This is a genomic window from Pseudomonas sp. Irchel s3a12 (genome assembly GCF_900187485.1).
Taxonomy (GTDB): Bacteria; Pseudomonadota; Gammaproteobacteria; order Pseudomonadales; family Pseudomonadaceae; genus Aquipseudomonas; species Aquipseudomonas neuropathica.
This window is the reverse complement of record NZ_FYDN01000010.1, coordinates 111,940-226,402: the sequence shown is the minus strand read 5'-3', so window position 1 is coordinate 226,402 and position 114,463 is coordinate 111,940. Positions and strand designations below refer to the sequence as shown.

The following is a 114,463-nucleotide window of genomic DNA, read 5'->3' as shown; positions in this document are numbered from 1 at the left end:
CCAACTCACCGGCGGCGACGTCGAGGGACACATTATCCAGCGCGGTGAAAGCGCCGAAGCGTTTCTGTACGCCGCGCACTTTCATCGGCGCACCGGGGTTGGTCAGGGCAGTTGCGATGGCAGGATTCATGGACAGACCTCATCAAGCAGATGAGGCCAATCCTAGAGTTGTAATGCGTCCGTCATGTGGCAGTGAGGCAAAAACTGGTGATAGTGGTATTCGGGGATTTTGGTTCACTACCGATCGTTCCCACGCTCTGCGTGGGAATGCCTCATCGGACGCTCCGCGTTCGGCTCTTGGGACGCAGAGCGTCCCGGGCTGCATTCCCACGCTGAGCGTGGGAACGATCATTACGCAGGGGACATTTCCTGCGCCAACCCAAGAAACGCCGCCGGCAACCGCGCGCCCTTGCGCTCTTTCAGGCAATAGAGATATTCGGGAATTTGCGGCGCATTTTCGATCGTCAGCACGCGCAACTGCGGGTCATGCGGCACTTCCTGGCGGGCAATGATACTGATGCCGATATTGCGCAACACCGCCTCACGGATAGACTCACGACTACCAATCTCCAGCAACGGCCCGAAGCTCACCCCGGCACTCGCGAGCAACTCTTCCGTCAGCCGCCGTGTGGTTGAACCGGATTCACGCATCAACAACGTATGCCCGGCCAGCGCACTCAACGCCACATGCTCCTGCGCCGCCAGCGGATGATTGCGATGCACCGCCAGCACCAGCGGATCAGTGCCCAACACCCGACGAATCAACCGCGCGTCATCGAGCAATTGCGACGACGCGGCGATGTCCACGCGGTAATCCTCCAGCGCTTCCAGCACTTGCTGCGAGTTGCCGATTTCCACCGACACTTCCACTTGCGGCAAGCGCTCGCGAAAGGTCTTCACCAGATCGAGGATGTAATACGGCGCCGTCGCCGCGATGCGCAAAGTGCCCTGCACCTGACCGCTGTTGCGCAGGAAGAACTCGATGTCGGCCTCCTGCTGCAACAGTGTTTTGACCATCGGCAGCAACCGCGCGCCTTCATCACTGACACTCAGGCGCCGGCCGCCACGGTAGAACAGCTCCACCGAATACTGACTTTCCAGATTGCGGATCTGCGTGGTCACGGTCGGTTGGCTGAGGCCGAGTTTTTTCGCCGCCAGCGTGATGCTGCCCAGGCGAGCGACCATGTAAAACGCTTTCAGCTCGGCACTCAGCACAACCCTTCCTCATCTATTTGCGCAGCAGGCGCAAACCGTTGAACACCACCAACAGGCTCACACCCATGTCGGCGAACACCGCCATCCACATGGTGGCGACTCCGGCGAAGGTTACCCCAAGAAAGATAGCTTTGATCACCAGTGCCAACGCGATGTTCTGTTTCAGGATGCTCGCGGTATTGCGCGACAGGCTGATGAATGCCGGAATCTTGCGCAGATCGTCGTCCATCAGGGCGACATCGGCGGTTTCAATCGCGGTGTCGGTACCGGCCGCGGCCATGGCAAAACCAATCTCGGCGCGGGCCAGTGCCGGCGCGTCATTGATGCCGTCGCCGACCATGCCGACTCGGCGGCCCTGTGCATAAAGCTCTTCGATGGCTTGCAGTTTGTCGGTCGGCAGCAAGTCGCCACGGGCCTCGTCGATGCCGACCTGCGCGGCAATCGCCTGGGCGGTGTGGACATTGTCGCCGGTGAGCATCAGGGTTTTCACCCCGAGTTCGTGGAGCTGACGGATTGCTTCGCGACTGGTTTCCTTGACGGTATCCGCCACCGCGAACAGTGCCAGCGGGCCGGAATTGTCGAGCAGCAGCACCACGGATTTGCCCTGTTTCTCCAGCGCGAAGAGTTTTTCTTCCAGTGCCGGCGAGCACAGGCCCAACTCTTCGACCAAGCGATGGTTGCCCAAGTGGTAGGTCTGGCCGTTGATCTCGCCTTTGACGCCACGCCCGCCCAACGCTTCGAAGTTATCCACAATCAGCGCTGCGAAGTTTTTATCCACAGCGGCATTGGCGATGGCCAGCGACACCGGGTGATCGGAGCGACCGGCCAACGCCGCGGCGATGGCCGGCGCCGTGGCATCGGCAGTTGGATCGAGGGACAGGTAATCGGTCTGCACCGGTTTGCCGTGGGTAATCGTCCCGGTTTTATCCAGCGCCAGATAATCGAGCTTGAAACCGCCCTCCAGGTACACGCCGCCCTTGACCAGAATGCCTTTGCGCGCCGCTGCCGCGAGGCCGCTGACGATGGTCACCGGGGTGGAAATCACCAGTGCACATGGGCACGCGACCACCAGCAACACCAGCGCGCGGTAGATCCAGTCGAACCACACGGCGCCCATGAACAGCGGCGGAATGATCGCCACGGCCAAGGCAAAGACGAACACCACGGGCGTGTAGATTTTCGAAAATTGATCGACGAAGCGCTGGGTCGGTGCGCGCGCACCTTGGGCCTGTTCGACGGCGTGAATGATGCGCGCCAGAGTCGAATTGTTCGCCGCTGCGGTCACCGTGTATTCCAGCGAACCGGCCTGGTTGATGGTGCCGGCGAAAACTTTGTCGCCGACGGTCTTCTCCACCGGCAGGCTTTCCCCGGTGATCGGTGCCTGGTCGATGGTCGAACTGCCGCTGACCACTTCGCCGTCCAGCGCGATGCGCTCGCCGGGTTTCACTCGCACGCGGGCGCCGAGTTCGACGCTTTTCACATCCTGCTCAAGCCAAGTGCCGTCAGCCTGCAACACCGTGGCTTGCTCCGGCGTCATCTGCATCAGACCACTGATCGCGTTGCGCGCACGGTCCAGCGAGCGCGCTTCGATCAACTCGGCGACGGTGAACAGGAACATCACCATCGCCGCTTCCGGCCACTGGCCGATGAGGATCGCACCGGTCACGGCGATGCTCATCAGTGCGTTGATGTTGAGGTTGCGGTTTTTCAGGGCGATCCAGCCCTTTTTATAGGTGGTCAGGCCACCGCTGAGGATCGACACCAGCGCGATGATCGCCACCACCCAGGTTGGTGCGGCGTTGGTGAAGTGGATGACTTCGGCGGCAAGCGCGCCGACACCGGACAACGCCAGCGGCCACCAGTGTTTTTTCACTGGCGCCGGGGCTGGCGCTTCGACGCCCGCCTCCAACGGCTCGGCGTGCATGCCGAGGGATTTGATCGCCTCGGTGATGGGCTCGGTGCCCGGCAGATTGTGAGTCACGCCGAGCACACGGTTGATCAGGTTGAATTCCAGTTGCTGCACACCGGCGAGTTTGCCGAGCTTGTTCTGAATCAGCGTCTGCTCGGTCGGGCAGTCCATCGCCTCGATGCGGAAACTGCTCAGTCGCGCATCGGCGCTGGTTTTCTCGCTCAGTTGCACCAACGCAGGCGCGGCAGCTGTCGACGAGCAGCAGGAATCTTCGTGCGCATGAACCGGTGCCGGGGCTGCAACTTTCGACCCGCAGCAAGAATCGCCGCCCTGTGAATGCTTATGCACAGGCTGCAATTTATGACTGTGATCGTGACCGTCGCCGGGCTTGTGGGTGTGCTGGGAATCGCTCATTGGTCGCGTCCATGAAGGTGCCTGTTGCCAAGTAAAGACCCTGTAGCCACTATAGGGTCAAGCACCCTTTTGGAGATTGCCGTCATGAAGATCGGAGAACTGGCCAAACTCACCGACTGCGCCGTGGAAACCATCCGCTACTACGAGCGCGAAAACCTGCTGCCGGAACCGGCTCGCAGCGACGGCAACTACCGCGTCTACACCCAGGCCCACGCCGAACGCCTGACCTTCATCCGCAACTGCCGCACCCTCGACATGACCCTCGAAGAAATCCGCAGCCTGCTCGCCTTGCGCGACAGTCCGCAAGACCAGTGCGAAAGCGTCAATGCGCTGATCGACGAGCATATCCAGCATGTGAAGGCGCGGATTGATGGGTTGCTGGCGTTGCAGACGCAACTGCTCGACCTGCGCCAACGTTGTGGAGAAGGGCCGATGGCCGATCAATGCGGGATTTTGCAGCGGCTGGAAGTGAGTGGCGGGGTTGTCGCGACGGAAGTTGAACACTCCCACGTAGGCCGCAGCCACGGCCACTGACGTTGGCGCTCGTTCCCATGCTCCGCGTGGGAATGCCGCCATGGACGCTCCGCGTCCTAAGTGACGCGGAGCGTCACGGGATTCATTCCCACGCAGAGCGTGGGAACGATCCTGCTGACTAGACCGCCATTGGCGCGGTCATCGGCGCGTGATGCTCATAGCCTTCCAGCGAGAAATCGCTCGGCTCGACCAGCTCCAGCCACTCCGGCTGATAAACACCGGTCTTGGCAAACTCCGGCACACGATCCGAAATTTTCAGCTTCGGCATGGCGAACGGCTCGCGCTTGAGCTGTTCGTTGAGCATGTCCAGGTGATTCTCGTAGACGTGCGCATCACCGATGAAATAGGTGAACCAGCGCGGCGTGTAGCCGGTCAGGCGACCGATCAGGCTCAGCAACGCAGCGCCTTCGGTGAGGTTGAACGGCGTGCCCAGACCCAGATCGTTGGAGCGGATGTAGAGGGTCAGGGAAATTTCCTTGGTCTCGACATTCGGATGGAACTGGTACAGCAGGTGGCACGGCGGCAGGGCCATTTCATCCAGCTGAGCAACGTTCCAGCCGTGGAACAGAATACGGCGGCTACCCGGATCGTTGATGATCGTATCGACGCACTGGCGCACCTGGTCGATGGCTTTGTACAGCACCACGTAGGCCTGGCCGTCTTCTTCGCCCTGAGCAATCTGCTTGTAGCCGTTGCTCAGCGTTTGTTCGATGGCGGCGGTGTTGCTCAGCGGGATCTGCTTGTACGCCGGCCACTTGCGCCATTGCACGCCGTAGATTTCGCCGAGGTCGTCGTCGCCCTGGCGGAACGGGTTGGCCAGCCACTGCGCGTTTTCGTTGGCGTTCTGGTCCCAGACCTTGCAGCCCAGCGCCCGGAATTCAGCGGCGTTGTTCACGCCACGCAAAAATCCGCACATCTCGCCGATGGCCGATTTGAAGGCCATTTTGCGCGTGGTGATCGCCGGAAAACCTTCCTGCAGATCGAAACGCAGCATCGCACCCGGGAAGCTGATGGTGTTGATACCGGTGCGGTTGGCCTGTTTGGTGCCGTTCTGAATGACGTGCGAGACCAGTTCGAGATATTGCTTCATGAGTTACCTGTGTCCTTTGAGCCCCGGCGTCGCGCGCCGGGGTTCGTAGTTTAAGCCGTCGGTGCGAGCGGTGCTGCCGGCGCGCGACGATAGGCCAGCCAGATCAGGAACAGCCCGCCAACGATCATCGGCACGCAGAGCACCTGGCCCATGGTCAGCCAGTTCCAGGCCAAGTAGCCCAGTTGCGCATCCGGCACGCGGACGAACTCGACGATGAAACGGAAGATGCCGTAGAACAGCGCGAACATGCCGGAAACGGCCATGGTCGGACGCGGTTTGCGCGAGAAAATCCACAGGATCAGGAACAGCGCCACGCCTTCCAGCGCGAACTGATACAGCTGCGACGGGTGACGCGGCAGTTGCGCCGGATCGCTGAACGGCGGGAAGACCATCGCCCACGGCACGTCGGTGGCTTTACCCCACAACTCGGCGTTGATGAAGTTACCGATGCGCCCAGCACCCAGTCCGATCGGCACCATTGGTGCGACGAAGTCCATCAACTGGAAGAACGACTTGCCGTTACGCTTGCCGAACCACAAGGCTGCGAGCATTACGCCAATGAACCCGCCGTGGAACGACATGCCGCCCTTCCACACTTCGAAAATCAGCGTCGGGTTGGCCAGGTAGGCACTCAGATCGTAGAACAGCACGTAACCCAGACGTCCGCCGACGATCACGCCCATCGACATCCAGAAGACCATGTCGGAGAGTTTCTCCTTGGTCCAGGTCGGGTCGAAACGGTTGAGCCGGCGCGACGCCAGCAGCCACGCACCGCCGATGCCGATCAGGTACATCAGACCGTACCAGTGGATTTTCAGCGGACCGATGGCCAGGGCCACCGGGTCGATCTGCGGGTAAGGCAGCATTGCGACTCCTCGTTAGAGTTGAAACCAAAATTCCCGGGCGACGCTGCCACCTCAGGATTAAGCCAGGATTGCGACGCGGTTAAAGCAGGAAGCTCAGACCCACGCTGAACAGCAAAGCGGCGAACAGCCGTTTCAGCAAGCGCGGCGACAATCTGTGCGCCAAACGCGCGCCGATGCGGGCGAAGACCATGCTGGTCAGGGCGATGCCCAGCAGCGCCGGTAAATAAACAAAACCGAGACTATGCGGTGGCAACAACGGATCGTGCCACCCCAGAATCATGAAACTTAATGCACTGACAAGGGCGATCGGCAGACCGCAGGCCGATGAGGTTGCCACGGCTTGCTGCATCGGCACGCTGCGCCAGGTCAGGAACGGCACGGTCAGCGAACCGCCGCCCACGCCAAAAATCGCCGAGGCCCAACCGATCACACTGCCGGCCACGGTCAGACCGAGTTTACCCGGCACCGTTCGGCTGGCCTTGGGTTTAATGTCCAGCGCCAGTTGCACCGAGATGATCAAGGCAAACACGCCGATGATCTTTTGCAGGTGCGGCCCGGAAATCGCTTCCGCAGTCAGCGCGCCGAAACCTGCACCGAGCAGAATGCCGACGGCCATCCACATGAAGATCGGCCAGCGCACTGCGCCTCGACGGTGATGCTCACGCACGGCGTTGACCGAGGTGAAGATGATCGTCGCCAGCGACGTCCCGACCGCCAGATGGGTGAGGATCGACTGATCAAAGCCCTGCAAGGTGAAACTGAACACCAGCACCGGCACGATGATGATCCCGCCGCCAACCCCGAACAGCCCGGCCAGCACGCCCGCACAGGCGCCCAGCGCCAGATAGAGCAGAAATTCCATGACCGTCTCCCCAGACCGCATCCGCAAAACCGGAGCGGCATGGTAACGGATGCACACCCTTTGGCTCCACTGGCGATGGATGCACGGACGCCGGATGCGTAGAGTGAGCAAAACACACACAAGGACCACCTTATGTGCCTGATTGTTTTCGCCTGGCGCCCGGGCCATGCCCAGCCGCTGATCGTCGCGGCCAACCGTGACGAGTTCTACGCCCGGCCAAGCCTGCCACTGGCGCCATGGCCAGAAGCGCCGCATGTGCATGCCGGACGTGATCTTGAGGCCGGCGGGAGTTGGCTGGGGATTGGCGCCAACGGACGCTTTGCCGCGCTGACCAATATCCGCGATCCGCATCAACCGCCAGCGCGCAAGTCACGGGGTGAGTTGGTGGCGCGATTTCTCACCGACGATGCGTCGATTGATGATTATTTGAGCGATGTGGTCGGACGTGCGCCGGAATATGCCGGGTTTAATCTGCTGCTCGGCAACAGCCATGAGCTGTGGCACTTCAATGCGCGGATGTCGGAACCAGTAATGCTGGAGCCAGGTGTTTACGGACTGTCGAATGCCGGGCTGGATACGCCGTGGCCGAAGTTGCTCAAGGCCAAGGCTGCGTTGAGTGCAGTGCTGGATGATCCGCAGCCTGAGCGCTTGATGGAGCTGCTGGGCGATGCGCAGACCGCGCCGTTTGCCGAGTTGCCGGATACTGGGGTGGGTCTGGCGACGGAGTCATTGTTATCGAGCGTGTTTATCGCCAGCCAGAGTTACGGGACGCGGGCGAGTACGGCGTTGATTGTGCAGGCGGATGGGGCGCGGCGGATGGTGGAGCGGAGTTTTGGGCCGTATGGCGGGCATTTGGGTGAAGTGGAAATAACAGCTTAAAAGCCAACCCTCACCCCAGCCCTCTCCCAAAGGGAGAGGGGGCCGACCGAGGTGTCTTGAGCCATGCATCGACCTGAAAGACCGAGTTGATTATGGATTCAACACGCACTTTCAAGTCGGTTTGAATCGATTATGGATCCAGCAAAGCACTTTCAGGTCGGCGGAGTTCTGCAGCATCCCCCAATCAGTCCCCTCTCCCCCCGGGAGAGGGTTAGGGTGAGGGGCTTTTGATCTTCAGAGGGCCTTGACCACCGCCGGCGGATGCATCTTCGACAACCCAAGGTTCTTCAGCGCCAATTGCAGCGAGCTGTGGATAACTTGCGGATTGTCGATGGTCATCAGCTCCGCCAGCAATTCCTGAGCCTTGCTCAGATTGACCTGACGCAGCATCCACTTCACCTTCGGCAAGTTGGTGGCGTTCATCGACAAACTGTCAAAACCCATCGCCATCAACAGCACTGCCGCCGCCGGATCACCGGCCATTTCGCCGCAGATACTCACCGGTTTACCTTCGGCATGGGCATCGCGTACCACGGTTTGCAGGGCTTGCAGCACCGCCGGATGCAGGTAGTCGTAGAGATCGGCCACACGCGGGTTGTTACGGTCGACCGCCAGCAAATACTGGGTCAAGTCGTTGGAACCGACGGACAGGAAGTCGACCATCCGCGCCAGCTCCTTGGTCTGGTACACCGCTGCCGGGATCTCGATCATCACGCCGATCGGCGGCATCGGCACGTCGGTGCCTTCGTCGCGCACTTCACCCCAGGCCCGGTGGATCAGGTGCAGGGCTTCTTCGAGTTCGTGGGTGCCGGAGATCATCGGCAGCAGAATCCGCAGGTTGTTCAGGCCTTCGCTGGCCTTGAGCATCGCGCGGGTCTGCACCAGGAAGATTTCAGGGTGGTCGAGAGTCACACGAATGCCGCGCCAGCCGAGGAACGGGTTGTCTTCCTTGATCGGGAAGTACGACAGCGACTTGTCACCGCCGATGTCGAGGCTGCGCATGGTCACCGGTTGCGGGTGGAACGCGGCGAGTTGCTCGCGGTAGATCGCCAGTTGTTCCTTCTCGCTCGGGAAGCGCTGGTTGATCATGAACGGCACTTCGGTGCGGTACAGGCCGACACCTTCGGCGCCACGCTTCTGCGCCCGCGCCACATCGGCCAGCAGGCCGGTGTTGACCCACAGCGGCATGCGGTGGCCATCGAGGGTCACGCACGGTAGGTCGCGCAGGGTGTCGAGGCCCAGCGCCAGTTGTTTCTCTTCTTCGACGACTTCGGCGAACTGCTTGCGCAGCACTTCGCTCGGGTTGGTGTAGACCTCGCCGCGTGTGCCATCGACGATCATTTCGATGCCGTCGACCTTGGCGTACGGCAGGTCGACCAGACCCATCACCGTCGGAATGCCCATGGCACGGGCGAGAATCGCGACGTGCGAGTTACCCGAGCCGAGTACCGAAACCAGACCGACCAGCGTGCCTTCCGGCACCTCGCCGAGCATCGCCGGCGTCAGCTCTTCGCTGACCAGAATGGTTTTTTCCGGATAGACCAGGTTCTGCTGGCGCTCTTCCTGCAAGTAGGCGAGCAGGCGGCGACCGAGGTCTTTGACGTCCGACGCACGCTCACGCAGGTAGGCGTCGTCCATCAGTTCGAAACGGTTGACGTGCTCAGTGACCACCTGACGCAGCGCGCCCTGCGCCCACTGGCCAGTCTTGATCACGGTGGTGATTTCGCTGCCCAGCGAGGCATCGTCGAGCATCATCAGGTAGACGTCGAACAGTGCGCGCTCTTCCGGGCGCAGTTGGGTCGCGAGTTTGGCGGACAACGCGCGCATGTCGGCGCGCACGCCTTCGATGGCGGTCTTGAACAGCGCCAGTTCGGCATTGATGTCGGTGATGGTCTTGTCTGGCACCACGTCGAGATCGGCCGGCGGCAGCATGACCACCGCAGTACCGACTGCGGCCCCCGGCGAACCCGGCACGCCGACGAACTTGGCTTCCTGAATGCCTTTGCCCTGACGGCCCAGACCACGGATCGAACCGGTGGCTTCGGCGTGGGCGATAACGCCTGCAAGCTGTGCGCTCATGGTCACGAGGAAGGCTTCTTCACCTTCGTCGAACTGGCGGCGTTCTTTTTGTTGGATAACCAACACGCCGACGACGCGGCGGTGGTGAATGATCGGTGCACCGAGGAACGAGGCGTAACGTTCTTCACCGGTTTCGGCGAAGTAACGGTAGCGCGGGTGATCCGCAGCGTTTTCGAGGTTCAGGGGTTCTTCACGCGTGCCGACCAGACCGACCAGACCTTCGTTGGGTGCCATGCTGACCTTGCCGATCGAGCGCTTGTTCAAGCCCTCGGTGGCCATCAGGACGAAGCGGTTGGTCTCGGGATCAAGCAGGTAGACCGAGCAGACCTGGCTGCCCATGGCCTCTTTGACGCGCAACACAATAATCCCCAACGCCGCCTTGAGATCCTTGGCGGAGTTAACTTCCTGGACGATCTTGCGCAGCGTATTGAGCATGGCTCGGGGTCGAACTCCGTCGTCAGTCGCGCGCTAAAAGGCGCGGGGCAAGCTCTTTGAGGGCGCGGCGATACACCTCGCGCTTGAATGTCACCACCTGGCCCAACGGATACCAATAGCTGACCCAGCGCCAGCCATCGAACTCCGGTTTACCGGTCAAATCCATCCGCACCCGCTGCTCGTTGGAGATCAGGCGCAGGAGAAACCATTTCTGTTTCTGGCCGATGCACAGCGGTTGGCTGTGCGTACGCACCAGACGTTGCGGCAAACGATAGCGCAACCAGCCCCGGGTACAGGCCAGTATTTCAACATCTTCACGTTCCAGGCCAACTTCTTCGTTCAGCTCGCGGTACAAGGCGTCTTCCGGCGTCTCTTCAGGGTTGATTCCCCCTTGCGGAAACTGCCAGGCATCTTGATTGATACGGCGAGCCCATAGCACCTGGCCGGCGTCATTCGTCAGAATGATCCCGACATTGGGGCGGAAACCATCGGGGTCGATCACGGCAACAACCTCGCAAACGCATGTCGCCGCATTGTTCCACAAAGGTTGATAAGGCGGCAACGAGGCTTCCTACCTTATGTGCACTCTTGTGAAAAGACCGTATTCTTGTCGCCTTTTTACTGACTTTTCAGCGGGTAACTGCAATGCGCCTGGCTCTATTCGATTTGGACAACACCCTTCTGGGCGGCGACAGCGATCACGCCTGGGGCGACTATCTGTGTGAACGCGGCTTCCTCGACCCGATTGCGTACAAGGCTCGCAACGACGAGTTTTATCAGGATTACCTGGCCGGCAAACTGGATAACGCCGCGTACCTGAACTTCTGCCTGGAGATCCTCGGCCGCACCGAAATGGCCGTGCTTGAGCAATGGCACAACGATTACATGCGCGACTGCATTGAGCCGATCGTATTGCCGAAGGCGCTGGAACTGCTGAAAAAACACCGGGACGCCGGCGACAAACTGGTGATCATCACCGCGACCAACCGCTTCGTCACCGCGCCGATTGCTGTGCGCCTGGGCGTTGAAACCCTGATCGCAACCGAGTGTGAAATGGTTGATGGCCGTTATAGCGGGCGCAGCACCGACATTCCGTGCTTTCGCGAGGGCAAGGTGACGCGGCTGAATCGTTGGCTGGAAGAGACCGGATATTCTCTGGATGACAGCTATTTCTATAGCGATTCGATGAATGATTTGCCGTTGCTGGAGCAGGTGGCGAATCCGGTCGCGGTGGATCCGGATCCGAATCTGCGGGCCGAGGCGGAAAAGCGTGGCTGGCCGGTCATTACTCTGCGCGACTGAAATCGCTATCGCGAGCAGGCTCACTCCTACAGGGGAACGCATCCCCATGTAGGAGTGAGCCTGCTCGCGATTGGGTCTACGCGGTCTCAAGCCTTAAACAGGCTTGGCCCCCATCAACCCCGCAATGGCAAGAAACCCGACGCCGCTGACAATCGCCAGGGCCAGATTGAATTTCCAGTTGCCAACCCCCGTTGTCCACAGCCGATTAAGCCGCACCAGCAGCCAGACCGCACTGAACGTGGCCACGGCATAAATCACGCTGGACCCCAAAATCCACAACTGCCCCAATGGCCAGCCAATCAGGTGCACCAGCCACCAGCCGGTGAAAGGCATGCTGAGCATACCGATCAGCATCAAACACCAGATAAACAGCCAGGGACGCTGCATCGTGCTGGCCGGCCCTTCGCTGCGATTACGCCAGGTCAGGGCGGCAAGCCCCAGCCCGCTCGCGAGTATGACCACGGTCGCCGCGACGTGAAGGACTTTCAGGGTGGTCAGGGTTTCCATGTATTTCTCTTCCTTGGGCCATGCCCATCAGCGTAGCCGCTCAGCCAAGAAACAGCTGATAGGCCGGGTTTTCGCTTTCATCCCAGTACGGGTAACCGATTTCCTCAAGCGCCGCCGGCACCAGATGACGCTCGTCGTGCGGTACTTGCAGACCGGCGACCACGCGACCATCGGCAGCGCCGTGGTTGCGGTAGTGGAACATCGAGATGTTCCAGCGCCCACCGAGCTTATTGAGGAAATTGAACAGCGCGCCCGGACGCTCCGGGAACTCGAAGCGGAACACCACTTCATCAATCACGTGCGCCGCGTGGCCGCCGACCATGTGGCGGATGTGCAGCTTGGCCAGTTCGTTGTCGGTCAGGTCGAGCACCGGGAAACCCTGCTCGGTCAGGCTCGCCAGCAATGCGCTGCGCGGGTCGTTTTCCGGGTGGGTCTGCACACCAACGAAGATGTGCGCTTCGCTACCGGTGTTATAGCGATAGTTGAATTCAGTGATCTGGCGCTTGCCGATCGCTTCGCAGAACGCCTTGAAGCTGCCGGCCTTCTCGGGGATGGTCACGGCGATTATCGCTTCGCGGCCTTCACCCAGCTCGGCGCGTTCGGCGACGTGGCGCAAGCGATCGAAGTTGACGTTGGCGCCGGAGTCGATGGCCACGAAGGTCTGGCCGCTGACGCCACGCAACTCGACGTATTTCTTGATCCCGGCCACGCCCAATGCGCCGGCAGGTTCGGTGATCGAGCGGGTATCGTCGTAGATATCCTTGATAGCCGCACAGATCTCGTCAGTGCTGACGGTGATCACTTCATCGACGTAGTCTTTGCAGATGTCGAAGGTGTGCTGGCCGATCTGCGCCACCGCCACGCCGTCGGCGAAGATGCCCACGGTCGGCAGCACCACACGCTCACCGGCGGCCATCGCCGCTTGCAGGCAGTTGGAGTCGTCCGGCTCGACACCGATGACTTTGATGTCCGGGCGCAGGTATTTCACGTAGGCAGCGATGCCGGCGATCAGGCCGCCGCCGCCGACCGGAACGAAAATCGCGTCCAGTGGCTGCGGGTGCTGGCGCAGAATTTCCATCGCCACGGTGCCCTGCCCGGCAATGGTGTGCGGATCATCGTACGGGTGGATGTAGACGTAGCCTTTTTCATCGACCAGTTTCAGCGAGTACGCCAGAGCTTCCGGGAAAGAGTCACCGTGCAGCACTACTTTGCCGCCACGCGAGCGCACGCCTTCGACTTTGATCTCGGGGGTGGTCTTGGGCATGACGATGGTGGCTTTGACGCCCAGCACTTTCGCCGCCAGGGCCAGACCTTGCGCATGGTTGCCCGCCGACGCAGTGACCACGCCACGGGCACGCTCTTCGTCAGTCAGCTGGGTGAGTTTGTTGTAGGCGCCGCGAATCTTGAACGAGAACACTGGCTGCAAGTCTTCGCGCTTGAGCCAGATGTCATTGCCCAGCCGCTCGGAGAGCTGGCGAGCGTTCTGCAACGGGGTTTCTACGGCAACGTCATAAACGCGCGAGGTGAGGATCTTTTTGACGTACTGTTCGAGCATCGGAAAGCATCACTGGCGATTGGGCGGGACCAACGAGTCTAACCCGGCTTTCAGCCGGACGACCACACGAATCCAGAGGTTTTAGCCTCGCTTGCGGCTATAATGCCGGCCTTTCCGTTCTCACCTTGCCCGCTTCCGGAGCCCGCATGACCCAGGATCAACTCAAACAGGCAGTGGCTCAGGCCGCCGTCGACTTCATCCTTCCGAAACTCGACGACAAGAGCATCGTCGGGGTCGGCACCGGCTCCACCGCCAACTGCTTCATCGACGCCCTGGCCCAGCACAAGGGCGCCTTCGATGGCGCGGTGGCCAGTTCCGAAGCCACTGCCGCGCGCCTCAAGGGTCACGGGATTCCGGTGTATGAGCTGAACACCGTCAGCGACCTGGAGTTCTACGTCGACGGCGCCGATGAAAGCGACGCGCACCTGAACCTGATCAAGGGCGGCGGCGCAGCGCTGACCCGCGAGAAGATCGTTGCAGCCGTGGCCAAGACCTTCATCTGCATCGCCGACGCCAGCAAACTGGTGCCGGTGCTGGGCGAGTTCCCGCTGCCGGTCGAAGTGATCCCGATGGCCCGCAGCCACGTCGCGCGCCAATTGGTGAAACTGGGCGGCGACCCGGTGTACCGCGAAGGCGTTTTGACCGATAACGGCAACATCATTCTGGATGTGTTCAACCTGCAGATCACCAACCCGGTGGAGCTGGAAGCGCAGATCAATGCGATTGTCGGTGTGGTCACCAACGGCTTGTTCGCGGCGCGTCCGGCGGACCTGTTGCTGCTGGGTACTAGCGAAGGCGTGAAAACCCTGAAGGCTGAGTAATCCCAGACTGCCCGCAATTAATGGGCAGACGAATAAACCTGTGGGAGCGAGCCTGCTCGCGAAAGCGCCAGTTCAGCCAACATTTTCATTGGCTGACACGACGCCTTCGCGAGCAGGCTCGCTCCCACAGTGTTTTGTGGTGTTGGTTAGTTCGGGGTTGGCTTTTTGAAGACGTAAAACAGGTTCGGCTCGCTCACCAGATACAACGTCCCGTCATCATCCATCGCAATGCCTTCGGCCTGCGGCACGGTTTTCTTCAAACCCTGCCGGCCGCCACTGATGGACATCGTACTCAACGGGCGCCCGCCGACATCGAGCTCCAGAATCAGCCGCGACTCATCCGACAGTGCGAGCAAATGCCCGCTGCGCTCGTCGTACTGCAAACTCGACAGATCGCGCACAAACATCCCGGCGTCACGCTTGGGATCGTTGATCACATGCACCGCGTAGGACTTCTCCGGATTGAAGTGCGGAAAGCCGTGCACTTCGTAGATCAGCATCGGATTGCGCTCTTTCGCGACAAACAGGCGCTTGCCCACCGAGTCATACGCCAGGCCTTCAAAACCTTTGTTGCTGGCCATATGCACACCGAGGGTCATCTGCTCGGCGTCCGCCGCGTCGAGGAATGTGGTGCCTGCCTCCAAGTGAATCTTGATCAGCCGCTGCTGACGCTCATCAGTGATCACGTAGGTGTCGGCGCTGATGTACTCGACGGCTTCGGGATCGCCAAAACCAATCAGGGCAATGCGCCGCAGGATCTTGCCTTCAAGCGACAGTTCGACCAGCTCGGAATTCTTGTTGGTCACAGTGAACAGGCTTTTGCGCACTGGATCGAAGGTCAGCGCCGAAACATCGTCGTCCAGCCCGTCAATCACCCGCGCCTCAATCTCGACGCGATACTGATCCAGCCCAATCGACTCGCTACTCTGCGGTTGCCACAGAGTGTGCAAGTTGAACCAGGCGCGCTCGAACAGCCGCATGTATTGGCCGATCGCGAGCAATGCGATCAGGGCAATCACCGACAGGATGATAATCAGGGGTTTGGGACGGGCAAGTCGACGCATTCGGATGAGCTCGGGATCAAAACAGGCGGATGAAATATCACGCCCGTCTGAACTGAAGCTTAATGGCCACTTGCCTCAAACCACAAGCCAACCCGTGTAGGAGCTGCCGCAGGCTGCGATCTTTTGATCTTACTGTTCATAAGATCAAGAGATCGCAGCCTTCGGCAGCTCCTACATTGGAATCTGTAAAGGCTGCTATTTCTGTTTCTCGAAGCGATAGAACAGGTTGGGCTCGCTGACCATATACAACGTGCCCGCCTCGTCCATGGTCACGCCTTCGGCGCGCGGGATGGTGTTTTTCAGACCGTTGAAGCCGCCAAGCAGGGTCATGAAGCTGACCTGCTCGCCCTTCTCGTCCAGCTCCAGCAGCAGATGCGAGTCGGCGGACAGCACGAGTGTGTGTTGAGTGCGCGGGTCAATCGCCAAAGCCGAGAGGTTGCGAATATCCAGTTCATCACTGACGAGTTTTTGCTTGTCGCCCTTGAGGGTCTGGCTGCCATCGCTTTTCCAGGTGAACAGCGCTGGTGGCCGCTCCTCGCCCAGCAACAGCTGCTGATTGCGAGCGTCCCAAGTGATGGCTTCGAAGGCTTTGTTCTGGTCTTTCGACGGACCTAGATCGTATTTCGGGAAATCTGCGATGTTCAATTCGCGGGTATCGGCGTCGACCTTGACGATCGACAGCATGTGCTGACGCTCATCGACGATGGCCATCAGGCCGTTTTCCATCATCGTCAGGCCTTCCGGATTGCTCCAGCCCACCAGCGGCATCTTGCGCAGCACATCACCTTGCAAGGTCAGTTCGGCGAGAAACGGGTTTTTACCCATCACCGAAAACAGCGTTTTGGTCTGCGGGTTGTACGCCAGATCCGAAGCCTCGTCCTTCTCCATCCCTTTTAGCGGTTTGGCATCGATGACCACCCGATAGTCCGGCAGCCAGATACTTTCCTTCTGCCCGGCCTGGCTTTCGAAACGCTCTTGCAGCCAGAGCACACCGCGATCATCCCAATGCATGGCAAACGCCACGGCATAAGCGGCGGCAATCACCAGCAACAGCCAGACATACCAACGCAAGGCAAAACGTGAACGGCGGGTGGGTTTGAGCTGAGTTTGAGATGACATCGAGGGACGCGTTCCGAAAATTCAGGCTATGGGTAATAGCACAAAGAGGCCGGCTCAGACGCCAGAATGAGAGGAATTATCCGTACAGGATGTGAAAAAAACGGCAAATGGCGGGATTGCCCTGCGCCATTGTGGGAGAGATCACAAAACCCTGTAGGAGTGAGCCTGCTCGCGATGGCGTCAGGTCAGTCGAAACAATCGCTGACTGACAGACCGCTATCGCGAGCAGGCTCACTCCTACAAGGGGACCGCGTTAAATCAGCGCACGCTGCTGTTGAAGCTGCTCGCGCCGACCAGTTCGAGGACGATGTCATCGCCAACGTTCAGCGGGCCGACGCCCACTGGCGTGCCGGTGAGGATCACGTCACCGGCCTGCAGCGAGAAGCAGCCGGCCATGTGCTGGATCATCGGCACGATCGGGTTGAGCATCGCGCTGCTGTTGCCGTCCTGACGCACTTCGCCGTTGATGGTCAGGCGAATGCCGATGTCGGTCAGGTCAGCAAAGGTGCTGCCGACCACGAACGGGGCGATCACCGCCGCACCGTCGAACGATTTGGCGATTTCCCACGGCAAACCCTTGGCTTTCAGCTCGGCCTGTTTGTCGCGCAGGGTCAGATCGAGCGCCGGGGCGAAACCGGAAATGGCATCGAGCACTTCTTCACGGCTCGGTTTGGTCGACAACGGTTTGCCGATCAACACGGCGATTTCCGCTTCGTAGTGCACCGAACCGCGTTCGGTCGGAATGCTGAAACCGCCTTCCAGCGGCACCACACAACTGCCCGGCTTGATGAACAGCAACGGCTCGGTAGGCACCGGATTGTCCAGTTCCTTGGCGTGTTCGGCGTAATTGCGGCCAATGCACACGACTTTCCCGATCGGGAAGTGAATGCGCGTACCGTCGACGTACTGGTGCTGATAGCTCATTTACCGACTCCTGCCTTCATTGATTCAAGGGATTGCCAATCAAACCGCGAAGATCTTGCCCGGGTTCATGATGCCGTTCGGGTCGAACACCGCTTTCACCGCTTTCATGTACTCGATCTCGACCGGAGAGCGGCTGTAGGTCAAGTAATCGCGCTTTGTCATGCCCACGCCGTGCTCGGCGGAGATCGAACCGTTGTACTTCTCGACGGTTTCGAACACCCACTTGTTGACGGTCGCGCATTTGGCGAAGAACTCGTCCTTGCTCAGGTTATCCGGCTTGAGAATGTTCAAGTGCAGGTTGCCGTCGCCGATGTGGCCGAACCAGACGATTTCGAAGTCCGGATAGTGTTCGCCGACGATCGCGTCGATTTCCTTCAGGAACGCTGGCACTTTCGACACGGTGACCGAGATATCGTTCTTGTACGGCGTCCAGTGCGAGATGGTTTCGGAGATGTACTCGCGCAGCTTCCACAGATTCTGCAGCTGGGTTTCACTCTGGCTCATCACACCGTCCAGCACCCAGCCCTGTTCGACGCAGTGTTCGAAGGTTTCCAGTGCGCTGTTGGCCACTTCTTCGGTGGTAGCTTCGAATTCCAGCAATGCATAGAACGGGCAGTCGGTCTCGAACGGCGCCGGCACGTCGCCACGGCCCATGACTTTGGCCAGGGCCTTGTCGGAGAAGAATTCGAACGCGGTCAGGTCGAGCTTGCCCTGGAAAGCGTGTAGCACCGGCATGATCGAGTCGAAATCGGCGGTGCCGAGGACCATCGCGGTGAGGTTTTTCGGCGCACGATCCAGACGCATGGTCGCTTCGACGACGAAACCGAGGGTGCCTTCAGCGCCGATGAACAGCTGACGCAGGTCGTAACCGGTGGCGTTCTTGATCAGGTCTTTGTTCAGTTCCAGCACATCGCCCTTGCCGGTGACGACTTTCATGCCGGCCACCCAGTTGCGTGTCATGCCGTAGCGAATCACCTTGATTCCGCCGGCATTGGTGCCGATATTGCCGCCAATCTGACTGGAACCTGCCGAGGCGAAGTCGACCGGGTAGTACAAGCCTTTTTCTTCGGCAACGTTCTGCAAATGCTCGGTGACCACGCCCGGCTGACACACGGCAGTGCGATCGGTGAGGTTCACGTCGAGAATCTGATTCATGTAGTCGAAGGAGACGACCACTTCGCCGTTGGCCGCCACCGCAGCGGCGGAAAGCCCGGTGCGCCCGCCCGACGGCACCAGCGCAATCTTGTGGGTGTTGGCCCAACGCACCACGGCCTGCACTTGCTCGATGGTCTTGGGAAACACGATGGCGCTTGGCGCCGGGGCGAAGTGCTTGGTCCAATCCTTGCCGTACGCATTCAGGGAGTCGGCGTCGGTCAGGACCTTGCCAGGCTCGACCAGGGTCTTCAGTTCATCAATCAGGGCAGGATTGGTCATCGACAGAACTCTCGAACAATTCATGGTCATCCTGAGAACGCTTCACGTCGCAGGAATGAGTGTTTAGCGGGGAGGCTATGCTAGCATACCGACCCCGCAGGCCAGTGCCCAAGGCCAGTTCTGCGGTAACGGCTTTCCTGCCGTTTGGGTCAGCTCCAGGCTGCTCCCCTCCCTGCCATTTTTCTCCGGGATACAGGTTTACGCAGATGAGCAAGACTTCTCTCGATAAGAGCAAGATCAAGTTCCTTCTTCTCGAAGGCGTCCACCAATCGGCTGTCGACGTCCTCAAGGCGGCGGGCTACACCAGCATCGAATACCTGACAGGTTCCTTGCCGGAAGCCCAGCTCAAGGAAAAGATCGCTGACGCTCACTTCATCGGCATTCGTTCGCGCACCCAACTGACCGAAGAGATCTTCGATCACGCGAAGAAGCTGGTAGCGGTCGGCTGTTTCTGCATCGGCACCAACCAGGTTGACCTGAGTGCTGCCCGCGAGCGCGGTATCGCCGTGTTCAACGCGCCATACTCCAACACCCGCTCCGTTGCCGAGCTGGTGCTGGCCGAAGCGATCCTGCTGCTGCGCGGCATCCCTGAGAAAAACGCTTCCTGCCACCGTGGCGGCTGGATCAAGTCCGCAGCCAACTCCTTCGAGATCCGTGGCAAGAAACTCGGCATCGTCGGCTACGGCTCGATCGGTACGCAGCTGTCGGTTCTGGCTGAAGGTCTGGGCATGCAGGTGTATTTCTACGACACCGTGACCAAGCTGCCGCTGGGCAACGCGACTCAGATCGGTAGCCTGACCGAGCTGCTGGGCATGTCCGACATCGTCACCCTGCACGTTCCGGAAACCGCTGCGACCCAGTGGATGATCGGCGAGAAGGAAATCCGCGCCATCAAGAAGGGCGGCATCCTGATCAACGCGGCGCGCGGCACCGTGGTCGAACTGGACGCCCTGGCGGACGCGATCAAGGACAAGCACCTGATCGGCGCGGCCATCGACGTGTTCCCGGTGGAGCCACGCTCCAACGACGAAGAGTTCGAAAGCCCGCTGCGTGGCCTCGACAACGTGATCCTGACCCCGCACATCGGTGGTTCGACCGCCGAAGCGCAAGCCAACATTGGTCTGGAAGTGGCAGAGAAACTGGTCAAGTACAGCGACAACGGTACCTCCGTTTCGTCGGTGAACTTCCCGGAAGTGGCCCTGCCGGCTCACCCTGGCAAGCACCGCCTGCTGCACATCCACGAGAACATCCCGGGTGTGATGAGCGAGATCAACAAGGTCTTCGCCGAAAACGGCATCAACATTTCCGGTCAGTTCCTGCAGACCAACGAGAAGGTTGGCTACGTGGTGATCGACGTCGACGCCGAGTACTCGGATCTGGCGCAAGAGAAGCTGCAGCACATCAACGGCACTATCCGTAGCCGCGTGTTGTTCTGATCAAGCGTTGAGCGACAAAAAAAGGGAGCCTTCGGGCTCCCTTTTTCATGCACGCCGAAACGTTATTCGACGTTGACGGTGATTTTCTTCGAGACGATTGGCGGGTCGAATGCCATGTGACCGCTGTCGCCTAGTTCCAGCTGCAAGGTGTGTTTGCCCGGGGCGAGCTTGATATCAGCCTGGGTCTGCGCCTTGCCGAAGTGCATATGGTTGGCATCGGTAGGGACGACCGAACCGGCAGGAACAATTTCCTTGGCGTCGATCAGCAGGTGATGGTGACCGGTGTTCTTGGTGACGTCACCGGCCGGCGCCAGTGCGACGTCCTTGGTACCGAACTTGACGGTGAAGGTCTGCGAAACCGTGGCCCCGTCTTCGGGAGAAACGATGAACACTTCGGCGCCCTTCGGGGCCGGAGTAGCCGCACTGGCCAGCACCGAAACACCCATCAGCACACCCGCCAGCGCTGCACGTGACATAAAGCTTTTCATTTTCTTCTCCAGTTTTTCCGTAAAATCCGCAGGGTCATGACAACTTCATGACCATTCGTTGTCGAAGGCACTCGACAACCATAGCAAAGCGAGCCTCACTCAGAGCGTCGCGATAATGATTTCAAAGGAGTGACCATGCGCTTTCTGCCTGGCCTGATCTGCCTGCTACCCCTTCTGAGCCCTTTGGCTCACGCCGAACTGATTGATGACGTTAACGACCGTGGCGAGCTGCGCATAGCCCTTGAGGCTAATACACCGCCCTTCAATTTCAAGGAAGGCGACACACTCACGGGGTTCGAGGTCGAGCTTGGGCAACTGCTGGCCCGGGAGTTGGATGTACGCGCCGATTTCATCGTCACCGACGAGGCTGACCTGCTCCAGGGTGTTGAAAGCGGCAAGTACGACGTTGCGCTCAACCACATAGCACTGACACCCGAACTCAAGGATCGTTTCGACTTCAGCGAGCCTTACGGCAACGTCGATTCACAGTTGCTGGCGAAGAAGGATGAGCAGCCACGGCCGATGGTGCTGGTGCAGGCGTTGACGGCAGAGAAGCCGATAGCGGCAGCGCCGGTGGATTTGGCGATTCCGTTCCAGAAGGGTAATCCGGCGTTTCAGGCCAGTCTTGCGAGCGCGATGGAGCGGATCAAGGCGGATGGACGTTTGGCGGCGCTGACTGAGAAGTGGTTGAAACCTTAAAAGCCCCTCACCCTGGCCCTCTCCCAGAAAGAGAGAGGACTGATTGGGGGATGCTTTAGAGGTACGCCGACCTGGGATTGCTATACCGAATCCGAAATCGACTGGTCATGGCTTTGTCGAAGCCATAATCGATCAGTCATGGCTGTGTCGAATCCATAGTCGATAAGGTCTTTCAGGTCGATGAATAACGCCAGACACTTCGGTCGGCCCCCTCTCCCTCGGGGAGAGGGCTGGGGTGAGGGCAACGATTCAGGATCAATCCAAAGCAGCCAGAGCCACCGCCGCTAGCGGCAGTTCAACTTCACTGAAGACCTGCACACCATGACGCTTGAGCAATGCTGCCGTCACGCCTTCGCCACTGACCTTCACGCCACTGAACGTCCCGTCGTAAGTCAGCAAATTCCCGCAAGAAGGACTATTGGCCTTGAGCACCGCCACCCGAATGCCATGCTTCTGAACTAACGCCAGTGCCTGCCACGCGCCATCCAGAAACTGCGCACTGACATCCTCGCCTTCGGTGGTCATGACCGAGGCAATGCCATCCAGCACTTCACCACCCTGCCCCCCCGGAATCTCCGCCGCCGCCCGTGGCGTCGGCAAACCGCCCGCAACCTCAGGACACAACGGCACCACACGCCCTTCAACAATCCACTGCTCGAGCAAATCAAACGGCCCGCTCGCGCCACCGTCGTAACGCACACGATGGCCCAACAGGCAGCGGCTGACCAGAATCTTTTCCATCTCAGAACGGCTCGTTGCCACGGCGGCGGAACCAGCCGGTCAGCGACAAGCGCTCGCGGTGCGCTGGCAGCACTTCATGAGGTACCTCACCAGAGAGAAACACCACCAGACACCCGCCAGTAGGCTGCACGTCGTGCACGCGCTCATCATTCAGGTACATGCGCAACTGACCGCCATCCTCCGGCAGCCACGCGTCATTGAGGTAGACCACCACCGAGACCATGCGCTTGTCATCGTCGCGAAAACGGTCGACATGCCTGCGATAAAAAGCGCCAGGCGGATACAAGGCAAAGTGGCACTCAAAGTCCTCAAGACCAAGAAACAGGCCTCGGTTGAGCGCCTCGCGCAGGCTCTCCATCAGGTTCAGATAACGGTCGCTGGCATCGGCCTGCCCCGGATCGATCCACTGGATGTGGTCACCACGAATCCCCTCGCGGATCTCCGAAAACGGCCCACGCCCCACCGCCGCCGGCGCCAGTTCACCCTCGGCCTCACGTTTGCGGCACTCGGCCGCCAGCTCGCGGGTCAAACCGGCGGGCAGGAATATGTTCTGCTGCGACCAGCCGTGTTCGGCCAGGTCATCGACAATGCGTAACAGCAGTGGGTGTTCAGAGGATATTTGCATGGCGCGCATAGTATGTCGGCGGCAAGAAATCCGACAGAGCCACGCGGCGGCTTGCTACGAATTCTCGACAAGTACCGGCACCGCACGGAGAATAGTCCGCTGCTGACAGGAGTCCCTATGCGCCGTTTGCTTTTTTCACTGTTGATGTTCTGCGTTTTGCCCGCCTGGGCGGACGGCCACGATCAGTTGTACAAGGTCGCCGGCTGGCCAGATCAACGTGCGCATTTCAACGATGCCCTGACGGCCGCACAGCAGCGCTATCAGAACAGCCTGCCGCCCGCGGTGTTCCAGGCCTTGGTCAACAACAGCAACCAGCGCTTTGCTCCGCAGGCCGTGGATCAACGTGCCGAAGCGCAGTTACGGCAGAAACTCGCCGACCCTAAACCGGCCCTGACCTTCTTCCAATCACCACTGGGCAAGAAAATCGTCGCTGCCGAACTGCTCGCGACCCGCCGCGATCAATTGGCGAAAAATGCCAAGGGTCTGCCAAAGATGCAGGCCAGCGACAGCCGCCTGCTGATCATCGGTCACCTCGCGCAAGCCTTGCCGGCGCGAGAAGCCGGCGCCGAAGTCAGCCTGGCGATTGCTGGTGTGGCGGCGGACAGCTTGAGTTCGATGATCCCGGGGCTGCTCGGTGGTGGTCAGGCGCAAGGCATGCTCAATGGTCAGCGCCAGCGCTTGATGGATCAGATTGGCGCGGACATCAACAACACGTTGCTCTACGTCTATCGCGACTTATCGGATGAAGAACTGGAAGAGTTTGCGACGTTTGCTGAATCGGCTGAGGGCAAGGCGTATTACCAGGCGGCGCTGGCGGCGATTCGGGCAGGACTTGCGGTCGGGCAATGATCTTTAGCGCCTGACCGGCCGCCTTCGTCGGAACGCCGCCCGGAGCCGGCTCGCGAAGAGGCCCTCACAGTCGCTAAATATTCCGGCCTCTGATCCGCTTGCTCAAGAACTCGAAATACTCCTCACGCATCTCCGCCGTTTCATTCGCCAGATGATGCCGCGCCTCGGCCAATAGCAGAATCTGCGGTCGATCAAACTTCCACTTCATCACCTGCAAATTGTGTTGCCAGTCCACCGTCATATCCGCCTGCCCCTGAATGATCAGCGGCCGTCGCGGACTTTTTTTCGCGTGCTCGACGCGGATGATCCAGCGTGACAGCGCGCCCACCCATTTGGTCGGCAAGCGCCGTGGCTGCAACGGATCGGCCTGGAGAAACGGCAGGAAATCCGGGTCATTGGAATTTTCGCTGAAGCGTCGCGTGACGCCTCTGACAAACGGCCTGAGCAGGTAATAACTCAGCTGCGACCAACCCCACGCCCGAGGCCGCACCAGTGGCGCCATCAAAATCACCTGGCCTTGCGCCGGGCTGTTTTCGCCATGGTTGAGCAAGTGATCGACGACAATTGCCCCGCCGGTGCTCTGCCCAAACAAATGCCACGGCTGCGGCAACGCGATCGACTGCGCCTCGGCGAACAACGCTTGCAGGACATCCTGGTACTCAGAGAAATCGCGAATGCTCGCGCGCGGCCCGCTCGACAAGCCATGACCCGGCAAGTCGCAGGCGATCACGGCGAAATCCTGGTCCAGCGCCCACTCGATTACATGCCGGTACAGCCCGACGTGATCGTAGTAACCGTGCAGCAGAAACAGCGTCGCCTTGACCTTTTCCGGCCACCAGCAATGGCTGACCACTTCATAGCCATCGACCTCGAAACGGCCCATGCCACGCCAGACATCACGATGGGGAAAGTCGGTCTGGTAGAAGCGCTGGTAGGCCTTGCCCTCGTCCGACAACGGCTGCCACTCGGCCAAAGGCTTGAGGCTGGCGCGGATTTGATCGGGGTCGAAAGTGGCAGGCATGCGGGAATTCCAAAGCGGTAAACAGACTTTATCGGCCTGCGATATTCATCTGTCGGAGCAAGCATGGCAAGCTAGCCCACCTCTTCTGGAACGAAAACCATGCGTTCGCCCTACCGCACCGCACTGTTTGCCAGCCTGCTCGCGCTGATTTGCGCCGGGGTGCTGTGGGCGGCGTATGACTGGTTTCAGGGGCGTTATCTGCGTGCGTTCAGCGAACACACGGCGGTGTTTTCCGGTGATCCGCTGCGCCTGCCGGACAACCTCGCCGGTCCCGGCAAGATTCGCCTGGTACATTTCTGGGACCCGGCCTGCCCGTGCAACGTCGGCAATCAACAGCACCTGACCGAGATGGTCGAGCGGTTTGGCGCTAAAGGCGTGGAGTTCTTCGCCGTGCAGAAAACCGGCAGTCACGGTCAGTTGCCCGCGACCCTCAGCAGTCTGAAAACCATCACGATATTGCCCGGCTCCGAACAGGTTCCGGCCAGCCCGGCCGTGGCGATCTGGGATCGCAGCGGCAAACTGGCGTACTTCGGCCCGTACAGTGAAGGCCTGACCTGCAATTCCAGCAACAGCTTTATCGAACCGATTTTGAATGCCCTGACGGAGGATCGCCCGGTCAATGCCACGCACACCCTGGCGGTCGGTTGTTATTGCCCGTGGCCGGTGGAAACGCCGTAAGGCATTCCGGACTTTTCAAGGACAGCGCTGCACGGCACAGAAGGTCTGTGCTAATTGTTTGCAGCCCGACGGGCGGCATTCCCGCATGCACAAGGAGTCACCATGAAGCGCGTGTTCACCGTACTTGGCTTGCTCATCGTTGTTCTGCTTGCCGGGGTCGGCTGGTATGTCTACAGCAAACAACCCACACGCCAGGGCCAGGTTGAACTGCGCAACCTGCAAGGTTCGGTGATCGTGCGCTATGACGAGCGGGGCGTGCCACACCTGCGCGCCGAGAACGAAACCGACCTCTACCGCGCCCTCGGCTATGTGCATGCCCAGGATCGCCTGTTCCAGATGGAAGCCATGCGCCGCCTCGCTCGCGGCGAACTGGCCGAAGTGCTCGGGCCGAAACTGCTCGACACCGACAAACTCTTCCGCAGCCTGCGCATCCGCGAACGCGCGGCCAGTTACGTCGCCAGTCTCGATAAACAGTCACCGGCGTGGAAGGGCCTGCAAGCCTATCTGGATGGCATTAACCAATATCAGGACACCCACGCCGCACCGATCGAGTTTGACGTGCTGGGCATCCCCAAACGACCGTTCACGGCAGAAGACAGCATCAGCGTCGCCGGCTATATGGCCTACAGCTTTGCGGCGGCGTTTCGCACCGAGCCGTTGCTGACCTATGTGCGCGATCAACTCGGCGCTGATTACCTCAAGGTCTTCGATCTCGACTGGCAACCCAACGGTGTGCTGGCCAACGGTCACGCCAAACCTGCGCCGGTCCTCGCCGCCGGCGACTGGAAAGACCTCAACGCCCTCGCCCGCCTCAGCGAACAGGCGCTGATCGACCAAGGCCTGCCGCAGTTCGAAGGCAGCAACGCCTGGGTCATCGCCGGCAGCCGCAGCCAGAGTGGCAAGCCACTGCTGGCGGGTGATCCGCACATTCGCTTTTCGGTGCCGTCGGTGTGGTACGAGGCGCATTTGTCGGCGCCGGGCTTCGAGCTGTACGGCCATCATCAGGCGCTGGTGCCGTTCGCGTTTCTGGGACACAACCTGGATTTCGGCTGGAGCCTGACCATGTTCCAGAACGACGATCTGGACCTGATCGCCGAGAAGGTCAATCCGGATAACCCGAATCAGGTCTGGTATCGCGGCCAGTGGACCGACATGGTCGTCACCCAACAGCAGATCAATGTAAAGGGCCAGCCGCCGGTCACCCTCACCCTGCGCCAATCGCCCCACGGCCCGATCGTCAATGATGCCCTCGGCACCGCTGCCGGCAAAACGCCGTTCGCCATGTGGTGGGCCTTCCTCGAAACGCCGAACCCGATCCTCGAAGGCTTCTACCAGCTCAACCGCGCCGACACCCTGGCCAAGGCCCGCACCGCTGCCGCGAAAGTGCAGGCACCGGGGCTGAACCTGGTTTACGCCAACGCCAAGGGCGATATCGCCTGGTGGGCCTCGGCGCTGCTGCCCAAGCGCCCCGCTGGGGTGAGGCCGGAATTCATTCTCGACGGCAGCAGCAATCAGGCGGACAAGGACGGGTTCTACCCGTTCAGCGCCAACCCGCAGGAAGAGAACCCGGCACGCGGCTACATCGTCTCGGCCAACTTCCAGCCGCTGTCGCCGACCGGCATGGAGATTCCCGGTTACTACAACCTTGCCGATCGCGGGCAGCAACTCAATCGCCAGCTCAGCGACAAGAGCGTGAAGTGGACCAACGAGGCCAATCAGAAACTGCAATTGGGCACGGCGACCGGTTATGGCCCGCGCTTGCTCGCTCCGTTGCTGCCAGTATTGCGTGAAGTCGTCAGCGATCCGGCGCAGTTGAAACTGGTCGAGCAACTGGCGCAGTGGCCGGGCGACTATCCGCTGGATTCGGTCAGTGCGACGGTGTTCAACCAGTTCCTCTACGACCTGGCCGATGCGGCGATGCGTGATGAGTTGGGCAATGATTTTTTCGACACGCTGCTGGCGACGCGAGTGATCGATGCGGCGCTGCCGAAGCTGGCGGCGAACGCCGATTCACCGTGGTGGGATAACCGCAACACGCCGAACAAGGAGACCCGCGCCGATGTCGTGCGCGCGGCGTGGCAGGCGAGCATGCAGCACCTGAAGCTGACCCTCGGCGATAACTCTGCCGAGTGGAAATGGGGCACTGCGCACACGCTGACTCACGGCCATCCGTTGGGACAGCAGAAGCCGTTGGAGCGGATTTTCAATGTCGGGCCGTTTGCGGCGCCGGGCAGTCATGAAGTGCCGAACAACCTGTCGGCGAAGATCGGGCCTGCGCCTTGGCCGGTGACTTATGGGCCGTCGACGCGGCGCTTGGTGGATTTTGCCGATCCTGCACACGGCCTGACGATCAACCCGGTCGGGCAGAGCGGTGTGCCGTTCGACAGCCACTATGACGATCAGGCTGAGGCGTATGTCGACGGGATTTATGTGCAGGCGCATTTCAATGCCGAAGAGGTGACGGCGAATACGCGCAGTACGTTGAAGCTGTTGCCGATGCGGGCACCTTAAAAGCCCCTCACCCTAGCCCTCCCGAAACGTCGGACCGCCCAGAGGTAGAGGGGACTGATTGGGGGATGCTCAAGGCTTACAGCGACCTGACACTGCTTTACCGAATCCATAATCGCTAAGGTCTTTCAGGTCGATGTATCACGCCAGACACTGCGGTCGGCCCCCTCTCCCTCTGGGAGAGGGCTGGGGTGAGGGTGAGGGTCAAACCATCACCGCAAAATTCAGCCGAAACTGCTGCGGCGTAACCCCCAGCCGGCGATTGAACACACTGCGCATGTGCTGCGCATCGCGAAACCCGCACTGATACGCCACAGTCTTCAACGGTGCCGCCGTGCTTTCCAGCATCACCCGCGCCGCATCCACTCGCGCCCGTTCGACAAACTCCGCCGGGGTGACCTTGGCTTCCCGGGCAAACACCCGCGAGAAATTGCGCGCACTCATGTTCGCCGCATTGGCCAGATCGGCAATCGTCAGATCGCCCGTGAGATTGGCCAGCACATACAACTGCACCAGCGCCACCGCCGAGGTCGGCTCCGCGTGCGGTGTGAGGAACGGGCTGAACTGCGATTGCCCACCGGAACGCTGGGTGAACACCACCAGACGCTTGGCCACGCTCAGCGCCACTTCAGCGCCATGATCCCGCGCCAGCAGGTACAGCGACAGATCAATCCCCGCCGTGACCCCGGCCGAGGTGTAGAGCGTGCCGTCCTCGACATACAAGCGATCCGCTTCGACCTGCGTCGTCGGACACAACTGCGCCAACGCGACGGCGTCGTTCCAGTGCGTGGTGACGGTGCGCCCGTCCAGCAAACCGGCCCGGGCCAGCATGAACGCGCCGTTGCAGATCGAACCGAAGCGCTGCGCCCGTGCACAGGCCTCACGCAGCCAACCGTCGAACGTCGCGCCGAAATCCATGAAGGGTAATTGCGGCCCACCGGCGACCAGCAGCAGATCGTAGGCGTCGAGTGCTTCACTGAAATGCCGATGGGCATTCAGGGTCAAACCGTTGGAACAGGCCATCGGCCCTTGCTCGATGCCGATTACTTCGAGCCGATAGTGATTCTCGGGCGCCAGGAAGCGATTGGCCTCGGCGAACACATCCATCGGGCCGCTGACGTCCAGCGACTGCACGCCTGCGAACACCACAATGGCGACGGTTTTGCTCATGGAGGTGAAGCTCCTTTGGGTCTCTGAGCCGAGTTGGCACGATTTGCAGGTGGATTGGCAAGGATCGCTGCCATGCATCGATTGTCCGCTTCCAGCGCCGGGAACAGACTTTCCCCATCAGCGCCACAACGGCGTTTCAGTGAGGAAACTTGCCATGACCACAACCATCGCCGGCATCAAAATCCCTGACAGCGCCCTCGCCCGGGCCACCACCGAATACATCCGCGACATCGAATCCGACCTGCTCTACCACCACTCGCGCCGGGTCTTTCTGTTCGGTGCGTTGAGCGGCGAGCGCCAGCAACTGGCCTACAACCCGGAGTTGTTGTACGTCGGCGCGATGTTCCATGACCTCGGTCTGGTCGAAGGTCATCGCAGTGATGACGAGCGTTTTGAGGTGGACGGCGCCAACGCCGCGGCGGCGTTTCTCAAACCGTACGGGTTGAGCGATGACGACATCGAACAGGTGTGGCTGTCGATTGCCCTGCACACCACGCCGGGCGTGCCGAAGCATCTGCGCCCGACCGTAGCGCTGGTCACCGCTGGTGTGGAAATGGATGTACTGGGGATGGATTACGCAGCGTTCAGCACTGTGCAGCGCGAAGCGGTGGTGCATGCGCACCCGCGTGGGGACGGTTTCAAGGAGTGCATTATCTGCGCGTTTGCCGATGGCTTGCGGCATCGTCCGCAGACGACGTTTGGCAATGTGAAGACTGATGTCCTGAAGGATCAGCAGCCGGGGTTCAAGCCGATGAACTTTGTTGAAGTCATCCGCCAATCTCCCTGGACGGCATAAATCCCATTGTAGGAGTGAGCCTGCTCGCGATAGCGGTGTGTCAGCTGAAAACTTCCTGGCCGATACACCGCTATCGCGAGCACGCTCACTCCTACATTTGAATTTGGGTTGGCCTCTAGGTTGAGGCCAACCCGATATTGCTTACGCCGCTTCCGGCGCCGGGGCGCGACGCACGTCCGGCTGCTTCCACGAATCGGCTGCGCTTTCTTCGATGGCTTGCTGGATGGCTTTCTTGCGCGCTTCTTCGGCACGGCGGCTGAAGAACCAGACCATGAAGGTCACGATCGATACCGCGAGCAAAATCAGGCTCGCCACGGCGTTGATCTCAGGCTTCACACCCAGACGCACTGCCGAGAACACTTCCATCGGCAAGGTCGTCGAACCAGGACCCGAGACGAAGCTCGCCAGTACCAGGTCATCCAGCGACAGCGCGAACGACATCATGCCGCCCGCCGCCAGCGATGGCGCGATCATCGGGATGGTGATCAGGAAGAACACCTTCCACGGTCGTGCACCGAGGTCCATGGCCGCTTCTTCGATCGACAGGTCCAGCTCACGCAGACGCGCCGACACCACCACCGCCACATACGCCGCACAGAACGTGGTGTGAGCGATCCAGATGGTGACGATGCCACGTTCCTGCGGCCAGCCGATCATCTGCGCCATGGCCACGAACAGCAGCAACAGCGACAGACCGGTGATCACTTCCGGCATCACCAACGGCGCTGTGACCAGACCGCCGAACAGCGTGCGGCCCTTGAAGCGGGTGATACGGGTCAGCACGAACGCTGCCAGCGTACCCAGCGCCACCGCGGCGACCGCGGTGTAGCAGGCGATTTCCAGCGAGCGCAGCACCGAGCCCATCAGTTGCGTGTTGTCGAGCAGGCCGACGTACCACTTGATCGACCAGCCGCCCCACACCGTCACCAGTTTCGAGGCGTTGAACGAGTAGATCACCAGGATCAGCATCGGCAGGTAGATAAACAACAAACCCAGAACCAGCATCAGGCTGGAGAAACGGAAGCGCTTCATTCTTTACCCTCCATTTCCTTGGCCTGACTGCGGTTGAACAGGATGATCGGCACAATCAGGATCGCCAGCATCACCACCGCCAGCGCGGACGCCACCGGCCAGTCACGGTTGTTGAAGAACTCTTGCCACAGCACCTTGCCGATCATCAGGGTTTCCGGACCGCCAAGCAGTTCCGGGATCACGAACTCACCGACCACGGGGATAAACACCAGCATGCAGCCGGCAATGATGCCGTTCTTGGACAGCGGAATAGTGATCTTCCAGAAGCTGTTGAAAGTACTCGAGCCGAGGTCCGAAGCCGCTTCGAGCAGACTGTTGTCGTGCTTCACCAGATTGGCGTACAGCGGCAGGATCATGAACGGCAGGTACGAATAAACTACGCCGATGTACACCGCGAGGTTGGTGTTGAGGATCTGCAGCGGCTCGTCGATCAAGCCCATGCTCATCAGGAAACCGTTGAGCAGACCGTTGTTGCTGAGGATGCCCATCCACGCGTAAACGCGGATCAGGATTGCGGTCCAGGTCGGCATCATGATCAGCAATACCAACACCGTTTGCAGCTCTTTACGGGCGGTGGCGATGGCGTAGGCCATCGGGTAGCCGATCAGCAAACAGAGGACGGTGCTGATGAACGCCATCTTCAACGAGCCGAGGTAAGCGGCGATGTACAACTCGTCGCCCGCCAGCATCGCGTAGTTGCCCAGGTTCAGCAGCAGTTGCAGCTTCTGCTCGGCGTAGGTGTAAATCTCGGTGTACGGCGGAATGGCCACGTCGGCTTCGGCGAAACTGATCTTCAGGACGATGAAGAACGGCAGCATGAAGAACAGAAAAAGCCAGATGAACGGAACCCCGATGACCAGTTGCCGGCCATTGGGGATTATTCGGTTGATGCGGCGTTTGAATTTGCGCATGTTCATGAGCGGAGTACCACGCCGCTGTCGTCTTCCCACCACACGTAGACCTGATCGCCCCAGGTCGGACGCGCGCCGCGACGTTCGGCGTTGGCGACGAACGACTGCACCAGTTTGCCGCTCGGCAATTCGACGTAGAACACCGAGTGCCCGCCGAGGTAGGCGATGTCGTGCACCTTGCCGCTGGACCAGTTGTACTCGCAGGTCGGCTGGTCGGCGGTGACCAGCAGCTTCTCCGGACGGATCGCGTAGGTCACGGACTTGTCTTGCACCGAGGTGCTGATGCCATGGCCAACGTAGATCTGCCGATCGAGATCCTTACAGGTGATGGTCGCGTGGCCTTCGGCGTCGTCGATCACTTCACCTTCGAAGATGTTGACGTTACCGATGAATTCGCAGACCAGACGGCTGGTCGGGGTTTCGTAGATGTCGATCGGGCTGCCGATCTGGGCGATCCAGCCCAGGTGCATGATCGCGATGCGCTCGGCCATGGTCATGGCCTCTTCCTGGTCGTGGGTCACCATCACGCAAGTCACGCCGACGCGCTCGATGATTTCCACCAGTTCCAACTGCATCTGCGAACGCAGTTTCTTGTCCAGTGCGCCCATCGGCTCATCGAGCAGCAGCAACTTCGGTCGCTTGGCCAGCGAACGTGCCAGCGCCACACGCTGACGCTGACCGCCCGACAATTGATGCGGCTTGCGCTTGGCGTACTGGCTCATCTGCACCAGCTTGAGCATCTCGGCTACACGGTCGTCGACCTCGGTCTTGTGAATCTTGTCCTGCTGCAGGCCGAAGGCGATGTTCTGCGCCACGGTCATGTGCGGGAACAAGGCGTACGACTGGAACATCATGTTGATCGGACGTTCGTACGGCGGCATGTCGGTGATGTCGACGCCGTCGAGGAAAATCCGCCCCTCCGTGGGCCGTTCGAACCCTGCCAGCATCCGCAGCAGAGTGGATTTGCCCGATCCCGAACCGCCGAGCAAGGCGAAGATCTCGCCCTTCTTGATTTCCAGGGACACATCGTCCACGGCAATCGTCTCGTCGAACTTCTTCGTGACCCGGTCGATTTTGACCAACACCTGTTTCGGTGTCTGGTCGCCCTCGAGGGCTTTCTTATAGGCGCCGGAGGCAACTGCCATTTACGAAACTCCCAGAAAAAAACAATGCAGTTCGCCCCGCAAGGCGAACCCAGGATAGTGTGTGCCTTACATCCCCGACTTGACCTTGGTCCAGCTGCGGGTCATCAGACGCTGAATGTTCGGTGGCAACTCGGTCGATACGTAGGCCTTGTCGATAACGGCCTGCGGTGGATACACCGACGCATCGGTGCGGATGGATTGCTCCATCAACTTGTCCGAACCCGGGTTGGGGTTGGCGTAACCGACGTAATCACTGACCTGAGCGATCACCTCAGGTTTCAGCAGATAGTTGATGAAGGCATGGGCCTGCTTCACGTTCGACGAATCCTTGGGGATTGCCAGCATGTCGAACCACAATGCGCCACCCTCTTTCGGCACCGTGTAGGCGATGTTCACGCCCTTCTTGGCTTCGGCTGCGCGGTTCTTCGCCTGGAAGATATCGCCGGAGAAACCGATGGCCACACAGATGTCGCCGTTGGCCAGATCACCGATGTATTTCGACGAGTGGAAGTAGGTCACGTAAGGACGCACCGCGAGCAATTTGTCGGTGGCTTTTTCGTAGTCCTTCGGATTGGTGCTGTTGGCATTCAGGCCCAGATAGTTGAGCACGGTCGGCATCATTTCATCCGCCGAATCGAGGAATGCCACGCCGCAGCTTTGCAGCTTCTTGATGTTCTCAGGCTCGAACAAAACGCCCCACGAATCGATCTTGTCGACACCCAGTACAGCCTTCACTTTATCGACGTTGTAACCAATGCCGTTGGTGCCCCACAGGTACGGCACGGCGTACAGGTTGCCCGGATCGTTCTGCTCCAGACGCTTGAGCAGCGCCGGGTCGAGATTGGCGTAGTTCGGCAGTTGCGCACGGTCAAGCTTCTGGAACGCCCCCGCCTTGATCTGCTTGCCGAGGAAGTGGTTCGACGGCACGACCACGTCGTAACCGGTACGCCCGGCCAGTAGCTTGCCTTCCAGGGTTTCGTTGGAATCGAAGACGTCGTAGACCGGTTTGATCCCGGTTTCTTTCTGGAAATCGGCCAGCGTGGTTTCGCCGATGTAATCGGACCAGTTATAAATATGCACCGTACCGGCGGCCTGGGCTCCGACAGCGATCGTCAGGCCGGCAGTGGCCAGCAGGGCTTTGCGCAAAGAAGAAAAAATAGGCAAGTGGAGGTCCTCTAAATTAGTTGGGCCCAAGTTGCCCCGCGCTGCATGACAGCCATGGCTGCCCGGCAACAAAACCGGCGCGCAACTTACCCTCGAAAAACCGTTCCTGCAAAACTTCCTGTCATTTAATTAATCCGCTGGCCGCCCTCGCGGGGACGACGGCCAGCGGTTGTTGCGTCAAACCGGCTTATTTACCGGATTTGATCTTGGTCCAGCTGCGAGTGATCAGGCGCAGGGTCGCTGCGTCCAGATCGCTGATCGCGTAGAGCTGTTTCTTCACTTCAGCCGACGGGTAGATGCTCGGATCGCTGGTGATGTCCTTGTCCACCAGTGGCGTGGCAGCTTTGTTGCCGTTCGGGAAACGCACGGCGTTGGTGATGCCGGCCATCACTTGTGGCTCAAGCAGGTAGTTCATGAACTTGTAGGCGGCTTCGACGTTTTCGGCATCCTTGGGAATGGCGACCATGTCGTAGAACGTGCCAGCACCTTCTTTTGGAATGGTGTAGGCCAGCTTGACCTTGTCTCCGGCTTCCTGGGCGCGGGTCTTGGATTGTTCCAGGTCACCCGAGTAACCGACGGCGACGCAGATGTTGCCGTTGGCCAGGTCGGAGATGTACTTGGAGGAATGGAAGTAGGCAACCGAAGGACGAATCTTCAGGAACAAGTCTTCGGCGGCTTTCAGGTCAGCCTTGTCCTTGCTGTTGGTCGGCTTGCCCAGATAGTGCAACGCCGCCGGAATCATTTCGGTCGGTGCGTCGAGGAAGCTTACGCCGCAGCTTTTGAGCTTCTCGATGTTTTCAGGCTTGAACACCACGTCCCAGGAATCGATTTTGTCGATGCCCAGCGCTGCCTTGACCTTGGCCGGGTTGTAGCCGATGCCGATCGAGCCCCACATGTACGGGAACGCGTGCTTGTTGCCTTGGTCGCTGGCATCGCCAACAGCCTTGAGCAGGTCTTCGTCGAGGTTCTTCCAGTTTGGCAGCTTGGACTTGTCCAGCTCCTGGTAAACACCGGCCTTGATCTGCTTGGCGAGGAAGTTATTGGAAGGCACCACAATGTCGTAACCGGACTTGCCGGCCAGCAGCTTGGCTTCCAGGGTTTCGTTGCTGTCGAAGACGTCATAGACGACTTTGATCCCGGTGGCTTTTTCGAAGTTGGCCACAGTGTCCGGGGCGATGTAGTCGGACCAGTTGTAGACGTGCAACACCTTGTCGTCCGCCTGAGCCGCAGCCGCCATGACTCCCATCAGGGACATGGCGAGCAGAGTCTTGCCAGCGAGCTTTTTGCCTAATGCCTTCATGCGTTAATGCTCCAAATTTTTCTTTTTTGAACCACTTTGTTCAGCGGCCGAACCCGGACAACTGGAACCGCGGCTAGTCTGGCAAGATCCGAGGCGGTCTTTCAAGAAAAGACCAGCCTTTCTGACAGCTTTGAGCGCGAGCGCCACGGCTCCCCCGCTCAAAGCCTAGCACTTAGCCCTGCAACGCACTGAGGGTCAGGTCCAGACACTTGCGTGCCTTTGTAACCAGCTCATCGATCTCGGCTTTGCTGATCACCAGCGGCGGCGCGATGATCATGGTGTCGCCCACAGCGCGCATGATCAGGCCGTTGTCGAAGCAGAACTGGCGGCAGATCATGCCGACGCCCTTGCCTTCATAACGCTTGCGCGTGGCCTTGTCCTGCACCAGCTCGATCGCGCCCAACAGACCGACTCCGCGAACTTCACCCACCAACGGGTGATCGTTCAGTTCCCGCAGACGTTTCTGCAAATACGGTGCCGTTTCGTTGTGCGCGTTCTCGATAATTTTTTCGTCGCGCAGGATGCGGATGTTTTCCAGGCCCACTGCTGCTGCCACCGGGTGACCGGAGTAGGTGAAGCCGTGGTTGAAATCGCCACCTTCGTTGAGCACCGCAACAACGGAGTCACGGACAATCAGGCCGCCCATCGGGATATAACCGGAGGTCAGGCCTTTGGCGATGGTCATCATGTCGGGCGCAAGGTCGTAGAAATCGCTACCGAACCACTCACCGGTACGGCCGAAACCGCAAATCACTTCGTCTGCCACGAACAGGATGTCGTACTTGGCGAGGATTTCCTTGATGCGCGGCCAGTAGCTGTCTGGCGGAATGATCACGCCGCCGGCGCCCTGGATCGGCTCGGCAATAAAGGCACCGACGTTGTCGACGCCGACTTCGAGAATCTTTTCTTCCAACTGGTTGGCCGCCCAGATACCGAACTCTTCCGGGGACATGTCGCCCCCTTCAGCGAACCAGTAAGGCTGCGCGATATGGACGATGCCCGGGATCGGCAAGTCGCCTTGTTCGTGCATATAAGTCATGCCACCGAGACTCGCGCCGGCCACGGTCGAACCGTGATAACCGTTCTTGCGGCTGATGATGACTTTCTTGTTTGGCTGGCCTTTGATCGCCCAGTAGTGGCGGACCATGCGCAGCATGGTGTCGTTGCCTTCGGAGCCGGAACCGGTGAAGAACACATGGTTCATGCCTTCCGGCGCCACGTCGGCGATTGCCTTGGCCAGTTCCAGCGCTGGCGGGTGCGCGGTCTGGAAGAACAGGTTGTAGTACGGCAGTTCGCGCATCTGTTTGGCGGCTGCGTCGGCCAGCTCATCGCGACCATAACCGATAGCCACGCACCACAGACCGGCCATTCCGTCGAGAATCTTGTTGCCTTCGCTGTCCCACAGGTAAACGCCCTTGGCGTTGGTGATGATCCGCGGGCCTTTCTCTTTCAGCTGCTTGAAGTCGCTGAACGGGGCCAGGTGGTGATCATTGCTGAGTGCTTGCCACTCGCGGGTTTGCGGGTTGTTGCTGGTCATGCCAATTCTCCTTGTTATCGGTGAAGGCGCGGCTGCTGCCAGCCGCGCCTGGCGTATCAGACGGCGAAGAGCAGGTACTCACGCTCCCAGGAACTGATCACGCGCTTGAAGTTTTCATGCTCGGCTCGTTTTACCGCGACGTAGCCAGTGATGAAGGTTTTGCCCAGGTACTTTTCGATGGTCGCGCTGTTTTCCATACGTTCCAGTGCGTCTTCGATGGTCAGTGGCAGGCGCAGGTTGCGGCGCTCATAACCACGGCCCACCACCGGCGCGCTCGGGTTGAGGCCTTCGACCATGCCGATGTAGCCGCAGAGCAGGCTCGCGGCAATCGCCAGGTACGGGTTGGCGTCCGCGCCCGGCAAGCGGTTTTCCACACGGCGGTTCTGCGGGCCGGCATCCGGTACGCGCAGGCCAACGGTGCGGTTCTCTTCGCCCCACTCCACGTTCACCGGTGCCGAGGTATCCGGCAGAAAGCGGCGGAACGAGTTGACGTTCGGCGCGAACAGCGGCAGCAATTCCGGGATCAATTTCTGCAAACCACCGATATGGTGCAGGAACAACTGGCTCATGGTCCCGTCTTCATTAGAGAAGACGTTTTTGCCGGTCTCGATGTCAATGATGCTCTGGTGCAAGTGCATCGCACTGCCCGGCTCGCCGGTCATCGGCTTGGCCATAAAGGTGGCGGCCACGTCGTGCTTGAGCGCGGCTTCGCGCATGGTGCGCTTGAACACCAGGATCTGGTCGGCCAGCGACAGTGCGTCGCCGTGACGGAAGTTGATTTCCATCTGCGCTGTGCCGTCCTCGTGGATCAGCGTGTCGAGGTCCAGTTCCTGCAGTTCGCACCAGTCGTAGACGTCTTCGAACAGCGGATCGAATTCGTTCGCCGCTTCAATGGAGAACGACTGACGACCGATTTCCGGACGGCCCGAACGGCCAATCGGCGGCTGCAACGGATAATCAGGGTCGTCGCTGCGCTTGGTCAGGTAGAACTCCATTTCCGGCGCCACGATCGGCTGCCAGCCCTTGTCGGCATAGAGCTTCAGAACTTTCTTGAGGACGTTGCGCGGCGACAGCTCGATCGGGTTGCCTTGCTTGTCGTAGGTGTCGTGGATCACTTGAGCAGTTGGCTCGATGGCCCACGGCACCAGGTACACGGCGTTCTGGTCGGGACGGCAGATCATGTCGATGTCGGCCGGGTCGAGCAGTTCGTAATAGATGTCGTCTTCGACGTAGTCGCCGGTCACTGTCTGCAACAGCACGCTCTCGGGCAGGCGCATGCCTTTTTCGGCGATGAACTTGTTGGTCGGCGAGATCTTGCCCCGGGTGATACCGGTCAAGTCGGCGATCATGCATTCGACTTCTGTGATCTTGTGGTCTTTCAACCAATCGGTGAGCTGGTCGAGGTTGTTACTCATAAATGCCTCTGGGCTGAGTCTCCTGACAGGATGTCAGGCAAAGTTTGACGCTTTGAGCGTCGCGTTAAAGGGGGGCTTGCTCGCGCAGTGCCGGCTTACGCCTGGCACCGCGCATAGACAATGAAAGAGGAGCTTACCTGCCCTTTACGCTGGCGTTGCATTTCCTGTGCACACTCAAGGCGTGCAGAATCACGAGCACGGCTGGGGAAGCCGCACAGGCTTTGGAAGTGAAAGCGATCTATATTGAAAGGAGACGCCATAAACAGGATGCTTTCCCATACGTCCAGAATATCGGACGCTGGCACTTGAACGGCCATGGACGGGAACATCGTCGCTAACGGGCGAACCATGCTGGCTGCGCTACCGACGGATTGGTCGCCACTGATGTGATGAGCATGCAGACCGGACTGTTGCGAGCAGTCGGTGATGCCGATTAACGGCAGGCGAGACATGAAGCACCCCGGTATTATTGCTGTTATGGGTTTGATCGGAGCTTAGCCTTGTTCATTTTTTTACACAACACCCCCGTAAAAAATACAACACGGCCTGCTCAAGCCCGCGGGTGCCAAGCGCCACAAGGACTAAAAACCGCCCAAAAGTGCCCCATAAATGCCCTTGCAGCGCTTTTTTAGGGCAAAAAAGGCCTCGCTTGACTTCGGCAGGCCGTTCGGGTTGACTGAAACCAGAAAAGATCAATGATTGATATTTTTAACAACAAAGGTGTTGCATCATGTCGGTACCCCCGCGTGCCGTTCAGCTTAACGAAGCGAACGCGTTCCTTAAGGAACATCCTGAGGTTCTGTACGTTGACCTTCTGATTGCGGATATGAATGGTGTGGTGCGCGGCAAGCGCATTGAACGCACCAGCCTCCACAAGGTTTACGAGAAAGGCATCAACCTGCCGGCCTCTCTATTTGCTCTGGATATCAACGGTTCGACGGTGGAAAGCACCGGCCTGGGCCTGGACATCGGCGACGCCGATCGCATCTGCTATCCAATCCCCGATACCCTGTGCAACGAGCCATGGCAAAAGCGCCCGACCGCGCAACTGTTGATGACCATGCACGAACTCGAAGGCGACCCGTTCTTCGCCGATCCGCGCGAAGTGCTCCGTCAAGTTGTTGCAAAGTTTGACGAACTGGGCCTGACCATTTGCGCCGCATTTGAACTCGAGTTCTACCTGATCGACCAGGAAAACGTGAACGGCCGTCCTCAGCCGCCACGCTCGCCGATCTCCGGCAAACGCCCGCACTCGACCCAGGTCTACCTGATCGACGACCTCGACGAATACGTCGACTGCCTCCAGGACATTCTGGAAGGCGCCAAAGAGCAAGGCATTCCGGCCGACGCCATCGTCAAGGAAAGTGCCCCGGCGCAGTTCGAAGTGAACCTGCACCACGTAGCCGACCCGATCAAGGCCTGCGACTACGCGGTACTGCTCAAGCGCCTGATCAAGAACATCGCCTACGACCATGAAATGGACACCACCTTCATGGCCAAGCCGTACCCGGGCCAGGCAGGTAATGGTCTGCACGTACACATCTCGATTCTGGATAAAGAAGGCAAAAACATTTTTGCCAGCGAGGATCCCGAGCAGAACGCCGCGCTGCGTCACGCGATCGGCGGTGTGCTCGAGACCCTGCCCGCGCAGATGGCTTTCCTCTGCCCGAACGTCAACTCGTACCGTCGTTTCGGCGCACAGTTCTACGTGCCGAACTCGCCGTGCTGGGGTCTGGACAACCGCACCGTGGCGATTCGCGTACCGACCGGCTCGTCCGATGCCGTACGTATCGAGCACCGCGTCGCCGGTGCCGACGCCAACCCGTACCTGTTAATGGCTTCTGTATTGGCCGGTGTGCATCACGGTCTGACCAACAAGATCGAACCGGGCGCGCCTGTCGAAGGCAACAGCTACGAGCAGAACGAACAAAGCCTGCCGAACAACTTGCGCGATGCCCTGCGTGAGCTGGACGACAGCGAGGTGATGGCCAAGTACATCGATCCGAAATACATCGATATCTTCGTCGCCTGCAAGGAAAGCGAGCTGGAGGAGTTCGAACACTCCATCTCTGACCTTGAGTACAACTGGTATCTGCATACCGTTTAAGCGGTTGTAGCTTCAGGAAAAACGCCGTTGGCTGATTCAGTCAACGGCGTTTTTTTATGGCCGCCTACGGCGGTTCGCGAGCAGGCTCGCTCCCACAGTTGATCTCCAGTGAACATGAATGCTGTGTATACAAAGCTCCCCTGTGGGAGCGAGCTTGCTCCGGGCGGCGTTCCGACGAAAGCGGTCGACAAGACAACACACAAGCCGGCTCGTACAATGCCCGCTGCCCCGCAGGAGACTTCCATGACGCGACCCGCCCCCGTCCGCAAACCCCGTGCCCGCAGCCAGGCGCGCATCGATTCGATACTCGACGCCGCGCGCACGCTGCTGGCCGCCGAGGGTGTGGCGAGTCTGTCGATCTACAGCGTCGCCGAGCGCGCGCAGATTCCGCCCTCCTCCGTGTACCACTTCTTCGCCAGCGTCCCGGCATTGCTCGAAGCGCTGACGGCAGATGTCCACGCCGCGTTTCGCGCCTGCCTGCAAGCGCCGATCGATCACGAAGCTTTGCGTGACTGGCGTGATCTGTCGCGGTTGGTCGAGCAGCGGATGCTGGAGATCTACGACGAAGACGCCGCCGCACGGCAGTTGATCCTCGCGCAGCACGGCCTGACCGAAGTCACCCAGGCTGACCGTCAGCACGACATCGAACTGGGCGACCTGATGCACAAGCTGTTCGATCATCACTTCGAATTGCCGAGGCTGCCGGAAGATGTCGATGTGTTTGCTTTAGCGATGGAGTTGGGTGACCGGGTTTATGCGCGTTCGGTGCAGCAGCACGGGCAGATCACGCCGCGCATGGCCGAGGAAGGGATGCGCGTGTTTGATGCTTATATCGGCCTGTATCTGCCACCGTATCTTCCCAAGCGCTGAGCCATGATCGTTCCCACGCTCTGCGTGGGAATGCAGCCCGTGACGCTCCGCGTCACTGGACGCGGAGCGTCCCAAGAGGCATTCCCACGCGGAGCATGGGAACGATCGCCAGGCACAAAAAACCCCGAAGGGCTCACGCTCTCCGGGGTTGTTTTTTACTCACCGACTTACAGCTTGGCGATCGACACCTCGGTGGATTTCACAAAGGCGATCACTTCGCTACCGACCACCAGCTCCAGCTCTTTGACCGAGCGGGTGGTAATCACCGAAGTGACGATGCCGGAAGCGGTCTGCACGTCGATTTCCGACAGCACGTCACCGAGGACGATTTCCTTGATCGAGCCTTTGAACTGGTTACGGACGTTGATGGCTTTGATAGTCATGGCAATGATTCCTGTCGTTTGCTTGAGTTATTGAGCCCAACGCAGTTGCGTAGGCAGTGGTGAAACAGGTTCCGGCGCCGGCGGTTCGCCGGGCAGGGAGAGAACACGGTTAAGCACTTCGGTTTCCAGCGCCGCCAGTCGGTGCGAACCACGCACTCGCGGCCGCGGCAGTTCGACATGCAGATCGAGGCCCACTTCGCCGTCCTCGATCAGAATCACCCGGTCGGCAATCGCCACCGCTTCACTGACGTCGTGGGTCACCAGCAGCACGGTGAAGCCGTGTTGCTGCCAGAGACGCTCGATCAGTTGCTGCATTTCAATGCGGGTCAGTGCGTCCAGTGCGCCGAGCGGTTCGTCGAGCAGCAGCAGACGCGGTTGATGGATCAGCGCCCGCGCCAGTGCAACGCGCTGCTTCTGTCCGCCAGATAACGCTGCCGGCCACTCATTGGCACGATCCGCCAGACCCACCGCTTCCAGCGCCTCTAACGCTTGCGGGCGCCAGTTGCCTTTAAGACCGAGACCAACGTTGTCGATGATCTTTTTCCACGGCAGCAGACGTGCTTCCTGGAACATCAATCGGGTGTCTTCCCGCGCATCGCTGAGCGGCGCAGAACCGGCCAGCAAGTCGCCGCCAGTCGGCTGATCAAGCCCAGCGAGCAAACGCAGCAAGGTACTTTTGCCACAGCCACTGCGCCCGACCACGGCGACAAACTGCCCAGCCGGAATATGCAGATCGATGTCACGCAACACCTTCCGCGCGCCGAAGGTTTTCTGCAGGTTGCGCACCGCCAGCGGAATCCCGCGCAGCAGGCGTGGAGGTTGTTGAGCGGTCATGCCGCACCTCCTTTGGCAACCTGATACGCCGGGTGCCAGCGCAACCACACACGCTCAAGTCCTCGGGCCGCAAGGTCAGCGAGTTTGCCGAGCACCGCGTAAAGCAGGATCGCCAGCACCACCACGTCAGTCTGCAAAAACTCCCGGGCGTTCATCGCCAGATAGCCGATGCCCGAGCTGGCGGAAATGGTTTCGGCGACGATCAGCGTCAGCCACATAAAGCCCAGGGCGAAGCGCACACCGACCAGAATCGAAGGCAGCGCGCCCGGCAGAATCACCTGCCAGAACAGGCTGAAACCGCTCAAGCCATAACTGCGCGCCATCTCCACCAGCGCCGGATCGACGTTGCGGATGCCGTGATAGGTGTTGAGGTAAATCGGGAACAACGTGCCCAGCGCCACCAGAAAAATCTTCGCCGACTCGTCGATGCCGAACCAGAGGATCACCAGCGGAATCAGTGCCAGGTGCGGCACGTTGCGGATCATCTGCACCGAACTGTCGAGCAGGCGTTCGCCCCACTTCGACAGACCGGTGATGAAACCCAAGGCAAGACCGATGCTGCCGCCGATGGTGAAACCGAGGGCCGCGCGCCAGCCGCTGATGGCCAAGTGCGTCCAGATTTCACCGCTGCGCACCAGACTCACGCCGGCTTCGATCACCGCCACCGGTGCCGGCAGGATCCGTGTCGACAACCAACCAGCCGACACCGACAACTGCCACACCGCCAGCAACAACACCGGCAACGCCCAGGGCGCGAGGCTGTGGATGATTTTCTTCATGGCGCGCCTCAGCTCTGCGACGCGGCTTTGGGAAGAATGTCGTTGGCGACCATCTCGCCGAACGGGCTGACATAACCGGCGCTTTTCGGTAGTTCCGGACGCTCGATGTCGAGGTGCGGGAACAGCAGTTCGGCGACGCGATACGACTCTTCGAGGTGTGGATAACCGGAGAAGATGAAGGTATCGATACCCAGATCGGCGTATTCCTTCACGCGTGCGGCCACGGTCGGGCCATCGCCAACCAACGCGGTACCGGCACCGCCGCGCACCAGACCGACGCCGGCCCACAGGTTAGGGCTGACTTCGAGGTTGTCGCGACTGCCGCCGTGCAATGCGGCCATGCGTTGCTGGCCGACCGAATCAAAGCGCGCCAGGGAAGCCTGGGCACGAGCAATGGTGTCGTCGTCCAGATGCGAGATCAGCCGATCCGCCGCTTGCCAGGCTTCAGCATTGGTTTCGCGAACGATCACATGCAGACGAATGCCGAAGCGCACGGTGCGTCCGAGCTTGGCGGCTTTGGCACGTACCTGTTCGATTTTCTCTGCCACTGCTGCGGGCGGCTCGCCCCACGTCAGAACCATTTCAACCTGTTCGGCAGCGAGATCCTGCGCCGCTTCCGAGGAGCCACCAAAGTACAGCGGCGGACGCGGTTGCTGGATCGGCGGATAGAGCAACTTCGCGCCTTTCACGCTGATGTGCTGACCGTCGTAATCCACGGTTTCGCCTTCCAGCACACGACGCCAGATGCGGGTGAATTCCACCGAAGCCTGATAGCGTTCTTCGTGGCTGAGGAACAGACCGTCGCCGGCCAATTCTTCCGGGTCACCACCAGTGACCAGATTGAACAGCGCACGCCCGCCGGACAGACGATCCAGCGTGGCTGCCTGTCGCGCCGCCACCGTCGGGGAAATGATCCCGGGGCGCAGAGCCACGAGGAATTTCAGGCGCTGGGTCACCGGGATCAGCGACGCTGCCACCAGCCATGAGTCTTCGCAAGAACGGCCGGTAGGAATCAGCACACCGCCAAAGCCCAGACGATCCGCCGCTTGCGCGACCTGTTGCAGATAACCGTGGTCGACGGCGCGAGCGCCTTCGGCGGTGCCAAGGTAATGGCCGTCGCCGTGGGTAGGCAGGAACCAGAAGATATTGAGGCTCATGGAGTGGTCTCCTTAGGAATTCGAATTACTGCGCTTTAGCCACAGCGGCCGGTGGTGTCCAGATCACATCCTTGATGCTCAGTGGCTTGGGAATCAGCTTGAGCTGGAAGAACGTGTCCGCGATTTTCTGCTGCGCGGCGACCACTTCCGGGGTCAGGAACAGCGCGCCGTAGCCCTGGCGCTTGACCGAGGTCAGGGTGATGTCCGCCGGCAGACCGAGCAGTGGCGCAACCTGTTGGGTCACGTCTTCAGGGTTGGCTTTGGACCACTCGCCAACGGCGCGCACTTCTTCCACGAGGGTCTTGATCACCTCGGGATTTTTCTGTGCGTAAGGCTTGGTCGCGAGGTAGAACTGGTGGTTGTCGACGATGCCTTTGCCGTCACGCAGGGTGTGCGCTTGCAGTTGTTTCTCGGCCGCAGCCTGATACGGATCCCAGATGACCCAGGCGTCGACGCTGCCACGTTCGAACGCAGCGCGAGCATCGGCCGGCGGTAGGAATACGGTTTGAATGTCGCTGTATTTGAGGCCGGCGTCTTCCAGTGCGCGCACCAGCAGGTAGTGCACGTTGGAACCTTTGTTCAGGGCGACTTTCTTGCCCTTGAGATCAGCTACCGATTTGATCGGCGAGTCTTTCGGCACAAGGATCGCTTCGCTGTTCGGCGCTGGCGGTTCGTAGGCAACGTAAAGCAGATCGGCGCCGGCCGCCTGAGCGAAGACGGGCGGGGTTTCGCCGGTGACACCGAAGTCGATCGAGCCGACGTTCAGGCCTTCCAACAGTTGCGGGCCACCGGGGAACTCAGTCCATTGCACGTCGACGCCTTGAGCGGCCAGACGTTTTTCCAAAGTGCCCTTGGCTTTGAGCAGCACCAGCGTGCCGTATTTCTGATAACCGATGCGAAGGGTCTCGGCTTGAGCTTGAGTGATGGCGCCGAAGGTGACAGCCGCAGCAAACAGAGCGACCAGACCACGACGCAAAAATACAGTGCGCATAGCGCTCTCCTTTTTGCTGTTGGGTTTTGGCTGCACCTGCTTGACCGTTAGCGGCGAAGTAAGGTGAGTTACATCAAATGCGGGTGTGGCTTAAATGCTCCAGCGAGCACTCAACAAACGTTCGTTCAACAGGCCCGGTTCCAGCGGTTTCGGCCGGCGGGCCATGGCGCCGACAAACTGATCCAGCGCTTCATGCAGTCGCTGCTCCAGCGCCGGTGCCAGTTGTGCTGCGGCACTGCCTTCGCCGTAAGCGATCTGGCTGTCCTCGGCGAAAATCCCTTGGAGCATTTCCTGGGCTTTCAGCGCGGACAACACAGGCTTGAGCGCGTAATCGACCACCAGCATGTGGGCGATGCTGCCGCCGGTGGCCATTGGCAAAACAATCTTGTGGTTCAGGGCACGCTCCGGGAGCAGATCCAGCAACGTCTTCAACGCGCCGGAAAACGAAGCCTTGTACACCGGCGTGGCGATCAACAGGCCGTCGGCGTTTTCGATCTGTTGCAGCAGGTCGAGCACCTTCGGGCTGTCGAAGCGGGCGTGAAGCAAATCTTCGGCCGGGAAGTCCCGCACCTGATAACTCACCACTTCCACCCCTTGCGCCTGCAACCAGCGTTGCGAGCGTTCCAGCAGCACCCCGGAACGGGAGCGCAGGCTGGGACTGCCACCGAGTGAGACGACCAGCATTGAGACAATTCCTTAAGCGTTTCAGGCGATTCGCGGGTTGCAATCTCGCTTCGATGGAGTGACCTTACCAGCTGATTTATATATCCATAAATCATATTTATTCATTTGGTTATGCATTTTGGATATATGCGATTCGCTTTGTTTCGGGCGAAAAAAAAGGCCGTCGAAACGGCCTGAAATCCCCTGCTTAGTAGCAACCACTGATCGTTCCCACGCTCTGCGTGGGAATGAATCCATGGACGCTCCGCGTCCACTGTGACGCAGAGCGTCACGGGCGGCATTCCCACGCGGAGCGTGGGAATGATCTGCCCGGTGAGATCACTTATTCGGCTGCGGCGTCAGGCGCAGGTACGGTTTCACCGCGCGATAACCCTTCGGAAAGCGCTGCTTGATCTCGTCCTCATCCTTGAGCGACGGCACGATCACCACCTCTTCACCGTCCTGCCAGTTGGCCGGCGTAGCCACCTTGTAGTTGTCGGTGAGCTGCAGCGAATCGATCACCCGCAGAATCTCGTGGAAATTACGCCCGGTGCTCGCCGGATACGTGATGGTCAGACGAATCTTCTTGTTCGGATCGATCACGAACAGCGAACGCACGGTCAGCGTGTCGTTTGCGTTCGGATGGATCAGGTCATACAGATCCGAAACCTTGCGATCGGCATCGGCGAGGATCGGGAAGTTGACGACCGTGTTCTGGGTTTCGTTGATGTCTTCGATCCACTTGTGGTGCGAATCCACCGGGTCGACCGACAGCGCGATGGCTTTGACGCCGCGCTTGCTGAACTCATCCTTGAGCTTGGCGGTGAAGCCCAGCTCAGTGGTGCACACCGGAGTAAAGTCCGCCGGGTGGGAGAACAGCACGCCCCAGCTATCGCCCAGCCATTCGTGGAAACGAATCTTGCCGGCGCTGGAATCCTGTTCGAAATCGGGGGCGATGTCGCCGAGTCTGAGGCTCATGGTGCTGCTCCTGATGAGTTGTTCGAGACCTCAACTGTAGCCCGGGATTTGCCATCATGAAAAAGAATAAATAATGAGATATCTAGATCATAAATGAATATTAAACATCTGTTCACTGGACGCTCGGCGGCATCCCGACGAACATCAGCCGCAAGGTTCGAGAAGGCCTTGAGTTGCTGTAAAGAGGGGAATTTCGGGGCAGGCTTACGGGGGTGAGCCTGACTCGAAAATGCAAAAGCCCCGTCCGGCGCGATGCCGGACGGGGCTTTTTTTACATCAACGAATCGAGACGCGCTATTACAGCAGCGGGATCGAGTAGCTGACGATCAGGCGGTTTTCATCCTGGTCGCGCTGACCTGGGATGTCGTTGCGCCACATAGCGTTTTTCCACATGAAGCCAACGTTTTTCAGCGGGCCTTCCGGTACGACGTAACCGATGGTCAGGTCGCGTTCCCACTCGGTTTTGTCACCGGTAGAGGTGTCAATGTTGTCACCACGCAGGTAAACCACACCGGCGGTCAGGCCTGGAACGCCAACTTTAGCGAAGTCGTAAGAGTAGCGACCCTGCCAAGTGCGCTCGCCAGCACGGCCGAACTTCTGGATTTGCATATCGGTAATGGTGTAGTTCGACGAACCGTCGCCCTGATTCAGCCAAGGGAAATCGCTGTCCCCATTGCTAACCTGATAGCCGCCACCGAAAGTATGGCCAGCAACGGTGTACAGGAAAAGACCGCTGTACAGGTTGTTGTCAACTTTGCCCTTGGTAACCGTGCCACCGTAGAAACCGGTGGTGTAGTAGTTACTGTCATGGCCATTCGCGCCATCGTCGCGACTGTTGAAGTAACGCAAGTCCGACTTCAACACGCCCGGGCCAATTGCCCAGTTGTGAACCAGACCCAGGAAGTGCTGTTTGTAGAAGTCTTCCAGGTTGCCGTAATAATACTGGGCGGTCAGGTCCTTGGTGATTTTGTAGTCACCACCAGCGTAAATGAACTTGTTGCTATCGCGACCGGCGGCAGTCCGACCATTGGCGCCTGAGATCGACAGTTGTTCATTGTTGCTTGAGTTACGCCCCTTAACAGCTTCGATCTGACCGCCAACCAGGGTCAGATCTTTGATATCGGCGGAGGTAATCTGGCCACCCTGCCAGGTTTGCGGCACCAAGCGACCGTCGTTGGTCACGATAACCGGGTTCTTAGGCTGCAGAGTGCCCAACTTCAGTTCAGTCTGAGAAATCTTGGCTTTGGCAGTCAGGCCCAGGCTGGAAAAGTTATCAACAGCTTCGCCATTGGATTTGCTTGGGAAAACGGTGCCACCGTAGGAGCCGGCGTTAGTCGCAGTCGCTGGAGATGCGCCGTTGGTGCCACCGCCCGAATCCAGGCGCACACCCAGCAGGCCGATGGCGTCGATACCGAAGCCTACAGTGCCTTGAGTGTAACCGGAGATGAATCGCAGATCGAACGCCTGACCCCATTCCTCTGCCTTGCTTTGAACGCCAGCACGCTTGTTCGCAGGAGAGTTAGTGGCGCTGTCGCGGTTATCGTTGTTGATGTAGAAGTTACGCAGCCCCAAAGTAGCTTTGCTGTCTTCGATGAAACCGGCGGCGCCTGCCTGCTGCGCCATAACCCCTACGGCCACAGCCAGGGCCAAGGTGGACTTGTTCATGTAAAGCTCCTCTCGTTTCTAATTCTTGTGTTCCTGGCCCTGGGTCTGATGCCCTGGGTCCTAAGATGCGCGATTAGCGCCAGACCGTGACTGACAAGTCAATCGTAACCTTGTGTGTCTACGACCAAGGTCTAATCGCAGTGATTTGGTCCGTGCAGAGTAAAGATTTCCTAATAAACCCAAAAAGAATTTATTCATTCTTTTTCATACCATTTCGGAATATGGCCAGTATCGTGCCACCTCCGCCGGGAAACAGCGTATCGGCGACTAAGCTCATTCCTAAATGGTATTTGTTGGCCTTTTTTTATATCGATTAGCTTTGGCGCAACCGCAATTCGTCAAACCCTATCGAAAAGGCGACGCCATGATGGCCAAACGCGCACTATCTAGTCAATTTGTTACAGTTTGTGTGTCGGCGATGATTAGTTTTTCCGCCCATGCCGCCAACCTCACCGTCGGCTATCAAACCGGTATCGACCCGAGCAAAGTCCCCCAAGCCGACGGCGTCTACGAGAAAACCATCGGCGAGAAAATCGACTGGCGCCGCTTCAACAGTGGCCCGGAAGTTGTGACAGCCATTGCTTCCGGTGATGTGCAGATCGGCAACCTTGGCTCCAGCCCGTTGGCCGCTGCCGCTTCGCGCAATCTGCCGATTGTGGCGTTCATCGTTTCGGCACAGATCAATGCCGCCGAAGCCTTGGTGGTGCGCAATGGCAGCGGCATTAACACACCGCAGGATCTGGTCGGCAAAACCATCGCCACACCTTTCGTCTCCACCTCACACTACAGCTTGCTCGGCGCCCTCAAGCACTGGGGCCTGGACGCCTCGAAAGTCAAAGTGGTGAACCTGCAACCTGCAGAAATCGCTGCCGCGTGGAAACGTGGGGATATCGATGGTGCGTTTGTCTGGTCGCCGGCGCTTGGGGAAATTCGCAAGACCGGCAAGACCCTGACCGATGCGGCGCAAGTGGGCCAATGGGGCGCGCCGACCTTCGAGGTCTGGGTCGCGCGCAAGGACTTCGCCGAGAAGCATCCTGACGTTGTCGCGAAGTTCGCCAAGGTTACGCTGGATTCATTTGCCGATTACGCGGCGCATAAAGACAGCTGGACGGCTGACTCGGTGCCGGTACAGAAAATCGCCAAACTGACCGGTGCCAATGCCGCTGATGTGCCGGAATTGCTCGCAGGGTCGGCGTTCCCGGACGCCAAGGCGCAGCAAACCACGGCGCTGCTGGATGGCGGCACGGCGAAAGCGATTGGCGAGACGGCGAAGTTTTTGAAGGAGCAGGGCAAGGTTGAAACGGTGCTGCCGGATTATTCGCCGTATGTCAGCGCGAAGTTTGTGGCGCAATAAAAGCTTCGCGAGCAGGCTCGCTCCCACAGGAGTGGGAGCGAGCCTGCTCGCGAATGGAGCAACTCGGTTAAAGGGTTTTTTCGAAGATTTTCGAATTGCGCTGAAAGTTGTACAGCGAAGCCCGCGCCGCTGGCAGGCGTTCAACGCTGCTCGGCTCGAACCCACGCTCACGGAACCAGTGCGCGGTGCGTGTGGTGAGGACGAACAGCGTCTTCAAACCTTGCGCCCGCGCACGGGTTTCAATGCGCTCCAGCAGTTCATCACCGCGACCGCCATGGCGGTACTCCGGGTTCACCGCCAGGCACGCCAGCTCACCGGCATCGGAATCGGCAATCTGATACAGCGCCGCGCAGGCGATGATCATGCCTTCACGCTCGACCACGCTGAACTGCTCGATCTCACGCTCCAGCACTTCGCGCGAACGACGCACCAGAATCCCCTGCTCTTCCAGCGGGCTGATCAAGTCGAGCAAACCGCCGACGTCTTCAATCGCCGCCTCACGCACCAGTTCGAATTGCTCTTGCGCGACCAGCGTACCGCCACCGTCACGGGTGAACAGCTCGGTCAGCAGCGCGCCGTCTTCGGCGTAACTGACGATATGGCTGCGCGCCACGCCGCCACGGCAAGCCTCGGCAGCGGCATCCAGAAGCTCTGCCTGATAGTTGCTGCTGCCCAGACGCTGTAAATGCGCCGGCACTTGCTGTGGACGCAACTCACGCACCAGTTTGCCGTTCTCGTCGATCAGACCGAGATCAGCACCGAACAGCAGCAGCTTGTCAGCGCCCAGGTCGATAGCGGCGCGGGTGGCGACGTCTTCGCAGGCGAGGTTGAAGATTTCACCGGTCGGCGAGTAGCCCAAAGGCGACAGCAACACGATCGAACGCTCGTCGAGCAGGCGATTGATGCCCTTGCGGTCGACCCGGCGCACTTCGCCGGTGTGGTGATAGTCGACGCCTTCCAGCACACCGATCGGCCGCGCGGTAACGAGGTTGCCGCTGGCCACGCGCAGACGCGAGCCCTGCATCGGCGACGAAGCCATGTCCATCGACAGGCGCGCTTCGATGGCAATGCGCAATTGGCCGACTGCATCGATCACACATTCCAGGGTTGCGGCATCGGTGATGCGCATGCCGTGGTGGTAATGCGGGGTCAGGCCACGGGCGGCGAGGCGGGTTTCAATCTGCGGGCGCGAACCGTGCACCAGCACCAGGCGCACGCCGAGGCTGTGCAGCAGGACGATGTCGTGGACGATGTTGCCGAAATTCGGATGCTCCACGCCGTCGCCAGGCAGCATGACGACGAAGGTGCAGTCGCGGTGGGCATTGATGTAAGGAGACGCGTGACGAAGCCAATTGACGTATTCGGGCATGAACCTGGGCCTGTAATAAATAGCAGCCGAAAAAGGGGCGAAACGGAAAACGCACAGCGGGCTGATGGTTATCGTCGGAACAGGCTTGGCGACACGCGTGCTCTCCTCATGAATACGGGTTGGATTCCCACTAATTTAACGACTTGCCCCTGTAGGAGTTGCCGCAGGCTGCGATCTTTTGATCTTCTGAAACAAAAGCAAAAGATCGCAGCCTTCGGCAGCTCCTACAAGGGATGCGTTCAATTCTTCAGGCAGTAATGTTCAATCAGTTGCCGTAATAGATGCACGGTAGGCTGCAAACGTGACATTTCAAGGTACTCGCCGGGCTGATGCGCACAGGCAATGTCACCGGGGCCAAGCACGATGGTTTCGCAACCAAGGCGCTGAAGATAAGGCGCTTCGGTGCCAAACGCTACTGCTTCGGCGCTGTGGCCGGTGAGCTTTTCAGCAATGCGCACCAGTTCAGCGTCTTCGGCCTGCTCGAACGACGGCACTTCCGGAAACAAAGGTTTGTAGTCGATCTTCACCTGGTGGCGTTCGGCGACCGGGTTGAGTTTGCGCAGAATCTCTGCGCGCAGGACTTTCGGGTCCATGCCCGGCAATGGCCGCAGATCGAATTCCAGCGAACACTGGCCGCAGATACGGTTGGGATTATCGCCGCCATGGATGCAGCCGAAGTTCATCGTCGGTTGCGGCACGCTGAACTGCGGATTGTTGAATTCGCGCTGCCACAGCAGGCGCAGGCCGCGCAGTTCGCCGATCGCATCGTGCATCGCTTCGAGGGCGCTGTGGCCCAGGCGCGGATCCGACGAATGGCCGCTCTGCCCGAGAATGTCGATGCGCTCCATCATGATGCCTTTGTGCATGCGGATCGGTTTGAGCCCGGTCGGCTCGCCGATCACCGCTGCGCGGCCGATTGGACGCCCGGCCTCGGCCAATGCGCGGGCACCGGACATCGAGCTTTCTTCATCGCAAGTGGCGAGGATCAACAGCGGTTGTTTGAACGGTTGCTCAAGCAGCGGTTGCACCGCTTCGATGATCAACGCGAAGAAGCCCTTCATATCGCAACTGCCCAAGCCGACCCAACGGCCATCGACTTCAGTCAGCTTCAGCGGATTGGTCTGCCACAGCGCATCGTCGTACGGCACCGTGTCGCTGTGTCCGGCCAGCACCAGCCCGCCGGGGCCGCTGCCGAAACTGGCGAGCAGATTGAATTTGCCTGGGCTGACCTGCTGGATATCGCAATTGAAACCCAGGTCGCCCAGCCAGCCGGCAAGCAAATCGATCACCGCGCGGTTGGATTGGTCGAGGTTCGGTTGGGTACAGCTGACCGATGGCGCGGCGATCAGCGCAGCGAACTGGTCTTGCATGGACGGCAAAGGCATCGCTGACTCCAACTCCCGATTTGAAGTCCATCATAGAACCATCCGGCGTCAGGAATAAACCGTCGCAGGGCGTAGGACGAATCAGTCCTGTACACTGCACGGCCTTGGCAGCCACATATTCCCCGGCTGCGCTCCCGATCCTGGATTTTCCGGCCATGCAGAAAGAAACCGAAATCAAACTCCGCGTCAGCCGCGAAACCCTCGCTGCGCTGCGCGAGCACCCGTTACTGAAAAAACGCAACAAAAGTGGCTGGGAACGCCGTGAGTTGATGAACCAGTACTTCGACACCCCTGAGCGCGATCTGGCCCAAGCCAAAGTCGCCCTGCGCCTGCGCAAGGACGGTGACGAAGTCATTCAAACCCTCAAGACCCGTGGCCAAAGCGTTGCTGGTCTGTCCGAACGCAATGAATACGACTGGAAGTTGCCGAAAGCCAAGCTCGACGTGAAAAAACTCGACGGCGAATGCTGGCCCGAGTCGCTGGCCGAGCTGGACAAGAAAACCCTGAAGCCGATCTTCACCACCGACTTCGTCCGCGAGCGCGCCGAAATCGCCTGGGGCCGTGGCAAGACCAAAGTGGTCATCGAAGCCGCGCTGGATCTCGGTCACGTTTTGGTAGGCAAGCAGAAAGAAGAAATCTGCGAGCTGGAACTGGAGCTGCGCGAAGGCGAGCCTGCCGCGCTGCTGGAACTGGCCGCCGAACTGGCTGAAACCCTGGCGTTGATGCCGTGTGACATCAGCAAGGCTGAGCGCGGCTACCGTCTATACGACGCCAACAGCTACTCGTTGAGCCTGCCGGCGCCGGAGCTGACCCCGGAAACCCAACTCGACGACGCCTTCGCCGCGCTGAGCTGGCATTTGCTCGGCAGCAGCCAGCGTCTGGCCGAACAGTACCGTTTCAACGGCCACTGGCGCCTGTTGCTCGACTGGGTCGAGAACCTCGCGGAAATGCGCGCCCTGCTCAGCAGCCTCGGCCAGGCCGCGCCGCGTCAGTCGACTCATGACTTGCGCGTGGCACTCGATGCTTTGCTGGAAGACTGGCGCCCGCTGGTGCAGGCCGGTATCGAAGACGAAGACGTGCGCAAAGCCGCACCGGAGCAGTTCCTCGAAGAACTCGAAGACCCGCGCTGGGGCCTGTTCTCGCTGAACACTTCGCGTTGGTTGCTGGCTCGCACCTGGACCACCGAGCGCAATGTGCGTGGCAATCGTCAGGGCGGCGCGCAGTTACACAGCTGGTTGCCGCGCACCTTGGGCGAAGAAGCGACGGCTCTGCAATTGCAGCGTTATCAACAGCAGCCGGAAGATCTGGCTGAACAACTGCCGCGTATCGAGCGCATTCAGGTCTGGCTGCACCACGCGCGCAACGTGCTGGAAATCCCGGAAATGGATCGTCTGTACGGCGAGCTGAACAAGTTGGCGCAACTGGCCAACGAGCCGACGATCACTGACGAACTGCTCGACGCGCGCAAGCAACAGGCGATTGCGGTTTACCAGAATCGCGCATGGAAAATGCTCCTGCGTATGTGATGACCCTGTGGCGGGGGGCTGCCCCCGTTGATGATCGTTCCCACGCTCCGCGTGGGAACGATCAGGGTCAGACAGGCAAACTGGTGGTGGACTTGATCTCCGACAACGCCACAATCGAATTCACTTCCTGAATCCCCGGCACCAGCGACAGCTTCTCGAAAAAGAATCGCTCATACGCCTCGATGTCCGCCGCAACAATCCGCAGCAAAAAATCCACCGCCCCCATCAGCACATAACATTCCAGCACTTCCGGAAAGCCACGAATCGCTTCGGTGAACTCAGTGAAGTTCGAACGCCCGTGCGCGTTGAGTTTGATCTCGGCGAAGATCTGCGTGTTCAGGCCAATCTTCTTGCGATCGAGCAAGGTCACCTGGCCACGAATGATGCCCTCCTCCTTCATCCGCTGAATCCGTCGCCAGCACGGTGATTGCGACAGGCCGACCTGCTCGGCGATCTGCGCGCTCGACAGTGAAGCGTCCTCTTGCAGCAAGGCGAGAATCTTGCGGTCGTAGCTGTCCAGCTCACTGTGCATAGAAAAACCTCGATTACGTAATTCCGCGAATTGATCATTTCGATAAATCGCCAATAACGCCGATCATAGCCAAGAAATACCCCGCGACGAATGTAAAAATTCCTCCAGAGATTTTGGAGACTCGTCATGCCGCACCTCGAAGCCGTCACCACCGTGCCAACCCGCGCCGATGTCTGGAACGTCAACAACGCCCATTGCCTGGCGCAGTATCAGATCCTCGCCGAAGCCGAGCCCGACTTGCTGGTGCGGGTGCTCAACCTGTTCGCCCTGCAATTCCTCACACCGGAGCAGGTCAATGTGCAGCGCATGGATGATCTGCTGTCGATCGACCTGGTCATGGGCGGTCTCAGTTGGCATCGCGCGCAAGTGATCGCGGAAAAACTTCGTAACCTGATCAGCGTCTGCTCGGTCAATCTGCAAAACGCCGACAGCGCTTGGGATGCGCGGACGCAAGCGGCCGGCTGACAAGTTCGGCAACGGCTTCGTCGGGTAGTGGCCCAACGGTCTGCGGGGCCGCGACTATCCTTTTGCGCACTGTCGCTCAAAAGGAAGCCCGCATGTCCGTTCAACTTGCCACTCAGGACCGCTGGCTGGAACTCAACGAAGTGCTGCGTGAACTGGTCGCCCAAGGGTTTATTTGCCAGGACTCGGCGGAGCAGGCGCTGAATGCCCGCCGCCGTCTCGCGGCTCATGCTCAGATGCATCCGCTGGAGTTCATCGCCAGCCAGCAACTCGACGACCTCAGCCGGCCAGGCAAACACCTCGACCTGGAAAGCCTGACCCTGTGGCTGGCGCAACAGGCCGGCCAGCCGTACTTGCGTATTGACCCGTTGAAGATCAACGTCGCCGCGATCACACCGTTGATGTCCTACGCCTTCGCACAACGGCACAAGATTCTCGCCGTGGCGGTCGACCGCGATTCGGTGACCGTGGCCAGCGCCCAGCCTTATGTCACCGGCTGGGAGGCCGATCTCACCCACGTATTGAAGCTGCCGATCAAACGGGTGGTGGCCAACCCGGCGGATATCCAGCGCTTCAGCGTCGAGTTCTTCCGCTTGGCCAAATCGGTCAGCGGCGCCAGCAATGCCGATCAGCAGAGCGGTAACCTCGGCAACTTCGAACAACTGCTCAACCTCGGCGCCAGCGATCAGGAGCCGGATGCCAACGATGCGCACATCGTCAACATCGTCGACTGGCTGTTCCAGTACGCCTTCCAGCAGCGCGCCAGTGATATCCATATCGAACCACGCCGCGAGCAAGGCACCGTGCGTTTTCGCATCGACGGCGTGCTGCACAACGTTTATCAATTCCCGCCGCAGGTGACCATGGCAATTGTCAGTCGCCTGAAAAGCCTCGGGCGGATGAACGTCGCCGAGAAGCGCAAACCCCAGGACGGCCGGGTCAAGACCAAGACCCCGGACGGCGGTGAAGTGGAGCTGCGCCTTTCGACGCTGCCCACCGCGTTCGGCGAAAAAATGGTCATGCGGATTTTCGACCCGGAAGTGCTGCTCAAGGATTTCGACCAGTTGGGTTTCAGCGCCGATGACCTGCGCCGCTGGCAAGACATGACCCGCCAGCCCAACGGCATCATTCTGGTCACCGGGCCGACCGGCTCGGGCAAGACCACCACGCTGTACACCACGCTGAAAAAACTGGCGACGCCGGAAGTGAACCTCTGCACCATCGAAGACCCGATCGAAATGGTCGAGCCGGCGTTCAACCAAATGCAGGTGCAGCACAACATCGACCTGAGCTTCGCCGCCGGGGTGCGTGCCCTGATGCGGCAAGACCCGGACATCATCATGATCGGCGAGATCCGTGACCTTGAAACCGCTGAAATGGCGATTCAGGCGGCGCTCACCGGACACTTGGTGCTGTCGACCCTGCACACCAACGACGCCCCCAGCGCGATCAGTCGTCTGCTCGAACTCGGCGTGCCGCACTACCTGATCAAAGCCACCGTGCTCGGGGTCATGGCCCAGCGCCTGGTGCGCACCTTGTGCCCGCATTGCAAGGCACCGCTGACGCTGGCAGAGGAAGACTGGCAAACCCTGACCCGCCCGTGGCAGGCGCCGCTGCCGGGCAATGCACAACGTGCCATTGGTTGCGTGGAATGCCGCGACACCGGTTATCACGGCCGCGCCGGGGTCTACGAGATCATGCAACTGAGCGACAGCCTCAAGGCGTTCATCACCCCGGACGCCGACCTCACGGCGATTCGTCGGCAGGCGTTCAAGGAAGGCATGCGCAGTTTGCGTCTGTCCGGGGCACAGAAAGTCGCAGCAGGGCTGACGACGGTGGAAGAAGTGCTGCGGGTGACGCCGCAGAGCGAGCAGAAATAAGCCGCCACGGAACCGGATCAGGGAATGGCGATCCAAGGCCCTAGTTAACCCCCTGGAGTCATCTCATCATGCGTCTCAAACTTGCTGTCGCCACTCTGGCCTTGCTGTCCCTTCCCGTTGGTTCGGCCATGGCGGACAGCTTTTGGCGTAACGTCATCTCGTCCGGTGCCACTACCGGTTCGACCTACCTGACCTTCAAGGATCACAAGCTGATCATCGCCGCACAGGACGATGCCGGCAGCTTCGTTGCCAGTGATGGCGGCATTCGCGGACCGTATCTGGAAGCGGCGATGCAGAAAGTCCGCGCCGACAATCCGGGCCTGCAGGCGACCGATATGGAATTGGCGAATGCGATCCTGGCGAAGAACGCCGTGGCTTCCGAGTAAGCCGTTCGCCGAAGCAAAAATGCCGCTCAACAGAGCGGCATTTTTTTGCCCGGATTTCAGGCTTACCACAATCCCTTGTAGGAGTGAGCCTGCTCGCGATAGCGGTGAATCAGTCACCGGAGAATTTGCCTGATACACCGCTATCGCGAGCAGGCTCACTCCTACAGGGGACGATGTGCCACCAGAGAGTTCAGCGGTAATCATCCACCGGTACGCAGGCGCAGAACAGGTTGCGATCGCCGTAAACGTTATCCACCCGATTCACCGCCGGCCAATACTTGTGCGCCTTGGTGTGCGCATCCGGGGTGATGCCCTGCTCGATGCTGTAGGGTCTCTCCCAAACCCCGGTGACATCCGCCAGGGTATGCGGCGCCCGTTTCAACGGGTTGTCCTCGGCCGGCCAGTTGCCGTTTTGCACTTCAGTGATTTCTGCACGAATGCTCAGCATCGCACCGATAAAACGATCCAGTTCAGCCTTCGATTCGCTCTCGGTCGGCTCGACCATCAACGTGCCCGGCACCGGGAAGGACATGGTCGGCGCATGGAAGCCGTAATCCATCAGGCGCTTGGCGACGTCTTCTTCGCTGATCCCGGTCAGCGCCTTTAAGGGCCGCAGGTCGAGAATGCATTCGTGAGCGACCCGCCCGTTGCGCCCGGTGTACAACACCGGGAATGCACCGGATAAATGCTGCGCCAGATAGTTCGCCGCCAGAATCGCCACCTCGCTGGCATCCGCCAATTGCGGGCCCATCATGGCGATGTACATCCAGCTGATCGGCAGAATGCTCGCGCTGCCCCAGGGCGCCGCGCTGACCGCGCCGTTCTGCGCCAGCGGCCCTTCAATTGGCACCACCGGGTGATTGGCGACAAACGGTGCCAGATGCGCGCGAATGCCGATCGGCCCCATGCCCGGCCCACCGCCGCCGTGAGGGATGCAGAAGGTCTTGTGCAAATTCATGTGCGACACGTCGGCGCCGATGTCCGCCGGCCGCGCCAGCCCGACCTGCGCATTGAGGTTGGCGCCGTCCATGTAGACCTGACCGCCGTACTTGTGGATAACCTCGCAGATCTCGCTGATGCCCTCCTCGTACACACCGTGGGTCGACGGATAGGTCGCCATCAGGCACGACAACTTATCCCCAGCCTCGGCGGCTTTCGCTTTCAGATCCTCCAGATCGACGTTGCCCGCCTCGTCGCACTCGACGATCACTACGCGCATCCCAGCCATTTGCGCCGAGGCCGGGTTGGTGCCATGGGCCGAGGACGGAATCAGGCAGATCTCCCGCGCCCCCTGCTGACGGCTTTCGTGGTATTTGCGGATCGCTAGCAACCCGGCGTACTCGCCCTGAGCGCCGGAGTTGGGCTGCATGCAGATCGCATCGAACCCGGTGATTGCGCACAGCCAGCGCTCCAGCTCCTCGATCATCAGCGTATAACCGACCGCCTGCTCACGCGGCACGAACGGATGCAGGTCGGCGAATTGCGGCCAGGTAATCGGGATCATTTCGCTGGTGGCGTTGAGTTTCATCGTGCACGAGCCCAGCGGGATCATCGACTGATTGAGCGCCAGATCCTTGTTCTCCAGTTGCTTGAGATAACGCAGCATCTCGGTTTCGCTGTGATGGGCGTTGAACACCGGGTGACGCAGGTAAGGGGTGTTGCGCTGGAGATTGTCGGGGATACCGGAATAAAGGGTTTCGGCGTCGAGTTCCTCGACGTTCAACCCATGATCGGCACCGAGCAGCACATCGAACAAATTCGCCACGGTGCGTTCATCGCAGGTCTCATCGAGACTCAACCCGACCCGACCGCGCCCGAGAATCCGCAGATTTATCTGCGCAGCCTGGGCACTCTCGATGATCGCCGTTTGCGCACCGCCGACGTCCAGCGTCAGCGTGTCGAAGAATTGTGCGTTGACCCGACTGATGCCCTTGCGCTCAAGTCCAGCCGCCAAAATGCAGGTCAGTCGATGCGTGCGCTGGGCGATGCGCTTCAAACCTTCCGGGCCGTGATAGACCGCGTAGAAACTGGCAATGTTGGCCAGCAGGACTTGTGCGGTACAGATGTTCGAATTGGCCTTCTCACGACGAATATGTTGTTCGCGGGTTTGCAGCGCCATGCGCAATGCGACGTTACCCCGAGCGTCCTTCGACACGCCGATGATCCGCCCGGGAATCGCCCGTTTGTATTCCTCGCGGCTAGCAAAGTATGCTGCGTGCGGCCCGCCGTATCCCATCGGCACGCCGAATCGCTGGGAGGAACCGAACACTACATCGGCACCCAACTCGCCCGGCGGCGTCAGCAACAGCAGACTCAATAAATCCGTCGCGACACAAGCCAGCGCCTGTTGCGCATGCAGGTGGTCGATCAATGGCCGCAGATCGTGAATCTCGCCGTGGGTGTCGGGATACTGCAGCAATGCGCCGAACACCTGATGTTGTTTCAAGTTATCCACAGCGTCGATGATCAGCTCGAAACCGAAGCCTTCGGCACGGGTCTGCACCACGGAAATGGTTTGCGGGTGGCAGTTCTCATCGACGAAAAACAGATTGCTCTTCGACTTCGCCACACGCTTGGCGAGTGCCATGGCTTCGGCAGCCGCCGTCGCTTCATCGAGCAGCGAAGCGTTGGCCAACTCGAGGCCGGTGAGGTCGATGGTCAGTTGCTGGAAATTCAACAGCGCTTCGAGCCGGCCTTGAGCGATCTCCGGTTGATACGGCGTGTACGCGGTGTACCAGCCGGGATTTTCCAGCACATTGCGCAGGATGACGGTTGGCGTCAGGGTGCCGTGGTAGCCCATACCGATCAGGCTGGTCCAGACCTGATTCTGCTCGGCGTAACTGCGCAGCTTGGCCAGCGCGGCTTGTTCATCCAGCGCGGGTGGCAGCTCGAGCGCGCGATTGAAGCGAATGCCTGGCGGCACCGTTTGCTCGATCAGTTCAATTCGACTACCGAGGCCAAGGCTGTCGAGCATCGCCTGTTGCTCGGCTGCATCGGGGCCGAGGTGACGGCGCAGGAAGGCATCGGGATCGCGTAACTGGCTCAGGGACGGCAACTGGGACATGACGGGCTCTCTCTTGGCTGGCGCTCGGCGTCAATGCAACACGGTCAAACCAGCATAGCAGCCGATGTGGCAACCCATTTTCAGTGCACCCCGTCCCCCTGTAGGAGTGAGCCTGCTCGCGATTGCGATGTGTCAATCGCATTAATGAGTCTGAAAGAACGCTATCGCGAGCAGGCTCACTCCTACAGGGGATTTGTATCGTGCATAAAAAAGCCCCGACAAGTCGGGGCTTTGGGTATTGCTTAGAACTTACTCGCCGATAGCAGCCTTGTAAGCGCCGGCATCCAGCAGTTTGTCCAGCTCAGCCTTATCGCTTGGCTTGAGCTTGAAGATCCATGCGCCGTACGGATCGGAGTTCAGCAGCTCTGGCGAACCGCCCAGCTCTTCGTTGATCGCGATGACTTCACCGCTGATCGGCGAGTAGATGTCGGAAGCAGCTTTCACCGATTCAACGACGCCAGCCTGATCTTCAGCGGCGAACACCTTGCCTACTTCGGTCAGCTCAACGAACACCACATCGCCCAGCGCTTCCTGCGCGTGATCGCTGATGCCCACGGTGACGGTGCCGTCGGCTTCCAGACGTGCCCATTCATGACTTTCGGCAAAACGCAGTTCAGCGGGAATATTGCTCATCTTCGGTGTCCTCTGGAATTGGGTCAGCGGTCATGCCCGCCGGAAAAAGGTTAGATCAAAGTTTTGCCATGGCGTACGAAGGTCGGTTTGACCACCCGTACCGGGTACCACTTGCCACGGATTTCCACTTCGGCGCGGTCGGCGGTGGCCATCGGAACACGCGCCAGGGCAATCGATTTGCTCAGCGTAGGAGAGAAACTACCACTGGTGATCTCCCCTTCGCCAACATCGGCGATGCGAACCACTTGATGAGCGCGCAAAACACCACGTTCTTCCAGGACCAGACCAACCAGTTTGTGCGCAATGCCGGCAGCTTTTTCCGCCTCCAGCGCAGCACGGCCGATGAACTGGCGGGTGGCCGGTTCCCAGGCAATGCTCCAGGCCATGTTCGAGGCCAATGGCGAAACGTCTTGGTGAATGTCCTGACCGTAGAGGTTCATACCGGCTTCAACCCGCAGGGTATCGCGGGCACCGAGGCCGATCGGGGAAATGCCGGCACCGACCAGATCGTTGAAGAACCCCGGCGCCTGATTGGCCGGCAGGCAGATTTCCAGGCCATCTTCACCGGTATAACCGGTACGCGCGATGAACCAGTCACCGTCGGTATAGCCTTCGAAGGGTTTGAGGTGCTGGATCAGCGTGGCGCGCGACTGGGTCACCAGTTCGGCAATCTTGTGCCGGGCCTGTGGGCCTTGGATGGCGAGCATCGCCAGCTCGGAGCGCTCGTGCAGCTGCACGTCGTAATCGCCGCGCTGCGCGCTCATCCAGGCCAGATCCTGATCGCGGGTCGAAGCGTTGAACACCAGTCGATAAGCGTCGTCGAGGCGGTAGACGATCATGTCGTCGACGATGCCGCCACGCTCGTTGAGCATGGTGCTGTACAACGCACGGCCGGGGCGGTGCAGGCGGTCGACATCATTGGCCAGCAAATGCTGCAGCCAGGCCTTGGCCTGGGTGCCGGTGACATCGATCACGGTCATGTGGGAAACATCGAACACCCCGCAATCGCGGCGCACTTCGTGGTGCTCCTCGACCTGCGAGCCGTAATGCAGTGGCATGTCCCAACCGCCAAAATCGACCATCTTCGCGCCGAGGGCGAGATGCAGGTCATACAGAGGCGTACGCTGTCCCATGGGTTTCTCCTTCCGGGCGTGGCGAAGGTGCGGACAGCCGCTGTACGGGGTGAAAGCCGCGAAATAGAAGGCTTTCAGCCGATTTCAGCGAACGGGTCTGTCAGACGAACCGCACCGAATGCCGCGCATTGTAGCCGCATGATTCAGGACTGACGACTAAGTGTTTCGGTGTGCCGAGCGGCGGATCAGTCCGATGACCGGCAATAGACCGACCAGAACCAGGGTCAGCGCTGGCAAAGACGCCCTCGCCCATTCACCTTCACTGGTCATTTCAAAGATCCGCACCGCCAGCGTGTCCCAGCCAAACGGGCGCATGAGCAGGGTCGCGGGCATTTCCTTGAGCACATCGACGAACACCAGCAGCGCCGCGCTCAGCGCGCCGGGCAGCAACAGCGGCAGATACACTTTGAAAAACAGTCGCGGCCCACTGACACCCAGGCTACGTGCTGCTTCGGGCAAAGAGGGCCGTATACGCGCCAGACTGCTTTCCAACGGCCCGTACGCCACCGCAATAAAACGCACCAGATAGGCCATCAGCAACGCCGCCAGACTGCCAAGCAGCAGCGGTTTGCCCGCGCCGCCGAGCCAACCGGAGAGTGGAATCACCAGCTCGCGATCCAAATAACTGAACGCCAGCATGATCGACACGGCCAACACCGAACCCGGCAAGGCGTAGCCCAGGTTGGCCAGACCAACACCAGAGTTGATCGCCTGCGTCGGCGCCAGCCGCCGGGCAAACGCCAACAACAGCGCAACACTGACGGTAATCAGCGCCGCCATGCCGCCCAAATACAAGGTGTGCAGGATCAGCCCCGCGTAGCGCTCGTCCAGATCGAAACGGCCGCGCTGCCAGAACCAGACGATCAGTTGCAGCAGCGGAATGACGAAGGCGCAGGCGAACACCAGTGCGCACCAGCTCATCGCCGCGAACGCCTTGAGCCCGCGCAAGTGATACAGGGCTTTCACCCGTGGCCGCTCGTTGCCCGCCCGATTGGCGCCACGCGCGCGACGTTCGCCGTAGAGCACCAGCATCACCACCAGCAGCAACAGACTGGCCAGCTGCGCCGCACTCGACAGGCTGAAGAAGCCGTACCATGTCTTGTAGATGGCGGTGGTGAAGGTGTCGAAGTTGAACACCGAGACCGCGCCGAAATCCGCCAGGGTTTCCATCAGCGCCAGTGCCACGCCGGCGCCAATGGCCGGACGCGCCATCGGCAACGCCACACGCCAGAACGCTTGCCACGGCGATTGGCCAAGCACCCGCGCCGCTTCCATCAGGCCTTTACCCTGAGCGAGGAATGCGGTGCGCGCCAACAAGTAAACGTAGGGATAGAAGACCAGCACCAGCACGATGATCACCCCGCCGGTGGAGCGCACGCGCGGCAGCCGCAGGCCGCTGCCGAACCACTCGCGCAGCAGGGTCTGTACGGGACCGGCGAAGTCGAGCAGGCCTACGAAAACGAAGGCCAGTACGTACGCGGGGATGGCGAACGGCAGCATCAGCGCCCAGTCGAGCCAGCGCCGGCCGGGAAATTCGCAGAGGCTGGTGAGCCAGGCGAGGCTGACACCCAGCAGCGTCACACCGACACCGACGCCAACGACCAGCGTCAGGGTATTGCCCAGCAGGCGCGGCATCTGGGTTTGCCACAGGTGCGACCAGATCTGTTGATCGATGGTCTGCCAGGAAAGCAGCAGAACGCTCAGGGGCAACAGCACCAGCGCGGCGATGGCGAAAACGATGGGATACCAGCGGCGTTGGGCGGGGTGGGCCAAGGAAACAGTCTCGTTCAAATGATTGTGCCCACGCTCTGCGTGGGCACACATCCTGTGACGCTCTGCGTCACGCTGTCGGCGGCACGACGCAGAGCGTCGATGGATGCATTCCCACGCAGAGCGTGGGAACGATCACAAGTCTATCGAAAAAGCCTCAATTCCAACCCGCCCGATCCATCATCCGGATCGCTTCAGCCTGACGCTTGCCCGCCACTTCCACCGGCAAGGTGTCAGCGACAAACTTGCCCCACGCCGCCACTTCTTCCGAAGGCGCCACCGCCGGGTTGGCCGGGAACTCCTGGTTCACGTCAGCAAAGATCTTCTGCGCCTCAGGTGTGGTCATCCACTCAACCAAAGCCTTGGCCGCTTCCGGGTGCGGCGCATGCTTGGTCAAGCCAATGCCCGACAGGTTCACGTGCACGCCACGATCCGCCTGGTTCGGCCAGAACAGTTTCACCGGCAGCTCGGGCTTCTGCTTGTGCAGGCGGCCGTAGTAGTAAGTGTTGACGATGCCGACATCGCATTGCCCGGCGTTGATCGCTTCGAGCACCGCGACATCATCGGAGAACACGTCGGTGGAGAGGTTGTTGACCCAGCCCTTGAGGATCTTTTCGGTCTTCTCGGCGCCATGGACTTCGATCATGGTCGCGGTCAGCGACTGGTTGTAGACCTTCTTCGCCGTACGCAGGCACAGGCGCCCTTCCCAGTTCTTGTCGGCCAGTGCTTCGTAGGTGGTCAGCTCGCCCGGCTTCACGCGTTCAGTGGAGTAGGCGATGGTCCGCGCGCGCAGGCTCAGGCCAGTCCAGGCGTGAGTAGACGAGCGATATTGCAGCGGAATGTTGGTATCGATGACTTTCGAAGTGAACGGCTGGAGGATGCCCATCTGCTCGGCTTGCCAGAGGTTGCCGGCGTCAACGGTGAGCAGCAGGTCGGCGGTGGCGTTCTCACCTTCGGCCTTGATGCGCTGCATCAGCGGCGCTTCCTTGTCGGTGATGAACTTGATCTTCACCCCGGTCTTGGCGGTGTAGGCATCGAAGACCGGTTTGATCAGCTCATCGATGCGCGACGAGTAAACCACCACCTCATCAGCGGCCTGGGCCGTTGTGCTGCCGATCAGGGTCAGGGCCAGTGCGGTCAGAAGACGCTTGGGTGCCAACATGGGAGTGGTCTCTCGGTCGGGAAATGTGGGCCAAATGATAAGGACTCACATTTACCACCTCAATCGAACTCTTTTTGAAGGAGTTACCAGATGTTGCACAGTTTGAAAATTGTGGTGCCTGGCCGGGCGCCATTGCGAGCAGGCTCACTCCTACAGTTGGAATGCGTTCCCCTGTAGGAGTGAGCCTGCTCGCGATGAGGCCATCAGCAGCAACGAAGAGATCAGGGTTTGGCGAGGGCCGGAAGATCCCCGGTCAACCCAAGGGCTTCACGCACAAACAGCGCCTTCGCTTCCGGCATCTGCTCCACCAGCTTCAACCCGGCATTACGCAACCACCTGACCGGCAACGGATCCGCCTGGAACAACCGCTCAAAGCCTTCCATCGCCGCCATCAGCGCCAGGTTGTGCGGCATGCGCCGACGCTCGTAACGGCTCAGCACCTTCGCATCCGCCAAACGCTCGCCACGCTCGGCCGCCTGCAATAGCACTTCGGCCAACACCGCCGCATCGAGGAAGCCAAGGTTCACACCCTGCCCCGCCAACGGGTGAATGGTGTGCGCCGCATCGCCGATCAACGCCAGGCCTTCAGCCACGTAACGTTTGGCATGACGCTGACGCAGCGGCACGCACAGTCGCGGATCGGCACTGATGACTGCGCCGAGGCGGCCTTCAAAGGCACGCTCCAGCTCTCGGCAGAACGCCGCTTCATCCAGCGCCATCAAGCGCTCGGCTTCGCTCGGCGTGGTCGACCAGACGATCGAACACCAATCCTGCTGCCCGTCACGCTCCAGCGGCAGAAACGCCAATGGCCCGTGATCGGTAAAGCGCTGCCACGCGGTCATCTGGTGCGACTTGCTGCTGCGCACGCTGGTGACGATGGCGTGGTGCATGTAATCCCACTCGCGCGTGGCCATCCCGGTGAGGCGGCGAACGGCCGAGTTGGCACCGTCAGCGGCAATCACCAATGGCGCGCGCAACTGACGACCGTCAGCCAGCGTCAGCAACCAGTCATCGCCCGAGCGGCGCATCTGTTCCAGCCGCGCATTAGCGAGCATGCCCAGATCGCAATCGTGCAAACGGTCGAGCAAGGCGTCCTGCACCACACGGTTTTCGACGATATGACCCAGCACCTCGGCGTGCACACTGCTCGCCGAGAAATGGATCTGCCCGGTGCCGCTGCCGTCCCAGACGTGCATGTCGGTGTACGGGCTGCTGCGGCGCTTGGCGATCCCTTCCCACACGCCGAGGCGTTCGAGGATGCGTTGGCTGGCTGCCGACAGCGCGCTCACACGCGGTTCAAATGCCGCGTCGGCATCGAACGGCTTGACGCTCAGCGGGCTGCCATCGAGCAGCAGGACTTCCAGCCCGCTGTCCTGCAACGCCAACGCCAGGGCGCTGCCGACCATTCCGGCTCCGACAATCAGCAGATCTGCGCGCATTTCCATGCTTTAAGCCTGTCTCGCTTGCGGCTTGAGCCGCACGTAAAGGGTTTTACCGACCCGCGCCACCAGATTGCCGGCGCCGTCATGAATGTCGACCTGCAACTGCGGCAGGTATTTCTCGCCATTGGCGGTTTGCCGGCGAATCTCGGCGAGCAAGGTCTCGTCTATATTGAAGCGGGCGAATACCGGGCCTTTGCCCGGTGCAATGAAATCGATGTCGGCAGCCTTGTCCCAGACAATGTACTTCGAGCCGAGGTTTTCCATGAGCATCAGCATGAAGAACGGGTCGACCATCGAATACAGACTGCCGCCAAACTGAGTGCCGACGTAGTTGCGGTTGTACCAGCCCAGCCCCATCGACACCTGAACGTCGCGGAAATCATCGCTGATATGCCGAACCCGTACACCGGCGCCAAGATACGGCGGGTAGAACGTCATCACCCAACGCATCAACCGCGCCTTGCCGAATTTAGCGGTCAACCACTTAAGCATCCGGACGTGTTCCCAAACCCATGGCCTGACGGGCAAACCAGCGCTTGGCCGGCGGCAACAGATCGAGGCCGAGCAGGCCGATGTTACGGCCCAACGAAACCAATGGCTGCGTGCTGCCGAACAGCCGCGTGACCTGATCGGAAAAACCGACGGTGAGATCCTGATCGAGACGTTGACGCTCGCGATAAGCCTGCAATGTGGCGAAGTCGCCCAGCGGCTTTTCACTGGACAACAATGCGGCGGCCAAGGCATCGGCATCACGCAGTGACAAGTTGAAACCCTGACCGGCAATCGGGTGCAGGCTGTGCGCCGCGTTGCCGAGCACAGCCAGATGCGAGCGCACCTGTTCTTCGGCCTCGACCAGCGTCAGCGGATAAAGATGCCGCGCGCCAACCTGTTTCAACGTGCCGAGGCGATATCCGAACACGCCCTGCAATTCGCTGAGGAAATCGCGCTCGCTCAAATCGGCCAGGCGCTGCGCGTCCATGCCCAAACGGGTCCAGACCAGAGCACAGCGGTTTTCCGGCAGCGGCAGCAAGGCCATCGGCCCTTCGTCGGTGAAACGCTCGAAGGCCATGCCGTTGTGCGCTTCGCTCGGGGTGATGTTGGCGATCAGCGCGCTCTGGTTGTACGGACGCTTGCGCACGTTGATGCCCAACTGCTCGCGCAGACCGGAGCGACCGCCATCGGCGAGCACCGCGAGGTCGCATTCAAGGGTGGTTTCATCATTGAGGGTCAGGCGATAGCCATCGGGCAGCGGTTCCATACGCGTGACTTCCGCCGGGCAGCGCCAACTGATCACGTCTTTATCGATGTGCTGCCACAGGCACTGGCCGAGCCAGGCGTTTTCCACCACATAACCGAGCGCTGGCACACCCTCTTCCATCGCCGACAAGCGCGCGGTAGAGAAACGGCCACGATCGGAGACGTGAATCTGTTTGATCGGCTCGGCGCGACGGGAGATTTCCTGCCACACGCCCAGCCGTTGATAAATCTGCCGCGAGCCGAAGGACAGCGCCGACGAACGTGCGTCGTAGCTCGGCTGCCAACTGTCGCCGGGAGCGAACGGCTCGATCAGGACGATCTTCCAGCCACGCGCCTTGGCCCCGGCCTGCAAGGCCAACGCCAGACTGGCGCCGACCAGACCGCCACCGATGATTGCCAAATTGACTCGACTCATGCCGCGTGGGTCCTTGCTTGCGCCATCAGCGCTTCGATTTCAGCGACGGTTTTCGGCACGCCGCTGGTGAGGATTTCACAACCGGTTCTGGTCACCACCACGTCGTCCTCGATACGTACACCAATGCCGCGCCATTTCTTCGCGACGTTCTGATTGTCCGGGGCGATGTAGATGCCCGGCTCTACGGTCAGCGCCATGCCGACCTCGAGCACTCGCCATTCGCCGCCGACCTTGTACTCGCCAACGTCATGCACATCCATGCCCAGCCAGTGACCGGCGCGGTGCATGTAAAAGGCTTTATAGGCTTCGCTGGCGATCAACTCATCGACCTCGCCATGCAGCAATCCCAGTTTCACCAGCCCCGTGGTAATCACTCGAACCGTGGCTTCGTGCGCTTGATTCCAGTGTTTGTTCGGGGCGATTTCGGCGAACGCGGCTTCCTGCGAGGCCAGCACCAATTCGTAGATCGCTTTCTGCTCGGGCGAAAACTTGCCGTTGACCGGCCAGGTGCGGGTGATATCGCTGGCGTAGCAGTCGATCTCGCAACCGGCGTCGATCAACACCAGATCGCCGTCCTTGAGCAACGCGTCATTCTGCTGGTAATGCAGGATGCAGCTATTGCGCCCGGCGGCGACGATCGAACCATAAGCCGGCATTTTCGCCCCGCCCTTGCGGAATTCGTAGTCGAGTTCGGCTTCGAGGCTGTACTCGTAGAGCCCGGCCCGACTGGCCTGCATCGCGCGGATGTGGGCTTGCGCCGAGATCCGTGCGGCTTCGCGCATCACCTTCACTTCTGCCGCCGATTTATACAGACGCATGTCGTGCAGCAGATGATCCAGGGCAACGAATTCGTTCGGCGGCTGGGCGCCGAGGTGCGCCTTGGAGCGGATCACGTTGATCCAGTCCATCAGGTGACGGTCGAATTCAGGGTTGCTGCCCATCGCCGAATACACCCGGTCGCGGCCTTCGATCAGGCCGGGGAGGATGTCGTCGATGTCGGTAATAGGGAAAGCGTCGTCGGCACCGAAGTCGCGGATCGCGCCCTCTTGCCCGGCGCGCAAACCGTCCCACAATTCGCGTTCGGCGTTGCGCTCACGGCAGAACAGCACGTATTCGCCATGTTCACGGCCGGGCATCAAAACGATGACGGCTTGCGGCTCGGGAAATCCGCTGAGGTACTGGAAGTCGCTGTCCTGACGGTAGACATGCTCGACGTCGCGGTTGCGAATGGCGACCGCGGCGGCGGGCAGGATCGCGATGCTGTTGGGTTCCATCTGCGCCATCAGGGCCTTGCGGCGACGGCTGTATTCCGCTTTCGGGATATGGGTCATGGGCAGATGGCTTTCCCTGGCACGCGATTAATGCAGCGACGGCTTGGCGGCTGGCGGCACGTCGGCTTTCTTGGTTTCCGAGAACAGCAGCAACGGCGCAACGCGCAGGTACTCCATGACTTCCATGTAGTCGGTTTCGCCGTCTTCGGATTCTTCGAGAGCATCCTGCACTTGGGAAATGGCGGCCAGATCCTGCAGCACTTCGGTGGCTTCAGTGCTGAGCATGCTGCTGTCGCGGCAGTTCAGGCCGAAACCGCTGAGGAAGCCCTGGCACCATTGGCCCAGTGCAGCGGCGCGGTCAGCCAGCGGTGCGTCATCGGTCGGCAGCAGCAGAACGACAGTGACGTCGTCGCCGGTCAGCTCGCCTTTGACCATCTCTTGCAGGCCGATGAGGGCGTTACGGACGTTGTCCTGGATATCGCCTTCGAGCAGTTCGGCGGCGTCGATCAACCAGCCTTCGTTATCGAAGCCGGCACCGGCGCAACTGCGCCCGAGCAGCACGCCGTGCAGTTCGGCAGGCGAAACGTTGTGGCCGCTGGAAGTCAGCAGGGTGGCAAAGGCTTGGTACGGGGAATTCGCATTGGTCATGGGCAGCTAGGCGCCAGACGGCGCTATGTCTAGAATGAAGGCCTTGTATCCTACATCGACAGACTCGCCAAGACTATTAAAGGCTGTCCGCCAGCTACCCCCCATCAGACGAACACGTGGACACAATGGAAGACACCGACCTGCAAGCGCTGATGGCCAGACTCGAACTGTTGATTGGCCGAGTCGAGCAACTAAAGAGTCAAAATGCACTCTTACTAGCTCAGGAAAAGACCTGGCGCGAGGAACGCGCTCACCTCATTGAAAAAAACGAAATCGCCCGGCGTAAGGTCGAATCGATGATTTCGCGCCTCAAGGCCCTGGAGCAAGACTCATGAGTTCAAGCAATAGCGTCACCGTGCAGATCCTCGATAAAGAATATTCGATCATCTGCCCGCAGGAAGAACGCAGCAATCTGGTCAGTGCCGCGCGCTATCTGGATGGCAAGATGCGTGAGATCCGCAGCAGCGGCAAAGTCATCGGTGCCGACCGTATCGCCGTGATGGCCGCGCTGAACATCACCCATGACCTCTTGCACAAAGAAGAGCGTCCGGACATCCAGGCTAGCGGTTCGACCCGTGAACAGGTGCGTGACTTGCTCGATCGTGTCGATCTGGTGCTCGCCGACGATCAGAACACCAGCAAGGGCTGATTCAACTGGCCGCTTGCGGTATACTCGCGGCACTCCCTGGGGTGCTTGCCAGTTGACGATGTCCCTGAGCCGATTCGCACTACCCTGGAAGTTGCACGTTGGGCTGGTGTGCATGTCCGCTAGACGGAAAGCCTTAAAGTCTACTGCATCTTCCACCTTGAACTTTCGGGTTCAAGGGCTAAGTTGACAGCGGTTCATCCGGGGAGCCTGATTCGAATCCGATGTCGGTGAAAACCGCCATCGGATTTTTTATGCGTACGTTTTCGTCCAACCTGCCGAAGCCGAACCATGACCGAACCCGCGCTGCTGCCCCGCCCGCAACTCCGCCGCCTGCTGCGCAAGGCGCGTCGTGCGCTGACCAAGAGCGAACAACGCCAGGCCGCCAAGGGCCTGTACCGGCAACTGGCGCAAGACCCGCACTTTCGCCGGGCCAGACATATCTCTTTGTATTTGCCCACCGATGGTGAAATCGATCCGCGCCTTCTGCTGCGCGAAGCCCAACGTCGGGGTAAATCGACTTATCTGCCGGTGCTCAGCGCCTGGCCACGCACCAAGATGGTTTTCCAACGCATTCGTCCCGGCGAGAAACTTAAACCCAATCGCTTCCGCATTCTCGAGCCGCGAGCCAATCTGGCACAGCAACGCAAGGTCTGGGCGCTGGATCTGGTGTTATTGCCGTTGGTAGGGTTTGACGATGTCGGCGGGCGACTGGGGATGGGCGGCGGTTTCTATGATCGCAGCCTGGCGTATCTGGCTCGGCGAAAAAGCTGGCGCAAGCCTACGCTACTGGGCCTGGCCCATGAATGTCAGAAAGTCGAACGCTTGGCGCAGGCAAGCTGGGATGTACCGTTACAAGGCACGGTCAGCGACAAGGCGTGGTATTTCGCGGGATAGGACGCCGCGCAGATCAGCGGCGTCGAGAAAGCCGTTTCAGCGCTTGAAGGCTGTCGACTGTTGCACCTGTTGCGCGACTTCAATCGGCGCGTCGGCCTTGTTCGACCACAAGCTCTGCGCATAACCGGTGGTTACGACGCCCAAGCCAAACAAAATTACCAAAGTCCATAGTAGATCCGGTTTGCGTTTCATCGATTGCCCCCCTCAAGGCACATCATCACGATGACAGCAGCGGTTTCCGTTCGTAGGCCGTGCAGCAGCGTCAAGCTTTAAAGGCCGGCATTTTGCGACAACGTGAACCTGCGCGCAAACGCTGACGTCAACCGACTGTCGGTTTGTCATAAAATTGCCCGACAACCTGCCCAATGACCGTTTCAGGAGCAAAAACCATGGCCTATTGGCTGATGAAGTCCGAGCCCGACGAACTCTCTATCAAAGGTCTGGAAAAGCTCGGCACAGCGCGCTGGGACGGAGTTCGCAACTATCAGGCGCGTAACTTCCTGCGCTCGATGGCCGTGGGTGACGAGTTCTTTTTCTACCATTCCAGCTGCCCGGAGCCGGGGATTGCAGGGATTGGCAAGATTATCGAAGCGGCGTACCCGGATCCCACCGCACTGGAGCCGCAGAGTCATTACTTCGATGCGAAAGCTACACCCGAGAAAAACGCCTGGAGCGCGATCGATGTTGCCCACGTAGAGACGTTCGCCCGGGTATTGAAGCTGGATTACCTCAAGCAGCAAACCGCGCTGGCCGACATGCCACTGGTGCAAAAAGGCAGTCGCCTGTCGGTCATGCCCGTGACGGCCAAACAGTGGGCCGCCGTGCTCGGCTTGCGCTGAGAACTGCCCGGTCACGGTTGTTAGCCGAAAAAGGGGCTAGGCTTGGCGCTCGGTTGACTGACATCAAGCGACTGCAACGCTTGAACAGTCAGACTGCACGCCACAGCCGCAGGATGCCCCCATGTCGACGCACAGCCGCTCTTCACTTTTATACGCCGGGTCGCTTCTGGTGTTACTCGCCGCCGCCGGCGGGCTCGGTTACTGGATGTCGATCAGCAGCCGTCTGGTCGAAGGGCTGTCGATGGGCAACGGGCGGCTGGAAGCCACCGAAGTGCAGATCGCCAGCAAGACACCCGGACGCCTGGCCGAGGTGCTGGTCGATGAAGGCGACAAGGTCAACAAGGGCCAACTGCTCGCGCGCATGGATACCCGCACCCTCGAAGCCCAGCGCACTCAAGCCGAGGCCGAAGTCTTGCGCGCCCGGGAAAACCTCAACGCCGCCGAGGCCAATGTGCAATTGCGCCAGAGTGAATTGCTGCTGGCCCAGCAGGAACTCGGGCGCTCTCAGTCGCTGTTCAAGCACGGTTTCGTCAGCGCCCAGGTTATCGATCAATTGCAGTCGCGTATCGGCACCGGCAATGCTGCCGTGACGGCGGCCCGCGCCCAAGTGTCGGCGGTCGCTGCAGCGATCGGCGCGGCGCAGGCACAGGTCGCTCAACTGACCAGCGAAATCGACGACAGCAGCCTGCGCGCGCCGATTGATGGGGTGATCCAGTTGCGCATGGCCGAACCCGGCGAAGTGCTGGGGGCCGGTGGCCGCGTCCTGCTGTTGATTGATCCCAACGATCAGTACATGAACCTCTACCTGTCTGCCTCGGTGGCCGGGCGTCTGGCCGTAGGCGATGAAGCCCGGGTGCTGCTCGATGCCCTGCCTGACAAACCCTTGCCGGCGAAGATCAGTTTCGTCGCCGGCAAATCGCAGTTCACCCCCAAAGAGGTCGAGACCCGTGACGAGCGGCAAAAACTGGTGTTCCGCGTCAAGCTGCGCCTGACCCAACCCAGCGCCGTGCCGCAAGCCAAGCCCGGCATGCCCGGCGCCGGTTATGTGCGCACCGCGCCGATTGCCTGGCCGGCCAATCTGCAATGAACAGCCTCGCGGTTCAGGCGAACGCTATCGCGCACCGCTACGGCAAACAGCAAGCACTGAGCGCTATCACCTTCAGCCTGCCAGCCGGCACCCGTTGCGGGCTGATCGGCCCCGATGGCGCGGGCAAGTCCAGCCTGCTCGGGCTGATCGCCGGCGTGAAGGCCTTGCAGCAAGGGCACCTGGACGTCCTCGGCGGGCCGATCCAGCAGCGCCGCCACCGCGACACGCTGTATGCGCGCATCGCCTTCATGCCCCAGGGCTTGGGCGGCAACCTGTATCCCGAGTTGTCGATCCGCGAAAACATCCAGTTCTTTGCCACGCTGTTCGGCCTATCGAAAGCCGACAGCGAGCAACGCATGCACAATCTGCTGCTCGCCACCGACCTGCTAAAGTTCGCCGAGCGCCCCGCCGGCAAGTTGTCCGGCGGTATGAAACAGAAGCTGGGCCTGTGCTGCGCACTGATCCATGAGCCGGATCTGTTGATCCTCGATGAGCCGACCACCGGCGTCGACCCGCTCTCACGCCGACGCTTCTGGGAGCTGATCGACGATGTACGGCGCGAGCGCCCGCAACTGACCCTGCTGGTTGCCACCGCGTATATGGAAGAAGCCGAACAGTTCGAGCATTGCCTGATGCTCGACAACGGCCAGTTGATTGCCATCGGTCTGAGCCGCGAGCTAGCGGCCGTCACCCCCAGCGGCAAACTCGATGAAGCCTTCACACACTTCCAGGGCGACAGTCATCACGACGCTCAGCCGTTGGTCATTCCGCCGCGTACTGGCGGTACCACCGACATTGCCATCGAAGCCCACGACCTGACGCTGCGCTTCGGCGACTTCACTGCGGTGGATCACGTCAGCTTCGCCATCGGTCGCGGCGAGATTTTCGGTTTTCTCGGCTCCAACGGCTGCGGCAAGACCACGACCATGAAAGTCCTGACCGGGCTGATGCCGGCCAGCGAAGGCAGCGCGACACTGCTGGGCAATCCGGTGAACGCCAAGGATCTGGCCACGCGCAAGCGGGTCGGCTTCATGTCCCAGAGCTTTTCGCTGTATGGCGAACTCAGCGTGCGGCAGAACCTTGAGCTGCACGCCCGTCTGTTCGACTTGCCCAAGTCCGAAAGCGCGCAACGCATCGACGCATTGATTCAGCGCTTCAACCTGCTCAGCGTCGCCGATCAGCCGTCCGGTGCCCTGCCTCTCGGGCTGCGTCAACGCCTGTCGCTGGCGGTCGCGGTGTTGCATCGTCCGGAAGTGCTGATCCTCGATGAGCCGACCTCCGGCGTCGACCCGGCAGCCCGTGATGACTTCTGGCGACTGCTGATCGAACTGTCCCGCGAGCAAGGCGTGACGATTTTTCTCTCCACCCACTTCATGAACGAAGCCCAGCGCTGCGACCGCATTTCGCTGATGCACGCCGGCAAAGTCCTCGCTTGCGACACCCCGGCAGCGCTGCAGCGTCAGTTTGCCGGAGAGACGCTGGAAGCCGCTTTCGTGACGTGTCTGGAACAGGCCCAAGGCACTGCCCCATCGCCTCCCGCGAGTGAATCGCCGACAGCGCCGACAGCGCCATCAGCGCCAGCCGCCGCGCCGCCAGACCAGCAACGCGGTTTCAGCCTCGGTCGCCTGCTGGCCGTGGCCAGTCGCGAAGGCAAGGAGCTGCTGCGCGACAAAGTGCGCATGGCTTTTGCGCTGGCGGGGGCGATTTTCATGATGGTGATTTTCGGCTATGGAATTTCCCTCGACGTAGAGAACCTCGCGTTCGCCGTTTACGATCAGGATCAAACCCCGCAGAGCCGAACCTATCTGGAAGCCTTTCGCGGCTCGCGCTACTTCGATGAACGGCCAGCCATCCACGACGCTCAAGAGCTGCACCGCCGCCTGCAACGCTCGGAAATCAAACTGGCGCTGGAAATCCCGCCCGGATTTGGCCGCGACCTGTACGCCGGACGCCAGCCTGCGGTGGCGGCGTGGCTGGACGGCGGCATGCCGTTTCGCGCCGAGACCAGCCGCAATTATGTCGAAGCAGTGCACCTGGCCAACCTGCAACAGTTGGCCGAACAGAGCAGCCCCGCCATCAACCACCAGGCGGGTGCCAGCCTGGAAACGCGCTTTCGCTACAACCAGGATGTGGTCAGCGTCAACGCTATTGGCCCCGGGGTCATGGCGCTGATTCTGGCGTTCATTCCGGCTATGCTCACCGCACTCGGCATCGTGCGCGAAAAAGAACTCGGCTCGATCACCAACTTCTACGCCACGCCCCTGACCCGCCTGGAGTTTCTGCTGGGCAAACAGGCGCCATACCTGCTGGTCAGTCTGGTCAATCTCGCGCTGCTGGTGGCGATGAACCGCTGGCTGTTTGGCGTGCCGTTCAAGGGCAGCCTGCTGACGCTGGCGTTTGGCGGCCTGCTGTATGTGCTAGCGACCACTAGCATGGGCCTGCTGATCTCGGCGTTCACCCGCACGCAAATCGCCGCGATCCTCGGCACCATGATCATTACCAGCCTGCCGACCATCCAGTTCTCCGGACTTATCGTGCCGCGTTCTTCACTGGAAGGAGCGGCTGCGGTGATGGGCATGCTGTTTCCGGCAGGACACTTTCTCGACATTGCCGTGGGGACGTTCACCAAAGCGCTGGACCTGCGGCAGCTGTGGCCGCAGTGCCTGGCGCTGTTCGGGTTCTTTGTCGGGTTCACCGGGCTGAGCCTGATCATGCTGAAAAAGCAGGAGGCCTGATGCACAAGTTCGCGCACATCCTGCGCCTGGGGCTCAAGGAACTGACCAGCCTGCGCCACGACAGCGTGTTGCTGCTGTTCCTGTTCTACGCCTTCACCGTGGCGATCTACATGCCTGCCGCCGGCTCGGTGATCGGCGTGCACAACGCCAGCGTGGCGATCGTCGACGAAGACCACAGCGCCCTCTCGCGCCAGTTGGCCCAGGCCCTGCAACCGCCGGAATTCCAGACGCCAGTGCTGCTCCCCTACCCGCAACTGGACCAGGTCATGGACAGCGGCCAGTACACTTTCGTGATCAACATTCCGGCGGGGTTTCAAACCGATCTACTGGCGGCGCGGCAACCGGCCATTCAGGTCAACGTCGATGCCACCGCGATGAGCCAGGCGTTCATGGGCGCTGGCTACATCAGCCGGATTTTCCAGCGCGAGCTGCAGGCCTATGGCGACCAGGGCGATGCCGCGAGCAAAACGCCGATTCAACTGACCACCCGCGCGCTGTTCAACACCAACCTGGAGGGTGGCTGGTTTCTGGCGGTGATTCAGATCGTCAACAACATCACCATTCTGGCAATCATCCTCACGGGCACGGCGCTGCTGCGCGAACGCGAGCACGGCACGCTTGACCATTTGCTGGTGCTGCCGCTGACGGCGCTGGAAATCATGCTGGCGAAAATCTGGAGCAACCTGCTGGTGGTGGTGCTGTGCACCTGGCTGTCGCTGGAGGTGGTGGTCAAAGGCGCACTCGGCGTGCCGCTGTCCGGCTCGATGAGCCTGTTTTTGCTGGTGACTGCGGTTTATCTGTTTGCCAGTACCGCGTTGGGGATCTTTCTGGCGACACTCGCACGCTCGACACCGCAGTTCGGCTTGCTGGCGATTCCGGTGATCATCCCGATGTTGCTGCTGTCGGGTGGCAGCACGCCATTGGACAGCATGCCGCAATGGCTGCAGTGGGTCATGCAGGGCTCGCCGTCCACACATTTTGTCAGCCTCAGCGCCGCGATTCTGTTTCGCGACGCCGGGCTGAGCGTGGTCTGGCCGGACTTGCTGGCGCTGACGGCCATCGGCCTGCTGTTCTTCGTCATCGCGCTGGCGCGCTTTCGCAAAAGCCTGGCGTCCTGAACAGCAGCCAACGCACTTACTGAATGATCAGGTTATTGAACAACAGATCCTCAACCACCGGCTTGCCGGTCTCGTCATTCATCACTTGCTGGGTCTGCTTCAACGCTTCCTGACGCAGCTTCTCTTTACCCTCGATGCTGCCCATCGCCTCGGTGGTCTGCTGGGTGAACAGTGCCACCAGCTGATTACGGATCAGCGGCTCGTTGGCCTTGACCAGTTTGGTCGCCTCCTCACCGGTCACGCGCAATGCCACATCGGCCTTGTAAACCTTAAGCTTCGGCGTGCCGTCCAACCCGTAGTTGCCCACGAACGGCGGGCTCAGGGTGATGTAGTTGACCTTCGGCGCCTCGCCTTCTTTAGCTTCTTCGGCCAGCGCTGCCACAGGCAGAGACAGGGCCAGCAACAACATGATCCACGCTTTCACAATTCGCTCCTTATCCGGTTTGCGGCCTAGCATAACGACCCGCCACGCAAGCACAAGCTTATGGCTGACTATCAGGGCCGGGCATGCTCGTTGACCCGTTGACTGACACACCTACACTTATCGGCCATCACTCCCAAAGGAATAGCCCTGATGAAAGCCGTGCTGTGCAAAGCCTTCGGCCCTGCCGAATCGCTGGTGCTGGAAGACGTCGCCAGCCCTGTCGCGAAGAAGAACGAAATCCTCCTGGAGGTGCACGCCGCCGGGGTCAACTTCCCGGACACGCTGATCATCGAGGGCAAGTACCAGTTCAAGCCACCCTTCCCGTTCTCGCCGGGTGGTGAAGCGGCTGGCGTGGTCACGGAGGTCGGGGAAAAGATCAGCCACCTCAAGGTCGGCGACCGGGTCATGGCCCTGACCGGTTGGGGCAGCTTCGCTGAACAGGTCGCTGTGCCGGGCTACAACGTGCTGCCGATTCCACCGTCGATGGATTTCAACACCGCCGCCGCGTTCAGCATGACCTACGGCACCTCGATGCACGCCCTTAAACAACGCGCCAACCTGCAAGCGGGGGAAACCCTGCTGGTACTCGGTGCATCCGGCGGCGTCGGCCTGGCGGCGGTGGAAATCGGCAAAGCCATGGGCGCCCGCGTCATCGCTGCCGCCAGCAGCGCGGAGAAGCTCGCCGTGGCCAAGGCTGCCGGCGCCGATGAGCTGATCAACTACAGCGAAACCAGCCTCAAGGACGAAATCAAACGCCTCACCGACGGCCAGGGCGCCGACGTGATTTACGACCCGGTCGGCGGTGATCTGTTCGACCAAGCCATCCGCGCCATCGCCTGGAATGGTCGCCTGCTGGTGGTGGGCTTCGCCAGCGGGCGCATTCCGGAACTGCCGGTAAACCTCGCCCTGCTCAAAGGCGCGGCGGTACTCGGAGTATTCTGGGGTTCCTTCGCCCAGCGCCAGCCGCAGGACAACGCGGCGAACTTCCAGCAGTTGTTCGGCTGGTTTGCCGAGGGCAAGTTGAAACCGCTGGTATCGCAGGTGTATCCGCTAAGCAATGCGGCGCAGGCGATCAATGATCTTGGCCAGCGCAAGGCCGTGGGCAAGGTTGTAGTGCAAGTGCGCTGAGTAATCTTTCGATGCAGGCCAGAATGCCCGGTTCGGTCGTTCTGGCCTGTGTTATCAAAGCAACTCACGAATCTCCGCTGGTAACAGGCTTATGAATTTACGCGTCGGACTCTGCCGACAAGCCCTGACGATCTTTTCAACCTGCCGATTCATCTTGGCAATCATCGCCAGACGTTGTGCGTCCGGTAGCTGAGTTTTATGGAAGACGTTCGAGAGATAGGCGCGGGTTTGAGCAAATACCGCCGAATCGATCCATGAGTACTCTGCAATGTTGGCGAGGTTCTCGTTAACCGTACGGCATCGCAAGGCTTTCAGTTGCTGATTGACGTGAATGGGCAGATCCAGATCGAGCCTGAAAATCATTGGCGCGATGATTTCCTGCTGTTCAGGTTTATTCCCTTCAACCGTCCAAGGCTTGAAACGCCACTGCGCTATAGCGTCTCGAACCGCATCGGAAAAGTCAGGGTGAGTGCTCTCTCGAATGCTGATTTCGCTGACTGAACCATCCGCACTGGCAATGAAACTAACCTTCACCTCGCCCGTTACACCCGCCCTTTGCAGCTCCAGCGGGTAAATCGGCTGGGGATTGTTTTCCGGTATCAAAAACACTTCTGAGGCCAGCGCAGAACCGCCGATTACCAACAAAAGCCCAGCAAAAATCCAGCGCATGATCCTGCCCCTCCCTAGTGAGTTGCCCCCTCCGGCAACAACACAAAGGTTACTGAGCAGTGACTTTTAACTGAATGGCGCACCTTCGCCGCTGCATGCAGGACGTTTCCCTGATCCCCTCGGGAAACCGGGAAAATCCGCTGCGCGAATAGTCGCAGGTAATTTTTCCGACGGATGTTTAGCTGCCGTTTGCGCCTGCAACGTCACCGGGCATCAACTGTTCCTGAACCTTCCGACTACGAGATTGGACCAACTGCCCCTTGTCATCGAAGCGCAGAACAATCAGCCAGTCATACACATCCACTGGCCATTTCGGCTGGCCGATAAGCGCCGGGCCATCGCCGCCGAAAGCGGCAATCAGCTTATTGATGTGCCCATGGTGCCAGGCAATCAGCACGGTTTTTGCCTGATTGTGCTTGCGCAGCCGAGTGACCAGCTCGTCGACCTGGTTATTGGCGCAGGGCTGTTCGATGGGCAGTTGCAGGCGCTGGGACAGCGGGATCAGTGTCTGCCGTGGCCGCATACTTTCCGGGCTGTCGGCGGTAGCGATCAGACGCTGAGGGGTGAGCGCCTGGCCATCCAGTTTCAACGGCGTGAAATAGTCGGCATAAGCCGCAGCGCGTTGTTCGCCCCGGGCATTCAGTTCACGGCCTACATCAGGCTTTTCCGCATGACGAACGATCAACACGGTGACATTGCGCAGGCCTGGCGCCGCAGAACCTTGGGCGAAGCTCAGTGCCAACACTGAAACAGTCACCACTGCGACCATCAACAGTCTGGGCAATAGCCTGCGAACTTTCGGGGTCATCGTTTATCTCGCGAAATCAGTCGATCCATAGATCGCGAGTCTAAGACACAACATTCCAGGCGCGACAAAAACGCCCTGTTCTTACAGCTGAGCGACAGGTTCGTAAAGGAACGCGCGACCTCCAACATTTTCCGCTATTTGCTCGATGCGAACCGGTGCTATTTTCGGTAACGAAACTGTAACATTCGCATCCGCAGTCAAAACAAGAAATCTGGAGCTCTTGAATGTTTGCTTTCTTTCGTCCTGCCGCACATCAGGCTCCATTGCCTGAAGAAAAAATAGACAGCACGTACCGACGCCTGCGCTGGCAGATCTTCGCCGGTATCTTCTTTGGCTACGCGGGTTACTACCTGCTGCGCAAAAACTTCTCGCTGGCCATGCCGTACCTGATCGACGAAGGCTACAGCCGTGGCGATCTGGGCCTGGCGATGTCGGCGATTGCCATCGCCTACGGCCTGTCGAAATTCCTCATGGGCCTGGTGTCCGACCGTTCCAACCCGCGCTACTTCCTGCCGTTCGGCCTGCTGGTCTCGGCTGGGGTGATGTTCATTTTCGGTTTCGCGCCTTGGGCAACGTCCAGCGTGACCATGATGTTCATCCTGCTGTTCATCAACGGCTGGGCCCAGGGCATGGGCTGGCCGCCAAGTGGCCGGACCATGGTGCACTGGTGGTCGCAGAAGGAACGCGGTGGCGTGGTATCCGTGTGGAACGTGGCGCATAACGTTGGCGGCGGCCTGATCGGCCCGCTGTTCCTGCTCGGCATGGGCTTGTTCAACGACTGGCACGCGGCGTTTTACGTACCGGCAGCAGTGGCGCTGGGCGTGGCGGTATTTGCCTTCATCACCATGCGCGACACCCCGCAATCGGTCGGCCTGCCGCCCATCGAGAAGTACAAGAACGATTACCCGGAAGGGTACGACGCCAGCCACGAAGACGAATTCAGTGCCAAGGAAATCTTCGTCAAATACGTGCTGCGCAACAAAATGCTCTGGTACATCGCCATGGCTAACGTCTTCGTTTACCTGCTGCGCTACGGCGTACTGGACTGGGCGCCGACCTACCTGAAAGAAGCCAAGGGTTTCACCGTCGATAAAACTTCGTGGGCTTACTTCTTCTACGAGTGGGCGGGCATTCCGGGCACGCTGCTGTGCGGCTGGATGTCGGACAAGATCTTCCGTGGCAACCGTGGCCTGACCGGTATGGTGTTCATGGCGCTGGTGACCGTGGCGACCCTGGTTTACTGGCTGAACCCGGCCGGTAACCCGACCGTCGACATGATCGCGCTGTTTTCGATCGGCTTCCTGATCTACGGCCCGGTGATGTTGATCGGTCTGCAGGCGCTGGAACTGGCGCCGAAGAAAGCCGCCGGCACGGCTGCGGGTTTCACCGGCCTGTTCGGCTATCTGGGTGGTTCGGTCGCGGCCAGTGCGGCGATGGGCTACACCGTTGACCATTTTGGCTGGGACGGCGGTTTCGTCCTGCTGGTGGGCGCTTGCCTGCTGGCGATGGCCTTCCTGGCCCCGACGCTATGGCACAAGCAAGTCGCCAGTCAGAGCCGTGAAGCAGTCGCTTGATCGCTTTGTGATTTACAGCGCTTGAGCCGCGCCTCCAGATTACGGTCTGGCATGGCGTGGCTGCGCAGGGCGTGGGCGGTCTGCTCGACATAATCGCGAGTGGTGCCGTAACGCCCGCAAGCGCTTGCGAACACCTGGCTCAGCACGTGATCCGGCAAGTTGCCGGCATAGCTGGGCAGGTGTCGCTCCAAAACGAATCCCAACGCCTGAACCTGACTGCCATCTTCGAGCCGGCAGTTGAGCCAGTGTGGCCGGTAGGAAGGCACTGGCATCTCGCGTTTCCACAAGGCGTACAGCGCCGCGTCGAGATTATCTTCCGGCAAGCGATAGGCGAAGCCACTGCACGAACCGCCGCGATCCAGACCAAACACCAGACCGGGCATTTCCGGCGTGCCGCGATGCTCGTGCGACCACAGGTACAAACCGCGATGGTAACCATGCACGCGTCCGCGCACCCGCTCCACCGCCGAGCATTCAGGCCGCCAGATCAGTGAGCCATACGCGAACAGCCACACCGGCCCGCCCTTGTGGCGCGCCATGGTTGATTGCATGGAAGCGAGAAGTTGTTCGTGCGTCAGCTGCGGCCCAAGATCGAGCCGCGGAGGGTAATTCAAATTCAGAAAAGCGTTTTCAATGGCGCTCATGGCGAATAGCGTTCAGCTCCCCGCGGGTGAAGAATTACTTAATAGAACGCACCGCTGTAACAATAAGGCACATATGTTTTAAGGCAATTTGGGTGCCATGGCACAGTTCTTAATTGATTGCCTGATTGATATATAACCTAGCGGTATTTATGCGATTACATAAATACCGATCGGCTATATATCGAGTTATAACGAATCAGGAGCGGGGGGCGTAAGCGAAAACGTCGGCGCGCATTTGATGGGCGTCCATGCCCGCTTCAACCAGTGCGTCCAGAGTGCCGTAGACCATGGCCGGCGAGCCGCTGGCGTAGACGTGCAGCGGTTTCAGATCCGGGAAATCTTCACAGACTGCCTCGTGCAGCATGCCGCAGCGCCCTTCCCAACCGCATTGATCGCTGACGACTTTATGCAGGAACAGATTGGGTAATTTCAGCCACTCGTCCCAATGTTCGATCTCATAGAAATCTTCCGGACGGCGCACGCCCCAGTACAGATGCACCGGGTGTTTGAAGCCTTTAGCGCGGCAGTGTTCGATCAGGGCGTGAATCTGGCCCATGCCGGTGCCGGCGGCAACCAACACCAGCGGCCCGTCGGGCAGCTCGGCCAGATGCGTATCGCCGAACGGCAACTCGACCCGCACCATCGCGTTGCGTTGCAGCTGTTCAATCAGGCTCAGTGCACTGGCTTCGCGCGCCAGCACGTGGATTTCAAGATCACGCCCGCCGTGCGGTGCCGAGGCCATGGAGAACGCTGACTTCTCACCGTTCTCGCGCTCGATCATCAAATACTGCCCGGCGTGATAACGCGGTGGCTTGCCCGCCGGAGCGCGCAGCCGCACACGCCAGGTGTCGCCACCCACGTCGCGGCATTCGATGACCTGACATGACAGGCTGCGCACCGGCAGTTCTCCCAGCGCGAGCACGCCATCCCACAGCAGGATGCAGTCTTCCAGCGGCTCGGCTATGCAAGTGTAGAACTCGCCGTGGTCGTGCACTTTGCCATCCTGCGCGACGCGGCCTTCAACCAGCAACGCCGCACACACATGACAATTACCGTTGCGGCAGCTTTGCGGGCATTCGTAGCCCAGACGCCGCGCGCCGTCGAGAATCCGCTCACCGGGCTGTATCTCAAGCACTGCTCCGGAGGGCTGCAGGGTTACACGCATCAATCTATTCCTAACTGATTCCAGATGGCATCGATCCGTTGGGTGACGGCGTCGTCCTTGACGATCACACGACCCCACTCGCGAGTGGTTTCGCCCGGCCACTTGTGGGTGGCATCGAGGCCCATTTTCGAACCTAACCCTGAGATCGGCGAGGCGAAGTCGAGGTAGTCGATCGGCGTGTTATCGATCATCACAGTGTCGCGCTTGGGGTCCATGCGCGTAGTGATGGCCCAGATCACGTCGTTCCAGTCACGGGCGTTGATATCGTCGTCAGTGACGATAACGAACTTGGTGTACATAAACTGTCGCAAAAACGACCAGACACCGAGCATCACGCGCTTGGCGTGCCCCGGATACGACTTCTTCATCGTCACCACAGCCATGCGGTACGAACAGCCTTCCGGCGGCAGGTAGAAGTCGGTGATCTCCGGGAACTGCTTCTGCAGGATCGGCACGAACACTTCGTTCAACGCAACGCCGAGGATCGCCGGCTCATCTGGCGGACGACCGGTGTAGGTGCTGTGGTAGATCGGTTTGATCCGGTGGGTGATGCGCTCGACGGTGAACACCGGGAAGCTGTCGACTTCGTTGTAGTAACCGGTGTGATCGCCGTAAGGACCTTCGTCAGCCATCTCGCCCGGGTGGATTACGCCTTCGAGGATGATTTCGGCGGTGGCCGGCACTTGCAGGTCGTTACCACGGCACTTGACCAGTTCGGTGCGGTTACCGCGCAAGAGCCCGGCGAAAGCGTATTCGGACAGGCTGTCCGGCACTGGCGTCACGGCGCCGAGAATGGTCGCCGGATCCGCACCCAGGGCGACGGACACCGGGAACGGCTGGCCCGGATGCTTCTCGCACCACTCGCGGAAGTCGAGAGCGCCGCCACGGTGGCTGAGCCAGCGCATGATCACCTTGTTGCGGCCAATCACTTGCTGACGGTAGATACCGAGGTTCTGGCGATCCTTGTTCGGGCCTTTGGTGACGGTCAGACCCCAGGTGATCAGCGGGCCGACGTCGCCGGGCCAGCAGGTCTGCACCGGCAGCATGGCCAGATCGACGTCGTCGCCTTCGATGACCACTTCCTGGCACACCGCGTCTTTGACGACTTTCGGCGCCATCGAGATGATCTTGCGGAAGATCGGCAGTTTCGACCATGCGTCTTTCAAGCCCTTCGGTGGCTCCGGCTCCTTGAGGAACGCTAGCAGCTTGCCGATTTCGCGCAGCTCGCTGACCGATTCGGCGCCCATGCCCATCGCCACCCGTTCAGGCGTGCCGAACAGGTTGCCGAGCACCGGGATGTCGTAGCCGGTGGGTTTCTCGAACAGCAACGCCGGGCCCTTGGCCCGCAGCGTGCGATCGCACACCTCGGTCATTTCCAGCACCGGCGAGACGGGAATCTGGATGCGTTTCAACTCTCCGCGCTGCTCAAGCTGCTGCACGAAATCCCGAAGATCCTTGAATTTCATTGACGATGGCACCCTCAAAATAGGCGTACATCCTACCTGCTCTGACGGGCAAACAGCAGCCCGTCAGAGCCTGGCATCAATCAATTGTCGCTGGTGCCCAGCATCAATGGCGCAAACAACGGGCTCAGTCTGGCGCTGCCAACGTCCGAAAGATGATCGGCATCCTTGTATTGCGAGTGGCCATCGACATCGATGGCGCACAAGCCGTCCTTGCACATCAGCGGCGTCGGATCGATGACATGAATGCCGGAATCAGCGGCGCTCATCGAGCCGAACAACGAAGTGAAAAACTGCTGGCGAGCCAAATGTTCGTTGAGCGGGCGACCGAGACCTTCTGCCGAACGGCCGATGCGCGCCAGACTGGTCAGACGGTCGATGAAGCTCTTGTGTTGCAGTGGCACTTCCTTGAACAGCCAGACTTGCACACCCGCTTCACGCAACTCGGCCACTTGCGCCTTGAGGGCGGCAGCCATGCGCTGCTCTGCCTGGCGCGGGTTGTCCTTGCGATCAAGCAGGAACTGTATATCGCCATCGCCGTCTTCACGACCATAAACGTACAGGCTCCAGTTCGCCGCCAACACCACGTCCTTGATCCCCAGACTCCTGACGCGGTCCATGTTGCGCTGGTTGAAGTCTTTGCACTGAGGGCGTAAGTGGTCATCGATGATCGGCGGGCACCCGGTCAAGCTGTACAGCCACACCGGCTGCACGTTGCGCCCGGCATTGCCTTCGATGGCTGGCAACAACGCGGCGGCGTGACTGTCGCCCCAGAACATTTTCGTCGCCGTTATATGTTGATCACCACCCACAAGGCAGGATTTGGTCAGTGCCTTGTCCGTGCTCAAGTGCATGCAGTTCGACTGCCCGGCGTTCCACTCGCGCGATTGCGCATATTCCAGCGCCTTGCCGGTCAAACGCTGCGGAACACCGTCTGCCGAACGAATGGCCGAACCGGTAATCGCCAGCACGGCGATCGACACCAAACCTCCTATCAACACTGAGTTACGGCTGGCGAATACACGCTTTTCACGGAAGGGTAGTTCGATATAGCGCAGGCTCAGCCAGGCCAGCGCCAATGCCAGAGCCATCCAGCCAATTGCCTCCAACGGCTGGATGCCATCAATGGAGATCGCATTGGCATACACGTAAACCGGCCAATGCCACAGATACAGCGAATAGGAGAGCAAGCCGATCCACACCAGAACCCGGATACTCAACAACCGGCCCGCCCACGTTGGGCCCTGTGCACCCGACCAGATCAGCGCCGTCGTGCCCAATACCGGCAACAGCGCCGCCCAACCCGGGAACACTGTGGTTTTGTCGAAGGTAAACACCGCCACCAGCACCGCCGCAAGCCCGACAAGGCCAACGGACTGCCGCAGCCATGGCCGCGCAACATGCTTAGGCACGGGTATTACCGCCAGCATGGCCCCGCAGAGCAGCTCCCACGCGCGGGTCGGCAACGAGAAAAAGGCAAACTCCGGCCGGCGTTCGATGTAGATGATGTTCAGGCCGAACGACACCAGCAGCACGGCGAACAGCATCCAGCGCCAATGGCGGACGTAGCGCATCAGCAACACCATCATCAACGGGAAGAAGATGTAGTACTGCTCTTCTACCGCCAGCGACCAGGTATGCAGCAGCGGCTTGAGCTCCGACGCCGGCGCAAAGTAGCCGTCTTCGCGCATGAACAGGATGTTGGAAATGAACAGCGACTGGTAACGAATCGTTCGCCCCAGTTCGGCAAGGTCCTTGGCCGTCAGCAACAGCCAGCCTAATGTCAGCGTCACCACCACAACCACAGTCAACGCCGGCAGGATGCGTCGGGCGCGACGCCCCCAGAAGTCGAGGAAGCTGAAGCGCTGCGCGCTGATTTCACGAAACAGGATTGAAGTGATCAGAAAACCGGAAATGACGAAGAACACATCAACGCCGACAAAGCCGCCGCTGAATGTGTTGAATCCGAAATGAAACAGGACGACGGGAATAACCGCCAGCGCCCGTAATCCGTCGATATCACGGCGATTGCCAAACGTGTGCATAACCTTTCTTATCCTTGTAGGTACAAACCGCTCCAGACAAGGACAGTAGCGCGTTACGAAAGTTATGCGGCGCGTACGCAAAAAAAACGCCCCCTTTCGGGAGCGTTCTTTTTTACAGCGTGTGTATTACTTACGCTTCATCGACAAGAAGAACTCGTCGTTGGTCTTGGTCGTTTTCAGCTTGTCGACCAGGAACTCGATGGCAGCCACTTCGTCCATCGGATGCAGCAGCTTGCGCAGGATCCACATACGCTGCAGTTCGTCGTCGGCAGTCAGCAACTCTTCGCGGCGGGTGCCGGAGCGGTTGATGTTGATGGCCGGGAACACACGCTTCTCGGCGATCTTACGATCCAGAGGCAGTTCCATGTTGCCGGTACCCTTGAACTCTTCGTAGATCACTTCGTCCATCTTCGAGCCGGTTTCAACCAGCGCGGTGGCGATAATGGTCAGCGAGCCGCCTTCTTCGATGTTACGCGCGGCACCGAAGAAACGCTTTGGCTTCTCGAGGGCGTGGGCATCGACACCACCGGTCAATACCTTGCCGGAGCTCGGGATCACGGTGTTGTAGGCACGGGCCAGACGGGTGATGGAGTCGAGCAGGATCACCACGTCTTTCTTGTGCTCGACCAGGCGCTTGGCCTTCTCGATCACCATTTCGGCTACCTGTACGTGACGGGTCGGCGGCTCGTCGAAGGTCGAGGCAACCACTTCGCCGCGCACGGTGCGCTGCATTTCGGTTACTTCTTCCGGACGTTCGTCGATCAGCAGCACGATCAGGTGAACTTCAGGGTTGTTACGGGCGATGTTCGCGGCGATGTTCTGCAGCATGATCGTTTTACCGGCTTTCGGCGGTGCAACGATCAGACCACGCTGGCCTTTGCCGATCGGGGCGCACAGGTCGATGACACGACCGGTCAAGTCTTCGGTGGAGCCGTTACCGGCTTCCATCTTCATGCGCACGGTCGGGAACAGCGGAGTCAGGTTCTCGAAGAGAATCTTGTTTTTCGCGTTCTCGGGACGATCGAAGTTGATCGTGTCGACCTTGAGCAGGGCGAAATACCGCTCGCCTTCCTTCGGAGGGCGGATCTTGCCAACGATGGTGTCACCGGTGCGCAAGTTGAAACGGCGGATCTGGCTTGGCGAGACGTAGATATCGTCCGGGCCGGCCAGGTAGGAAGCGTCAGCGGAGCGCAGGAAGCCGAAGCCGTCCTGGAGAATCTCCAGCACGCCATCACCGGAGATTTCCTCGCCGCTTTTCGCGTGCTTTTTCAGCAGGGAGAAAATCACGTCCTGCTTGCGCGAACGGGCCATATTTTCTATGCCCATCTGTTCGGCCAATTCGAGCAGTTCGGTAATCGGCTTTTGCTTGAGTTCAGTCAGATTCATATAGGAATGACGTAATCATTTATGGAGGGGGGGAAATTAAGCTTTTGGCTTAATGAGGCCGCGCCGCGGAGAAGGCGACAGGATCGCGAACTAATTCGAAAAGGAGTGCGTCGGCGACGGCTAGCAGGGGGCAATGGAGAAACCAGTGCGGGGCCGAATGTACCACCTGAGTTTCGGAGCGTCTAGCCCTGAATACGCAAAAAGCCCCGCTAATTTGCGGGGCTTTTTTTCAGGCACTTTACAGCGACGCTTAGATGTTGGCGTCGAGGAAAGCCGCCAGTTGCGACTTCGACAGGGCGCCGACTTTGGTCGCTTCAACGTTGCCGTTCTTGAACAGCATCAGGGTCGGGATACCACGCACGCCGTGCTTGGCCGGGGTTTCCTGGTTTTCGTCGATGTTCAGTTTGGCAACGGTCAGCTTGCCTTTGTAAGTCTCGGCAATCTCGTCCAGAACCGGAGCGATCATTTTGCAAGGACCGCACCATTCAGCCCAGTAATCGACCAGGACAGCGCCTTCGGCCTTGAGTACGTCGGCTTCGAAGCTAGCGTCGCTAACGTGTTTGATAAGATCGCTGCTCATGGAATTCTCCAGGTTGTAAGCAAAAAAAACGTGGCCCATCATAGCCGCCCTTCCCCTGTTCAGGAAGCCGCAGTTGATTGAGTCTTGCTATGGCACTCGATGAGTTTGGGTATAGCTCAAGTCACGTCGTGGCGGGGGCAATGAAAGCAATTCCGGTACGCAGGGCGGCGTTGCGCACGTGTTCCTGCATGGCTTTTTGTGCAGCACCGGAGGCGCGGCGTGTAAGGGCCCGGAGGATCTTGCGGTGTTCCTGCCAGGTTTCCATGGCGCGCTCGGTGCGGATGAACGGTAGTTTCTGGCTCTCGAGAAAGATCTCGGCGCTGGCAGTGAGGATGCTCAACATCGCCTGATTGCCGCTGGCCAAGAGGATTCGGCGGTGGAATTCGAAGTCCAGTTTTGCTGCTGCCTCAAAGTCACCAGCCCTCAATTGGTCACGCATGGCCGCAACGTTGTCTTCGAGCGCATCCAGATCGAACGTGCTTAACGTGACCGCCGCCAGCCCTGCGGCGAAGCCTTCCAGCGCATAGCGCAACTGAAAGATATCCAGCGGTGACGCTTGCGCCGCAAATGGCCAGCCCGGTGCCTGCGCGCCACGCGGCAACTCTACGGGCGACTGCACGAACACGCCTTTGCCCGGCTGAATACTGACCACACCCAGCGCACTCAGCGAGGATAACGCCTCACGCAACGACGCCCGGCTGACGCCCAGTTGCAGCGCCAGGTCCCGTTGCGACGGCAACGCATCGCCCGCACCGAAACCCTGCTCAGTGATCAGTTTGCGGATCGCTTGCAGCGCCACTTCGGGTACCGCACGGGAAATCGAGTTCATGGTTTTTCAGACGCGCCAGGCCAATGTGCGGCTAGTTGTAAAGCTATTCGCCGAGTCCGGCAAGTCGTGCCCCAGCAGGGTTCGGCGAACCACACCGGTGCGCCATGGCAGTGCGAAAAACAACCTGACTGTTCAGACCAGTAAGACCGAACAAAGCCGCTGAAACCGCGGTCTGCCGCGTCGAAACCGGTGTATTGGCACGGCCCATGCTCTGTCCGATCGCAGAAATCACTTCCCGCCGATCCGGAGATTGTCCATGACCAAGCGTTACAGCGCCCTCCTCGCCGCTCTGTTTTCCAGCCTGTTGCTCAGCCAGGCCCCCGCGCACGCCGACGGTCTCGACGACGTGGTCAAACGCGGCACGCTGAAAGTCGCCGTGCCCCAGGACTTCCCGCCATTCGGCTCGGTCGGCCCGGACATGAAACCGCGCGGCCTCGATATCGACACGGCAAAACTGCTGGCGGACCAGCTCAAGGTCAAACTCGAACTGACCCCGGTGAATAGCACCAACCGCATCCCGTTCCTGACCACCGGCAAAGTCGATCTGGTGATCTCCAGCCTCGGCAAAAACCCTGAGCGCGAAAAAGTCATCGACTTCTCCCGTGCTTATGCGCCGTTCTACCTCGCCGTGTTCGGCCCGCCAGATGCAGCCATCGCCAGCCTCGACGACCTCAAGGGCAAGACCATCAGCGTCACCCGTGGCGCCATCGAAGACATCGAACTGACCAAGGTCGCCCCCGAAGGCGTGACCATCAAGCGCTTCGAAGATAACAACTCGACCATCGCCGCCTACCTCGCCGGCCAGGTTGATCTGATCGCCAGCGGCAACGTGGTGATGGTCGCGATCAGCGAAAAGAACCCGAAACGCGTCCCTGCGCTGAAAGTGAAGCTCAAGGATTCGCCGGTCTACGTTGGCGTGAACAAGAACGAAGCGGCGCTGCTGGCCAAGGTCAACGACATCCTGACCACCGCCAAGGCTGACGGCGCACTGGAAAAGAACTCGCAGACCTGGCTGAAAGAGCCGCTGCCGGCCGATCTCTGATCGACTGCGCGGGAGACCTTCATGGCTTATCAGTTCGATTTCATGCCGGTGGTGGAAAACACCGACCTGTTGCTGCGCGGGGCGCTGTTCACCCTTGAGCTGACGGCCATCGGTGCGTTGCTCGGGGTCGGTGTCGGAGTTGTCGGGGCTTTGGTGCGGGCGTGGAACATCCGCCCGTTCTCGGCAATCTTCGGCGTCTACGTCGAGTTGATCCGCAACACGCCGTTCCTGGTGCAGTTGTTCTTTATCTTCTTCGGCCTACCGTCGCTGGGCGTGCAGATTTCCGAGTGGCAAGCGGCGGTGCTGGCGATGGTGATCAACCTCGGTGCTTATTCGACGGAAATTATTCGCGCCGGCATTCAGGCAATCCCGCGCGGGCAGCTGGAAGCCGCAGCGGCATTGGCGATGACGCGCTTCGAGGCGTTCCGCCACGTGGTGCTGCTGCCGGCATTGGGCAAGGTCTGGCCGGCGCTGAGCAGCCAGATCATCATCGTCATGCTCGGTTCGGCGGTGTGTTCGCAGATCGCCACCGAAGAGCTGAGCTTCGCCGCCAACTTCATTCAGTCGCGCAACTTCCGCGCCTTTGAAACCTATGCGCTGACCACGCTGATCTACCTCTGCATGGCGCTGCTGATTCGCCAGTTGCTGAACTGGATTGGCCGACGCTATATCAGTCGAAGCGGGAGCCGCGCATGAGCGATTTCACCTTTTGGGACATCCTGCGCAACCTGCTCACCGGCCTGCAATGGACACTGGCGCTGTCGCTGGTGGCGTTCATTGGTGGCGGGATCGTCGGGCTGCTGATCCTGGTCATGCGTATCTCGAAAAACTCTGTGCCGAGCAGCATCGCCCGCACCTGGATCGAGCTGTTTCAGGGCACGCCGCTGTTGATGCAGTTGTTTCTGGTGTTCTTCGGCGTGGCGCTGGCCGGGATCGAAATCTCGCCGTGGATGGCCGCAGCGATTGCCCTGACCTTGTTTACCAGCGCTTATCTGGCGGAGATCTGGCGCGGCTGCGTCGAGTCGATCGCCCATGGCCAGTGGGAAGCCTCAGCGAGTCTGGCGCTGAATCCGCTGGAACAACTGCGCTACGTGATCCTGCCGCAAGCACTGCGCATCGCTGTGGCGCCGACCGTGGGCTTCTCGGTGCAAGTGGTCAAGGGCACCGCCGTGACCTCGATCATCGGCTTCACCGAACTGACCAAGACCGGCGGCATGCTCGCCAATGCCACGTTTGAACCGTTCATGGTCTACGGCCTCGTCGCCCTCGGCTACTTCCTGCTCTGCTACCCCTTGTCCCTCAGTGCGCGCTACCTGGAAAGGAGACTGCATGCCTCTGCTTAGAATTTCCGCCCTGCATAAATATTACGGCGATCACCACGTGCTCAAAGGCATCGACCTCAGTGTCGAAGAAGGCCAAGTGGTGGCGATCATCGGCCGCAGCGGCTCGGGCAAATCCACCCTGCTGCGCACCCTCAATGGTCTGGAATCGATCAATGACGGCGTGATCGAAGTCGACGGCGAATACCTCGACGCCGCCCGCGCCGATCTGCGCAGCCTGCGGCAGAAAGTCGGCATGGTGTTTCAGCAGTTCAACCTGTTCCCGCACCTGACCGTGGGCGAAAACGTCATGCTCGCGCCGCAGGTGGTACAGAAAGTGCCGAAAGCCAAGGCTGCGGAGCTGGCCAGGGAGATGCTGGAGCGCGTGGGGCTCGGGGAAAAGTTCGATGCCTTCCCGGATCGGTTGTCTGGGGGCCAGCAACAGCGTGTGGCGATTGCCCGGGCGCTGGCGATGTCGCCAAAAGTGTTGCTTTGCGATGAAATCACCTCGGCGCTCGACCCGGAACTGGTCAATGAAGTGCTCAGCGTGGTGCGGCAACTGGCCAAGGAAGGTATGACGCTGATCATGGTCACCCATGAAATGCGCTTTGCCCGCGAGGTCGGCGACAAACTCGTGTTCATGCATCATGGCAAAGTCCATGAGGTGGGGGATCCGAAGGTGTTGTTTGCCCATCCGCAGACGGCAGAGCTGGCGAACTTTATTGGCACGGTGGAAGCGACAGCCTGAATCTGCCTCATCCTGATCGTTCCCACGCTCCGCGTGGGAATACAGCCAGGGACGCTCCGCGTCCCAAAAGCGGACGCAGAGCGTCCGGTGAGGCATTCCCACGCAGAGCGTGGGAACGATCAGGTTCGGGGTGCGCGCTCCGGCGGTTTGAACCATGCGCGTTGGCGCCAGCGTTTGATCGTGGCACGATGACGGGGTTATCGACCGAGACCCCCTGACCATGCCGCAATCCCAAGCCAAGAATCTGTCCCTGATCGCCGCAATCGACCTGGGCTCGAACAGCTTTCACATGGTCGTGGCCAAGGCCCAGAACGGTGAAATCCGCATTCTCGAACGCCTCGGCGAGAAGGTTCAACTTGCCGCCGGCATCGACGATGAGCGCCATCTCAACGAAGAATCGATGCAACGCGGCCTCGATTGCCTCAAGCGTTTTGCCCAACTGATTAACGGTATGCCGCTGGGCGCCGTGCGCATCGTCGGCACCAACGCCCTACGTGAAGCGCGCAACCGCCTCGAATTCATCCACCGCGCCGAAGAAATCCTAGGTCATCCGGTGGAAGTCATTTCCGGCCGTGAAGAAGCGCGCCTGATTTATCTGGGCGTGTCGCACACCCTCGCCGACACCCCGGGCAAACGTTTGGTCGCCGATATCGGCGGCGGCAGTACCGAATTCATCATTGGCCAGCGCTTTGAGCCATTGTTGCGCGAAAGCCTGCAAATGGGCTGTGTCAGCTTCACTCAACGCTACTTCAAGGACGGCAAGATCACCCCGGCCCGCTACGCCCAGGCGTATACCGCGGCGCGGCTGGAGATCATGAGCATCGAACACGCCCTGCATCGCCTGACCTGGGATGAAGCCATCGGCTCCTCGGGCACCATCCGTGCCATCGGCCTGGCGCTGAAGGCCGGCGGTCACGGCACTGGCGAAGTGAATGCCGAAGGCCTGGCGTGGCTCAAGCGCCGCCTGTTCAAGCTCGGTGACGTCGACAAGATCGATTTCGAAGGCATCAAGCCTGATCGCCGGACAATCTTCCCGGCGGGTCTGGCGATTCTCGAAGCGATTTTCGACGCCCTCGAACTGCAACGCATGGACCACTGCGACGGCGCTCTGCGTGAAGGCGTGCTCTACGACCTGCTCGGCCGTCATCATCATGAAGACGTGCGCGAGCGCACCCTGACCTCGCTGATGGAGCGTTACCACGTCGACCTGGAACAGGCGGCGCGGGTTGAGCGCAAAGCCTTGCACGCGTTTGACCAGGTGGCAGTGGACTGGGAGCTGGACGACGGCATCTGGCGCGAACTCCTCGGTTGGGCAGCGAAAGTGCACGAAGTCGGTCTCGACATCGCGCACTATCACTACCACAAACACGGTGCTTACCTGATCGAACACTCGGACCTCGCCGGGTTCTCCCGCGAAGACCAACAGATGCTCGCGCTATTGGTGCGTGGTCATCGCCGCAACATTCCCAAGGACAAGTTTGCCGATTTCGGCGACGACGGCGACAAGCTGATTCGCCTCTGTGTGCTGCTGCGCTTTGCGATCCTGTTCCACCACATTCGCGGTACTCAGGCGATGCCGCAGGTGGTGCTGCATGCCAAGGGCAACACCCTCGATGTGGAATTCCCGGAGAACTGGCTGGATGAGAACCAGCTGACTCAGGCGGATTTCGGGCTTGAGGCGGATTGGCTGACGCGGGTTGGTATCGTCCTTACCGTCCACTGAGTCGGGCAGGCACAAAAAAGGCGATCCACAGGGATCGCCTTTTTTATGGTTCTTCACGGATTACCGGGAAAGACGCTCTTGATCTTCATGAAAAAGAATTCGCTATCTCGGTAACCGTACGCCATCCGCTTGATGACCTTTATTCGATTGTTTATTCCTTCCAACTGACCGGTGTGCATCGGCCAGCGAACCCGGCTCACGATGCCCCGCCAGTAACCCTTTAGCCGTTTGGCGAACTGGATCAGAGCTGGTATTTCGCTTTCATGCGCATGGCGCAGCCATTGCTTCCAGGCCGATCGCCAACCCCAGGCAGTACTGGGGGTCCAGAGTGTTTTGAGTTCAGCCTTCATCAAGTAGACCGTCATCAACGCTTGGTTGGCCGCCAGCAGATCCTCCAGGCGGACCTGTTGTTCCGGCGTTTTCAAGTTCTGCGGATTGCGCAGCAACAGCCATCGCGCCTGCTTGATAACCTTGCGGGCAGGCTTGTCGTGACGCAACCGGTTAGCCTCGTCGACGCGGACCCGATCAATCACCTCTCGGCCATATTTGGCCACCACATGGAAGAGGTCGTAGACCACTCGCGCGTTGGGACAGTGCTGACGAACCTCCAGGTCAAAAGCGGTGTTCATGTCCATCGCCACCGCTTCGATTCGAGCACAACCCTCTGGCCCCAGTTCTTTGAAGAAAGGCCTGACCGCTGCTCGGCTGCGACCTTCACCGATCCACAGCACTCGCCGTGTATCCGCATCTAGGACAACGCTGGCGTAACGATGACCTTTGAACAGGGCGAACTCGTCCATCACCAGACGTCGCGGTTGCGCCTTTGGCAAAACGCTTAACGCCGCTTGCAAGGCTCGACGCTCCAGCAACCGAACGGTGTCCCAGTGCAGGCCAAACAGTTGAGCCACGTGCAGTGTGGGAAGGCGCTCGCAGGCTTGAATAACCGCCTCGGCCAGACGCCGCGTCATGCGGGCATAGCGGTCCAGCCAACTGACGGCCTCCATACGTTTACCGCAATCACGACAGCCAACACGCCTGAGCAACACGCTGAGGCGCACCGCACGGCCGAGAATCGGTAAATCGCGGACGGTTCGCTCGCAATACTCATGCGTGGTTGAACAGGTCTTTTGGCAGCCGCTACAGGAAGGGAATCGGGTGGCGTGGGGAATCAGGTCGATCTGAAGCGCGTCACCATCAGGCTTGATCGTGACGACAGAAAAGCCCTCCCAAAAAGGAAGGAAAGTATTAATATCGCGCATAAGAACGCCGGTTTGTTAGATGTGTTTGCTCGCACGAACATCATCAATCAAATCGGCGTTCTTGTTTCTGTGTTTCCCGGGATTCCGTGAAGAACCTTTGTTTTGCCCGCGGGAAAGTTTTTTACTCGCGACAACGAACAAATTTGCACAGTTATTTTCGAATCAGAACACTAGAATAGCCCCACCTTATTCGGAGCCAGAGCCTTTATGTCAGAGTCGGTTGACGCCCCCGGGCTGTCAGATTTACCGCTGGAAGACTTGGTGGCCTGTCACGAGTGCGACCTGCTGATGCGTAAGCCAACGCTTGCCCATGGCGAGAAAGCGCTCTGCCCACGCTGCGGTTACGAGTTGTATGCCCACCGCCATAACGTGGTGCAGCGCAGCCTTGCCTTGGTGATTGCAGCATTGCTGCTGTACATCCCGGCAAACTTTTTACCCATCATGCAACTCAATATCCTCGGACAGTCTTCGCAGGATACGGTCTGGAGCGGCGTGCTCGGCTTGTTCAACACGGACATGCAGGGTGTTTCGATCGTCGTATTCCTGTGCAGCATGGCCATTCCGCTGTTGAAGTTGCTGTGCCAGTTATTCGTCTTGCTAACGATCCGCTTCGATGTCGGTCGCAGTTACGGTTTGTTGCTTTACCGTATTTATCACCACCTCAAAGACTGGGGAATGCTCGAGGTCTACCTCATGGGCGTACTGGTGGCGATCGTCAAACTGGCGGACATGGCGGCCATCACCGTCGGTCTCGGCCTAGCGTGTTTCATTAGCTTGTTATTAGTGCAGGTATGGCTGGAGGTGGTGATGTCACCGCATCAGATCTGGCAGGCGCTATCAGGGGAAGATGCTCATGCGGGCGATTGATGCGGGCATTCTGGTCTGTACCGAATGTCATGAGTTGAACAGGCAGGAAGCGGACGCCGACGAGCAAACCTGCACCCGCTGTGGTGCATTGGTCCACGCTCGCAGGCCAAACAGCCTCACCCGCACCTGGGCACTGCTGATCACGGCAGCGATCATCTATATACCGGCCAATGTCTTGCCGATCATGACTGTCAGTTCTTTGGGGCAGGGTGATCCGAGCACTATCATGTCCGGCGTGATCCAGTTGGTGCAGCACGGCATGATTCCGATTGCTGCGGTGGTGTTTATCGCCAGTATTCTGGTGCCGACCTTCAAACTGGTGGGCATCGCGCTGCTGCTGTTTTCGGTGCAACGACGTCAGCCGTTGTCCGCCCGTCAGCGCATCTGGATGTACCGTTTTATCGAGTTTATTGGCCGCTGGTCGATGCTCGATATTTTTGTGATCGCCATTCTCGTGGCGGTCGTCAACTTCGGCCGGCTTGCCAGTGTCGAAGCCAATCTTGGCGCCATCGCCTTCGCCAGTGTGGTGATTCTGACGATGCTCGCCGCAGTAACTTTCGATCCCCGACTGATTTGGGATAACACGGAGTCGGACGACGACCATGACTGATTTGCCCGTAGCGAAAACTCGACCGGCTTCGAACTGGTCTGCCATTTGGGTACTGCCTCTGATCGCGCTGATCATCGGCGGCTGGCTTGGCTGGCGTGCCTATTCCGAGACCGGGATCGAAATTCAGATCCGCTTCGAGAGTGGCGAAGGTATTCAGGCCAACAAGACCGAGGTCATGTACAAAGGCATGCCGGTCGGTAAGGTCAAGGCGCTCAAGCTCGACGACGAAGGCAACTCCAAAGGCGTGATCGCCACCGTCGAGATGAACAAAGACGTCGAGCAATACCTCAAGACCAGCACGCGTTTCTGGCTGGTCAAACCGAGCGTGACGCTGGCCGGCATCACCGGTCTGGAAACCCTGGTCTCGGGTAACTACGTGGCCATCAGCCCCGGCGAAGGGGAACCGACGCGCAAGTTCAAGGCGCTTGCCGAAGAGCCGCCGCTGTCGGATGCCAAACCCGGCCTGCATCTGACCATCAAGGCGGATCGTCTCGGTTCGCTGAATCGTGGCAGCCCGGTGTTCTACAAACAGATCAAGGTTGGCCAGATCAAAAGCTACGTGCTTTCGGAAGATCAAAGCACCGTTGAGCTGAAAGTCTTCATTGAGCCGACCTACGCCAAACTGGTGCGCAAACACACGCGTTTCTGGAACGCCAGCGGCATCAGCATCGACGCCAACCTGTCCGGGGTGAAAGTGCGCAGCGAATCGCTGGCCAGCATCGTCGCCGGCGGCATCGCCTTCGCTACGCCGGAGAACCGCAAGGACAGCCCGCCGACCGATCCAAGCCTGCCGTTCCGTCTCTACGAAGATTTCGATGCTGCTGCGGCCGGGATCCGGGTGAAGGTCAAACTCAGCGACTTCGAAGGCCTGCAGGCTGGCCGCACGCCGGTGATGTACAAAGGCATTCAGGTCGGCAACCTGAAAGCATTGAAGGTCGACCCCGATCTGAACAGCGCCACTGCCGAGCTGACTCTTGATCCGTTGGCCGAAGACTATCTGGTCGACGGCACCCAGTTCTGGGTGGTCAAACCGTCGATTTCTCTGGCCGGTATCACCGGGCTGGAAGCGCTGGTGAAAGGTAACTACATCGCCGTGCGCCCGGGTGACAAGGGCGCTGCGCCGAAACGCGAGTTCGAGGCTCGGCCGAAGGCGCCGCCGCTGGATCTGCGTTCGCCGGGGCTGCACCTGGTGTTGTTCACCGATGTCCTTGGCTCCATCGATGTTGGCAGTCCGATTTTGTACAAGCAGGTCAAGGTCGGTTCGGTGCAGAGCTACCAGTTCTCCAAGACCCGCAAGCAACTGGTCATCGGTGTTCACATCGAAAAGGAATACGAAAACCTGGTCAATGCGTCGACGCGCTTCTGGAATGTCAGCGGCATCACGCTGACCGGCGGACTGACCGGCGGCATTCAAGTGAAGAGCGAATCGCTGCAGACCCTGATGGCCGGTGGCATCGCTTTTGAAACACCGCAGGCCAAGGCGCCGTTGCAGAAGCGTATTCCACGTTTCCGCCTGTTCGCCAACCATGATGAGGCGAATCAGAAAGGCGCGGTGGTGACGATCAAAGTCGATCGCGCTGATGGTCTGCGCAGTGGCACCCCGGTGCGCTTCAAGGGACTGGATGTCGGCAAGATCGAAAGTGTCGATCTGACCGATGATCTGCAATCGGTGATCCTCACGGCGCGGATTACCGAAGTGCCGGAGAAGATCGCCCGGGTCGGCAGCCAATTCTGGGTGGTCAAACCTGAGCTGGGCCTGATCAAGACAGAAAATCTGGAAACCCTGGTGACCGGAAAATACATAGAAGTGCAACCGGCGGCGAAGAGTCTGGGGCCGCAGAAGAACTTCGTGGCGCTAGCCAATGCGCCGGAAGTGACCAAGCAAGAGGCGGGTCTGAGTCTGGTCTTGAGCGCGGCCCGTCGTGGTTCGCTGAAACCGGGTGTGCCAGTGACTTACCGTGAAATTACCGTGGGCAAAGTCACCGGTTATGAACTGGGTCAGACCGCTGATCGAGTGTTGGTGCACATTCTGATCGAGCCGAAATACGCACCGTTGGTGCGCAGCGGGAGCCGGTTCTGGAACACCAGTGGTGTCGGGTTTGATATCGGTTTGTTCAATGGGCTGACGGTGCGCACCGAGTCGCTGGAGACGGCGATTCAGGGTGGGATTGCCTTCGCAACGCCGGATGGCGAGCGCATGGGTAACCCGGCGCGGGCTGAGCAGACGTTCCCGTTGTTCGACAAGTTTGAGGATGAGTGGCTGACGTGGGCGCCGAAGATTTCCCTCGGTAAGTGATTCTATGGTGTCTGAAGTGGCGCCATCGCGAGCAGGCTCACGCCTACAGGGGAACGCATTCCAACTGTAGGAGTGAGCCTGCTCGCGATAGGGCACGCAAAACCAGCACAAACCCCAAGCCATAAAAAAGGGCCGCGATCCAAACAGATCGCGGCCCTTTTTATTGCCTTCAGTTAATGCCGATCAAACCGCATCCAGCTCCGGTTCATCCGCTTCAACATTCAGCGTTGCCTTGACCACATCATGGCGACGGATGTACTTCCAGTCCGCCTCATCGATGTAAATGCCCGCCGGGCCGCTGCCGCCTTCCAGGTCGATCGCGACACTGGCGCAGACCTGCGGCTTCACACTCGCCAGAATCGGCACGAAACCCAGTTGCAGACTGGTTTCCAGCAGTGCGGCCTGGTTCTTCTCGTCGATGTCCGCCGCCTCATCGAGGTAATACGGCAGACGTACGCGACCGGCCTGATCGCGGTCCATCAAGTGCAGCAACAAATACATGTTGGTCAGCGCCTTGATGGTCATGGTCGTACCGTTGGACGCCGCGCCATCGATGTCGGTGTGGATCACTGGCTGGCCGTTGACCTTGGTGATCTCGAAGGCCAGTTCGAACAAGTCCTTGAGGCCGAGTTGGTTGTGGTTTGCCGCCACCAGCCGCGCCAGGTATTCCTTGGCTTCTTCGTTCTTGTTGTCCTGCTCGGCGCTCTGGCTGAGATCGAACACCGACAGGGTTTCGCCTTCTTCGTACTGACCGGCGCTGTGGATGATCTGGTCGATGTGCTTGAGCGCTTCCTTGTTCGGCGCGAGGACGATGCGGAAGCTCTGCAGGTTGGAGACCTGACGCTTGTTGATCTCGCGGTTGAACAGCGCCAGTTGATGCTCGAGGCTGTCGTAGTCGCTGCGAATGTTGCGCAGGGTCCGGGCGATGTCGGTGACCGCCGCGCGACGGGCCTTGCCCAGGGTCAGCGCCTCATCGGTACGGTGCGCGTAAGCGTTGATCAGCAGCGACAGGCGGCGCTCCATGTCGTCTTCGCTGTCGAACTTGGCCACGCCTTTCAGACGTACTTGCGCATACAGCGCTTCGATCTGGCCATCGGCGCGAAGCAAGCCTTGCCAGCTGTCCTGATAGTCGTTGAGCAGTGGCAATAGGTTGTCCATCGAATCGTCGACCGGATCCATGAACGGCGTACCGAACGGCAGATCCGCCGGCAGCAGCTGACGACGGCGCAGCGCGTCGTCGAGGGTGCGTTGCTTGGCTTCCATGTCGGCGATCTGCCGGCCGACCAGTTGCAGCTTGGCCGACAGTTGCTGGACGCGCTCGGTGAACGCATCGCTGGAACGCTTGAGTTCGTCCTGGGCGCCTTCCATCTGCGCCAGTTGCTCGAGCTTGTCGCCTTCCTCGGCACTCAGAGTCTGGGTGCGGCGGAAATCTTCCAGCGCCTTCTGCGCGTCCAGCACTTGCTGGTACAGCGCTTCGGTCTGGGTTTTGCTCGCGGCGCGGTCGGCGGCTACAGCCTGTTGAGTCTTGAGTTGCTTGAGCTCTTTTTCCAGACGCTCTTTCTGATCGCGCAGCGCGGCACGGTCAGCCAAGGCTTGCAGCGCCGGCGGCTCGATGTGCGAGATGTCGATCGACAGGCCAGGCACTTCAAAACGCTCGCCTTTGAAGCCATCGAGAATCAGCTCAACGGATTTGACCCACTCGCCATCTTCGTCGAGGGTAATGCCGTGTTCGCCCAGCGGCAGACTGAACAGCGCGCTGTTGAACAGGCGCATCAAACGCTCGACGTCCTGCTGCGAGAACTCTTCGCGCAGGCGGGCGTAGCTGTTGTTGTCGGCGTGATCGAGTTGCTGTTTCACCGACTTCAGGCGTTTTTCCAGATCGCGCACGCGCTCTTCCAGATCTTCAGCGCTGAACTGACGGGATTGCGCCAAGGCACCGGCCAGTTCGTCGTGCGCATCCTTGGCCGCGAGCAATTGTTGCTCGAGCACTTTGACGTCATCGACCAGGGCGAAGCGATTCTTCAGTACCGACAATTCGCCGAGCCAGCGCTGGATGCCGGAAATCTCCCGCTCCAGACGCATCAGTTCCTGAGTGCCGCCGCGCTGATCGTTTTGCAGACTGTCCTGCTCGCCACGATAGTGATCGGCCTGGATGGTCAGCTCTTCTTTGCGCGCACTGGCGTAGTCCGACCAGGTGCCGAGCAACGAGTCGAGCAGCGGCGACAGGCGATGCAGTTTGCCGCGCAGTATGTCGCGCTGTTTCACGCCGTTGGCCAAGGCCTCAACCAGCGGGCCGGCCGCGACCAGCGAGTTGTAGTCCTGTTCCATGCGCCGCACATCGCGGAAGGCTTCTTCACACGCAGCGATGTAATCGACGCTACCGGAACGCAGGCTGTGTTCGAAGGCATCGAGGAACAACTGCTTGAGCTTGGCTGCGGTGATTTCGCGCATGTGCAGCAGGTTGATAAACAGCGCACGGAAGGTCTTCAGGCTCTGCTCGCTGGTGGAGCGCAGCGGGATCAGCGTCAGGTCGAGCGGGATCGACGTGTGACCGCCAACCAGCAAACGACGCAGTTCGTCCGGCTTGAGTTCGTAGGCTTTCAGGCCTTCTTTCTCAAGGTTGCTGAACAGCTCTTTCTGGCGCAGGCAGGTGTCGTTCTTCTGGTAATGCGCCAGATCGAGTTTGCCGGCATAGGCAAAGAACTGGTGACCGAAACCACCGCCCGGGCCGCGACCGACCACGCCGATCACGTGCGGGCCGTGGGGCAGGTTCACTTCGACAAGGATGTAGCTGGTGTCGGAAGCGAAGTAGAAGCGCCGCGATTGTTCCAGGCTGTATTTGCCGAAACTCATGTCCGACATGCGCGCCAGAATCGGGAACTGCAAGGCGTTGATCGACGCCGATTTACCGAGGTTGTTCGCGCCGTAAACCGACAGCGGTTCTTCCAGCGGGAACAGGCCGAGGCTGTAACCGGCGGTGTTCAAAAGGGCAAAGCGGCGGATGCCGTAGCGTTCCTGGCTCATGCGTCGGACTCCTGTTCTTCGGCAATGGCGCGGGCCAATGCATCTTCTTCGCTCTCTTCCTCAAATTCGGAGAGATCGAGCGGGTCGTCGGTTTCGAGGAATTTGGCTTCCGCCGCTTCATCAATCAGCACTGGCGCCGGCAACGGCAGAACGCTGTGCACGCTGGCCGCCAGATCGCGGTCCTGCTGCACCGACAGGCACACGTCGAGGAAGCGGTGCATCGGCGGCAGGAAGCGGTACACGCCGTTTTCTTCGCTGGCAAAGCCGAGTTGAGTCATGCGGCGCATGATCTTTTCTTCGAGCTCTTCAACGGTCTGCACTTCGGCCTGAATGAACAGGTCGCGGTATTTCTCCAGCAGCGATGGCAACTCTTCGCGGCCGAGGCTGCCGCCATCGAGCACGGCGATCGGGTCGCGGCCCTGATCGGCCAGATGCTCGACGAGGATAAAGGTGAATAGCGCCAGACGCTGCGCAGTCTTGTTTACCGCCGCAGCGGCCATGTCCGGCACAAAGTAGTAGAAACCTCGGGTATCGCAAACCAGTTCAAACCCCAGCGCCTTGAACAGCGTGCGGTATTGATCCTGGAAGTTCGACAATTGCGCGTACAGCTCCGGATCGCGGCGGCTGACGTGGTAACCCTTGAACAGCTCGCGGAAGATCGGCGCGAGTTGCGACAGTTCGGAAAGATCAAGATGCATTGGGGATGCTCGCAGAATTCTCGGCGGCGCTGTCGCTGGCCGAGAGCAGGGCGAAGGAGCGCAGGCTGACCTGGTGCTCGTGAGTGTGGTATTCGCGGCGTTCCAGACGCTCACGCTTGAAGCGCTTTTCTCGCGACAGGCGCGAGAACCAGTAGAGCAATTCGTCGGTGGCGCCGTCCGGTTCCTGCTCGAGCAGCCAGGTCATCAGATCCGGCATCGGCAAGGCTTCTTCGCAGCGGTCGACCATCTCACGCACGGTGCGGGGCGCGCGTGGGGCTTCGCCCTTCTGGGTCTTGTGCGCCTTGGGGAAACGCGCCGGTTTTGGCTCGAAACGCGCCAACGCATAGACGTAGGCTTCGACCTGACTGGCGCTGCCGAGGAAGGTGCTTTGCGGGCGGGTGAACAGCGGCATCGCGGCTTGCGGCACGGCGTCGATGCCTTTACGCCGAATGGCGGCCAGGGCCAACGCGGCGCCACGGGTTACGGCGTTGTGCCGGCGCGCTTCTTCACGCAGCGGCAGCAGCAGTTCGCGGGCGTGACGCAACGTCAGTTGGGCGCTGGTCTGCATCTCGAGGATGCGTGCGTGGGTGCGCAGCAGCATGTCGTCGTCGACCAGATGGCCGAGGCGTTGCTGTTCGCTGAGCATCTTCAGCAATACAGTTTCGACCTTGCGCACGCCTTGTTCGAAGGCGCCGTCGGCGTTTACCAGATCGATCATCGGCTCGACGTATTCGTCCCACGTTGCCAACACTTCGGCGTAACGCTGACGCAATGGAATCTGCCGGTCGCTGGTCTTCGCGCGTTCTGCGACGGCGACCAGCGCCTGTTCGTCGTTGTCGAGCTTCTTCAGTACGTCGCGCACGCGCATGTCGAGCAGGCGCAACTGGCGGGCGAGGTCGTGGCCATCGCGGACTTCGAATGCGTCCTGGATATACCCGGCCAGACGTTCGAGGTGACGCAAATAGGCTTCGATTTCCAGGCACAGGCCCAGTCGGTGCTCGCGACGCAGATAAGCGAGGAAATCGTGGATCTGTGCGTTCAGCTCGAAACGGTTCGGGCTTTTCGCCACCGGAATCAGGATATCGAGGCGAATCCACACGTCGAGCAGGCTGGTGATGTCCTGCGGCGTGCTGTCCAGTTGTTGGGCGGCCAGTTGCGAGCGCAGTTCGTTGAGGCTCAATGTGCCTTGGTCGAAGTGCTCACACAGTGGCTCAAGCAGTGCCCAGTGTTCAGCGAGGGCGCGCAAGACGCGCTTGGGTTCGATCATCGGAATGCCCGGCTGGTTGGCAATGAAAAGCGGCGATTGTACTGCATCACGAAGGATGCGATTCACTCTCGGGACGGGCTGTCGCATTCTTTGTATAAAGAGCGTGGGTAAAGCGCCTCGTGAAAGAGTATCGATCTACAACGGGCGATCTTGAACGAAGGGCGGTAGAATCAGCGCACTTCAGTTATCCACAAGTGGCCGACCCTTGCTAATCGAGTCCCGCCGCCGCGCCTATTTGAACGCCATGCAGGTGGTCAACTGGCTGCCGCGCACCGAATTGCCCTTCGCCGCACCGTCGCGGCCCGAGCTGCTGGACATGCCCGAGCCGGAGGTAGAAGCGCCGGTTGTGTCCGCGCCGCAAGCCGATGCGCCGGAGCAAACGGCTGCCGCTCGTCCGGTCGAACGGCCGAAAATCGAAGTACCGCGGCCGTCGTTGGCGAGTACCCGCACCGGTGCCAAACCGGTAGAAGAGACCGACGACACGCCAGTCGTCGCCAAACCGGCACCGGTGCCACCACCGCGTTTCGCCCTGCAATTACTGCGCGCCGGGCGATGCCTGCTGCTGGTCGAGTTACCCACAGGCGAACCGTTCCAGAGCCGTGATCCCGCCTATTTGCTGCTGAAAGACATGCTGCGCGCCGCCGGTCTGCCGGATGCGCCGCAAATCGTCGGTGAGCCGGTGCGCTGGCCGTGGCTCAATCGCGGCACCATGGATCAAGGCCCGGAGGCGGCGCGTGATTTCGTTCAGGGTTTCCTTTCCGTGCAAATGGAAGCCGCACCCTGCGCCTGTCTGTGGCTGATCGGCCTTCCGGCGGTGCGTTTTGCCGGTGAAGCGGATGCCGAAGCGTTCAATCGTGAGTTGCAGATCGAAGGTCTGGGCTCGGCCTGGGCCATTCCCGGTCTGGAATTGTTAATGGAAGAGCCACAGCGCAAGGCCGCTGTGTGGCAAGCCATGCGTCGGCTGATGGCGCGCTGGAAAGAATCGAATGAGTGACGCTGTATCGTTCCGCCCGATGACCGAGGCGGATCTGGAAACCGTGCTGAAAATCGAGTACGCCGCGTACAGCCACCCGTGGACCCGGGGGATTTTTCTCGACGGCCTGGGTAAATACCAGATATGGCTGATGTTCGAAGGTGAGCAACAGGTTGGCCACGGGGTGGTGCAGATCATTCTCGATGAGGCGCACCTGCTCAACATTACCGTCAAACCGGAAAATCAGGGGCGTGGGCTGGGGCTGACGTTGCTTGAGCATCTGATGTCGCGGGCGTATGCGGCTTCTGCGCGAGAATGTTTTCTGGAAGTGCGTGACAGCAATACGGGCGCGTTCAAGTTGTATGAACGTTATGGCTTCAATGAGATTGGCCGGCGTCGGGATTATTATCCGGCGGTGGGTGGGCGTGAAGATGCCGTGGTCATGGCCTGCACCCTGGTTGACTGATTACCTGTAGGAGCTGCCGAAGGCTGCGATCTTTTGATTTTATTTTTGATGTTACGGAACAAGATCAAAAGATCGCAGCCTTCGGCAGCTCCTACAGGGACCGAGTTTCAGCTCAAGTGATCAACGGTTGCCATCCAGCGGATCGCGCCGCGCCAGCTCCGCCTCATCCAGCCCATTGCCACCGCCAATGTCATCTTCATCGACGATGCTCAGATCCCAATCGGCCTGATTGCCTTCCCCGGCCTCTTCGGCATCCCGCGCGCCATCTTCATGAATCAGCGTTTCTGGACTGAGGTCATCGTCGGTGGGTTCATGATCACTGACTGAAGCCCCGGTCATACCCGCCTCGCGCACCCGTTCACGCGGCATCAACTGCTCGCGTTCACGCTCGGGAATCTCATCACCGATTTTCGCACTGGGTTCGTCTTCATCGAAATCCAGCTCATGCACCGAACCCATGCGGTCTTCGTTATCATCGATGGGCTCCGGTTGCACCGCATCGTAAGGGCGTCGTGAATCAGTCATGGCAATTCCTCATACTGTGGGCCTTACTTAGGTGGACTCACCGGGCACACGAGAATTCCAATGAAATCACTTGCGGTGACGGCGTGACCCCGACGGGTGGTCGTCTGTCATACCAGCGCATCTTTCTTGAGGCCTTACAGCATGCATGACTTACAAGACCTGATTGATAACAACGAGCGTTGGGCTGACGCGATCACCAAGGAAGACCCGGATTTCTTCGCCAAGTTGGCGCGCCAGCAAACGCCGGAATATCTGTGGATCGGCTGTTCCGACGCACGTGTACCGGCCAACGAGATCGTCGGCATGCTGCCGGGTGATCTGTTCGTGCACCGCAACGTTGCCAACGTGGTGCTGCACACCGACCTCAATTGCCTGTCGGTGATCCAGTACGCGGTCGATGTGCTCAAGGTTAAACACATTCTCGTCACCGGCCACTACGGCTGCGGCGGTGTACGCGCCTCGATGCAGGATCGTCAGTTCGGTCTGATCGACGGCTGGCTGCGTTCGATCCGCGATCTGTACTACGAAAAACGTGAAGAACTGGCCAAGTTACCGACCGAAGAAGAGCAGGTTGATCGCATGTGCGAACTCAACGTGATCCAGCAAGTGGCTAACGTCGCCCACACCAGCATCATCCAGAACGCCTGGCATCGCGGGCAGAGCCTGTCGATCCACGGTTGCATCTACGGCATCAAGGACGGTCGCTGGAAAAGCCTGAACACCACCATCAGTGGTTTCGAGCAATTGCCGCCGCAATACCGTTTGCGTCCGGTTGGCGCGTTGTAAACGGCCTTTCAGCGCAAACCCGAGTGCCGCCAGCGCTGTAAAAAGTGCTGGCCCTCGATGCTGGGCGGTTCGTCGTAACCGGTGATCCACCCTCGACAGCGTTTGGCTCCGCAGCCGCAGGCAAACTGATGCAGCAGTTTGTCTTCGGTGGCGGCGTAGTCCATGGTCAGCCGCTCCCCCCTGTGGATATCTTTCAACGCCCACAACCACAGCTCGCTCATGTCGAGAAACACGTTGGGGTCGCAGGCGTGTTCGATCAAACCGCAAAAGCGCGGATCGTAAATGTGGATGCCCGTCAGCATCTGTCGGGTCTGTCGGCAGCGATAGGGCAGTAGTTGCCCTGACACCCGGCACATCCGATGGCTTTGCAGAAACTCACGCCGCGCCGCGACCCCCATAGGGCTGGCGTGCGCATCGTGGATGATTTCGAAATCGGCACTGGCGGGAAACCCCAGTCGCACCGGCAAACCGGCGAAGGGGTAAATACCTTCAGTATCGCGTGGCGCCGATTGCGCCATGGCGTGGATATTCATAACAGTCCTTGCCGCAAAGGTTTTGCGACTTCCTGGGGTTGACGTCCTGTCAGTGCTGCAGCACTTCTGTTTGGATCCAATCGTGTCGTATTAGGTATAGCTGGTCTACTGTCAGATCTGACAGGAGAGTTAGACGCTTTCCCGCGTCAGCATTGGCTGACACGGGAGCGCTTCAAGCGATTAAAGATGCGGGGCGGGAACGGCGGTGGCAGGCAGCGGTGCCTGCAATTGCTTCAGTTGGGCCTTGATCGGGGTGGTCGCGCACTTGGCGACGGCCTGTTCCGGGGTCAGGTTGCGGATCGAGGTGTAGAACAACTCGCAGGTTTTGACCTTCTGCGTCACCTGCCACGTCTGTGTGCAACTGTTGAGCGTGGCCTGTGCATCGCTGCCTGGTTTACTGCCCATGCCCGCCTGCCAGCAGGCCGCGCTCAAATCCTGGCCCATGACTTTCAGACCTGCAGCATCAGCCTTGGCCTGTGCGTCGTCGCCGGTGTAGCTTTTCGGGTCAGCGGCGTACCAGATATAACTCGGGTGGTTGGACCCCAGCACCGGCACTTTCACGCCTTCGCTCGGGCTGATCGTCGCCAGGCCCAAGACATTCACGGTTGGCCCGTATTGCTGCTTGATCCAGTTACGCACCGGCGCGCCGAACGCGACCATCGGCAGCGTCGTGCCGCTGGCGGTCTGGCTGAACTGTTTGACCAGGGTGGTCTGGTAGTCCTTGAAGTAGTCATACACGCCTTCCAGATCACTGCCAGCATTGGACGGCGCAGCGATCGGGGCGATATCGATGATGGTTTGATAGGCCGGCGTCTGCTCGGCAGGAATGCCATTGTCAGTCAGCAGAGTCGCCCAACGATCGGTGGTGTTCGAACGCAAATAATCTTGCGCTTGGGTCAGCGAGTAATCCGGCGGGAAGTGCAGCAATTCGACACTTTTACGGTTTTCCAAAGCCATGCCCAGCGGCAGGAACAGATACCAGCTGTAGGCCCATTTGCCATCGGCATTGAGCTTGCTGGCGCCGGTGTAGGCCAGATCGCCCGCGTCCAGCAGCGCCGACAGCGGTTTGTCGTAATCCTTTGGCACGCCGGTGATTTCGGCGTAGAGCTGGCCGTTATCGGTTTTTACCAACACCTTGGCATCGGCATAACCATCGCGTTGCACGCTCTGGCTCAGGTAATGGGCGACGGTCTGTTCCAGCGTCCAGTTGCGGAAGCAGATTACGCTGCAATTGTTGGGGTAAGCGAACAGGCGGGTAACGCGTTCGGTGCTGCCCAGTTTCAGATCGACATCGGCGTGGGCGGCCGCGCTCAGCGTCAGCGCGGCAAGTGAGAGTCCTGCGAGTTTGAACATGCTCAGATCCTTTTCAGCGTGGGTTCCCCGCGTGTCGGGGGCGCCTCATAGTGGATCAGCCGCGTTTGACAGAGAAGCCGTCATTGGCAGATTTTTGCGCAAACTCGCAGGGCTGGTTTTCAGGCCGGAAAATGCAGGGCGTTGGTCAAATCGCCCATGGGTTGCTGACCCCGGGCAATCATCGCTTCGTCGCGTTGTTTGAGACCGTTGAGCGTTTCCAACTGGAAGACACGGGTGATCAACCGCAGGATCGATGCCGTGTCGTAGACCGTATGATCCACCGTGCCCCTGCGTGCAAACGGCGACACTACCAACGCCGGTACTCGTGAGCCCGGCCCCCAACGGTCGCCCTTGGGCGGCGCGACGTGATCCCACCAGCCGCCGTTCTCGTCGACCGTGACGATCACCACCATGTTTTGCCACTGTGGACTTTCACGCAGCACCTTCAGCGCACGCACGATGTGCCGATCCCCGGACGCCACGTCGGCATAACCGGCGTGCATGTTCAGGTTGCCCTGGGGTTTGTAGAAGCTCACCGCCGGCAACTTGCCCGCTTCGGCATCGGCGAAGAATTTGTTGCTGCTCGACTCATCGCCCAGGCCAGCGTCGCGCAGGCGTTTATTGCGCTCGTCGGGGTTCTCCGGGCCTTGTTGCTTGAAGTAGTTGAACGGCTGATGGTGATACTGGAAGTTGGGGATTTTCGGAATGCCGCCGGAATCCTTGTACTGATCCAGCGTCGCCTGCCACGCGCCGGCATACCATGCCCAGTCAATGTGCTTTTTCGATAGCTTGTCGCCGATGTGTTCGTGGGTCTGCGGCACCATCACGTTGGGCAGATCCGCTTTGGAATACGCCGGGCGCTCAGGGTCGCGAATCCACGTCGGCCAGTAGGGCGGGGCGAGGGTGTTGACGCCGAAGCCGTCCGGGGTCAGTGCGCTCGGGCCGAACTGCGGCGGGCCACTCATGGCGCTGGCCGGCGATTGCTCAAGCGGCTTGAGGCGCGGGTCGCTCGGATCATCGCTTTGCAGCGCGGCGATCTGCGATTTGGCCACTGAATTGGCCGCGTCAGGATAGAACGGCGCGGTGGCGCTGATCAGGTATTGGTGGTTGAGGAACGAGCCTCCGAAAGCGCCCTGGAAGAAGTTGTCGCACAGCACGAATTCCTGAGCGACATCCCACAGACGCAGGGAATAGCGGCTCTGGGCGTAGTGGCCCATGGTCAAGCCACCGGAGTCGGCCCAGGCGACGAAGCCATCGTTCTTGCCGCCATTGATCTGCATTTGGTTCTGATAGAACACGTGCCACAAGTCGCGGGTCACCAGACCGAACGGCAAGTCCTCGCCGGTCGGTCCTTTGAGGGCGAACGGTGCGTTGGGCAGGTTTTCCTGAAACTGCGTGGCGTTGGGGTAAGTCACGCCATCAAGGGTTTGCGGGCCGATCTGCAGCACACCGCCCCAGACCGGAGGCAGGGTTTGCAGCAGCGAGCCGTCGCGATCACGTTGTTGATAGTCGCCGGGCTTGAGCGCGGTCAGCGGCTTTTCGACACCGGGGAAATCACCGAACAGGTTATTGAAACTGCGGTTCTCGGCGTAGATCACCACCACGGTTTTCACCTGATCGCGCAGGGCTTTGTCCAGCTCGGCGGGCGTCAGCGGGCGCTCGGCCGGTTTGCCCGGTTGATCGCTGGCGCTGCCACACCCGGCCAGCGTGGCACCGACACCGAGCACCGCGACGCCGCCGAGGAAGCGACGGCGACTGGTGTCGGTGGGGTGATTGGATGCGGGTGCGTCAGTACCGTCTGTGTCGTCTTTCATCGTTCAGCCCGTTTTGCTTAATTGTTTCAGTATGTTTCGGGCGGACGCTAGCAAGGCAATGTGACGGTTGGGTGACAGGTCTTGCGGGTGCAGCAGGATTAGCCAGGCATGAATTGAGTGAGCGAGTAACCGAGTCGGCTGGCCGCCATGATCGCAATCATCACCACCAGAAACAGCAATTGCAGCGGACTGAAATGCGCCCAGTGCAGCGCGGTCAGCCAAGGGCGGCGGCTGCTCAGCACTGGATCGAGCGAACCGATACGGCGTTTGTCTACCCGCCCGATCAGGATCGTGCCAACGTAAGTGAGCGCCCCCAGCGGGCCGAGCAGCAGCGAAAACAGCAGCAGCATGACCCCCTGCGGAACCCCGTGGCGTATCACCAGCCATCGCGTGTACGGGTTCCATTTACGTGGAATCAGCCACTCGGTGAGCCACAGGTCCGGCAGGACCACGTGGGCCGTGAGCACCACCCACCAACTCAGTGCAATGCGAAAAAACCAGACCGGCACGCAGGCAAATATCATCGGAATGAAGACGAGGTCCATAGCGGTTTTTTGTGGGGACGGCAGATAGAACAGGCACAGCGCCAAGGCAATCGCGGTCCATAACCGCACCCAGGTTTCGGCGGCGATGGGACGTGGAAGGAAACGCCGCCAGAAGAAAACATCGGCGTAGGGCAACCGGGCGAGCAGGTCGGGAAAACGCCATTTGAGTTTATTCGAGAGTTCGTAACAGGCCTTCCATTCATCCCTCCCAAAGACGTCTGTCACCTTCTTTTGCTGCAGGGGCTTGAGCGGGTTGATCAACAGATGCGCCGCCTGAACGTCGGCCGCCGACATCCGGTCGCTTTCCGCCTTGACGCGCAGATTGTCGTAGAAACTTTCCTGATCGCAGCGTTCGATCAACGTGTCCCAAAGCCAGTTCGGTTGCGGGTGCAGGCCTTTGTTGTGATCCCAGCCGAACAGTTGGCCGATGCGGTCGAACAGCGGCACACTCCACTCGCTGTCATTGAGCAAGTGCAGCAGGGTTTGCTGCCATTGTTCGCGGCGATCGAAAACCTGCAACCACGGTTGGGCGCTGTAGCGTTTGAGCACGTTGAGGAATTCGCGCTCGCTCTGGCCTTCGAGCAGCGCTTGCAGGTTGTCTCGATAGTCGGCCATCAGATTCTCGGCGAGAACCTCATGCTGACGATCATTCATCAACACGTCCTGCCACGGCCCCAACCATCCAAGTTGCTCGACGGCCCAGTTCAGCACCGGGCTGCGCAGTTGTGTCTGTTCAAAACACAACTGCAGTAACAGCCTTTCGAAGGCCTTGGCGCAGCCTTGCTGTTGCGCCTGATCCCAACGCTCGTCGAGATTTTCGGGCGACAGCCCCTCAAGCAGTTGCCGTGCGGCCTGCGCTTCAAGCGCATACGCCTCTGTGTCCGTGGCCGCCGTCAGTGGCTCGACAGGCAAAACATCATCCTTCGCCGGCGGCGCAAAAGGCTCGGGGGCTGCCGGGTTGACGGGCGGAAAGTCGAGATCGGCAAAATCCCACGCGGTGTTTTGCAGGTGGCTGTGGTTGTTTGCCAGCGCAGCATCGAGTGCCAGTGCGGCAAAGGCGCTGGAAGCCGTGGCCACGGCGACGTCTTCTTCGTCCGCAGGCTCAGCGTTTTCAAGGCGCCACCGGGCAATCGCCAGCGCTTGTTCGTAGGCTTCGCGCAAGCGCTGGAAACCTTCGGCATCCTCATCGGGACGGAAGGTTTTCAGTAGACGCGCATAGGCGCGTTTAATGTCGCGGGCTTCGGCTTCATCGTGCAGGTGCAGCACCGACCAGCAATCCATGGCCAGGCTCCTTATTGCCACGGAGTGCGATCAAGTTCGCTCAGGCGTCGGCTCAAGTCGGTGCGCACTTCACGGATCTGGCGCTCATCCTGAGAGTCGAGCGCGATCTGGAATTGCTTGGCCCAATCGCCCATCAGATCACGCATATCGCCCAAGCTTTCCTGATAGAGGCGCTCCAGACGTGCAGTCAACAGCGTGTTGACCTGCTGCTCGCGGGGATGAATCTTCAGCTGTGCCAGGTTCTGCAGGCGTTGCTGGATCTCCTCGGGCGAGAGCACGCCCGGGTTGTTCTCGATGACCAGCGAATGCTGTTGCCCGGTCAGGGGAATCTTTACCTGGGCTTCGAGCAGGCCGTTGTTGTCGTAGGTGAAACGCACATCGAGAGCGACTTCGCCGGCTTTGCGTTTCGGCACCTTGATGTCCAGTTCGCCGAGTGCCACGTTGTCTTTGACCAGGCGGCTTTCGCCCTGAAAGATCCGTACGATCACTTGCTCCTGATTGTCGTGCAGCGTGTACACGGTTTTCACCCGACTGACCGGGACGATGCTGTTGCGCTCGATGATCGGCAGGTAGTGGCCGCTCTCATAGTTGCGGCCGACCTGTGTGGAGGTCTCGATGCCCAGCGTGTAGGAGCAGACATCGGTCAACACCACTTCT

General features: G+C 59.9%; 106 protein-coding genes and 1 other RNA gene (2 of these 107 running past the window's edge). 38 read left to right on the top strand and 69 right to left on the bottom strand.

The features are described from left to right. From CKW14_RS18535 to CKW14_RS18525, 3 genes are all read right to left on the bottom strand, one after another. Positions 1-130, bottom strand: the start of a protein-coding gene (locus CKW14_RS18535) for a putative 2-aminoethylphosphonate ABC transporter ATP-binding protein (RefSeq protein WP_095049431.1). It extends 947 nt beyond the left edge of the window; 130 of the gene's 1,077 nt are visible here — the first part of the coding sequence; it begins with the start codon at positions 128-130; its stop codon lies off the left edge, out of view. A gap of 221 nt (positions 131-351) precedes the next feature. Continuing rightward, entirely contained in the window at positions 352-1,215 is an 864-nt protein-coding gene (locus CKW14_RS18530) for a LysR family transcriptional regulator (protein WP_064116303.1), read from the bottom strand. 13 nt (positions 1,216-1,228) lie between these two features. Further along, positions 1,229-3,538 carry a heavy metal translocating P-type ATPase gene (locus tag CKW14_RS18525; RefSeq protein ID WP_095125832.1) on the bottom strand — a complete coding sequence of 770 codons (2,310 nt, stop codon included), beginning with the start codon at positions 3,536-3,538 and terminating at the stop codon, positions 1,229-1,231. An 84-nt stretch (positions 3,539-3,622) separates the two neighbouring features. Here CKW14_RS18525 and cadR point away from each other — a divergent pair, with 84 nt between their 5' ends. Continuing rightward, positions 3,623-4,072 (top strand): Cd(II)/Pb(II)-responsive transcriptional regulator, encoded by a 450-nt coding sequence (gene cadR, locus CKW14_RS18520; protein ID WP_007912999.1) that lies wholly within the window; start codon positions 3,623-3,625, stop codon positions 4,070-4,072. A 118-nt stretch (positions 4,073-4,190) separates the two neighbouring features. Here cadR and CKW14_RS18515 read toward each other — a convergent pair whose 3' ends face one another. The 3 genes from CKW14_RS18515 to CKW14_RS18505 form a co-directional block, all read right to left on the bottom strand. Beyond that, entirely contained in the window at positions 4,191-5,162 is a 972-nt protein-coding gene (locus CKW14_RS18515) for a thymidylate synthase (RefSeq protein ID WP_034153704.1), read from the bottom strand. A 50-nt stretch (positions 5,163-5,212) separates the two neighbouring features. Further along, complete coding sequence (lgt, locus tag CKW14_RS18510; protein ID WP_007913003.1) at positions 5,213-6,028, bottom strand: prolipoprotein diacylglyceryl transferase; 816 nt, start codon at positions 6,026-6,028, stop codon at positions 5,213-5,215. A 79-nt stretch (positions 6,029-6,107) separates the two neighbouring features. Beyond that, positions 6,108-6,890 (bottom strand): sulfite exporter TauE/SafE family protein, encoded by a 783-nt coding sequence (locus tag CKW14_RS18505; protein ID WP_016983201.1) that lies wholly within the window; start codon positions 6,888-6,890, stop codon positions 6,108-6,110. A 132-nt stretch (positions 6,891-7,022) separates the two neighbouring features. Here CKW14_RS18505 and CKW14_RS18500 point away from each other — a divergent pair, with 132 nt between their 5' ends. Beyond that, positions 7,023-7,769, top strand: a complete 747-nt coding sequence (locus CKW14_RS18500) for an NRDE family protein (RefSeq protein ID WP_095049429.1) — start codon at positions 7,023-7,025, stop codon at positions 7,767-7,769. Positions 7,770-8,003: 234 nt separating this feature from the next. Here CKW14_RS18500 and ptsP read toward each other — a convergent pair whose 3' ends face one another. Then, positions 8,004-10,283 (bottom strand): phosphoenolpyruvate--protein phosphotransferase, encoded by a 2,280-nt coding sequence (gene ptsP, locus CKW14_RS18495; protein WP_007913900.1) that lies wholly within the window; start codon positions 10,281-10,283, stop codon positions 8,004-8,006. 22 nt (positions 10,284-10,305) lie between these two features. Beyond that, positions 10,306-10,785 carry an RNA pyrophosphohydrolase gene (locus tag CKW14_RS18490; RefSeq protein WP_003229203.1) on the bottom strand — a complete coding sequence of 160 codons (480 nt, stop codon included), beginning with the start codon at positions 10,783-10,785 and terminating at the stop codon, positions 10,306-10,308. Positions 10,786-10,928: 143 nt separating this feature from the next. Here CKW14_RS18490 and CKW14_RS18485 point away from each other — a divergent pair, with 143 nt between their 5' ends. Beyond that, positions 10,929-11,585: an HAD family phosphatase gene (locus CKW14_RS18485; protein ID WP_095125831.1), complete on the top strand. Its 657-nt coding sequence runs from the start codon at positions 10,929-10,931 to the stop codon at positions 11,583-11,585. 93 nt (positions 11,586-11,678) lie between these two features. Here the strand turns inward: CKW14_RS18485 and CKW14_RS18480 are convergent, their stop codons facing one another. Together CKW14_RS18480 and ilvA are read right to left on the bottom strand one after the other, a co-directional pair. Further along, a complete protein-coding gene (locus CKW14_RS18480) occupies positions 11,679-12,092 on the bottom strand; it encodes a DUF2269 family protein (protein WP_095049427.1) in 414 nt (137 codons plus the stop codon). Between the two features lie 40 nt (positions 12,093-12,132). Continuing rightward, complete coding sequence (ilvA, locus tag CKW14_RS18475) at positions 12,133-13,647, bottom strand: threonine ammonia-lyase, biosynthetic (RefSeq protein ID WP_041072159.1); 1,515 nt, start codon at positions 13,645-13,647, stop codon at positions 12,133-12,135. Between the two features lie 146 nt (positions 13,648-13,793). On the opposite strand from ilvA, the gene rpiA reads away from it, so the two are divergent. Continuing rightward, positions 13,794-14,468 carry a ribose-5-phosphate isomerase RpiA gene (gene rpiA, locus CKW14_RS18470; RefSeq protein ID WP_007913886.1) on the top strand — a complete coding sequence of 225 codons (675 nt, stop codon included), beginning with the start codon at positions 13,794-13,796 and terminating at the stop codon, positions 14,466-14,468. 146 nt (positions 14,469-14,614) lie between these two features. On the opposite strand, the gene CKW14_RS18465 is transcribed toward rpiA, so the two are convergent. From CKW14_RS18465 to CKW14_RS18450, 4 genes are all read right to left on the bottom strand, one after another. Further along, positions 14,615-15,532, bottom strand: a complete 918-nt coding sequence (locus CKW14_RS18465) for an SdiA-regulated domain-containing protein (RefSeq protein WP_095125830.1) — start codon at positions 15,530-15,532, stop codon at positions 14,615-14,617. A gap of 195 nt (positions 15,533-15,727) precedes the next feature. Then, positions 15,728-16,651, bottom strand: a complete 924-nt coding sequence (locus CKW14_RS18460; RefSeq protein WP_095049425.1) for an SdiA-regulated domain-containing protein — start codon at positions 16,649-16,651, stop codon at positions 15,728-15,730. A gap of 258 nt (positions 16,652-16,909) precedes the next feature. Next, positions 16,910-17,575, bottom strand: coding sequence for a fumarylacetoacetate hydrolase family protein (locus CKW14_RS18455; protein WP_093429791.1), 666 nt, complete (start codon positions 17,573-17,575; stop codon positions 16,910-16,912). A gap of 39 nt (positions 17,576-17,614) precedes the next feature. After that, positions 17,615-19,009 (bottom strand): FAD-binding oxidoreductase, encoded by a 1,395-nt coding sequence (locus tag CKW14_RS18450; RefSeq protein ID WP_026000500.1) that lies wholly within the window; start codon positions 19,007-19,009, stop codon positions 17,615-17,617. A gap of 206 nt (positions 19,010-19,215) precedes the next feature. On the opposite strand from CKW14_RS18450, the gene serA reads away from it, so the two are divergent. Next, entirely contained in the window at positions 19,216-20,445 is a 1,230-nt protein-coding gene (gene serA / locus CKW14_RS18440; protein WP_008085296.1) for a phosphoglycerate dehydrogenase, read from the top strand. Between the two features lie 62 nt (positions 20,446-20,507). Here serA and CKW14_RS18435 read toward each other — a convergent pair whose 3' ends face one another. Then, entirely contained in the window at positions 20,508-20,933 is a 426-nt protein-coding gene (locus CKW14_RS18435) for a DUF4399 domain-containing protein (protein ID WP_095125829.1), read from the bottom strand. Positions 20,934-21,068: 135 nt separating this feature from the next. Between CKW14_RS18435 and CKW14_RS18430 the strand changes: the two genes are divergently transcribed. Next, a complete protein-coding gene (locus CKW14_RS18430) occupies positions 21,069-21,632 on the top strand; it encodes a transporter substrate-binding domain-containing protein (RefSeq protein WP_095125828.1) in 564 nt (187 codons plus the stop codon). Positions 21,633-21,887: 255 nt separating this feature from the next. Here CKW14_RS18430 and CKW14_RS18425 read toward each other — a convergent pair whose 3' ends face one another. Both CKW14_RS18425 and CKW14_RS18420 read right to left on the bottom strand, forming a co-directional pair. Continuing rightward, positions 21,888-22,373, bottom strand: a complete 486-nt coding sequence (locus CKW14_RS18425; RefSeq protein WP_095049422.1) for a DUF523 domain-containing protein — start codon at positions 22,371-22,373, stop codon at positions 21,888-21,890. 1 nt (position 22,374) lies between these two features. Then, the gene (locus CKW14_RS18420) at positions 22,375-23,007 is read right to left on the bottom strand and encodes a 2OG-Fe(II) oxygenase (RefSeq protein ID WP_095049421.1); all 633 of its coding nucleotides are present in this window, start codon (positions 23,005-23,007) and stop codon (positions 22,375-22,377) included. A gap of 108 nt (positions 23,008-23,115) precedes the next feature. Here CKW14_RS18420 and CKW14_RS18415 point away from each other — a divergent pair, with 108 nt between their 5' ends. Further along, positions 23,116-23,847 carry a DUF2059 domain-containing protein gene (locus CKW14_RS18415; RefSeq protein WP_095049420.1) on the top strand — a complete coding sequence of 244 codons (732 nt, stop codon included), beginning with the start codon at positions 23,116-23,118 and terminating at the stop codon, positions 23,845-23,847. A gap of 73 nt (positions 23,848-23,920) precedes the next feature. On the opposite strand, the gene CKW14_RS18410 is transcribed toward CKW14_RS18415, so the two are convergent. Beyond that, complete coding sequence (locus CKW14_RS18410; RefSeq protein WP_095125827.1) at positions 23,921-24,868, bottom strand: alpha/beta hydrolase; 948 nt, start codon at positions 24,866-24,868, stop codon at positions 23,921-23,923. Between the two features lie 99 nt (positions 24,869-24,967). On the opposite strand from CKW14_RS18410, the gene CKW14_RS18405 reads away from it, so the two are divergent. Beyond that, positions 24,968-25,546 carry a DUF6436 domain-containing protein gene (locus CKW14_RS18405; protein ID WP_095049418.1) on the top strand — a complete coding sequence of 193 codons (579 nt, stop codon included), beginning with the start codon at positions 24,968-24,970 and terminating at the stop codon, positions 25,544-25,546. A 102-nt stretch (positions 25,547-25,648) separates the two neighbouring features. Then, positions 25,649-28,057 carry a penicillin acylase family protein gene (locus CKW14_RS18400; protein ID WP_095125826.1) on the top strand — a complete coding sequence of 803 codons (2,409 nt, stop codon included), beginning with the start codon at positions 25,649-25,651 and terminating at the stop codon, positions 28,055-28,057. 201 nt (positions 28,058-28,258) lie between these two features. Here the strand turns inward: CKW14_RS18400 and CKW14_RS18395 are convergent, their stop codons facing one another. Beyond that, the gene (locus tag CKW14_RS18395; RefSeq protein WP_095049416.1) at positions 28,259-29,224 is read right to left on the bottom strand and encodes a GlxA family transcriptional regulator; all 966 of its coding nucleotides are present in this window, start codon (positions 29,222-29,224) and stop codon (positions 28,259-28,261) included. A 154-nt stretch (positions 29,225-29,378) separates the two neighbouring features. Between CKW14_RS18395 and CKW14_RS18390 the strand changes: the two genes are divergently transcribed. Continuing rightward, complete coding sequence (locus tag CKW14_RS18390; protein ID WP_095049415.1) at positions 29,379-30,020, top strand: HD domain-containing protein; 642 nt, start codon at positions 29,379-29,381, stop codon at positions 30,018-30,020. Between the two features lie 141 nt (positions 30,021-30,161). Here CKW14_RS18390 and CKW14_RS18385 read toward each other — a convergent pair whose 3' ends face one another. The 8 genes from CKW14_RS18385 to CKW14_RS18350 all read right to left on the bottom strand — a co-directional run bounded on the left by CKW14_RS18385 (position 30,162) and on the right by CKW14_RS18350 (position 38,976). After that, positions 30,162-31,052, bottom strand: coding sequence for an ABC transporter permease subunit (locus tag CKW14_RS18385; protein WP_093429780.1), 891 nt, complete (start codon positions 31,050-31,052; stop codon positions 30,162-30,164). After that, positions 31,049-31,930, bottom strand: coding sequence for an ABC transporter permease subunit (locus CKW14_RS18380; RefSeq protein ID WP_176471306.1), 882 nt, complete (start codon positions 31,928-31,930; stop codon positions 31,049-31,051). Before CKW14_RS18380 ends, CKW14_RS18385 begins: the two co-directional genes overlap by 4 nt. A gap of 35 nt (positions 31,931-31,965) precedes the next feature. Further along, entirely contained in the window at positions 31,966-33,108 is a 1,143-nt protein-coding gene (locus CKW14_RS18375) for an ABC transporter ATP-binding protein (RefSeq protein ID WP_095049413.1), read from the bottom strand. Between the two features lie 66 nt (positions 33,109-33,174). Next, the gene (locus tag CKW14_RS18370; RefSeq protein WP_095125825.1) at positions 33,175-34,272 is read right to left on the bottom strand and encodes a polyamine ABC transporter substrate-binding protein; all 1,098 of its coding nucleotides are present in this window, start codon (positions 34,270-34,272) and stop codon (positions 33,175-33,177) included. A 187-nt stretch (positions 34,273-34,459) separates the two neighbouring features. After that, the gene (locus CKW14_RS18365; RefSeq protein WP_007913851.1) at positions 34,460-35,572 is read right to left on the bottom strand and encodes a polyamine ABC transporter substrate-binding protein; all 1,113 of its coding nucleotides are present in this window, start codon (positions 35,570-35,572) and stop codon (positions 34,460-34,462) included. Between the two features lie 172 nt (positions 35,573-35,744). Then, positions 35,745-37,109, bottom strand: coding sequence for an aspartate aminotransferase family protein (locus CKW14_RS18360; protein ID WP_095049411.1), 1,365 nt, complete (start codon positions 37,107-37,109; stop codon positions 35,745-35,747). Between the two features lie 56 nt (positions 37,110-37,165). Then, a complete protein-coding gene (locus CKW14_RS18355) occupies positions 37,166-38,524 on the bottom strand; it encodes a glutamine synthetase family protein (RefSeq protein WP_034151968.1) in 1,359 nt (452 codons plus the stop codon). Between the two features lie 95 nt (positions 38,525-38,619). Further along, positions 38,620-38,976, bottom strand: coding sequence for a glutamine amidotransferase (locus CKW14_RS18350; protein WP_095049410.1), 357 nt, complete (start codon positions 38,974-38,976; stop codon positions 38,620-38,622). 278 nt (positions 38,977-39,254) lie between these two features. Here CKW14_RS18350 and CKW14_RS18345 point away from each other — a divergent pair, with 278 nt between their 5' ends. Further along, a complete protein-coding gene (locus CKW14_RS18345; protein WP_007913842.1) occupies positions 39,255-40,631 on the top strand; it encodes a glutamine synthetase family protein in 1,377 nt (458 codons plus the stop codon). A gap of 243 nt (positions 40,632-40,874) precedes the next feature. Beyond that, positions 40,875-41,501, top strand: a complete 627-nt coding sequence (locus tag CKW14_RS18340; protein ID WP_034151970.1) for a TetR/AcrR family transcriptional regulator — start codon at positions 40,875-40,877, stop codon at positions 41,499-41,501. A gap of 167 nt (positions 41,502-41,668) precedes the next feature. Here the strand turns inward: CKW14_RS18340 and CKW14_RS18335 are convergent, their stop codons facing one another. The 8 genes from CKW14_RS18335 to CKW14_RS18295 all read right to left on the bottom strand — a co-directional run bounded on the left by CKW14_RS18335 (position 41,669) and on the right by CKW14_RS18295 (position 48,951). Then, positions 41,669-41,884, bottom strand: coding sequence for a molybdopterin-binding protein (locus CKW14_RS18335; RefSeq protein WP_003229256.1), 216 nt, complete (start codon positions 41,882-41,884; stop codon positions 41,669-41,671). A gap of 27 nt (positions 41,885-41,911) precedes the next feature. Beyond that, a complete protein-coding gene (gene ssuB, locus CKW14_RS18330) occupies positions 41,912-42,718 on the bottom strand; it encodes an aliphatic sulfonates ABC transporter ATP-binding protein (RefSeq protein ID WP_095049409.1) in 807 nt (268 codons plus the stop codon). Then, on the bottom strand, positions 42,715-43,497 hold the full coding sequence (ssuC, locus tag CKW14_RS18325) for an aliphatic sulfonate ABC transporter permease SsuC (RefSeq protein WP_093429771.1): 783 nt from the start codon (positions 43,495-43,497) through the stop codon (positions 42,715-42,717). The genes ssuB and ssuC overlap by 4 nt, the downstream gene beginning before the upstream one ends. An 8-nt stretch (positions 43,498-43,505) precedes the next feature. After that, entirely contained in the window at positions 43,506-44,654 is a 1,149-nt protein-coding gene (gene ssuD / locus CKW14_RS18320) for an FMNH2-dependent alkanesulfonate monooxygenase (RefSeq protein WP_007939251.1), read from the bottom strand. Positions 44,655-44,679: 25 nt separating this feature from the next. After that, positions 44,680-45,645 (bottom strand): sulfonate ABC transporter substrate-binding protein, encoded by a 966-nt coding sequence (locus CKW14_RS18315; protein ID WP_007913834.1) that lies wholly within the window; start codon positions 45,643-45,645, stop codon positions 44,680-44,682. A gap of 90 nt (positions 45,646-45,735) precedes the next feature. Continuing rightward, entirely contained in the window at positions 45,736-46,329 is a 594-nt protein-coding gene (gene ssuE, locus CKW14_RS18310; protein WP_007913832.1) for an NADPH-dependent FMN reductase, read from the bottom strand. Between the two features lie 318 nt (positions 46,330-46,647). Further along, positions 46,648-47,286, bottom strand: a complete 639-nt coding sequence (locus CKW14_RS18300) for a peroxiredoxin (protein WP_095125823.1) — start codon at positions 47,284-47,286, stop codon at positions 46,648-46,650. A 297-nt stretch (positions 47,287-47,583) separates the two neighbouring features. Further along, positions 47,584-48,951, bottom strand: coding sequence for an OprD family porin (locus CKW14_RS18295; protein WP_095125822.1), 1,368 nt, complete (start codon positions 48,949-48,951; stop codon positions 47,584-47,586). A 418-nt stretch (positions 48,952-49,369) separates the two neighbouring features. Between CKW14_RS18295 and tauA the strand changes: the two genes are divergently transcribed. After that, positions 49,370-50,305 (top strand): taurine ABC transporter substrate-binding protein, encoded by a 936-nt coding sequence (gene tauA / locus CKW14_RS18290; protein WP_371857752.1) that lies wholly within the window; start codon positions 49,370-49,372, stop codon positions 50,303-50,305. Positions 50,306-50,372: 67 nt separating this feature from the next. On the opposite strand, the gene argA is transcribed toward tauA, so the two are convergent. Both argA and argE read right to left on the bottom strand, forming a co-directional pair. Beyond that, a complete protein-coding gene (gene argA, locus CKW14_RS18285; RefSeq protein ID WP_064116338.1) occupies positions 50,373-51,674 on the bottom strand; it encodes an amino-acid N-acetyltransferase in 1,302 nt (433 codons plus the stop codon). A gap of 239 nt (positions 51,675-51,913) precedes the next feature. Further along, a complete protein-coding gene (gene argE, locus CKW14_RS18280) occupies positions 51,914-53,059 on the bottom strand; it encodes an acetylornithine deacetylase (RefSeq protein WP_095125821.1) in 1,146 nt (381 codons plus the stop codon). 155 nt (positions 53,060-53,214) lie between these two features. Between argE and CKW14_RS18275 the strand changes: the two genes are divergently transcribed. Further along, positions 53,215-54,585, top strand: coding sequence for an inorganic triphosphatase (locus tag CKW14_RS18275; protein ID WP_095125820.1), 1,371 nt, complete (start codon positions 53,215-53,217; stop codon positions 54,583-54,585). A 67-nt stretch (positions 54,586-54,652) separates the two neighbouring features. On the opposite strand, the gene CKW14_RS18270 is transcribed toward CKW14_RS18275, so the two are convergent. Next, positions 54,653-55,117 (bottom strand): Lrp/AsnC family transcriptional regulator, encoded by a 465-nt coding sequence (locus CKW14_RS18270; protein WP_016983809.1) that lies wholly within the window; start codon positions 55,115-55,117, stop codon positions 54,653-54,655. Positions 55,118-55,243: 126 nt separating this feature from the next. Between CKW14_RS18270 and CKW14_RS18265 the strand changes: the two genes are divergently transcribed. The 3 genes from CKW14_RS18265 (at position 55,244) to CKW14_RS18255 (ending at position 57,845) form a co-directional block, all read left to right on the top strand. Continuing rightward, a complete protein-coding gene (locus CKW14_RS18265; RefSeq protein ID WP_095049401.1) occupies positions 55,244-55,582 on the top strand; it encodes a hypothetical protein in 339 nt (112 codons plus the stop codon). A gap of 92 nt (positions 55,583-55,674) precedes the next feature. Further along, a complete protein-coding gene (locus CKW14_RS18260; RefSeq protein WP_095125819.1) occupies positions 55,675-57,459 on the top strand; it encodes a GspE/PulE family protein in 1,785 nt (594 codons plus the stop codon). Between the two features lie 65 nt (positions 57,460-57,524). Further along, positions 57,525-57,845 carry a DUF2388 domain-containing protein gene (locus CKW14_RS18255; RefSeq protein WP_171057234.1) on the top strand — a complete coding sequence of 107 codons (321 nt, stop codon included), beginning with the start codon at positions 57,525-57,527 and terminating at the stop codon, positions 57,843-57,845. Positions 57,846-58,035: 190 nt separating this feature from the next. On the opposite strand, the gene gcvP is transcribed toward CKW14_RS18255, so the two are convergent. The 10 genes from gcvP to CKW14_RS18205 form a co-directional block, all read right to left on the bottom strand. Then, entirely contained in the window at positions 58,036-60,909 is a 2,874-nt protein-coding gene (gene gcvP, locus CKW14_RS18250; protein WP_095125818.1) for an aminomethyl-transferring glycine dehydrogenase, read from the bottom strand. A 249-nt stretch (positions 60,910-61,158) separates the two neighbouring features. After that, complete coding sequence (gene gcvH / locus CKW14_RS18245) at positions 61,159-61,542, bottom strand: glycine cleavage system protein GcvH (RefSeq protein WP_095049398.1); 384 nt, start codon at positions 61,540-61,542, stop codon at positions 61,159-61,161. A gap of 50 nt (positions 61,543-61,592) precedes the next feature. After that, on the bottom strand, positions 61,593-62,675 hold the full coding sequence (gene gcvT / locus CKW14_RS18240; RefSeq protein WP_095049397.1) for a glycine cleavage system aminomethyltransferase GcvT: 1,083 nt from the start codon (positions 62,673-62,675) through the stop codon (positions 61,593-61,595). A gap of 156 nt (positions 62,676-62,831) precedes the next feature. After that, positions 62,832-64,448 (bottom strand): iron ABC transporter permease, encoded by a 1,617-nt coding sequence (locus CKW14_RS18235; protein WP_095125817.1) that lies wholly within the window; start codon positions 64,446-64,448, stop codon positions 62,832-62,834. A 154-nt stretch (positions 64,449-64,602) separates the two neighbouring features. Beyond that, entirely contained in the window at positions 64,603-65,607 is a 1,005-nt protein-coding gene (locus tag CKW14_RS18230) for an extracellular solute-binding protein (protein WP_095125816.1), read from the bottom strand. 221 nt (positions 65,608-65,828) lie between these two features. Continuing rightward, positions 65,829-67,046 carry a 2-octaprenyl-3-methyl-6-methoxy-1,4-benzoquinol hydroxylase gene (locus tag CKW14_RS18225; RefSeq protein WP_176471304.1) on the bottom strand — a complete coding sequence of 406 codons (1,218 nt, stop codon included), beginning with the start codon at positions 67,044-67,046 and terminating at the stop codon, positions 65,829-65,831. A 9-nt stretch (positions 67,047-67,055) separates the two neighbouring features. Beyond that, positions 67,056-67,541 (bottom strand): DUF4442 domain-containing protein, encoded by a 486-nt coding sequence (locus CKW14_RS18220; RefSeq protein ID WP_095049393.1) that lies wholly within the window; start codon positions 67,539-67,541, stop codon positions 67,056-67,058. Further along, on the bottom strand, positions 67,534-68,721 hold the full coding sequence (gene ubiH / locus CKW14_RS18215) for a 2-octaprenyl-6-methoxyphenyl hydroxylase (RefSeq protein WP_095049392.1): 1,188 nt from the start codon (positions 68,719-68,721) through the stop codon (positions 67,534-67,536). Before ubiH ends, CKW14_RS18220 begins: the two co-directional genes overlap by 8 nt. Beyond that, entirely contained in the window at positions 68,718-70,052 is a 1,335-nt protein-coding gene (gene pepP / locus CKW14_RS18210) for a Xaa-Pro aminopeptidase (RefSeq protein ID WP_095049391.1), read from the bottom strand. Before pepP ends, ubiH begins: the two co-directional genes overlap by 4 nt. Positions 70,053-70,079: 27 nt before the next feature. Then, positions 70,080-70,640, bottom strand: a complete 561-nt coding sequence (locus CKW14_RS18205; RefSeq protein ID WP_095049390.1) for a YecA family protein — start codon at positions 70,638-70,640, stop codon at positions 70,080-70,082. A 125-nt stretch (positions 70,641-70,765) separates the two neighbouring features. Here CKW14_RS18205 and CKW14_RS18200 point away from each other — a divergent pair, with 125 nt between their 5' ends. The 4 genes from CKW14_RS18200 (at position 70,766) to CKW14_RS18185 (ending at position 72,183) form a co-directional block, all read left to right on the top strand. Continuing rightward, complete coding sequence (locus tag CKW14_RS18200) at positions 70,766-70,975, top strand: TIGR02449 family protein (RefSeq protein ID WP_007911197.1); 210 nt, start codon at positions 70,766-70,768, stop codon at positions 70,973-70,975. Further along, complete coding sequence (locus tag CKW14_RS18195; RefSeq protein ID WP_093429754.1) at positions 70,972-71,289, top strand: cell division protein ZapA; 318 nt, start codon at positions 70,972-70,974, stop codon at positions 71,287-71,289. The genes CKW14_RS18200 and CKW14_RS18195 overlap by 4 nt, the downstream gene beginning before the upstream one ends. A 30-nt stretch (positions 71,290-71,319) precedes the next feature. Beyond that, positions 71,320-71,498: non-coding RNA, 6S RNA (gene ssrS, locus CKW14_RS18190), on the top strand. A gap of 79 nt (positions 71,499-71,577) precedes the next feature. Next, complete coding sequence (locus CKW14_RS18185; RefSeq protein WP_093429753.1) at positions 71,578-72,183, top strand: 5-formyltetrahydrofolate cyclo-ligase; 606 nt, start codon at positions 71,578-71,580, stop codon at positions 72,181-72,183. Positions 72,184-72,219: 36 nt separating this feature from the next. On the opposite strand, the gene CKW14_RS30000 is transcribed toward CKW14_RS18185, so the two are convergent. Then, a complete protein-coding gene (locus tag CKW14_RS30000) occupies positions 72,220-72,375 on the bottom strand; it encodes a hypothetical protein (protein WP_016985917.1) in 156 nt (51 codons plus the stop codon). 197 nt (positions 72,376-72,572) lie between these two features. On the opposite strand from CKW14_RS30000, the gene CKW14_RS18175 reads away from it, so the two are divergent. The 4 genes from CKW14_RS18175 (at position 72,573) to CKW14_RS18160 (ending at position 77,962) form a co-directional block, all read left to right on the top strand. Beyond that, positions 72,573-73,022: an EVE domain-containing protein gene (locus tag CKW14_RS18175; RefSeq protein WP_095125814.1), complete on the top strand. Its 450-nt coding sequence runs from the start codon at positions 72,573-72,575 to the stop codon at positions 73,020-73,022. A 121-nt stretch (positions 73,023-73,143) separates the two neighbouring features. Next, positions 73,144-74,109 (top strand): HlyD family secretion protein, encoded by a 966-nt coding sequence (locus CKW14_RS18170; protein WP_095049388.1) that lies wholly within the window; start codon positions 73,144-73,146, stop codon positions 74,107-74,109. Next, positions 74,106-76,844 carry a ribosome-associated ATPase/putative transporter RbbA gene (gene rbbA, locus CKW14_RS18165; protein ID WP_095125813.1) on the top strand — a complete coding sequence of 913 codons (2,739 nt, stop codon included), beginning with the start codon at positions 74,106-74,108 and terminating at the stop codon, positions 76,842-76,844. The genes CKW14_RS18170 and rbbA overlap by 4 nt, the downstream gene beginning before the upstream one ends. Beyond that, a complete protein-coding gene (locus CKW14_RS18160; protein ID WP_095049386.1) occupies positions 76,844-77,962 on the top strand; it encodes an ABC transporter permease in 1,119 nt (372 codons plus the stop codon). Before rbbA ends, CKW14_RS18160 begins: the two co-directional genes overlap by 1 nt. A 16-nt stretch (positions 77,963-77,978) precedes the next feature. Here CKW14_RS18160 and CKW14_RS18155 read toward each other — a convergent pair whose 3' ends face one another. Beyond that, complete coding sequence (locus tag CKW14_RS18155; protein WP_027610485.1) at positions 77,979-78,386, bottom strand: flagellar basal body-associated protein FliL; 408 nt, start codon at positions 78,384-78,386, stop codon at positions 77,979-77,981. Positions 78,387-78,536: 150 nt separating this feature from the next. On the opposite strand from CKW14_RS18155, the gene CKW14_RS18150 reads away from it, so the two are divergent. Further along, the gene (locus CKW14_RS18150) at positions 78,537-79,514 is read left to right on the top strand and encodes an NADPH:quinone oxidoreductase family protein (RefSeq protein WP_095049385.1); all 978 of its coding nucleotides are present in this window, start codon (positions 78,537-78,539) and stop codon (positions 79,512-79,514) included. Positions 79,515-79,568: 54 nt separating this feature from the next. On the opposite strand, the gene CKW14_RS18145 is transcribed toward CKW14_RS18150, so the two are convergent. Next, on the bottom strand, positions 79,569-80,183 hold the full coding sequence (locus CKW14_RS18145; RefSeq protein ID WP_095049384.1) for an energy transducer TonB: 615 nt from the start codon (positions 80,181-80,183) through the stop codon (positions 79,569-79,571). A 178-nt stretch (positions 80,184-80,361) separates the two neighbouring features. Next, a complete protein-coding gene (locus tag CKW14_RS18140; RefSeq protein ID WP_095125812.1) occupies positions 80,362-80,991 on the bottom strand; it encodes a flagellar basal body-associated protein FliL in 630 nt (209 codons plus the stop codon). A gap of 224 nt (positions 80,992-81,215) precedes the next feature. On the opposite strand from CKW14_RS18140, the gene glpT reads away from it, so the two are divergent. Next, positions 81,216-82,565, top strand: coding sequence for a glycerol-3-phosphate transporter (gene glpT, locus CKW14_RS18135; protein WP_016985912.1), 1,350 nt, complete (start codon positions 81,216-81,218; stop codon positions 82,563-82,565). Here the strand turns inward: glpT and CKW14_RS18130 are convergent. The 7 genes from CKW14_RS18130 to CKW14_RS18100 form a co-directional block, all read right to left on the bottom strand. After that, positions 82,541-83,209: a gamma-glutamylcyclotransferase gene (locus tag CKW14_RS18130; protein ID WP_095049382.1), complete on the bottom strand. Its 669-nt coding sequence runs from the start codon at positions 83,207-83,209 to the stop codon at positions 82,541-82,543. The genes glpT and CKW14_RS18130 overlap by 25 nt on opposite strands. A 196-nt stretch (positions 83,210-83,405) precedes the next feature. Then, complete coding sequence (locus CKW14_RS18125) at positions 83,406-84,374, bottom strand: CDP-6-deoxy-delta-3,4-glucoseen reductase (RefSeq protein WP_095049381.1); 969 nt, start codon at positions 84,372-84,374, stop codon at positions 83,406-83,408. After that, the gene (ubiD, locus tag CKW14_RS18120; protein WP_095049380.1) at positions 84,374-85,840 is read right to left on the bottom strand and encodes a 4-hydroxy-3-polyprenylbenzoate decarboxylase; all 1,467 of its coding nucleotides are present in this window, start codon (positions 85,838-85,840) and stop codon (positions 84,374-84,376) included. Before ubiD ends, CKW14_RS18125 begins: the two co-directional genes overlap by 1 nt. A gap of 80 nt (positions 85,841-85,920) precedes the next feature. Further along, positions 85,921-87,882, bottom strand: a complete 1,962-nt coding sequence (locus CKW14_RS18115) for an acyltransferase family protein (RefSeq protein ID WP_095125811.1) — start codon at positions 87,880-87,882, stop codon at positions 85,921-85,923. A gap of 126 nt (positions 87,883-88,008) precedes the next feature. Continuing rightward, positions 88,009-89,268: a transcription termination factor Rho gene (gene rho / locus CKW14_RS18110; protein WP_003229334.1), complete on the bottom strand. Its 1,260-nt coding sequence runs from the start codon at positions 89,266-89,268 to the stop codon at positions 88,009-88,011. Positions 89,269-89,518: 250 nt separating this feature from the next. Further along, complete coding sequence (gene trxA, locus CKW14_RS18105; RefSeq protein WP_003206727.1) at positions 89,519-89,848, bottom strand: thioredoxin TrxA; 330 nt, start codon at positions 89,846-89,848, stop codon at positions 89,519-89,521. Positions 89,849-89,969: 121 nt separating this feature from the next. Continuing rightward, a complete protein-coding gene (locus CKW14_RS18100; RefSeq protein WP_095049378.1) occupies positions 89,970-90,677 on the bottom strand; it encodes a FadR/GntR family transcriptional regulator in 708 nt (235 codons plus the stop codon). Between the two features lie 256 nt (positions 90,678-90,933). Between CKW14_RS18100 and CKW14_RS18095 the strand changes: the two genes are divergently transcribed. The 5 genes from CKW14_RS18095 (at position 90,934) to ppx (ending at position 95,509) form a co-directional block, all read left to right on the top strand. Then, positions 90,934-91,719: a transporter substrate-binding domain-containing protein gene (locus CKW14_RS18095; RefSeq protein ID WP_007911166.1), complete on the top strand. Its 786-nt coding sequence runs from the start codon at positions 90,934-90,936 to the stop codon at positions 91,717-91,719. Between the two features lie 21 nt (positions 91,720-91,740). Further along, entirely contained in the window at positions 91,741-92,415 is a 675-nt protein-coding gene (locus CKW14_RS18090) for an amino acid ABC transporter permease (RefSeq protein ID WP_095125810.1), read from the top strand. Next, on the top strand, positions 92,412-93,062 hold the full coding sequence (locus CKW14_RS18085; RefSeq protein ID WP_095049376.1) for an amino acid ABC transporter permease: 651 nt from the start codon (positions 92,412-92,414) through the stop codon (positions 93,060-93,062). Before CKW14_RS18090 ends, CKW14_RS18085 begins: the two co-directional genes overlap by 4 nt. Then, the gene (locus CKW14_RS18080) at positions 93,049-93,786 is read left to right on the top strand and encodes an amino acid ABC transporter ATP-binding protein (protein WP_095049375.1); all 738 of its coding nucleotides are present in this window, start codon (positions 93,049-93,051) and stop codon (positions 93,784-93,786) included. The genes CKW14_RS18085 and CKW14_RS18080 overlap by 14 nt, the downstream gene beginning before the upstream one ends. Positions 93,787-94,006: 220 nt before the next feature. Then, the gene (ppx, locus tag CKW14_RS18075; RefSeq protein WP_093429742.1) at positions 94,007-95,509 is read left to right on the top strand and encodes an exopolyphosphatase; all 1,503 of its coding nucleotides are present in this window, start codon (positions 94,007-94,009) and stop codon (positions 95,507-95,509) included. 53 nt (positions 95,510-95,562) lie between these two features. Here the strand turns inward: ppx and CKW14_RS18070 are convergent, their stop codons facing one another. After that, positions 95,563-96,768, bottom strand: coding sequence for an ISL3 family transposase (locus CKW14_RS18070; protein WP_095125809.1), 1,206 nt, complete (start codon positions 96,766-96,768; stop codon positions 95,563-95,565). 207 nt (positions 96,769-96,975) lie between these two features. Between CKW14_RS18070 and CKW14_RS18065 the strand changes: the two genes are divergently transcribed. The 3 genes from CKW14_RS18065 to CKW14_RS18055 are packed head-to-tail and all read left to right on the top strand — an operon-like array spanning position 96,976 to position 100,541. Next, complete coding sequence (locus CKW14_RS18065; protein ID WP_038360851.1) at positions 96,976-97,635, top strand: paraquat-inducible protein A; 660 nt, start codon at positions 96,976-96,978, stop codon at positions 97,633-97,635. Beyond that, a complete protein-coding gene (locus CKW14_RS18060) occupies positions 97,622-98,245 on the top strand; it encodes a paraquat-inducible protein A (protein WP_095125808.1) in 624 nt (207 codons plus the stop codon). The genes CKW14_RS18065 and CKW14_RS18060 overlap by 14 nt, the downstream gene beginning before the upstream one ends. Further along, positions 98,238-100,541, top strand: a complete 2,304-nt coding sequence (locus CKW14_RS18055) for a PqiB family protein (RefSeq protein ID WP_095125807.1) — start codon at positions 98,238-98,240, stop codon at positions 100,539-100,541. The genes CKW14_RS18060 and CKW14_RS18055 overlap by 8 nt, the downstream gene beginning before the upstream one ends. Positions 100,542-100,724: 183 nt before the next feature. Here CKW14_RS18055 and mksF read toward each other — a convergent pair whose 3' ends face one another. From mksF to mksB, 3 genes are read right to left on the bottom strand one after another with little or no spacing between them, the layout of a single operon-like run. After that, positions 100,725-103,565 carry an Mks condensin complex protein MksF gene (gene mksF, locus CKW14_RS18050; RefSeq protein WP_095125806.1) on the bottom strand — a complete coding sequence of 947 codons (2,841 nt, stop codon included), beginning with the start codon at positions 103,563-103,565 and terminating at the stop codon, positions 100,725-100,727. Continuing rightward, complete coding sequence (mksE, locus tag CKW14_RS18045) at positions 103,562-104,263, bottom strand: Mks condensin complex protein MksE (RefSeq protein WP_007912968.1); 702 nt, start codon at positions 104,261-104,263, stop codon at positions 103,562-103,564. Before mksE ends, mksF begins: the two co-directional genes overlap by 4 nt. Then, a complete protein-coding gene (mksB, locus tag CKW14_RS18040) occupies positions 104,253-105,530 on the bottom strand; it encodes an Mks condensin complex protein MksB (protein WP_007912967.1) in 1,278 nt (425 codons plus the stop codon). The genes mksE and mksB overlap by 11 nt, the downstream gene beginning before the upstream one ends. Before the next feature lie 244 nt (positions 105,531-105,774). Between mksB and CKW14_RS18035 the strand changes: the two genes are divergently transcribed. Both CKW14_RS18035 and rimI read left to right on the top strand, forming a co-directional pair. Continuing rightward, positions 105,775-106,524, top strand: a complete 750-nt coding sequence (locus CKW14_RS18035) for an energy transducer TonB (protein WP_095125805.1) — start codon at positions 105,775-105,777, stop codon at positions 106,522-106,524. Further along, a complete protein-coding gene (rimI, locus tag CKW14_RS18030; protein ID WP_007912963.1) occupies positions 106,517-106,969 on the top strand; it encodes a ribosomal protein S18-alanine N-acetyltransferase in 453 nt (150 codons plus the stop codon). Before CKW14_RS18035 ends, rimI begins: the two co-directional genes overlap by 8 nt. A gap of 120 nt (positions 106,970-107,089) precedes the next feature. Here rimI and CKW14_RS18025 read toward each other — a convergent pair whose 3' ends face one another. After that, a complete protein-coding gene (locus CKW14_RS18025; protein ID WP_016983591.1) occupies positions 107,090-107,494 on the bottom strand; it encodes a hypothetical protein in 405 nt (134 codons plus the stop codon). Between the two features lie 141 nt (positions 107,495-107,635). Here CKW14_RS18025 and can point away from each other — a divergent pair, with 141 nt between their 5' ends. Next, entirely contained in the window at positions 107,636-108,280 is a 645-nt protein-coding gene (gene can, locus CKW14_RS18020; RefSeq protein WP_007912954.1) for a carbonate dehydratase, read from the top strand. Between the two features lie 8 nt (positions 108,281-108,288). Here the strand turns inward: can and CKW14_RS18015 are convergent, their stop codons facing one another. The 5 genes from CKW14_RS18015 to CKW14_RS17995 form a co-directional block, all read right to left on the bottom strand. Continuing rightward, positions 108,289-108,813 carry an SET domain-containing protein-lysine N-methyltransferase gene (locus tag CKW14_RS18015; RefSeq protein WP_095125804.1) on the bottom strand — a complete coding sequence of 175 codons (525 nt, stop codon included), beginning with the start codon at positions 108,811-108,813 and terminating at the stop codon, positions 108,289-108,291. A 180-nt stretch (positions 108,814-108,993) separates the two neighbouring features. Further along, entirely contained in the window at positions 108,994-110,166 is a 1,173-nt protein-coding gene (locus CKW14_RS18010; protein WP_095125803.1) for a hypothetical protein, read from the bottom strand. 119 nt (positions 110,167-110,285) lie between these two features. Then, positions 110,286-111,980, bottom strand: a complete 1,695-nt coding sequence (acpA, locus tag CKW14_RS18005; RefSeq protein WP_095125802.1) for an acid phosphatase — start codon at positions 111,978-111,980, stop codon at positions 110,286-110,288. 98 nt (positions 111,981-112,078) lie between these two features. Next, complete coding sequence (locus CKW14_RS18000; RefSeq protein ID WP_095125801.1) at positions 112,079-113,806, bottom strand: J domain-containing protein; 1,728 nt, start codon at positions 113,804-113,806, stop codon at positions 112,079-112,081. Between the two features lie 11 nt (positions 113,807-113,817). Further along, a protein-coding gene (locus CKW14_RS17995; protein ID WP_095125800.1) for a molecular chaperone HscC crosses the window boundary here: on the bottom strand, positions 113,818-114,463 show its end. It continues 1,052 nt past the right edge of the window; only the last 646 of its 1,698 coding nucleotides appear in the window; the start codon falls outside the window, past its right edge; the stop codon is at positions 113,818-113,820.

Bases quoted from the DNA above. Each gene is read 5' to 3' on its own strand.
- CKW14_RS18070 (WP_095125809.1), bottom strand. From the start codon at position 96,768: ATGCGCGATATTAATACTTTCCTTCCTTTTTGGGAGGGCTTTTCTGTC.
- ptsP (WP_007913900.1), bottom strand. From the start codon at position 10,283: ATGCTCAATACGCTGCGCAAGATCGTCCAGGAAGTTAACTCCGCCAAG.
- gcvP (WP_095125818.1), bottom strand. From the start codon at position 60,909: ATGTCCCAGTTGCCGTCCCTGAGCCAGTTACGCGATCCCGATGCCTTC.
- CKW14_RS18450 (WP_026000500.1), bottom strand. From the start codon at position 19,009: ATGACCAATCCTGCCCTGATTGATGAACTGAAGACCCTGGTCGAGCCT.
- can (WP_007912954.1), top strand. From the start codon at position 107,636: ATGCATGACTTACAAGACCTGATTGATAACAACGAGCGTTGGGCTGAC.
- CKW14_RS18525 (WP_095125832.1), bottom strand. From the start codon at position 3,538: ATGAGCGATTCCCAGCACACCCACAAGCCCGGCGACGGTCACGATCAC.
- CKW14_RS18160 (WP_095049386.1), top strand. From the start codon at position 76,844: ATGCACAAGTTCGCGCACATCCTGCGCCTGGGGCTCAAGGAACTGACC.
- CKW14_RS18335 (WP_003229256.1), bottom strand. From the start codon at position 41,884: ATGACTATCAAAGCCATCAACGTCCGTAACCAGTTCAAAGGCTCGATC.
- cadR (WP_007912999.1), top strand. From the start codon at position 3,623: ATGAAGATCGGAGAACTGGCCAAACTCACCGACTGCGCCGTGGAAACC.
- serA (WP_008085296.1), top strand. From the start codon at position 19,216: ATGAGCAAGACTTCTCTCGATAAGAGCAAGATCAAGTTCCTTCTTCTC.
- CKW14_RS18095 (WP_007911166.1), top strand. From the start codon at position 90,934: ATGACCAAGCGTTACAGCGCCCTCCTCGCCGCTCTGTTTTCCAGCCTG.
- CKW14_RS18355 (WP_034151968.1), bottom strand. From the start codon at position 38,524: ATGAGTAACAACCTCGACCAGCTCACCGATTGGTTGAAAGACCACAAG.
- acpA (WP_095125802.1), bottom strand. From the start codon at position 111,980: ATGAAAGACGACACAGACGGTACTGACGCACCCGCATCCAATCACCCC.
- CKW14_RS18125 (WP_095049381.1), bottom strand. From the start codon at position 84,374: ATGCGTGTAACCCTGCAGCCCTCCGGAGCAGTGCTTGAGATACAGCCC.
- CKW14_RS18015 (WP_095125804.1), bottom strand. From the start codon at position 108,813: ATGAATATCCACGCCATGGCGCAATCGGCGCCACGCGATACTGAAGGT.
- ssuB (WP_095049409.1), bottom strand. From the start codon at position 42,718: ATGACCGCTCAACAACCTCCACGCCTGCTGCGCGGGATTCCGCTGGCG.
- ubiH (WP_095049392.1), bottom strand. From the start codon at position 68,721: ATGAGTCGAGTCAATTTGGCAATCATCGGTGGCGGTCTGGTCGGCGCC.
- CKW14_RS30000 (WP_016985917.1), bottom strand. From the start codon at position 72,375: ATGAAACGCAAACCGGATCTACTATGGACTTTGGTAATTTTGTTTGGC.
- CKW14_RS18465 (WP_095125830.1), bottom strand. From the start codon at position 15,532: ATGCGTCGACTTGCCCGTCCCAAACCCCTGATTATCATCCTGTCGGTG.
- CKW14_RS18360 (WP_095049411.1), bottom strand. From the start codon at position 37,109: ATGACCAGCAACAACCCGCAAACCCGCGAGTGGCAAGCACTCAGCAAT.
- CKW14_RS18060 (WP_095125808.1), top strand. From the start codon at position 97,622: ATGCGGGCGATTGATGCGGGCATTCTGGTCTGTACCGAATGTCATGAG.
- lgt (WP_007913003.1), bottom strand. From the start codon at position 6,028: ATGCTGCCTTACCCGCAGATCGACCCGGTGGCCCTGGCCATCGGTCCG.
- CKW14_RS18340 (WP_034151970.1), top strand. From the start codon at position 40,875: ATGACGCGACCCGCCCCCGTCCGCAAACCCCGTGCCCGCAGCCAGGCG.
- CKW14_RS18485 (WP_095125831.1), top strand. From the start codon at position 10,929: ATGCGCCTGGCTCTATTCGATTTGGACAACACCCTTCTGGGCGGCGAC.
- gcvH (WP_095049398.1), bottom strand. From the start codon at position 61,542: ATGAGCAATATTCCCGCTGAACTGCGTTTTGCCGAAAGTCATGAATGG.
- CKW14_RS18460 (WP_095049425.1), bottom strand. From the start codon at position 16,651: ATGTCATCTCAAACTCAGCTCAAACCCACCCGCCGTTCACGTTTTGCC.
- CKW14_RS18365 (WP_007913851.1), bottom strand. From the start codon at position 35,572: ATGAAGGCATTAGGCAAAAAGCTCGCTGGCAAGACTCTGCTCGCCATG.
- CKW14_RS18265 (WP_095049401.1), top strand. From the start codon at position 55,244: ATGCCGCACCTCGAAGCCGTCACCACCGTGCCAACCCGCGCCGATGTC.
- CKW14_RS18175 (WP_095125814.1), top strand. From the start codon at position 72,573: ATGGCCTATTGGCTGATGAAGTCCGAGCCCGACGAACTCTCTATCAAA.
- ppx (WP_093429742.1), top strand. From the start codon at position 94,007: ATGCCGCAATCCCAAGCCAAGAATCTGTCCCTGATCGCCGCAATCGAC.
- CKW14_RS18420 (WP_095049421.1), bottom strand. From the start codon at position 23,007: ATGCGCGCCATGCAAATATCCTCTGAACACCCACTGCTGTTACGCATT.
- ssuE (WP_007913832.1), bottom strand. From the start codon at position 46,329: ATGCTGGTCGTCTCACTCGGTGGCAGTCCCAGCCTGCGCTCCCGTTCC.
- CKW14_RS18505 (WP_016983201.1), bottom strand. From the start codon at position 6,890: ATGGAATTTCTGCTCTATCTGGCGCTGGGCGCCTGTGCGGGCGTGCTG.
- CKW14_RS18315 (WP_007913834.1), bottom strand. From the start codon at position 45,645: ATGCGCACTGTATTTTTGCGTCGTGGTCTGGTCGCTCTGTTTGCTGCG.
- mksB (WP_007912967.1), bottom strand. From the start codon at position 105,530: ATGATCGAACCCAAGCGCGTCTTGCGCGCCCTCGCTGAACACTGGGCA.
- mksE (WP_007912968.1), bottom strand. From the start codon at position 104,263: ATGCATCTTGATCTTTCCGAACTGTCGCAACTCGCGCCGATCTTCCGC.
- CKW14_RS18395 (WP_095049416.1), bottom strand. From the start codon at position 29,224: ATGAGCAAAACCGTCGCCATTGTGGTGTTCGCAGGCGTGCAGTCGCTG.
- CKW14_RS18145 (WP_095049384.1), bottom strand. From the start codon at position 80,183: ATGCGCTGGATTTTTGCTGGGCTTTTGTTGGTAATCGGCGGTTCTGCG.
- CKW14_RS18220 (WP_095049393.1), bottom strand. From the start codon at position 67,541: ATGCTTAAGTGGTTGACCGCTAAATTCGGCAAGGCGCGGTTGATGCGT.
- ubiD (WP_095049380.1), bottom strand. From the start codon at position 85,840: ATGAAATTCAAGGATCTTCGGGATTTCGTGCAGCAGCTTGAGCAGCGC.
- CKW14_RS18410 (WP_095125827.1), bottom strand. From the start codon at position 24,868: ATGCCTGCCACTTTCGACCCCGATCAAATCCGCGCCAGCCTCAAGCCT.
- trxA (WP_003206727.1), bottom strand. From the start codon at position 89,848: ATGAGCAGCGATCTTATCAAACACGTTAGCGACGCTAGCTTCGAAGCC.
- CKW14_RS18385 (WP_093429780.1), bottom strand. From the start codon at position 31,052: ATGAAGCGCTTCCGTTTCTCCAGCCTGATGCTGGTTCTGGGTTTGTTG.
- CKW14_RS18400 (WP_095125826.1), top strand. From the start codon at position 25,649: ATGAAGCGCGTGTTCACCGTACTTGGCTTGCTCATCGTTGTTCTGCTT.
- CKW14_RS18085 (WP_095049376.1), top strand. From the start codon at position 92,412: ATGAGCGATTTCACCTTTTGGGACATCCTGCGCAACCTGCTCACCGGC.
- CKW14_RS18065 (WP_038360851.1), top strand. From the start codon at position 96,976: ATGTCAGAGTCGGTTGACGCCCCCGGGCTGTCAGATTTACCGCTGGAA.
- CKW14_RS18140 (WP_095125812.1), bottom strand. From the start codon at position 80,991: ATGACCCCGAAAGTTCGCAGGCTATTGCCCAGACTGTTGATGGTCGCA.
- rimI (WP_007912963.1), top strand. From the start codon at position 106,517: ATGAGTGACGCTGTATCGTTCCGCCCGATGACCGAGGCGGATCTGGAA.
- CKW14_RS18035 (WP_095125805.1), top strand. From the start codon at position 105,775: ATGCAGGTGGTCAACTGGCTGCCGCGCACCGAATTGCCCTTCGCCGCA.
- CKW14_RS18300 (WP_095125823.1), bottom strand. From the start codon at position 47,286: ATGAGCCTCAGACTCGGCGACATCGCCCCCGATTTCGAACAGGATTCC.
- CKW14_RS18270 (WP_016983809.1), bottom strand. From the start codon at position 55,117: ATGCACAGTGAGCTGGACAGCTACGACCGCAAGATTCTCGCCTTGCTG.
- CKW14_RS18195 (WP_093429754.1), top strand. From the start codon at position 70,972: ATGAGTTCAAGCAATAGCGTCACCGTGCAGATCCTCGATAAAGAATAT.
- CKW14_RS18295 (WP_095125822.1), bottom strand. From the start codon at position 48,951: ATGAACAAGTCCACCTTGGCCCTGGCTGTGGCCGTAGGGGTTATGGCG.
- rbbA (WP_095125813.1), top strand. From the start codon at position 74,106: ATGAACAGCCTCGCGGTTCAGGCGAACGCTATCGCGCACCGCTACGGC.
- mksF (WP_095125806.1), bottom strand. From the start codon at position 103,565: ATGAGCCAGGAACGCTACGGCATCCGCCGCTTTGCCCTTTTGAACACC.
- pepP (WP_095049391.1), bottom strand. From the start codon at position 70,052: ATGACCCATATCCCGAAAGCGGAATACAGCCGTCGCCGCAAGGCCCTG.
- CKW14_RS18375 (WP_095049413.1), bottom strand. From the start codon at position 33,108: ATGGCAGTTGCCTCCGGCGCCTATAAGAAAGCCCTCGAGGGCGACCAG.
- CKW14_RS18275 (WP_095125820.1), top strand. From the start codon at position 53,215: ATGCAGAAAGAAACCGAAATCAAACTCCGCGTCAGCCGCGAAACCCTC.
- CKW14_RS18230 (WP_095125816.1), bottom strand. From the start codon at position 65,607: ATGTTGGCACCCAAGCGTCTTCTGACCGCACTGGCCCTGACCCTGATC.
- CKW14_RS18100 (WP_095049378.1), bottom strand. From the start codon at position 90,677: ATGAACTCGATTTCCCGTGCGGTACCCGAAGTGGCGCTGCAAGCGATC.
- CKW14_RS18090 (WP_095125810.1), top strand. From the start codon at position 91,741: ATGGCTTATCAGTTCGATTTCATGCCGGTGGTGGAAAACACCGACCTG.
- CKW14_RS18405 (WP_095049418.1), top strand. From the start codon at position 24,968: ATGCGTTCGCCCTACCGCACCGCACTGTTTGCCAGCCTGCTCGCGCTG.
- CKW14_RS18500 (WP_095049429.1), top strand. From the start codon at position 7,023: ATGTGCCTGATTGTTTTCGCCTGGCGCCCGGGCCATGCCCAGCCGCTG.
- CKW14_RS18115 (WP_095125811.1), bottom strand. From the start codon at position 87,882: ATGCACACGTTTGGCAATCGCCGTGATATCGACGGATTACGGGCGCTG.
- ilvA (WP_041072159.1), bottom strand. From the start codon at position 13,647: ATGCTCGAACAGTACGTCAAAAAGATCCTCACCTCGCGCGTTTATGAC.
- CKW14_RS18000 (WP_095125801.1), bottom strand. From the start codon at position 113,806: ATGGATTGCTGGTCGGTGCTGCACCTGCACGATGAAGCCGAAGCCCGC.
- tauA (WP_371857752.1), top strand. From the start codon at position 49,370: ATGATTAGTTTTTCCGCCCATGCCGCCAACCTCACCGTCGGCTATCAA.
- CKW14_RS18010 (WP_095125803.1), bottom strand. From the start codon at position 110,166: ATGTTCAAACTCGCAGGACTCTCACTTGCCGCGCTGACGCTGAGCGCG.
- CKW14_RS18055 (WP_095125807.1), top strand. From the start codon at position 98,238: ATGACTGATTTGCCCGTAGCGAAAACTCGACCGGCTTCGAACTGGTCT.
- ssuD (WP_007939251.1), bottom strand. From the start codon at position 44,654: ATGAGCCTCAATATCTTCTGGTTCCTGCCTACCCACGGCGACGGCCAT.
- CKW14_RS18130 (WP_095049382.1), bottom strand. From the start codon at position 83,209: ATGAGCGCCATTGAAAACGCTTTTCTGAATTTGAATTACCCTCCGCGG.
- CKW14_RS18390 (WP_095049415.1), top strand. From the start codon at position 29,379: ATGACCACAACCATCGCCGGCATCAAAATCCCTGACAGCGCCCTCGCC.
- CKW14_RS18205 (WP_095049390.1), bottom strand. From the start codon at position 70,640: ATGACCAATGCGAATTCCCCGTACCAAGCCTTTGCCACCCTGCTGACT.
- CKW14_RS18430 (WP_095125828.1), top strand. From the start codon at position 21,069: ATGCGCTTTCTGCCTGGCCTGATCTGCCTGCTACCCCTTCTGAGCCCT.
- CKW14_RS18150 (WP_095049385.1), top strand. From the start codon at position 78,537: ATGAAAGCCGTGCTGTGCAAAGCCTTCGGCCCTGCCGAATCGCTGGTG.
- CKW14_RS18455 (WP_093429791.1), bottom strand. From the start codon at position 17,575: ATGAGCTATCAGCACCAGTACGTCGACGGTACGCGCATTCACTTCCCG.
- CKW14_RS18025 (WP_016983591.1), bottom strand. From the start codon at position 107,494: ATGACTGATTCACGACGCCCTTACGATGCGGTGCAACCGGAGCCCATC.
- CKW14_RS18170 (WP_095049388.1), top strand. From the start codon at position 73,144: ATGTCGACGCACAGCCGCTCTTCACTTTTATACGCCGGGTCGCTTCTG.
- CKW14_RS18345 (WP_007913842.1), top strand. From the start codon at position 39,255: ATGTCGGTACCCCCGCGTGCCGTTCAGCTTAACGAAGCGAACGCGTTC.
- CKW14_RS18350 (WP_095049410.1), bottom strand. From the start codon at position 38,976: ATGTCTCGCCTGCCGTTAATCGGCATCACCGACTGCTCGCAACAGTCC.
- CKW14_RS18200 (WP_007911197.1), top strand. From the start codon at position 70,766: ATGGAAGACACCGACCTGCAAGCGCTGATGGCCAGACTCGAACTGTTG.
- rho (WP_003229334.1), bottom strand. From the start codon at position 89,268: ATGAATCTGACTGAACTCAAGCAAAAGCCGATTACCGAACTGCTCGAA.
- CKW14_RS18435 (WP_095125829.1), bottom strand. From the start codon at position 20,933: ATGAAAAGCTTTATGTCACGTGCAGCGCTGGCGGGTGTGCTGATGGGT.
- argA (WP_064116338.1), bottom strand. From the start codon at position 51,674: ATGCCCGAATACGTCAATTGGCTTCGTCACGCGTCTCCTTACATCAAT.
- CKW14_RS18480 (WP_095049427.1), bottom strand. From the start codon at position 12,092: ATGGAAACCCTGACCACCCTGAAAGTCCTTCACGTCGCGGCGACCGTG.
- CKW14_RS18515 (WP_034153704.1), bottom strand. From the start codon at position 5,162: ATGAAGCAATATCTCGAACTGGTCTCGCACGTCATTCAGAACGGCACC.
- gcvT (WP_095049397.1), bottom strand. From the start codon at position 62,675: ATGGGACAGCGTACGCCTCTGTATGACCTGCATCTCGCCCTCGGCGCG.
- CKW14_RS18080 (WP_095049375.1), top strand. From the start codon at position 93,049: ATGCCTCTGCTTAGAATTTCCGCCCTGCATAAATATTACGGCGATCAC.
- CKW14_RS18425 (WP_095049422.1), bottom strand. From the start codon at position 22,373: ATGGAAAAGATTCTGGTCAGCCGCTGCCTGTTGGGCCATCGTGTGCGT.
- CKW14_RS18185 (WP_093429753.1), top strand. From the start codon at position 71,578: ATGACCGAACCCGCGCTGCTGCCCCGCCCGCAACTCCGCCGCCTGCTG.
- CKW14_RS18260 (WP_095125819.1), top strand. From the start codon at position 55,675: ATGTCCGTTCAACTTGCCACTCAGGACCGCTGGCTGGAACTCAACGAA.
- rpiA (WP_007913886.1), top strand. From the start codon at position 13,794: ATGACCCAGGATCAACTCAAACAGGCAGTGGCTCAGGCCGCCGTCGAC.
- glpT (WP_016985912.1), top strand. From the start codon at position 81,216: ATGTTTGCTTTCTTTCGTCCTGCCGCACATCAGGCTCCATTGCCTGAA.
- CKW14_RS18415 (WP_095049420.1), top strand. From the start codon at position 23,116: ATGCGCCGTTTGCTTTTTTCACTGTTGATGTTCTGCGTTTTGCCCGCC.
- CKW14_RS18225 (WP_176471304.1), bottom strand. From the start codon at position 67,046: ATGCGCGCAGATCTGCTGATTGTCGGAGCCGGAATGGTCGGCAGCGCC.
- ssuC (WP_093429771.1), bottom strand. From the start codon at position 43,497: ATGAAGAAAATCATCCACAGCCTCGCGCCCTGGGCGTTGCCGGTGTTG.
- argE (WP_095125821.1), bottom strand. From the start codon at position 53,059: ATGCCTTTGCCGTCCATGCAAGACCAGTTCGCTGCGCTGATCGCCGCG.